The organism is Acetobacter sicerae, from assembly GCF_011516765.1.
GTDB classification, from domain to species: Bacteria; Pseudomonadota; Alphaproteobacteria; order Acetobacterales; family Acetobacteraceae; genus Acetobacter; species Acetobacter sicerae.
On sequence record NZ_JAAABN010000002.1, the window covers coordinates 57,672 to 173,014 of the forward strand.

General features: G+C 57.5%; 94 protein-coding genes, 2 tRNA genes, 2 pseudogenes and 1 CRISPR repeat array (1 of these 99 only partly in view). Of the genes and pseudogenes, 37 read left to right on the top strand and 61 right to left on the bottom strand.

The window, feature by feature from the left end:
* The first annotated feature begins 25 nt into the window (after positions 1–25).
* Complete coding sequence (locus GVI59_RS02855; protein ID WP_173572808.1) at positions 26–1,177, top strand: glycosyltransferase; 1,152 nt, start codon at positions 26–28, stop codon at positions 1,175–1,177.
* Here GVI59_RS02855 and GVI59_RS02860 read toward each other — a convergent pair.
* Genes GVI59_RS02860 through dapD form a run of 3 tightly spaced genes read right to left on the bottom strand, consistent with a single transcriptional unit; the run spans position 1,143 to position 3,784 of the window.
* Positions 1,143–1,787, bottom strand: coding sequence for a hypothetical protein (locus GVI59_RS02860; RefSeq protein ID WP_173572809.1), 645 nt, complete (start codon positions 1,785–1,787; stop codon positions 1,143–1,145). The two genes, GVI59_RS02855 and GVI59_RS02860, sit on opposite strands and share 35 nt — an antisense overlap.
* Positions 1,784–2,926 (bottom strand): succinyl-diaminopimelate desuccinylase, encoded by a 1,143-nt coding sequence (gene dapE / locus GVI59_RS02865; RefSeq protein WP_173572810.1) that lies wholly within the window; start codon positions 2,924–2,926, stop codon positions 1,784–1,786. Before dapE ends, GVI59_RS02860 begins: the two co-directional genes overlap by 4 nt.
* Before the next feature lie 9 nt (positions 2,927–2,935).
* Complete coding sequence (gene dapD, locus GVI59_RS02870; protein WP_173572811.1) at positions 2,936–3,784, bottom strand: 2,3,4,5-tetrahydropyridine-2,6-dicarboxylate N-succinyltransferase; 849 nt, start codon at positions 3,782–3,784, stop codon at positions 2,936–2,938.
* Positions 3,785–3,935: 151 nt separating this feature from the next.
* On the opposite strand from dapD, the gene GVI59_RS02875 reads away from it, so the two are divergent.
* Both GVI59_RS02875 and GVI59_RS02880 read left to right on the top strand, forming a co-directional pair.
* Entirely contained in the window at positions 3,936–5,360 is a 1,425-nt protein-coding gene (locus GVI59_RS02875) for a sensor domain-containing diguanylate cyclase (RefSeq protein ID WP_173572812.1), read from the top strand.
* 125 nt (positions 5,361–5,485) lie between these two features.
* On the top strand, positions 5,486–6,400 hold the full coding sequence (locus GVI59_RS02880; protein ID WP_242012914.1) for a hypothetical protein: 915 nt from the start codon (positions 5,486–5,488) through the stop codon (positions 6,398–6,400).
* A gap of 28 nt (positions 6,401–6,428) precedes the next feature.
* Here the strand turns inward: GVI59_RS02880 and ruvX are convergent, their stop codons facing one another.
* A complete protein-coding gene (gene ruvX, locus GVI59_RS02885) occupies positions 6,429–6,926 on the bottom strand; it encodes a Holliday junction resolvase RuvX (RefSeq protein ID WP_173573043.1) in 498 nt (165 codons plus the stop codon).
* Between the two features lie 71 nt (positions 6,927–6,997).
* On the opposite strand from ruvX, the gene gatC reads away from it, so the two are divergent.
* The 4 genes from gatC (at position 6,998) to GVI59_RS02905 (ending at position 11,414) form a co-directional block, all read left to right on the top strand.
* The gene (gatC, locus tag GVI59_RS02890) at positions 6,998–7,288 is read left to right on the top strand and encodes an Asp-tRNA(Asn)/Glu-tRNA(Gln) amidotransferase subunit GatC (protein ID WP_010666631.1); all 291 of its coding nucleotides are present in this window, start codon (positions 6,998–7,000) and stop codon (positions 7,286–7,288) included.
* Positions 7,288–8,772, top strand: coding sequence for an Asp-tRNA(Asn)/Glu-tRNA(Gln) amidotransferase subunit GatA (gatA, locus tag GVI59_RS02895; RefSeq protein ID WP_173572814.1), 1,485 nt, complete (start codon positions 7,288–7,290; stop codon positions 8,770–8,772). Before gatC ends, gatA begins: the two co-directional genes overlap by 1 nt.
* Positions 8,769–10,226 carry an Asp-tRNA(Asn)/Glu-tRNA(Gln) amidotransferase subunit GatB gene (gatB, locus tag GVI59_RS02900; RefSeq protein ID WP_173572815.1) on the top strand — a complete coding sequence of 486 codons (1,458 nt, stop codon included), beginning with the start codon at positions 8,769–8,771 and terminating at the stop codon, positions 10,224–10,226. The genes gatA and gatB overlap by 4 nt, the downstream gene beginning before the upstream one ends.
* A gap of 276 nt (positions 10,227–10,502) precedes the next feature.
* Complete coding sequence (locus tag GVI59_RS02905) at positions 10,503–11,414, top strand: 50S ribosomal protein L11 methyltransferase (protein ID WP_173572816.1); 912 nt, start codon at positions 10,503–10,505, stop codon at positions 11,412–11,414.
* Positions 11,415–11,551: 137 nt separating this feature from the next.
* Here the strand turns inward: GVI59_RS02905 and GVI59_RS02910 are convergent, their stop codons facing one another.
* The 12 genes from GVI59_RS02910 to GVI59_RS02965 all read right to left on the bottom strand — a co-directional run bounded on the left by GVI59_RS02910 (position 11,552) and on the right by GVI59_RS02965 (position 25,264).
* Positions 11,552–11,815, bottom strand: coding sequence for a DksA/TraR family C4-type zinc finger protein (locus tag GVI59_RS02910; protein WP_173572817.1), 264 nt, complete (start codon positions 11,813–11,815; stop codon positions 11,552–11,554).
* Between the two features lie 185 nt (positions 11,816–12,000).
* Positions 12,001–12,700: direct repeats of the CRISPR family, unit length 29 nt; unit sequence CGGTTCATCCCCGCGCAGGCGGGGAACAC.
* Positions 12,701–12,770: 70 nt separating this feature from the next.
* A complete protein-coding gene (gene cas2e / locus GVI59_RS02915) occupies positions 12,771–13,058 on the bottom strand; it encodes a type I-E CRISPR-associated endoribonuclease Cas2e (RefSeq protein ID WP_173572818.1) in 288 nt (95 codons plus the stop codon).
* Entirely contained in the window at positions 13,055–14,002 is a 948-nt protein-coding gene (gene cas1e, locus GVI59_RS02920; RefSeq protein ID WP_173572819.1) for a type I-E CRISPR-associated endonuclease Cas1e, read from the bottom strand. The genes cas2e and cas1e overlap by 4 nt, the downstream gene beginning before the upstream one ends.
* Positions 13,999–14,670, bottom strand: a complete 672-nt coding sequence (cas6e, locus tag GVI59_RS02925; protein ID WP_173572820.1) for a type I-E CRISPR-associated protein Cas6/Cse3/CasE — start codon at positions 14,668–14,670, stop codon at positions 13,999–14,001. The genes cas1e and cas6e overlap by 4 nt, the downstream gene beginning before the upstream one ends.
* Before the next feature lies 1 nt (position 14,671).
* On the bottom strand, positions 14,672–15,343 hold the full coding sequence (gene cas5e / locus GVI59_RS02930) for a type I-E CRISPR-associated protein Cas5/CasD (RefSeq protein WP_173572821.1): 672 nt from the start codon (positions 15,341–15,343) through the stop codon (positions 14,672–14,674).
* Positions 15,343–16,407, bottom strand: a complete 1,065-nt coding sequence (gene cas7e, locus GVI59_RS02935) for a type I-E CRISPR-associated protein Cas7/Cse4/CasC (protein ID WP_173572822.1) — start codon at positions 16,405–16,407, stop codon at positions 15,343–15,345. The genes cas5e and cas7e overlap by 1 nt, the downstream gene beginning before the upstream one ends.
* Positions 16,407–16,910, bottom strand: coding sequence for a type I-E CRISPR-associated protein Cse2/CasB (gene casB, locus GVI59_RS02940; protein ID WP_173572823.1), 504 nt, complete (start codon positions 16,908–16,910; stop codon positions 16,407–16,409). The genes cas7e and casB overlap by 1 nt, the downstream gene beginning before the upstream one ends.
* Positions 16,907–18,370: a type I-E CRISPR-associated protein Cse1/CasA gene (gene casA, locus GVI59_RS02945; RefSeq protein WP_173572824.1), complete on the bottom strand. Its 1,464-nt coding sequence runs from the start codon at positions 18,368–18,370 to the stop codon at positions 16,907–16,909. Before casA ends, casB begins: the two co-directional genes overlap by 4 nt.
* A 447-nt stretch (positions 18,371–18,817) precedes the next feature.
* The gene (gene cas3 / locus GVI59_RS02950) at positions 18,818–21,346 is read right to left on the bottom strand and encodes a CRISPR-associated helicase Cas3' (RefSeq protein ID WP_173572825.1); all 2,529 of its coding nucleotides are present in this window, start codon (positions 21,344–21,346) and stop codon (positions 18,818–18,820) included.
* 87 nt (positions 21,347–21,433) lie between these two features.
* On the bottom strand, positions 21,434–23,224 hold the full coding sequence (locus tag GVI59_RS02955) for an ABC transporter ATP-binding protein (RefSeq protein ID WP_173572826.1): 1,791 nt from the start codon (positions 23,222–23,224) through the stop codon (positions 21,434–21,436).
* Positions 23,225–23,375: 151 nt separating this feature from the next.
* Positions 23,376–24,635: a CCA tRNA nucleotidyltransferase gene (locus tag GVI59_RS02960; protein ID WP_173572827.1), complete on the bottom strand. Its 1,260-nt coding sequence runs from the start codon at positions 24,633–24,635 to the stop codon at positions 23,376–23,378.
* Positions 24,635–25,264 (bottom strand): DUF1285 domain-containing protein, encoded by a 630-nt coding sequence (locus GVI59_RS02965; RefSeq protein WP_173572828.1) that lies wholly within the window; start codon positions 25,262–25,264, stop codon positions 24,635–24,637. The genes GVI59_RS02960 and GVI59_RS02965 overlap by 1 nt, the downstream gene beginning before the upstream one ends.
* 103 nt (positions 25,265–25,367) lie before the next feature.
* Between GVI59_RS02965 and GVI59_RS02970 the strand changes: the two genes are divergently transcribed.
* The 4 genes from GVI59_RS02970 to GVI59_RS02985 are packed head-to-tail and all read left to right on the top strand — an operon-like array spanning position 25,368 to position 32,449.
* Positions 25,368–26,411 (top strand): AAA family ATPase, encoded by a 1,044-nt coding sequence (locus GVI59_RS02970; protein ID WP_408736595.1) that lies wholly within the window; start codon positions 25,368–25,370, stop codon positions 26,409–26,411.
* Positions 26,412–26,413: 2 nt separating this feature from the next.
* Positions 26,414–27,424: a DUF58 domain-containing protein gene (locus tag GVI59_RS02975; protein WP_338422054.1), complete on the top strand. Its 1,011-nt coding sequence runs from the start codon at positions 26,414–26,416 to the stop codon at positions 27,422–27,424.
* A complete protein-coding gene (locus GVI59_RS02980) occupies positions 27,421–30,282 on the top strand; it encodes a DUF4159 domain-containing protein (protein WP_173572831.1) in 2,862 nt (953 codons plus the stop codon). Before GVI59_RS02975 ends, GVI59_RS02980 begins: the two co-directional genes overlap by 4 nt.
* A gap of 7 nt (positions 30,283–30,289) precedes the next feature.
* Entirely contained in the window at positions 30,290–32,449 is a 2,160-nt protein-coding gene (locus GVI59_RS02985) for a VWA domain-containing protein (protein ID WP_173572832.1), read from the top strand.
* A gap of 1,048 nt (positions 32,450–33,497) precedes the next feature.
* Here GVI59_RS02985 and GVI59_RS02995 read toward each other — a convergent pair.
* The 16 genes from GVI59_RS02995 to GVI59_RS03070 all read right to left on the bottom strand — a co-directional run bounded on the left by GVI59_RS02995 (position 33,498) and on the right by GVI59_RS03070 (position 49,718).
* Positions 33,498–34,403, bottom strand: a complete 906-nt coding sequence (locus tag GVI59_RS02995; RefSeq protein WP_173572833.1) for a type II secretion system F family protein — start codon at positions 34,401–34,403, stop codon at positions 33,498–33,500.
* Between the two features lie 4 nt (positions 34,404–34,407).
* Entirely contained in the window at positions 34,408–35,379 is a 972-nt protein-coding gene (locus GVI59_RS19355; protein WP_173572834.1) for a type II secretion system F family protein, read from the bottom strand.
* Between the two features lie 4 nt (positions 35,380–35,383).
* Positions 35,384–36,730, bottom strand: coding sequence for a CpaF family protein (locus GVI59_RS03005; protein WP_173572835.1), 1,347 nt, complete (start codon positions 36,728–36,730; stop codon positions 35,384–35,386).
* The gene (locus GVI59_RS03010; RefSeq protein ID WP_173572836.1) at positions 36,727–37,983 is read right to left on the bottom strand and encodes an AAA family ATPase; all 1,257 of its coding nucleotides are present in this window, start codon (positions 37,981–37,983) and stop codon (positions 36,727–36,729) included. The genes GVI59_RS03005 and GVI59_RS03010 overlap by 4 nt, the downstream gene beginning before the upstream one ends.
* On the bottom strand, positions 37,980–38,276 hold the full coding sequence (locus GVI59_RS03015; protein ID WP_173572837.1) for a hypothetical protein: 297 nt from the start codon (positions 38,274–38,276) through the stop codon (positions 37,980–37,982). Before GVI59_RS03015 ends, GVI59_RS03010 begins: the two co-directional genes overlap by 4 nt.
* Before the next feature lies 1 nt (position 38,277).
* Positions 38,278–39,690, bottom strand: a complete 1,413-nt coding sequence (locus GVI59_RS03020; protein ID WP_173572838.1) for a type II and III secretion system protein family protein — start codon at positions 39,688–39,690, stop codon at positions 38,278–38,280.
* Positions 39,680–40,546, bottom strand: coding sequence for a Flp pilus assembly protein CpaB (cpaB, locus tag GVI59_RS03025; protein WP_173572839.1), 867 nt, complete (start codon positions 40,544–40,546; stop codon positions 39,680–39,682). The genes GVI59_RS03020 and cpaB overlap by 11 nt, the downstream gene beginning before the upstream one ends.
* The gene (locus GVI59_RS03030) at positions 40,546–41,031 is read right to left on the bottom strand and encodes an A24 family peptidase (protein ID WP_173572840.1); all 486 of its coding nucleotides are present in this window, start codon (positions 41,029–41,031) and stop codon (positions 40,546–40,548) included. The genes cpaB and GVI59_RS03030 overlap by 1 nt, the downstream gene beginning before the upstream one ends.
* A gap of 26 nt (positions 41,032–41,057) precedes the next feature.
* Positions 41,058–41,285 (bottom strand): Flp family type IVb pilin, encoded by a 228-nt coding sequence (locus tag GVI59_RS03035; RefSeq protein WP_173572841.1) that lies wholly within the window; start codon positions 41,283–41,285, stop codon positions 41,058–41,060.
* A gap of 194 nt (positions 41,286–41,479) precedes the next feature.
* Positions 41,480–42,202 carry a copper resistance protein B gene (locus GVI59_RS03040; RefSeq protein ID WP_242012937.1) on the bottom strand — a complete coding sequence of 241 codons (723 nt, stop codon included), beginning with the start codon at positions 42,200–42,202 and terminating at the stop codon, positions 41,480–41,482.
* A 29-nt stretch (positions 42,203–42,231) separates the two neighbouring features.
* Positions 42,232–44,166, bottom strand: coding sequence for a copper resistance system multicopper oxidase (locus tag GVI59_RS03045; protein WP_173572843.1), 1,935 nt, complete (start codon positions 44,164–44,166; stop codon positions 42,232–42,234).
* Between the two features lie 84 nt (positions 44,167–44,250).
* Positions 44,251–44,718, bottom strand: coding sequence for a hypothetical protein (locus tag GVI59_RS03050; protein WP_173572844.1), 468 nt, complete (start codon positions 44,716–44,718; stop codon positions 44,251–44,253).
* Between the two features lie 219 nt (positions 44,719–44,937).
* A complete protein-coding gene (locus GVI59_RS03055; RefSeq protein WP_173572845.1) occupies positions 44,938–45,894 on the bottom strand; it encodes an efflux RND transporter periplasmic adaptor subunit in 957 nt (318 codons plus the stop codon).
* A 114-nt stretch (positions 45,895–46,008) separates the two neighbouring features.
* Positions 46,009–46,215: a DUF1656 domain-containing protein gene (locus GVI59_RS03060; protein ID WP_099349177.1), complete on the bottom strand. Its 207-nt coding sequence runs from the start codon at positions 46,213–46,215 to the stop codon at positions 46,009–46,011.
* Complete coding sequence (locus GVI59_RS03065) at positions 46,212–48,209, bottom strand: FUSC family protein (RefSeq protein WP_408736596.1); 1,998 nt, start codon at positions 48,207–48,209, stop codon at positions 46,212–46,214. The genes GVI59_RS03060 and GVI59_RS03065 overlap by 4 nt, the downstream gene beginning before the upstream one ends.
* 342 nt (positions 48,210–48,551) lie before the next feature.
* The gene (locus GVI59_RS03070; RefSeq protein WP_173572846.1) at positions 48,552–49,718 is read right to left on the bottom strand and encodes a hypothetical protein; all 1,167 of its coding nucleotides are present in this window, start codon (positions 49,716–49,718) and stop codon (positions 48,552–48,554) included.
* A 183-nt stretch (positions 49,719–49,901) separates the two neighbouring features.
* Between GVI59_RS03070 and GVI59_RS03075 the strand changes: the two genes are divergently transcribed.
* Together GVI59_RS03075 and GVI59_RS03080 are read left to right on the top strand one after the other, a co-directional pair.
* Positions 49,902–50,675 carry an SDR family NAD(P)-dependent oxidoreductase gene (locus GVI59_RS03075; RefSeq protein ID WP_173572847.1) on the top strand — a complete coding sequence of 258 codons (774 nt, stop codon included), beginning with the start codon at positions 49,902–49,904 and terminating at the stop codon, positions 50,673–50,675.
* A gap of 122 nt (positions 50,676–50,797) precedes the next feature.
* Complete coding sequence (locus GVI59_RS03080) at positions 50,798–51,772, top strand: glucokinase (protein ID WP_173572848.1); 975 nt, start codon at positions 50,798–50,800, stop codon at positions 51,770–51,772.
* Between the two features lie 301 nt (positions 51,773–52,073).
* Here the strand turns inward: GVI59_RS03080 and GVI59_RS03085 are convergent.
* Positions 52,074–52,147: transfer RNA gene (locus tag GVI59_RS03085), tRNA-Cys, on the bottom strand.
* A gap of 218 nt (positions 52,148–52,365) precedes the next feature.
* On the opposite strand from GVI59_RS03085, the gene GVI59_RS03090 reads away from it, so the two are divergent.
* The 6 genes from GVI59_RS03090 to GVI59_RS03115 all read left to right on the top strand — a co-directional run bounded on the left by GVI59_RS03090 (position 52,366) and on the right by GVI59_RS03115 (position 59,862).
* Entirely contained in the window at positions 52,366–53,091 is a 726-nt protein-coding gene (locus tag GVI59_RS03090; protein WP_173572849.1) for a protein-L-isoaspartate O-methyltransferase family protein, read from the top strand.
* A 142-nt stretch (positions 53,092–53,233) separates the two neighbouring features.
* On the top strand, positions 53,234–54,673 hold the full coding sequence (locus GVI59_RS03095; protein ID WP_173572850.1) for a TolC family outer membrane protein: 1,440 nt from the start codon (positions 53,234–53,236) through the stop codon (positions 54,671–54,673).
* Positions 54,674–54,696: 23 nt separating this feature from the next.
* A complete protein-coding gene (locus tag GVI59_RS18965; RefSeq protein ID WP_242012915.1) occupies positions 54,697–55,653 on the top strand; it encodes a DUF2497 domain-containing protein in 957 nt (318 codons plus the stop codon).
* 144 nt (positions 55,654–55,797) lie between these two features.
* Positions 55,798–58,491, top strand: coding sequence for a valine--tRNA ligase (locus tag GVI59_RS03105; RefSeq protein ID WP_173572851.1), 2,694 nt, complete (start codon positions 55,798–55,800; stop codon positions 58,489–58,491).
* A gap of 229 nt (positions 58,492–58,720) precedes the next feature.
* Entirely contained in the window at positions 58,721–59,266 is a 546-nt protein-coding gene (msrA, locus tag GVI59_RS03110) for a peptide-methionine (S)-S-oxide reductase MsrA (RefSeq protein WP_173572852.1), read from the top strand.
* A gap of 221 nt (positions 59,267–59,487) precedes the next feature.
* The gene (locus GVI59_RS03115; protein WP_173572853.1) at positions 59,488–59,862 is read left to right on the top strand and encodes a hypothetical protein; all 375 of its coding nucleotides are present in this window, start codon (positions 59,488–59,490) and stop codon (positions 59,860–59,862) included.
* A 219-nt stretch (positions 59,863–60,081) separates the two neighbouring features.
* Here the strand turns inward: GVI59_RS03115 and GVI59_RS03120 are convergent, their stop codons facing one another.
* The gene (locus GVI59_RS03120) at positions 60,082–60,555 is read right to left on the bottom strand and encodes a YbaK/EbsC family protein (RefSeq protein WP_173572854.1); all 474 of its coding nucleotides are present in this window, start codon (positions 60,553–60,555) and stop codon (positions 60,082–60,084) included.
* A 55-nt stretch (positions 60,556–60,610) separates the two neighbouring features.
* A complete protein-coding gene (locus tag GVI59_RS03125) occupies positions 60,611–62,275 on the bottom strand; it encodes a dihydroxyacetone kinase subunit DhaK (protein ID WP_173572855.1) in 1,665 nt (554 codons plus the stop codon).
* Positions 62,276–62,424: 149 nt separating this feature from the next.
* On the opposite strand from GVI59_RS03125, the gene GVI59_RS03130 reads away from it, so the two are divergent.
* Both GVI59_RS03130 and glyS read left to right on the top strand, forming a co-directional pair.
* The gene (locus tag GVI59_RS03130; RefSeq protein WP_173572856.1) at positions 62,425–63,327 is read left to right on the top strand and encodes a glycine--tRNA ligase subunit alpha; all 903 of its coding nucleotides are present in this window, start codon (positions 62,425–62,427) and stop codon (positions 63,325–63,327) included.
* 3 nt (positions 63,328–63,330) lie between these two features.
* Positions 63,331–65,406, top strand: a complete 2,076-nt coding sequence (gene glyS, locus GVI59_RS03135; protein ID WP_173572857.1) for a glycine--tRNA ligase subunit beta — start codon at positions 63,331–63,333, stop codon at positions 65,404–65,406.
* An 89-nt stretch (positions 65,407–65,495) separates the two neighbouring features.
* On the opposite strand, the gene pdeM is transcribed toward glyS, so the two are convergent.
* Positions 65,496–66,161, bottom strand: a complete 666-nt coding sequence (gene pdeM, locus GVI59_RS03140) for a ligase-associated DNA damage response endonuclease PdeM (protein WP_173572858.1) — start codon at positions 66,159–66,161, stop codon at positions 65,496–65,498.
* Positions 66,158–68,587, bottom strand: coding sequence for a ligase-associated DNA damage response DEXH box helicase (locus tag GVI59_RS03145; RefSeq protein WP_242012916.1), 2,430 nt, complete (start codon positions 68,585–68,587; stop codon positions 66,158–66,160). The genes pdeM and GVI59_RS03145 overlap by 4 nt, the downstream gene beginning before the upstream one ends.
* 68 nt (positions 68,588–68,655) lie before the next feature.
* Between GVI59_RS03145 and GVI59_RS03150 the strand changes: the two genes are divergently transcribed.
* Together GVI59_RS03150 and GVI59_RS03155 are read left to right on the top strand one after the other, a co-directional pair.
* On the top strand, positions 68,656–69,678 hold the full coding sequence (locus GVI59_RS03150; protein ID WP_173572859.1) for a ligase-associated DNA damage response exonuclease: 1,023 nt from the start codon (positions 68,656–68,658) through the stop codon (positions 69,676–69,678).
* The gene (locus tag GVI59_RS03155; RefSeq protein ID WP_173572860.1) at positions 69,675–71,267 is read left to right on the top strand and encodes a cisplatin damage response ATP-dependent DNA ligase; all 1,593 of its coding nucleotides are present in this window, start codon (positions 69,675–69,677) and stop codon (positions 71,265–71,267) included. Before GVI59_RS03150 ends, GVI59_RS03155 begins: the two co-directional genes overlap by 4 nt.
* Positions 71,268–71,540: 273 nt before the next feature.
* Here the strand turns inward: GVI59_RS03155 and GVI59_RS03160 are convergent, their stop codons facing one another.
* The 4 genes from GVI59_RS03160 to GVI59_RS03175 all read right to left on the bottom strand — a co-directional run bounded on the left by GVI59_RS03160 (position 71,541) and on the right by GVI59_RS03175 (position 78,570).
* A complete protein-coding gene (locus GVI59_RS03160) occupies positions 71,541–74,330 on the bottom strand; it encodes a bifunctional aconitate hydratase 2/2-methylisocitrate dehydratase (protein WP_173572861.1) in 2,790 nt (929 codons plus the stop codon).
* Between the two features lie 1,008 nt (positions 74,331–75,338).
* Positions 75,339–76,007 carry a hypothetical protein gene (locus GVI59_RS03165; RefSeq protein WP_173572862.1) on the bottom strand — a complete coding sequence of 223 codons (669 nt, stop codon included), beginning with the start codon at positions 76,005–76,007 and terminating at the stop codon, positions 75,339–75,341.
* Complete coding sequence (locus GVI59_RS03170) at positions 76,007–76,600, bottom strand: hypothetical protein (protein ID WP_198912144.1); 594 nt, start codon at positions 76,598–76,600, stop codon at positions 76,007–76,009. The genes GVI59_RS03165 and GVI59_RS03170 overlap by 1 nt, the downstream gene beginning before the upstream one ends.
* Before the next feature lie 572 nt (positions 76,601–77,172).
* Positions 77,173–78,570 carry an MFS transporter gene (locus GVI59_RS03175; protein ID WP_173573048.1) on the bottom strand — a complete coding sequence of 466 codons (1,398 nt, stop codon included), beginning with the start codon at positions 78,568–78,570 and terminating at the stop codon, positions 77,173–77,175.
* Between the two features lie 228 nt (positions 78,571–78,798).
* Between GVI59_RS03175 and GVI59_RS03180 the strand changes: the two genes are divergently transcribed.
* From GVI59_RS03180 to GVI59_RS03190, 3 genes are all read left to right on the top strand, one after another.
* On the top strand, positions 78,799–79,101 hold the full coding sequence (locus tag GVI59_RS03180; protein ID WP_173572864.1) for a CsbD family protein: 303 nt from the start codon (positions 78,799–78,801) through the stop codon (positions 79,099–79,101).
* Between the two features lie 211 nt (positions 79,102–79,312).
* Positions 79,313–79,945, top strand: a complete 633-nt coding sequence (locus tag GVI59_RS03185) for a ribonuclease HII (protein ID WP_173572865.1) — start codon at positions 79,313–79,315, stop codon at positions 79,943–79,945.
* Positions 79,942–81,084, top strand: a complete 1,143-nt coding sequence (locus GVI59_RS03190) for a site-specific DNA-methyltransferase (RefSeq protein ID WP_173572866.1) — start codon at positions 79,942–79,944, stop codon at positions 81,082–81,084. Before GVI59_RS03185 ends, GVI59_RS03190 begins: the two co-directional genes overlap by 4 nt.
* Before the next feature lie 249 nt (positions 81,085–81,333).
* On the opposite strand, the gene GVI59_RS03195 is transcribed toward GVI59_RS03190, so the two are convergent.
* Positions 81,334–81,957 (bottom strand): ankyrin repeat domain-containing protein, encoded by a 624-nt coding sequence (locus tag GVI59_RS03195; RefSeq protein WP_173572867.1) that lies wholly within the window; start codon positions 81,955–81,957, stop codon positions 81,334–81,336.
* Between the two features lie 446 nt (positions 81,958–82,403).
* Here GVI59_RS03195 and GVI59_RS03200 point away from each other — a divergent pair, with 446 nt between their 5' ends.
* The 5 genes and pseudogenes from GVI59_RS03200 to GVI59_RS03220 all read left to right on the top strand — a co-directional run.
* Positions 82,404–83,660, top strand: coding sequence for an MdtA/MuxA family multidrug efflux RND transporter periplasmic adaptor subunit (locus tag GVI59_RS03200; RefSeq protein WP_173572868.1), 1,257 nt, complete (start codon positions 82,404–82,406; stop codon positions 83,658–83,660).
* A 9-nt stretch (positions 83,661–83,669) separates the two neighbouring features.
* A complete protein-coding gene (locus tag GVI59_RS03205) occupies positions 83,670–86,855 on the top strand; it encodes an efflux RND transporter permease subunit (RefSeq protein ID WP_173572869.1) in 3,186 nt (1,061 codons plus the stop codon).
* Between the two features lie 6 nt (positions 86,856–86,861).
* Positions 86,862–90,179: an efflux RND transporter permease subunit gene (locus tag GVI59_RS03210; protein WP_173572870.1), complete on the top strand. Its 3,318-nt coding sequence runs from the start codon at positions 86,862–86,864 to the stop codon at positions 90,177–90,179.
* 6 nt (positions 90,180–90,185) lie between these two features.
* Positions 90,186–91,742, top strand: coding sequence for an efflux transporter outer membrane subunit (locus GVI59_RS03215; RefSeq protein ID WP_173572871.1), 1,557 nt, complete (start codon positions 90,186–90,188; stop codon positions 91,740–91,742).
* A gap of 97 nt (positions 91,743–91,839) precedes the next feature.
* Positions 91,840–91,945 (top strand): annotated as a pseudogene (locus tag GVI59_RS03220) (IS5/IS1182 family transposase); the annotation flags it as partial.
* A gap of 157 nt (positions 91,946–92,102) precedes the next feature.
* On the opposite strand, the gene GVI59_RS03225 reads toward GVI59_RS03220, so the two are convergent.
* The 4 genes from GVI59_RS03225 to GVI59_RS03240 form a co-directional block, all read right to left on the bottom strand.
* A complete protein-coding gene (locus GVI59_RS03225) occupies positions 92,103–92,753 on the bottom strand; it encodes a PqiC family protein (RefSeq protein WP_173572872.1) in 651 nt (216 codons plus the stop codon).
* Positions 92,754–92,756: 3 nt separating this feature from the next.
* Positions 92,757–94,466, bottom strand: a complete 1,710-nt coding sequence (locus GVI59_RS03230) for a PqiB family protein (protein ID WP_338422055.1) — start codon at positions 94,464–94,466, stop codon at positions 92,757–92,759.
* On the bottom strand, positions 94,463–95,944 hold the full coding sequence (locus GVI59_RS03235) for a paraquat-inducible protein A (protein WP_173572873.1): 1,482 nt from the start codon (positions 95,942–95,944) through the stop codon (positions 94,463–94,465). The genes GVI59_RS03230 and GVI59_RS03235 overlap by 4 nt, the downstream gene beginning before the upstream one ends.
* 165 nt (positions 95,945–96,109) lie before the next feature.
* A complete protein-coding gene (locus tag GVI59_RS03240; protein WP_173572874.1) occupies positions 96,110–97,333 on the bottom strand; it encodes a cation:proton antiporter in 1,224 nt (407 codons plus the stop codon).
* Between the two features lie 374 nt (positions 97,334–97,707).
* Between GVI59_RS03240 and GVI59_RS03245 the strand changes: the two genes are divergently transcribed.
* Positions 97,708–98,823, top strand: coding sequence for a glycosyltransferase (locus GVI59_RS03245; protein ID WP_242012917.1), 1,116 nt, complete (start codon positions 97,708–97,710; stop codon positions 98,821–98,823).
* Between the two features lie 73 nt (positions 98,824–98,896).
* On the opposite strand, the pseudogene GVI59_RS18970 reads toward GVI59_RS03245, so the two are convergent.
* From GVI59_RS18970 to GVI59_RS03265, 4 genes and pseudogenes are all read right to left on the bottom strand, one after another.
* Positions 98,897–99,340 (bottom strand): annotated as a pseudogene (locus GVI59_RS18970) (SAM-dependent methyltransferase); the annotation flags it as partial.
* Entirely contained in the window at positions 99,322–100,053 is a 732-nt protein-coding gene (locus GVI59_RS03255; protein ID WP_173572876.1) for a PIG-L deacetylase family protein, read from the bottom strand. The pseudogene GVI59_RS18970 and the gene GVI59_RS03255, both read right to left, overlap by 19 nt.
* Positions 100,050–101,180: an acyl-CoA dehydrogenase family protein gene (locus GVI59_RS03260; RefSeq protein WP_173573050.1), complete on the bottom strand. Its 1,131-nt coding sequence runs from the start codon at positions 101,178–101,180 to the stop codon at positions 100,050–100,052. Before GVI59_RS03260 ends, GVI59_RS03255 begins: the two co-directional genes overlap by 4 nt.
* A 262-nt stretch (positions 101,181–101,442) precedes the next feature.
* Positions 101,443–101,518 (bottom strand) — tRNA-Thr (locus tag GVI59_RS03265).
* Positions 101,519–101,988: 470 nt separating this feature from the next.
* Between GVI59_RS03265 and pqqA the strand changes: the two genes are divergently transcribed.
* The 5 genes from pqqA to pqqE all read left to right on the top strand — a co-directional run bounded on the left by pqqA (position 101,989) and on the right by pqqE (position 105,198).
* Complete coding sequence (gene pqqA, locus GVI59_RS03270) at positions 101,989–102,069, top strand: pyrroloquinoline quinone precursor peptide PqqA (protein WP_010666882.1); 81 nt, start codon at positions 101,989–101,991, stop codon at positions 102,067–102,069.
* 84 nt (positions 102,070–102,153) lie between these two features.
* Positions 102,154–103,077 (top strand): pyrroloquinoline quinone biosynthesis protein PqqB, encoded by a 924-nt coding sequence (gene pqqB / locus GVI59_RS03275; protein WP_173572877.1) that lies wholly within the window; start codon positions 102,154–102,156, stop codon positions 103,075–103,077.
* Positions 103,074–103,805, top strand: a complete 732-nt coding sequence (gene pqqC, locus GVI59_RS03280; protein WP_173572878.1) for a pyrroloquinoline-quinone synthase PqqC — start codon at positions 103,074–103,076, stop codon at positions 103,803–103,805. The genes pqqB and pqqC overlap by 4 nt, the downstream gene beginning before the upstream one ends.
* Positions 103,805–104,101: a pyrroloquinoline quinone biosynthesis peptide chaperone PqqD gene (pqqD, locus tag GVI59_RS03285; protein ID WP_408736597.1), complete on the top strand. Its 297-nt coding sequence runs from the start codon at positions 103,805–103,807 to the stop codon at positions 104,099–104,101. Before pqqC ends, pqqD begins: the two co-directional genes overlap by 1 nt.
* On the top strand, positions 104,098–105,198 hold the full coding sequence (pqqE, locus tag GVI59_RS03290; protein ID WP_242012939.1) for a pyrroloquinoline quinone biosynthesis protein PqqE: 1,101 nt from the start codon (positions 104,098–104,100) through the stop codon (positions 105,196–105,198). The genes pqqD and pqqE overlap by 4 nt, the downstream gene beginning before the upstream one ends.
* 72 nt (positions 105,199–105,270) lie before the next feature.
* Here pqqE and GVI59_RS03295 read toward each other — a convergent pair whose 3' ends face one another.
* The 11 genes from GVI59_RS03295 to GVI59_RS03345 form a co-directional block, all read right to left on the bottom strand.
* Positions 105,271–106,536: an NAD(P)/FAD-dependent oxidoreductase gene (locus GVI59_RS03295; RefSeq protein ID WP_173572881.1), complete on the bottom strand. Its 1,266-nt coding sequence runs from the start codon at positions 106,534–106,536 to the stop codon at positions 105,271–105,273.
* A gap of 195 nt (positions 106,537–106,731) precedes the next feature.
* On the bottom strand, positions 106,732–106,980 hold the full coding sequence (locus tag GVI59_RS03300; RefSeq protein WP_010666875.1) for a DUF3297 family protein: 249 nt from the start codon (positions 106,978–106,980) through the stop codon (positions 106,732–106,734).
* An 87-nt stretch (positions 106,981–107,067) separates the two neighbouring features.
* Positions 107,068–108,378, bottom strand: coding sequence for a beta-ketoacyl-ACP synthase II (fabF, locus tag GVI59_RS03305; protein WP_173573051.1), 1,311 nt, complete (start codon positions 108,376–108,378; stop codon positions 107,068–107,070).
* 52 nt (positions 108,379–108,430) lie between these two features.
* On the bottom strand, positions 108,431–108,670 hold the full coding sequence (locus GVI59_RS03310; RefSeq protein WP_010666873.1) for an acyl carrier protein: 240 nt from the start codon (positions 108,668–108,670) through the stop codon (positions 108,431–108,433).
* 273 nt (positions 108,671–108,943) lie between these two features.
* A complete protein-coding gene (gene fabG, locus GVI59_RS03315) occupies positions 108,944–109,687 on the bottom strand; it encodes a 3-oxoacyl-[acyl-carrier-protein] reductase (protein WP_173572882.1) in 744 nt (247 codons plus the stop codon).
* Positions 109,688–109,736: 49 nt separating this feature from the next.
* Positions 109,737–110,708: an ACP S-malonyltransferase gene (gene fabD, locus GVI59_RS03320; protein WP_173572883.1), complete on the bottom strand. Its 972-nt coding sequence runs from the start codon at positions 110,706–110,708 to the stop codon at positions 109,737–109,739.
* Between the two features lie 488 nt (positions 110,709–111,196).
* On the bottom strand, positions 111,197–111,691 hold the full coding sequence (locus tag GVI59_RS03325) for a YdcF family protein (RefSeq protein ID WP_173572884.1): 495 nt from the start codon (positions 111,689–111,691) through the stop codon (positions 111,197–111,199).
* Positions 111,692–111,700: 9 nt separating this feature from the next.
* Positions 111,701–112,021: a hypothetical protein gene (locus GVI59_RS03330; RefSeq protein ID WP_338422056.1), complete on the bottom strand. Its 321-nt coding sequence runs from the start codon at positions 112,019–112,021 to the stop codon at positions 111,701–111,703.
* A gap of 12 nt (positions 112,022–112,033) precedes the next feature.
* Complete coding sequence (locus GVI59_RS03335; RefSeq protein ID WP_173572885.1) at positions 112,034–112,789, bottom strand: glycine betaine ABC transporter substrate-binding protein; 756 nt, start codon at positions 112,787–112,789, stop codon at positions 112,034–112,036.
* Between the two features lie 95 nt (positions 112,790–112,884).
* The gene (locus tag GVI59_RS03340) at positions 112,885–114,966 is read right to left on the bottom strand and encodes a M13 family metallopeptidase (RefSeq protein WP_173572886.1); all 2,082 of its coding nucleotides are present in this window, start codon (positions 114,964–114,966) and stop codon (positions 112,885–112,887) included.
* A gap of 119 nt (positions 114,967–115,085) precedes the next feature.
* A protein-coding gene (locus GVI59_RS03345; protein WP_173572887.1) for a ferritin-like domain-containing protein crosses the window boundary here: on the bottom strand, positions 115,086–115,343 show its end. Its footprint extends 573 nt past the window's final position; 258 of the gene's 831 nt are visible here — the last part of the coding sequence; its start codon lies beyond the right edge, outside the window; its stop codon occupies positions 115,086–115,088.

Consider the following 115,343-nt stretch of genomic DNA (forward strand, 5'->3'; position numbering starts at 1 on the left):
GGCCGGTGACAGGCAAGAGAATACCGTGAAGATCCTTGAGGTCACCAACGTCGATTTTTCGCTTCGCCACTTCCTGCTGCCACTGATGCGGCAGTTGCGGGCGGAAGGTCACGATGTCATCGGATGCTGTGCTGAAGGACCACTTCTTCAGGATGCGCGGGCGGAAGATTTTCGTATTGTCGCTGTGCCCATGGCCCGATCCTTTTCATTAAAGGCCCAGACGCGTGCCTTTATTGCGCTGCTCCGGGTCATCCGGCAGGAAAAACCGGATCTGGTGCATGCGCACATGCCGATCAGCGGACTGCTGGCGCGTTTCGCGGCGAAGCTCTGTGGCGTGCCCTGCATCGCCTATACCTGCCACGGTTATCTGTTCAATCAGCCCGGCTCCTTTTTCCGTCACGCGCTGGCGTTCACACTTGAATGGCTGGCCGGACGCATCACCGATATCTATCTGACGGTTTCGCAGGAAGAAGCGCAGGACGCCCGACGTCTGCATATCCACTCCAACCCCATAGCGGTTGGAAACGGGCGGGATCCGGAGATTTTCCACCCGGATCTGGTTGCGCGTGAACGGATCAGGACGTCACTGAATGTCCCATCTGACCGTGTCGTGATGGTCGCCGTCTCAAGACTGGTCAGACACAAAGGTTATCCCGAGCTTCTGGCCGCAATGGAGAGCGTTCCTGACGCGGAACTCTGGATCGTGGGAGAGCGGCTTTCAAGCGATCATGGTGAAGTGCTGGAGCCATATTTCCAGCGCGCTCATGACATGCTCGGTAGCAGACTTCGGATGCTAGGCTATCGTACGGATATTCCGGCAATCCTGGCCGCAGCGGATATCTTCACGCTGCCCAGTCATTTCGAAGGTCTTCCCATGTCGATCATCGAAGCCATGCTGAGTGGTCTGCCTGTGGTCGCCACAAATATCAGAGGCTCACGGGAACAGGTTGTGCAGGATGAAACGGGGCTGCTGGTTCCCGCGGGAGAGAGCGCCTCTCTGGCTGACGCGCTGAACAGACTTGTTCGGGATCAGTCGCTACGGATGAAAATGGGGAAAGCCGGACACATGCGCGCCCTCTCTCTTTTCAACGAAGCGACAGTGCTGACAAAAACAGCAGCACTGCTGACAACGGACGCCGGCCTCAGGTTGCGGAAGAAGAGGAAGCCTGTGCCGTGACAACAGGCTGCAGGAGATCGTTGATGAAATTGTAGTGGGGGGGCAGCAGCGAGGCCAGAGCATAGCAGATCAGGGCAAAGCAGAATGTTGATCCATAGAGGATCACAGCACGCGGCCAGCTCAGGCGAAGTCCGACTTTAGCGACGAATACCCCGAGCCAGATTCCATAGAGATCGCTACTGAAAACAATCGCGATGGCAAATCCGGTTGTCTCGGCGAGAGACGAAAACAGCAGACTCCCAATAGCCATTGCTATGGCGGACACCAGAACGGTTATCCACTCACACCAACTGGCAGCCGTTGCGTAACGTAGCCAGAGTTCTTCCCTGCCCCATTTTTTCGCGAAAAACCATGAAAACACGGGAAGCGCCAGCAGCGTGCAGAAAGACAGCTCGACGCGAATAAAGCCAAGCGCCGGGTTTTTCTGCAACGGCACCGTCAACAGACCGACAAGACACATGGCCAGACCGGGAGCGAGAGCCGCGAGGAGATGCTCAACGGAGTTGCCGAAACGCTGAATCCCTTCTGACTTTCCGCTGGCGAGCAGCGTCATGCCTTCCAGGATCGACTTTGGATTGGGCGTTGTATTACCTTTGAAAACGCCACTCACGCCACTGTCCTTTCCAAAAGCCGTTCGTAAACACGCTTCAGGGTATCGAGATCTGAAACGGCGACGTGCTCGTCAATCTGGTGCATGCTCGCCCCGACAAGGCCAAATTCCGCCACAGGGCAGTACAGGGCGATAAAGCGGGCATCCGAAGTGCCTCCGCCCGTATCGAGACGAGGCTCCCTGCCCGTCACATCCTGAACCGATGCTTTCAGGGCGTTCAGTTCCGGTCCCGGCTGCGTCAGAAATGATTCACCGCTGATGCTGGCCTCGACCTGACAGTCGGGCGCATGCCGGTGACAGACGGTTTCGATCCATTCCCGCAGCGATGCTCCTGTATGAAGATCATTGAAGCGGATATTCAGGGCGGCCTTTGCCTCTGCGGGAATCACGTTCGAGGCGGTATTGCCGACGTCCATGCTCGTCACCTGAAGACTGGACGGCTCAAACCATTCCGAACCCTGATCCAGCGGTTTTTCCGTCAGTTCGCTCAGGATACGGATCAGCCTGTGGACCGGATTATCCGCACGATGCGGGTAAGCGACATGTCCCTGCCGCCCCTTCACCGTAATACGGACATTGATGCTGCCGCGTCGTCCGATCTTGATGACTTCGCCCATGACGGTCGGGTTGGTGGGTTCGCCCACCACGCAGAAGTCCGGGATCTGGTCATGGTCCTTCATCCACTCCAGCACCTTGATGGTGCCGAAACGGGCGGGGCCTTCCTCATCACCGGTAATGAGCAGGCTGATGGAGCCTTGCGGTTCGGGTGTGTTCGCAAGAAAGGAAGAAACGGCGGCGACAAAGGCGGCAATACCGCCTTTCATGTCACAGGCGCCCCGTCCGTAAAGGACACCCTTCTCCACGGAGCCTGCAAACGGCCCGTGCTGCCAGCCCTGCTGTCCCGGCGGCACGACGTCCGTATGCCCGGCGAAACAGAGATGAGGGCCGCCTGCACCCCGTCGGGCGAAGAGATTGGGTGTGCGTTCCGCCCCTTCTCCGAAGGGAAGGTGGAAAACCTCAAACCCCATGGCGCTTAATGTTTCGCCCAGAGCGATCTGGGATTCGCCGGGATCCGGACTGACGGACGGGTGACGAATCAGGTCAGAAGCAAGGGCGGTAACATCAAGCGCACGCGTCATGGAGTGTTCTCAGTCACGCAGCAGATCGTTGATGGACGTCTTGGAGCGGGTCCGTTCGTCCACACGCTTGACGATCACGGCGCAGGCCAGAGACGGGTTGGGCTGACCATTGGCGTTGAGCGGCACTTTCGCAGGTAGCGAACCCGGGACGACCACGGAGTAGGCCGGAACGCGGCCCATGTGGACCTCGCCCGTCGCACGATCGATGATCTTGGTGGAGGCGCCAAGGAACACGCCCATCGACAGGACGGAGCCGCGCTCGACGATCACGCCTTCGGCCACTTCCGAACGGGCGCCGATGAAGCAGTTATCCTCGATGATGACGGGAGCAGCCTGCAGAGGCTCCAGCACGCCGCCGATTCCCGCGCCGCCGCTGATGTGACAGTTCTTGCCGATCTGGGCGCAGCTGCCGACGGTGGCCCATGTGTCGACCATGGTGCCGGAATCAACACGCGCACCGACATTCACGAAGCTTGGCATCAGCACGACGCCCGGCGCGATGAAGGCCGAACGACGGACAACGGAGCCCGGAACGGCGCGGAAGCCTGCTTCCGCAAAGCGTGCGGCGTCCCAGCCTGCGAACTTCAGCGGCACCTTGTCGAAAGCCGGAGCGCCAGCAGCGCCACCTTCGATGATCGCATTATCGAACAGACGGAAAGACAGCAGAACGGCCTTTTTCAGCCATTCGTGAACCGTCCAGCCTGACTCGCCCGGCTCGGCGACGCGGAGACGACCGGAGTCCAGTCCTTCAAGGACCGTCTCGATCGCAGACCGGTCATCCCCGGTCGTGGCTGGCGACACAGTGGTGCGCGCTTCCCAAAGCGCTTCGATCCGGGATCTGAGTTTCTCTTCGCTCATCGTCTTCCACAGTCAAAATAGCTGAAAGGCGACCCTGCCAATGGGCCAGCACAGGTTACCTGAAGGGCGGACCATGCTGTTCGGGGCATCTTCTGTCAACGCAACCGGCTCTTAACGAGACAGAAACTATTCCCGGATGAAATGCGAAAGCATGAACACCACGCCTTCCTCTCCTGCGTCAGAATCGTCGCCACCCGGTCAGGATGGCAAACTGATGGACGCGCTTCTCGCCAGTCGTCGTCGCTGGAAAAGCCTGACGCAGCTGGTTGCCGATTTTATTTTCGAAACGGACAATGAAGGCCGTTTCACCTTTTTCGAGGCTGGTCCGGCGCTCGGATGGAACGATCAGGAACTGATCGGGGAAGAGGGCACCAGACTCCTTCCCTGCGTGAATTCGGCTCCGGCTCCCAACCCTTTCAAGACACGGAATGTTATCCGCAGCCGCCGCTGCTGGATCAAAAGATCTGACAGTACTTTTGGCTGCATGCTGGTTTATGCAACCCCCCTGCTCTCCCCGGATGGACAGCATGCAGGCGTGCGGGGCCTTGGCATCGATGTGTCAGACGAAGTCGGATCGAACGCCAATCTTGCGGTTGCCCGCCTTCACAGCGAGATCGTGCGGCGCATTACGGCGACGATGCGCTCACGCGCCCTGTCACGTCTGGGCATTCCACCCGCCTTCGATGAACTGGCGGCCATGCTCGGCGCTGTCGGTGGTGTGCTGATTTCCGAATCTCCGGAAGGAAAATCAGACAGCGACGAAACCGATTCCGATGACGAAATCGTTCACCGGCTTCAGACCTCGACACCGTCTTTCGACGCCATGATCGAGGACATGTTGCGGCAGCCGGTGGCGGGCAATCTCTCTTTCGAGCCGGAAATCAGGCAGATCGAGGGACATGACGTCATCCTTTGCCGCAGCCGCGTGCGCTACAATGCGCCGGCCGCCATGGCGTTGTGGAGAAACAATGTCGGCGTCTGGTCGCAGGATGACGCCAATCTGGCGGATGCTGCTCTCGCTACATTCGCCTCTGCACTTGAAATGAGCGCCCTCAACCGTGCGCTGGCCCGCAATGCACGGTTTGACCCGCTTACAGGCATGCTGAACCGGAACGGTCTCCTGACCGAAATTTCCCGGCGGCTGCCTCGGCTGGATCGGGAACGTCTGTCCGGCACCCTGCTGGTCATCGGGCTGGATCGTTTTTCAGACATCAACGCCCGCTTCGGTTTCGAAGCCGGGGACAGCGCCCTTCAGCAGGTCGCCAGCTATCTGCGGGACGCCATTCGTCCAACAGATCTCGCCGGCCGACTTGGCGGAGACATTTTCGGGCTCTGGCTCGATGGCGCTGATCATTTTGTCGCAGCTGAACGGGCGGAAGCGTTCTGTCAGCACGGCGCAGCCATTTTTGTTGCGGAACCCATCACCCTCACTTTCTCGGTCGGTCTTGCCGCCCGGAATTGGGAGACGGGTGAGAGCGTTGAGTCGCTTATCGACCGCGCAAGTTTTGCCATGCGCAGCGTGAAACTCGCAGGGGGCGCTCGCTGGCACACCTCATTGGAAGAATCTTCACCATGAACATGAACCCTTCATTAGATCCAAAATTTTTTCAGATCCTGCCCACGCGTTCGCTGTCTTCTGTTCCGCCAACGTCGGCAGGTCCCGCATTACGGGACAAACCACGCAGTGCCGCCACCGTCACAATGACGACGACACCTGAATTGTGGGAATGCCTGAAAAGTCGCATTACGGCTCTTCGCCCCGACTTCAATGCTCAACGCATTGAAACGCTGACAGCCTCCGTTCAGGGCTCCCTGACCGTTCTGATGGCCGAAAGCTGGCAGCGCGCACGCCGTGTCATCGCTCAGGCGACGGGTGATGCGCAGGCCATTTCGATCATCGGCCCGCTATCAGAATCCCCTTCCATTGCCGAACGTCTCATGAGCGAGATTGATGACGCGACCCTGGAGCAGGAAATCAGCCGCCGTCAGCGCAATGGAAAGATGGTTCCGTCGGTCAAGACGGTGCGGTCCCACGCCATTCTTGAGCATCTGGCGGAACGGCCACTGACCGAACTGGAACCCGCTCTTGATGAAATGGAGCGGTCACCTGAAAGACCAACCACTCTCGAATATGCGTGCATCACCACGGTGAAAAACCTTGTGAGAGAGCGCTGCGCCAATCTTGTGGCGCCGGTCAAACACAAGATTGAAAGAGAGCTCTCTTTCGAACTTGCCGCGACATCGGAAGTCATCAAGCCGACGAGAAACGCTGCGGTTTCTACGGTCATGAATGACGATATCGTCGATCTGGCCACGCAGGCCCTGCATGACGACAATGTCGACGCCATTATCGAGATTCTTGCCCGCACGCCGAACATTGCGCCTGATGTCACCAGAGAAACACTGAACGGACGCAATGCCCGGGGACTTGTCGCCCTGGCATGGAAAGCTGGTCTGCCTGCATCTCTGGCTGCGGCAATACAGATCCACCTTGCCCTGATCCCGCCGACGCGCGCCATTCTGCCGTCTGCTGACGGTTCTTACGCGCTGACGCCGAAGGAACTGAACTGGCAACTGGATTTTCTCAGAGAGAAATGCACTGCTGTCGCAGCCTGACTTCCCATTAAGTTGGGATCAGGCTGCTTCAGTCTTCAGACGAAGAGAAATGTCTGCTGCGCTCCATGGACAGATAATCCAGAGCCCCCTGCAGCATGTAAGCCGCTGCCATCTTATCGACGATTTCTCCCCGCCTCTTCCGGGACAGATCGGCTTCTCCGATGATGGTGCGGTTCACAACGCTTGAAGAAAATCGCTCGTCCCACAGCACGGCAGGAATTTTTATCTGGTCGGAAAGAGCCTGCGCCCAGTCGCGGGCGGCCTGCGCGGCCGGGCCGAATCCACCATCCATGGAAAGCGGCAGTCCGACCACAAGCGCTCCGACATCCTGTTCCCTGACAATCCCCGCGATTTTCTGAGCCATGAGCGAAAGTTTTTCGCGTTTCAGAGCCCCATATGGAGAGGCGACCATCAGCATGACATCTGACAGAGCAAGCCCGGCGGTCTTTGCGCCGGGGTCAATTCCCAGCAGCCGCTGACCGGTGGAAAGTTTTTCACTGAGTTCGGTTATGTTGAACAGAGGCATCGCCTGAGGGTATGGTGTCGCGCCGGCGGCGACGCCAGCATTATTTTTCATGATTTGAGAGTTTCTGCTTCATGTCGCTCGATCTCGCGACCACGAGACGCATTGCCAAGCTCGCTCGCATCGGGCTTGACGACCAGGAAATCGAAGCTGTCCGCGCACAGCTCGGAGGAATTCTCGGCTGGATCGAGATTCTCGACGAAGTTGATGTCGAGGGCGTACCGCCCATGATCGGCACCAGCACCAACGCGGCGCTTCTTCCCCGAGAGGATGCCGTGACTGACGGCGACTGTCAGGACAAGGTGTTGTCGAACGCCCCGGACCGTGAAGGTCCCTTCTTCACCGTGCCGAAGGTGGTCGAATAATGCTGACTGATCTCACGATCGCACAGGCCGCTGAAGGTCTGCGCAAAAAAGAATTTTCCGCCGTCGAACTGACAAAGGCGCACACCGACGCCATCGACGCGCTGAACGGTCGGGTGAACGCTTACATCACCGTCACCTCCGACAAGGCGCTGGAAGCAGCTAAAAAAGCTGACAGCACGCTTGCCGCTGGCGAGGCTCCTGCGCTGACCGGCATTCCGCTCGGCATCAAGGATCTGTTCTGCACCAATGGTGTGCGAACCACTGCCGCCAGCAAGATCATCGGCAATTTCGTGCCGCCTTACGAGAGCACCGTCACGGCGAAGCTGCTCGAAAACGGCGCGATCTTTCTGGGCAAGACCAACCTTGACGAATTCGCCATGGGCTCCGGCAATCTGACGTCGGCTTTCGGCGGCGTAGAGAACCCGTGGCATCGCAAGGATGACGCGTCGGTTCTGGTTCCGGGCGGTTCGTCCGGTGGTTCAGCAGCCGCCGTCGCCGCGCGAATGGCTATGGGTGCGACCGGCACAGATACCGGTGGTTCCATCCGCCAGCCCGCAGCCTATTGCGGCATTGTCGGGCTGAAACCGACCTATGGCCGTTGCAGCCGCTGGGGCACCATCGCCTTCGCAAGCTCGCTCGATCAGGCCGGTCCAATGACCCGCTCCGTTGAGGACGCATCGATCATGCTGTCCGCAATGGCGGGCGCTGACCCGAAGGACAGCACCTGCGCCAATGTTGCCGTGCCGGACTATCGTGCGGCCTGCGGTCGTAGCCTGAAGGGTCTTCGCGTCGGTATTCCGGCTGAGTATCGCGCTCCGGGCATGTCGGAAGAAATCCTCGCCGTCTGGCAGAAGGGCATCGACATGCTCCGCGAAGCTGGCTGCGAGATTGTGGATGTCTCCCTGCCCCACACGAAATATGGCCTTGCGACTTATTACATCATCGCACCGGCCGAATGTTCGTCCAACCTCGCCCGTTATGACGGCGTGCGGTTTGGTGAGCGGGCCGAAGGGGCAACCAGCCTTGACGATCTTTACGAAAAGACCCGTCACAATGGCTTTGGCGAGGAAGTCCGTCGTCGTATCCTGATGGGCACCTATGTGCTGTCCGCCGGTTACTACGATGCCTATTACCTCAAGGCCCAGAAGGTCCGCACGCTGATCCAGCGGGACTTCACGCAGGCTTTCCAGAAGGTGGACGTGCTGCTGACCCCGACAGCGCCGACTGCGGCTTTCGCCCGCGACGAGAAGCCGGAGGATCCGGTGCAGATGTATCTCAACGACATCTTCACCGTGCCTGCCAGCATGGCCGGACAGCCAGCCATGTCGGTGCCGGTCGAGCTTGACGACAAGGGTCTTCCGCTCGGCCTCCAGCTGATCGGCAAGCACTTTGACGAGGAAACGATCATCGCGGTCGGGTCCGCTCTGGAGAAAGCCGCCGGTTTCACGGCCCTTCCGGACCTGCGCGCAGGAGTAAGCGCATGAGCTACACGATTGAAGGCAACACCGGCGCGTGGGAAATCGTCGTCGGTCTTGAGGTGCATGCGCAGGTCATCAGCAAGTCCAAGCTGTTTTCCGGTGCGTCCACGCTTTTCGGCGGTGAGCCGAACTCTCATGTCAGTCTGATTGACGCAGGCTTCCCCGGTATGCTGCCGGTCATCAATCAGGCTTGCGTTGAACAGGCGGTCCGCACGGGTCTTGGCCTGAAGGCGCGGATCAACCTGCAAAGCCGCTTCGACCGCAAGAACTACTTCTATGCCGATCTGCCGACGGGCTATCAGATCAGCCAGTTCGAGCACCCGATCATCGGCACCGGTGTCGTGCAGATCGAGCTTTCCGACGGCAGCACACGCGATATCGGCATCACACGCCTGCATCTTGAACAGGATGCGGGCAAGCTGATGCACGATCAGGACCCGAAGCGCTCCTTCGTGGATCTCAACCGTGCGGGCGTCGCGCTGATGGAAATCGTCAGCGAGCCGGATATCCGTTCTCCGGAAGAGGCTGGCGCCTATCTTCGCAAGCTGCGTCAGATCCTGCGTTATCTCGGGACCTGCGACGGCAACATGGAAGAAGGCTCAATGCGTGCCGACGTGAACGTTTCTGTTCGCAAGAGCGCCAGTGAGCCGTTCCGCACCCGCTGCGAGATCAAGAACGTCAATTCGATCCGCTTCGTCATGCAGGCGATCGAGATCGAGGCGGCCCGTCAGATCGAGATCTGGGAAAACGGTGGCGAAGTCGATCAGGAGACGCGCCTGTTCGATCCGCACAAGGGTGAGACGCGCTCGCTGCGTTCCAAGGAAGATGCGCACGATTACCGCTACTTCCCTGATCCGGACCTTCTGCCGCTGGTGATCGAGCAGAGCTGGGTGGACCAGATCAAGCAGACGCTGCCGGAACTGCCGGACGAAAAGCGCGCCCGTTTCCAGCAGGATTACGGGATCACCGCTTACGATGCGGGTGTGCTGGTTGCGGAGCAGGCAACGGCGGACTTCTATGAAAGTGTCGCCAAGGGGCGTGACGGCAAATCGGCTGCCGCATGGGTGACGGGCGACTTCTTCGCGGCGCTGAACCGCACGGGCAAGTCGATCGAGGAAAGCCCGGTCAGCGCGGCCAATCTTGGCGCGATGCTCGACCTGATTGCCGACGGCACGATCAACGGCAAGATCGCCAAGGAAGTGCTCGAAGACATGTTCGAGACCGGCGAGGCTCCGCTTGCCATTGTGGATCGCAAGGGTCTGCGCCAGGTCACGGATACGGGGGCCATCGAAGCGACGGCTGACGAGATCATCAGCAAGAACGCCGACAAGGTGGAGCAGTATAAGGGCGGCAAGGACAAGCTGTTCGGCTTCTTCGTCGGTCAGGTCATGAAGGCGACGGGTGGCAAGGCCAACCCGGCGATCGTCAACGACATCCTGCGCAAGAAACTCGACGGCTAAAGACCTTTGTCCGACCAGATGTCATTGTCTGGTCGGACAGGAATTACGCCACCCGACAGACAGCAGGTTTTTCCGTGAAACGCTGTGAACGGATAAGCCTGCTGTCTTGTCGCGCACGGGAAACCCTATCGCTCCCGCCTGACAGATGCTTCAGTCAGAGCGCAGAAGAACCGGCCTGTTTCTCTGCATTGCTCTGGCGCTTTTCCCTGCGATACTGATAAACACCAGCCTTTCCGAACGGGAGACTGCTCCCGCGTGTGCCACCCGGAGCCCCGAATGACCGCCATCCGCCGCAGACATGCGACAGAACTTGAAACGATTTCCGTAACTGTTCCGGAAATTGCCGTTGAAGCTTACGAGAACGCCATCAGCACGGTCTGCGCGACGGTCGGCATTTTCGAGTTTGACGAGGAAGAAAAGCTCTGGCGCGTCGAAGGTGTGAAAGACACCGGTCATGCGGAAGACGAACTCGCAGCCGCTCTGGCTCTGGCCGCACTGACCACAGGCATCAACGCCGATCTGGAGCGCACCAACACCGAGACGGAAGGCTGGCTCGCCCGCACCTATGAATCGTTTCCGGCACAGGAAGTTGGCAAACGCTTTATCGTTCGGGGCTCCCATCTGGATGAGGCTCCCGACAGTAACCGCATCACCATCACGCTGGATGCGGGCATGGCGTTCGGGTCCGGGGAACATGGCTCGACGCGAGGATGTCTGCGGGCGCTTGAACTGGTGGCGCATCGCAGGCCCCGGAATATTCTCGATCTGGGCTGTGGCTCCGGTATTCTCGCCATGGGAGCGGCTGCGTTGCTGCACCGCCCGGTTCTAGCGACCGACATTGATCCATGGTCTGTCCGGATCACGCAGGAGAACGCAGCCCGTAACGGCCTGTCACGTCTGATCGAAGCGCGGCTCGGCAATGGCTGGTCCACGCCGGAAATCCGCCGTCGTGCGCCTTATGATCTGGTTTTCGCCAACATCCTTGCCCGTCCGCTCTGCATGATGGCCAAGGATCTGAGCCGCCATCTTGCTCCGGGCGGCACTGTCATTCTGGCTGGGCTGCTGAATACTCAGGTGCGCATGGTGCTGGCCGCGCACCAGCGTTGCGGACTGGTGCTGGAACGTCATCTTCGTGAAGGCGACTGGGGAACGCTGATCCTGCGGAAGCCGTTTGGCGTGGCCCGTTAACCGGATCATACCGTCTGAAAACGCTGGGGCGGATGTGTCGCCTCAGCGGAGACTGCTCAATGATGAGCACTGTTCCGACCGGGTTGTTTGCCAGCTCCGGATGGTTTCCGCCCGGCCTGACTGGCGACTGTGTTCGGCTACCGCAACTGGCTGTCCTTGCTGCCACGACGATTGATACTGCTGAACACGCGCTGGCTGTCCCGCTCTGACTGGCATTCGATGCAGAATTTCACGCCCGCCAGGGCCTTGCGTCTGGCCTCGGGTATCGGCTCTCCACACTCACAGCAGTAAATGGCGCTCTCTCCCGCGGGGATGCCGGAACGGGCCTGCTTCACTGCGTCGGCAATGGTATCGTCGATCTGCTCCTGCACTGCTCCTTCCGGAGCCCAGCCTGTCGCCATGATGAGAATCCCTGCAAGATGCGCCGTTCAGCGGCCCGGAACTGACTGCTTATAGCGTGTATTCGCAGTCCGGTTTTATCTGAAAACGACTTTCTTTTGCCGGAAGAAGCACTGGGCGTGGCAATCGATTTATCAGCGCTGAGCCAGAAAGATATGCCGGCAACATTGCCGTTGTTGCTCATGGTTGGTTCATCCCCACGCAGGCGGGGAACACCCGTATGGCTCGGACGAGAATGGTCTGCTTAACGGCTCATCCCCGCGCAGGCGGGGAACACTTGCCCGTTCAGGCACCCGCGAAATTCGGATGCGGTTCATCCCCGCGCAGGCGGGGAACACCACATCCTGCGAGAGAAAGAGAAGATCATGAACGGTTCATCCCCGCGCAGGCGGGGAACACGCGGCTTTGATGTATCGTGCGAGATTATCGCCCGGTTCATCCCCGCGCAGGCGGGGAACACAATTCGGCATGGTGGGTTGATGGATCTGATTACGGTTCATCCCCGCGCAGGCGGGGAACACTGATAGGACAGGCCGGAGCGCCACGTCGTGTCCGGTTCATCCCCGCGCAGGCGGGGAACACCATTGTGGGTCTGTTTCTGATTAATATTATTTCGGTTCATCCCCGCGCAGGCGGGGAACACCATTGTGGGTCTGTTTCTGATTAATATTATTTCGGTTCATCCCCGCGCAGGCGGGGAACACATTTTCCGACACGACCGCGCTCTCCAGTATGACGGTTCATCCCCGCGCAGGCGGGGAACACTCAGATCGACGCTCATATCATGATCTCCAATTCGGTTCATCCCCGCGCAGGCGGGGAACACGGGATGTGACCGGACCCGGAGCCGTCAGCGTACGGTTCATCCCCGCGCAGGCGGGGAACACTCTTCGTGGAAACTCCTGATTCAAAACGGTTTTTACGTTATCAAAGATCCTACCAACCAAAAGCAGGCTTTCAGGCGGGCTTTTCCGGGTGGAAACTTACAAGCTTCAACCCGTCAAAATCAACGGGCATACGGCGGTTGCGACCGAACGTAAGAAAGTCATAACCCTGATCCGTTGGCGCCTTCCACACCATGACGGCATCGCCAGCTTCCAGACCTTCCGTCACCTGCCGCCAGATCATTTCGCGCGTGCGGACCGAATAATCGCCGACATAGACACCGGCCCGCACTTCGACCAGCCATGCGGCGAGTCTGCCGCGCAGACGCGGCGGCGCGTTCGTGACAACGACGACCATCATCCCCGGTGCCCCGCGTCACCGGACTGCGCCTCGTCAAAGGCGGGAGGGACAGCCTCGGGCGGCGGCTCGGGACGCGGAATGTCTCCGGCCGAGAGCACTTCTTCAATGGCGGGAATAATGCGTCCGAGAAGCCCTGTCCGACGGAACATATCGCGGCAGGCCAGACGGACCGCCCGGTCAGGCCCCATATCCATCCGGCCTTTCGCGGCCTGTCCGGCGATACGGAAAGCCTCCGGCACAACGGTTTCGAGCTTGAACAGATCCGCGATGTCATACACGAACGACAGAGGCTTGCCCGTATGAAGGAACCCGATGGCGGGGGCATATCCCGCCGCCAGAACGGCGGCCTCGGACAGCCCGTGTAGGCAGGCGGTGGCGGCGGAAAGGCAGCGATTGGGGATGTCTCCTGCGTCCCAGTCCTTCGGATCGTAGAGACGGCGTTTCCACGGCACGCCATACTGCTTCGCCAGAAGGGCGTAGCTTTCCCGCACACGCACGCCCTCTATCCCACGCAACTGTTCGATGGACCGGCGGGCCGGAGGTTCCTCGCCAAACCGCATGGCGTACATCTTGCGCACGACACGCAGACGGGCTGCGTCATCGAGCGCGATCCGCGCCTGCCACAGCAGCTTGTCCGAGCGCGCGCCTCCCGGCTGCCCCGCCGAATAGAGCCGCACACCGGCCTCGCCCACCCATATGATGAGGGTGCCTGTGCGGGCCGCGAACGAAACCGCCGCGTGGGAAATACGGGCGCCCGGCTCCAGCATGATCCCGGCGATGCCGCCGATCGGGATCTGCGTGCGCGTCCCGTCGGCGTTGACGGCCACAAACGCGCCGTCCAGCACGTCCAGACGCGCCCGCTCGACAAAAATCAGCGAGGCGCGGTCCTTCAGCGGGATGAGTTTCGGTGGGGCAAGGCCCGGAATCCCACCCGCCTTGCTCACCGTGTCCGCCGGATCAGCATCAGGCCACACCCGAACGATTTGGCCCGCCCGAATCCCTGCGCCATCTGCGTGATGAAAAGCGCGGGATCGGTGATTTCGACGCGGCCAGAAAGATCGAGAATGCCGAGTTTCATTGCGTTCCCGCGTGACGCGCCCGGACGCGGCAGGGACAGGGTCGCATAATCCTCGGCAACCGCCGTCATGACCCTGAAGCCGCTTTTCTCACCCTGCCGTTCCAGCCACGCCTTCCCTTCTGAGGAAGCGATCTCCATGCGTCGCCCTGCCCGTTCACGCTGTTCCAGAGCATCGATCGCCGCCTTGACGACATCTTCCCGCTTGCCTCCCCGCCTCATCCGGGTGGCGTTGGCGCGGAGCAGGAAATCGAGATGTTCGCCGGGAGAGAGGTCCGGCGCGTATGGCTTGACCTGATGCGGCTGAAAGAGATCTGTCTGAAGCGGAGGACGAGCCGAGAGCGTGAGGAAGCTGCCGTCGCGTTCCTCACGCCAGAGGAAATCGCGCTCCCTCTCCGCGCTGTCGGCGAAAACCGACCAGAGCAGATGGTGCTGCGCTGATACGCGTTCTCCGGATTCCGTCGGTCTCAGCAACGCGGCCAACGCCCGCGCCGAAGGATTGCGGGCCAGCCGGATATGACTAAAATAGAGTGTCATGTCAGCCTCCGGCCACGATGCTCACCGGTCGCAGGGCGACGCGCCGGGAGGAGAAATGCCAGCGGCTGCGGTCCATCGGAACGTCGCTGACCACCTCGCCTTCCGGATCGTCACAGACCAGCGTGTGCGCCTGAACGGGCGGCCTGCGCCAGAACGGTGCTTTCAGATGTTCCAGCGCCGCCTCGGGAGAAGCCGCTTCGACAACCCGTGCGCCGGTCGGCGCTGCGAGCGGGCATGATTTACGTCCGAGATAGAGCGTGAAATGCGGTTCCAGCAGCGCTGCCGCAATCTTTTCGAGGCCCTCGCCCCGCACGGCGATGCCGTAAAGCACGCTGGTCCGGTAATCGCGCAGGGTGATCGCCGTATTGGTCTTTCCGCCTGCGGCCCGCAGGGCTTCCGGACGGGAATTCGGCGCTTTCACCGTGGCGGACGGGACGGTTTCGATGGTGTGGTAATCGCGTAGCGGCGCACCGGCGTCGAAGATCGCCACGTCAATTGTCAGTGCGTCGAGGGCGGAAAAATCCCCGTCCCGTTCGATCCCGAGCGCCGCTCCCATCAGTCCGATGATCGCTGACCGCGCGGGCCAGATGAGGGAGCCGCGCCGTTCATGCCCCGCGAGTTCGCCCATCGCCCCCAGTGAGGCGGTCAGGCCGAACACCAGAAAGGGCTGCATCACGCCCCCCGTACGGTCGCGCCCGCGAAGGCCGTGATCCCGTCGAGCGTGCCGCCCTTGCCCACATGCAGCTTCTCTTCCGCTTTCCACACCTTGCCATAGGCGTCATCAATTTCCCTGCGGGTCTTTTCCAGCGCTTCGACCGATTTTTCGAGCAGAGGCTGCGCCCGGACGGGAGAAAAGAACGCACCGGACAGATCACGAGGGGCCTGCGTTCCGGCTTCGGCCAGAATGTAATGCGCGAGCGGGTGGTGAGCGAAGCTGTTCTGCTTGCCTTTTGGGGCGGTCCGGGCCAGCGCGCCGGCCAGCGCCTCGATCCCCTTTACAGCCAGTTCCCGATCACCGGCGAGGTTGCTGATGAGCAGGTCGCAGTTCACGCAGACATACTGATAATATACGCCAGACCCGAACGAGGTCTCGCCCAGATGCCCTGCGCCGGTGTCCTCACTTTTGTTGAGATCATCGACGGCGGAAAACCAGTCTTCTTCCGACTGCGCCTGATGCGTGGTGATGGCATGGGCCACCTGCACCGCCGCGTCACGGTTGTAATCGGGAGAGTCGGCCAGCATCCGGCCGAACATGGCGATATCGACCGCGCCATCGGCCCGACGCAGAACCAGTTTTTTCAGCTCTTTGTCCGCAGGAACCTTCTCTCCGGCGGCGATCTTCTCCGCCAGTTCCTCGGCCAGTTTCCATTCATCGGGAGAGATGAAGGCGAGCGTCGTGCTGATCCGGTTTTTCGTCTCCTTGTTCGGCGCTTCCAGCTTGCCGAAAATCGCGGCGACCTGATCCGCCGCTGCGCGGGCCTTGTCCTCGCTCACGCCTGTGCCGACGAGATGCTCAACAAGGTTCTGATACAGCCGCTTTGTGCGTTTTCCTTCGTGATCGGCAAGATCGAGTGCGAAAAAAGCGCTCTCACGCAGCGCCCGCTTCACCGACTGGGATGACATGCGCAGGCGTGGCGCGCCGCCCACCGTCGCCTGCTTCGGGCGTCCCTGATCGTCCCGGTTGGGGTTCGAGGGGCCGTAGGTCGTCAGAAGATGGAATTGCAGAAAAGTCGTCATCAGGCAGTTTCCTTGGAGTCATCCTGCGGAGCATCGGCGTGGAAATACGCAAAGCACCAGCGCGTGCGTGTTCGGTCGTTCCAGTGCCAGAGGTCGCGTGCCAGCGCCCCGACATTGCAGCGTCGGCCCGCCATCACGATTGCGCGGCGCAAAAGATCGGTCAGATTCTGATCTTCCGCACGCATCAGGTTTTCAAAACGTCCGCGTGAAAGTACAGGCTCCTTCCCACCCAGACGATAGGCCAGAGGCGTCGCGTCGCGTTCCCTGACTTCAGCGAGCAGACAGGCGAGACGAACGAGTTTTTCAGTCTCCGCCTCTCCTCCGGACACATGGAGCGTCTGCGCCAGCTTATGCACCGCCGGTTCGCACAGCGCTTCGATCGCCCCCGCCCGGCGCAGCCGCGCCGCGAGACCCCGCGCGGCGGAATTGCTGTCGCGGGGTTCGATATATTCCGCCCACCAGCCGAAGGCGGCAGTGCCCGGTCCTTTGTCCTCCCCGCTCATGCGGCTTTCCTTTTCTTTTTTTCCGGAAGCGGAAGACCGAGCGGAGTGAAGATGTCACCACCCTGTTTTCCGTAGCCTGCAAGGGCCATCACCAGATATCGGCGCGCCTCGGTGATGCGACCAATTGCCTCTACTTCCCGCTGATTCAGTCCGGGAAGAGCCTTTGCATCGAACTGTCCGAGCGCCTGTGTGCGAAGATCGTGCAGCCATGCGTGCGCCGGATTTTCTCCGCGTTCGATTGCCTGGACATGGGTCAGGAATTTCGTTTCAGTCTGAAGGAAAAATTCCTCCCGCTCCGCCTCCCGTGCTTCACCGCCCGCCAGAACGGGAGCAAGAGCGTTCCGTAGGGCCACAGAAACGGCTTCCGCCGCCTGAATCAGACCGACAAGCTGCTCTTCCGCCTCGACAGACAGGACTGACAGCAGGCGCTGACGTGAGAGGATGAAGTCGCGCGGCTTCATGTTGTCCATCGACCAGCCGGCGACGATGACGGAGCCGCCCCCTTTCCGTTCCTGCCAATCACGCAGACACAGCGCCAGTTCGGAAAGTTCGCTCCCGCTCTTTTCCATCAGCACTCCCAGCCAGTTGCGATAGCCGAAATGTCCGGCCCGCGGATGTTTCGGCAGCCACTCCGTGCCGGGTTTCAGACGGTAGTAAGGACTGAGCGGATGTTTCCAGAGCGCGTAATTCGTGCCCCAGGGTTTCTGGATCACGCCTGTCACCGCTTCGTCATCGTGCAGAAGACGCAGGCGACGGGGCATTCCGAAAAATGCCTCCACCCCGAACAGGTCACCTTCCGGAGGAAGGGTCTGTTGTCCCTTGTCTGAAACGCGGGTCGGTCGCATCCAGGGCAGGTTTTCCATTTTCGCAGGCTGTCCGCACGGCACATTCGCCCAGATCAGATCCCACAGAGTCCGTTCCGGATCGACAAGCGTGACCAGTGGTCCACCGCCTCTCATCGAAGTGCGGTTACCTGCGCCTCCGGAGGGCGCATCGGCCTGAAATGTGTAAAGCGCCATAGCCGCCAACGGGAAATCGAGACGGTCATACCGACTGCGATGCACCATGACATCCGCATTGTTGCGTGCGGTATTCGCTCCCGCGCTGTCGATGAACAGCATATCGACAGGATTGCCCTCGCCCGCGAGAGGCTCCAGATCCTGAAGAAAGCGCGGTCCATCGCCGAGAAGATTGAACGCCGGGGCATAAGGCGCCAGCTTTTCCCGCAACCGTCGCGGATCGGCGTCGCGTCGCGCGTCCCAGTCCTCGCTATCGGCGGGCGGATCGGCGAGAAAGACCAGCCCGATCAGGAGTTCAAGGCAGGCGACATTGAGATCGGGGCGCGGCCAGTCGGGCCGCACGACATCCACCTCCGTCATCTGCCAGGGCGCTATGACCCGACGTGATTTGTCCGCGCAGAGAACCGGAATCCAAGGATCGTCAATGAGGTTGAGAGTCACGCATTACCTCCGCTTGCTGGCGAGGGATAAAGGCTGTGTCCGAAGTGACGAAGCACACTCATCAACATTACCAGCATTTCGGACACGGTTCTAAATCGTCCGCTTACAGTGAATTTCAACAGACAAATTCATTACTTCCTGTTTCCGTTTATTCCGGCCGAGCCAATAATCATGGGCTTTTCCATCCAGAGAGAAACAGGCTTGCTCCTCATATATTTTCTTTTCACAGCCGATACAGAAAGTGTCAACACTGCATTGACCGCAATACTGACCCGATAAATCTGTAATTCTCAAAACGGTTAATTATAAAATACTTTCATAACAAAAATAATAAGCTATTTTTACAAAGAAACCATACATCACAAGAATAACATTCTTGATTCAGACAATTTCCTATAAATTTCTTTTGAATTTAAAGGGCTTTTTCGAAACAGCTTCTATCTACATTCAGAGTCTGACTGAACCAAAATCATCTGCAGGCAAGGAGATAAAGACAAGACCGAACTCCGCGTTATAACGCAAGCCGTCACAGATACCGCCGTCTTCCTCGACTGGACACACTCTGATCTGCGCGCGTTTCCATTCCGGCCAGTCTTTCGTAATCGCCATAATGTCCAGCGAGGACTGATCGGGAAGCGGCAAAGCATCGACCTTTTTACGATGAGCGGACACTTCGGACAGCGCCCACGCATCCGCGCCTTCCCCTTCCGCCCACGGAACCAGCCCCTGCGCCGTCCGACGGGCCAGACACAGCACACGCGCCTCTTCTCCCAGTCGGGTGGGATAGTTCACATCGTCATCGCTCCGGCCAGCTTTGCGATAACCATCCGAGAGCTTCACGATATTATGCCAGGCCAATCCCCTGTCGGCGCCGTCCTTCCCATATTTGTCCTGCTCCGCTTTCAGCAGAGCCTCCGGCACCGGTTCGGCGTCCGTTCCATACACGGTCTCGATCAGCGCACGCTGTCTGTCCGGCGTACCGATCTGTCCCTGTGTGAACAGCGCATGCGCACTCCGCCAGACATCGGCAACCGCATAGACCCAAGCGCCTTTTCCCAGCGTGCCGTGCAGCCATCGGTCGTCCCCGACCTGCGCAGGATCCGGCGAGAGGACATGCAGCACGGGCTTCGGAACCGGACGACCTGAAGCAGGGCGAATATCCATATGCCGCCACAGTCGCCCTGCCCGCTGGATGAGCGCTGCGATAGGAGCGATGTCGGACAGCATCACGTCGAAATCCAGATCAAGGGAGGATTCCAGAACCTGTGTTCCGACAAGAACGAAGCCTTCCCTATCCTTGCCATCTTTCCCGACCCGAGCCAGAATCTCCGCCTCAATGCGCTTGCGGTCGCACAACGCGAAACGGGCATGTAGAAGCCGTGCGTTCACACCCTTGGCACGCAGAGCTTCGACCGCTTCGATGGCGTCATCCACCGCATTACGCACCCACACGCAGGCCGCTCCCTCCGTCGCCATCTTTGCAAGAAGCGTGACGGCGTCTGCGGACGTATCGAGCCTTTCGACCGTCACCGGTCCTTTTACCGGGCGATCTTCCGACGGAAACTGCGTGATAGCCGCCCCGCCCGCAAAGGTCAGGGCCGGATAGGCCGTGGCATCGGATACGCCGTCATAGGTCGACAACAATTTTCTACGAAGTTTCATGGGTAGTGTCGCCGTCAGAAGGATTGCGGAACCGCCTGCGGCACGGTGCATTTTCAGCAGCGCCGCAAGTTCTTCGGCAATATAGGGCTCGCCCATTTCGTGGACCTCATCGACAATGAGAATCTTCGATGACAGGCCGTAAGTGCGCAATGTCTGAAACCGGACCGGCAGAACCGAAAGCAGCGCCTGATCTATGGTTCCTATGCCGACATCGGCCAGCAATGCGCGTCGGTTACTTTCTGCCAGCCAGTCCGAGGAGGTGATCTCTCCGGGACCGCCTGTTCTGCTTCCCTGCACGAGATCGCGAAACGGCACAGACAGGCCCGCACGCCCATGCGCCAGTGTTACGAAGGGATTGTCGAACATGCGCCCGACGATCCGCGAGGCGCGATCGAACATTGCATCCGCTGTCGCCATTGTCGGCAGGGCGAAGAACAGTCCGCGCCCCTTGCCTGCCAGACACATACGGTGTGCGAGCAGAAGCGCCGCCTCCGTCTTGCCTGCTCCAGTCTCATCTTCCACGATCGCCAGCGTCGGCCCGTCCGGCAGGGCGATGGTTGAACAGGCCGCCTGCATGGGGCGGAGTTCAAAATCGAACAGCCCTCCCACTCTCGCTCCCGTACCGGCAATGCCTGCCTCGGCAACAGCGTGGGCCGCAATAGAGCGGGTCTGTTGCAGATAAGCGGCGAGACTGTCCGCTTCCGTCTTTGGCTGGAACCATTTTGGGTTGGATCCCACCCAGTCGGCGGCCGTGCAGAACCCTGCCAGCCACCAGGAAAGCGTTGTGGCGTCCGCCAGGGTCAGACCGTCGAGCGAGGCTTCCGGCCAGAGATCACAGAAAGCGTCGATCAATCTCGCAGCCGGGTCACGACCTTCTCCGACACATTGCAGAGCCGTGCGGAGTTCTCGCGGCAGACGCGTTTCGGGCGGGAGGCCGCCGAGCATATGATCAGATGGACGTCCGTGATGACCGGCTGCGGCAGCATAGAGCGTTTGCCGCACGCGAGGGGTACCTCCGAGACGGGCTGCAATCCGCGCATCCTCGACGTAAAAAAGAGCCTCGCTCAGTTCCCAGTGACGAAAACCCGGCTGTGACACGCCCTCACGGAGCATGGCGCGAAAACTTTCGCTGATCTTGCCAATGTCATGAAGTCCGGCAAGCACCACCATCGCATCGCGTAGGGGAGCGGCAACAGGGAATGGGGCTATCAGTCTTTCCGCCACCGCAGCGACATCGAGCATGTGGAAAGCGGCCGGATGCTCGGCACCGTCCGGAATTATCGGGCTTTTGCCCGGCCAGTCAGCCCACTGCATTGCGTGACGTCACCCGCATCTGAAAAAGAGCTGTCTGTTATAGGATCAGTTGCAACCGCAGACAAAATCATGTGCTCGCTCAGGCTTTTACTCTTCCAGCCCCTGACTGCGGACAAGACGCGCATACAGACCATCCAGCGCAATCAGTTCTGCATGCGTTCCCTGCTCAACGGCCCGTCCATCCGCCATAACCACGACCATATCGGCAGAGCGCACAGTGGAAAGACGATGCGCCACGATAATGGTTGTGCGACCGGCGCGAAGCTCTCCCAGCGCCTCCTGCACCAGCGCCTCGTTTTCGCTATCCAGAGCGCTGGTGGCTTCATCAAGCAGCAGCAGGCGAGGATCACGCAGCAGGGCACGCGCCAGAGCAATACGCTGCCGCTGGCCGCCGGACAGCCTTCCCCCACCGGGGCCGACAATCGTGTCAAATCCGCCGGGCAGCGCCGTGATGAACGGTTCAGCGGCGGCAAGACGGGCGGCCTCCCGCACCTCGGCGTCTGTTGCGCCCGGACGGCCCATCAGGATGTTCTCGCGCACGGACACGTCAAAAAGCAGCGGGTCCTGACTGACATAGGCAATCGCGTTCCGCAGATGCTCCAGCCCCACATCGCGCAGATCGACGCCATCGAGCGTGATCGCACCCCGGGTCACGTCATGCAGGCGGGGAATAAGGGACAGCGCCGTGGATTTTCCTGCGCCGGACGGTCCGACAAGAGCCACGGTCATACCCGGCTGCGCTTCGAAGGAGAGATCGTTCAGTCCCATGCGACCGTCGGCGTACTGGAAAGCGACCGTGTCGAAACGCAGATGGCCATGTCCGGCTGGCAGGGCCAAGGCCTGCGGATGATCCTGCACGGCGGGTTTCTCATCGATCAGGGAGAAGATGCGGGAGAGACCGGCCAGACCTTCCTGCAAGGCGGCATTAAGTGCGCCAAGCGCACGCAGCGGGCGTGACGCAAGCAGCAGGGCCGCGACAAAACCGGAGAAATCTCCCAAGGTCGCGCCCCCCATGGCGGCGCGCCATCCCGCAAAGCCCAGCACAGCCGCCACAGCCGAGCCACCCAGCGCCTCAAGCAGAGGATCGACACGGGCGCGGCCCCGCATGATTCTCAGAAACGCCTCATGGAGCTGGTTGAACGCCGTGTCGGCGCGCTTTTCCTCGCGTTCTTCGAGACGATAGACACGCACCGTCCGGGCCTGCGCGAAGCTTTCGGTCAGGAAGGCGGCAGTGGAAGCAATCTGCTCGTTGACGTTGCCGGAGGCGCGTCGGACCTTCTTTCCAAGCTTCTGAATCGGCACAGCCGCAATCGGGTACAGCACCGCCGCGATCAGACTGAGCTCCCAGTCCATGTAGATCATCGCGACGATCAACCCGACCACCGTCACCACATCACCGAGGGAGTTGACGGCCCGGATCATGGCTTCACGGATCGAAATGGCGTCTGTTGTAAAACGGGCGGCGAGCGAGGCAGGCGCGTCCTGTTCGATCCGCGCCACATCCGCAGTGGTCAGATGCTGAAACATTGATCCCTGCAGGCCGCGGATGACCACAAGCACCAGCCCCTGCGTCGCCAGCGTCTGTCCGTACTGGGCGGCGGCTTTCGCCAGCGTGATGGCCACAATCAGCAGCGGCACCTGATAGAGGATACGCTCGTCATGCGTGGAGAACATGTCGAGCGCACGCTGGATCACCAGAGGATAGAGCGCGGTCAGCGTCGCCATGGCGATGGTGAGGAGGAGAACGCTGAGAATCCTGCCGCGATGGTAGCTGATCTGGTCTCGCCACAGGCGAAGAAGAAGCGCTCTGCTGTCATCAGACTGCGAGGACTTCTTCTGGAAATCAGTCAACGGGGCGCGCGGTGGGAGAGCATTCATTGGCGTCATCTACCAACGCGGACCGCAGACGAAAAGAACCATGGAGCCGAACGTCTCTCTAAACGGTGCTCCCGTAGCAGCAGGGCAACATATTTTTAGTAAAAACAATTTTTATTATCAGAATGATAATTCTGTTTTTTAACAAATAAACTCAAAGAAAACTCTCACGCAGATCGTGTAAATAAGTCAGACATTCCTCCCGTCCGGCTCGACAACCTGACTCCCGCCACCACGTCCGGATCATGGAAAGCAGTTCACCTACACGCGGTCCGGGCGGGATGCCTTCCGCCAGAAGGTCACGCCCCGCGAGAGGAAAGACCGGAACCGGCAGGTTCGCCAGCCGTAACCGCAGACGCTTCCAGGAGGCTGCGTCATGACGGTTCGGAGCAGTCACAATCTGCTGCGCCTCCGCCAGCCATGCCTGTCCCAGCGCAACCTCCCGTGGTATTTCAGCCAGCACGCTACTGGCGTCCTCGTCCGTCACAATACGTTCCGGAACCGGAGGTAGCGTCTGAAGAAACGCCAGAACGAGAGACGCGTCGGCGCGTGAAAGACGGAGCCGCTCGACACACCGCTTTGCTCTCTCCGGCTCGCAACCCGCTCCAGCAAGCAACGCGGCCAGTCGCAGGGCGTAATCTGCCGGACCGTCATACCTGATAAGAACATCGAGACGCTGGATTGCAGCAGGCAACTGCCCTGAAAGTTCAGGCAGACAGGCGGCCATCACACCGGTCTGATTCATCAGACGCAGAGTTTCAGTCACACGCGGGCCGGTCAGGATACGCCGCAGTTCAGACCAGATCCGTTCGACTGAAAGTCGCTCGATCATCCCCACGCCGTGCATGAGGGCGTCCAGAGTATCCTTGTCTGGCGCAGCAGAACCGAAGCGGGCCTGAAAGCGGAAGAAGCGCAGGATACGAAGAGCGTCCTCCCGTATCCGCGTTCCGGCATCCCCGACAAATCTAACCCGTCCGGCCTTCAGATCTTCCTGTCCGGCGAAATAATCATGGATATGCCCACCCCGGTCGCAGGACATGGCGTTGATGGTGAAATCGCGTCGCGCAGCATCCTCTTCCCAGCTTTGAGTCCATGAGACGTTCGCATGACGGCCATCCGTTACGTCGTCCCGGCGAAGTGTCGTGATTTCATAACCACGATGGTCAATCACGGCGGTGACTGTTCCATGGGACAGACCCGTGGGCACAGCTCCGATACCTGCATCCTGCAGGTGCTTCATCACCTCCGGCGGCGTTTCCGGAGTGCCGAAATCAAAATCGCTGGCGGGCATACCGTTCAGCATGTCGCGCACGGCCCCGCCGACCAGCCGGGCCTCGGGCAGCGCTTTCCATATCTGACAGAGCGCCGGGAAATCCGGGAGCGTCTCAAGAGGAAGACGCACGGCTTTCGTCATCAGCAGTCATCATCCTCATCATTGCCTTCCCGGCATCCGCGGGGCGCAAGGGCCAACGGGAAAAACTCGCCAGCGCTCCAGACTCCCAGACAGGCCTGCCCCCCACAACAGCCGGGTTCAGCAAGCGCTGCCAGTTCATACCAGACGGGGCGCGAGATTCTGGCCTGTAATGGCAGTTCTCCCTCTGCCTGCCGCACCGTGAGGTAGGGCGGCGGCGCACTGTCACACGCATCAAGCGGCACGTCCCATCGGGCCAGAATGGGATGTTCCGGGCCAGCCGTGACAACCTGATCAATATTGGTGCGGAAACACAGACGCTGCTCTCGCCCCACGCCGCACCATTCCAGTTCGACCGCCACGAACGGCACATCCTCGACCTCAATGGTCCCTTCCTCAACGGGGGTTCGAAGCCAGTAGGCGCCGTCCGCTGCACGGGAAAGGGCCGAGGCGAAAAGGCAGACCATCGGCTTTCGTCTGATCGGGGAACCCCGGTAGAGCCAGACTCCGTCCCGACGGATGAGGAAAGGCAACCGGCCGCATTGATGCGGCTTGCGTCCTTTCTGATCATCTCCGGAGATCTGGCGGTCATCTCCCGATTTCTCGCCAAAAGCATCTGATGTCACGTTCAATTAACCCACATCTGTTTGCCTGCGCACCATACCGATATAGGGTTGCCCCCCGGCTTGATGTAAGCCCCGGACGTGTCAGACTGGACCTATGACGCCTGAAATGATGCCAAACCAGACCGTATTCCTCGCCCCCGAGACGGGCTCCTCCGGTGGAAACGCTTTCCCGGACAGCGCCTCCGCAGCGCAGCAGGTCGATCTTGTCGCCCGTCGCCTGCAGGATGTGCGGGCAGAAATCGGCCGAATCATTTTCGGTCAGAAAGATGTTGTCGATCAGGCGCTTGTCAGCATTCTTTCCGGTGGTCACGCCCTGCTGGTCGGCGCTCCCGGCCTCGGCAAGACCCTGCTGGTCACCACGCTCGGCACGGTCCTCGGCCTCGATTCCCGGCGTGTGCAGTTCACACCGGATCTGATGCCGTCCGACATCACCGGCAGTGAAATTCTGGACGAAGACGCTGCCGGTCACCGCAGTTTCCGCTTCGTGCCGGGACCGGTGTTCTGTCAGTTGCTGATGGCTGACGAAATCAATCGCGCCAGTCCACGCACCCAATCGGCTCTGTTGCAGGCCATGCAGGAGCATCGTGTCGCCATCGCCGGGACGGAATATGCGCTGCCGCGTCCGTTCCACGTTCTGGCGACGCAGAATCCGATCGATCAGGAAGGCACCTATCCCCTTCCCGAAGCCCAGCTCGACCGTTTCATGCTTCAGATCCAGCTGACCTTCCCGGACGCCGCCGATGAGCGGGCCATGCTGCTGGCCACGACCGGCGTGCCGCAGGAAGCGCCGCAGCAGATCCTTTCCACCGAAGACGTGCTTTACGCGCAGGCGATGGTCCGCGCCCTGCCTGTCGGTGAGCGCATTGTGGACGCCATCCTGAACCTCGTCCGTTCGGCGCGTCCCGAGACGACCGATGTGCAGACCGTAAAGGACTGTGTCGCATGGGGACCGGGGCCACGTGCGGCCCAGACCCTGATGCTCGCCACCCGCGCCCGCGCCCTGCTGGATGGACGTCTCTCGCCAGACCTTGATGATGTCGCCGCTCTCGCCCGTCCCGTTCTGGCGCATCGTATGGCGCTCAGCTTCTCGGCCAGAGCCGATTCGACCCGGATCGAAGATGTGATCGACGGGCTCGTCTCCCGTCTGGGTTGATCGTGGCGCAAGACACTCCTTCCTCGTCCGGCGGTTTTTTCTCCAGACTGGCGGGCAAAATGCGCTCGGCCTCTCCTGCGGCCAGACGTGGCTCCGACGCTGTCATCAGCGGCAGCCCCGCCGTACTGGCCTCGGAAGCGGACAGGCTGGCGGCGACGCTCTCCTCGCTCGTGCCGGAAGCCGAACGGATTGCGGCGACAGTGGCTGCCGGCCTGCACGGTCAGAGACGCTCCGGCCCGGGTGAGACATTCTGGCAGTATCGTCCGGCCCTGCCCGGAGAGCCGATCACGCGCATCGACTGGCGGCAGTCGGCCCGCAGTCACAAGGCCTATGTGCGCGAGACGGAAGCCGAGCATGCCCAGACCATCCATCTCTGGTGCGATCTCAGCCCGTCGATGGTGTGGTCGTCCCAGCCGTCCTCCCTGCCCCTGAAGCGTGACCGCGCCATTCTGCTGCTGCTGGCGGCGGCGTCCCTGCTGGAACGGAGCGGGGAACGTGTGCGTCTTGTGTCGCCGAACGGACCTGCCGATCTGCCTCCGGGCGCGAGCAGGATTGCAAGCCGTATTGCTCTGGCGCTTGCGTCACTGGCCCAACAGCCGGATGAGACGGCGCTTCTGAAAGGCACGGTTCTGCCTCCCCATTCACAGCTCATCATCGCCAGCGATCTGCTTGCTCCGGACAAAGACGTGACGACCCTTTTTCGTCAGCTGGCGGGAGGCGGCGTCCGCGCTCACATTCTTCAGATCATTGATCCTGCCGAACGTGATCTGCCCTATGCAGGACGCATTCGTTTCGAAGGACTGGAACACGAGCCGGACCTTGTCCTTCCCGCCGTGGAAACCCTGCGTCCCGAGTATGACGCCGTCTTCGCACGCAGACAGGCCCATCTCAGAAACATTGCCGAGGGCTGCCGCCATACTTTCCAGCCCCATCAGACAGACACTTCCGCCGCAGCCGCTCTTCTGTCCCTGAGCGCTTCCCTGTCAGGCCACCGGGGAGGCGGACGTCCATGATCTTTCAGTTCCCTGCTCTACTCGCGGGCCTGCTCGTCCTTCCGGCCATCTGGTGGCTGTTGCGCGCCCGTCCGCCTTCGCCGCGTATCCAGACCTTCCCGCCGGTGGCTCTGCTGGCGTCCCTTCATCCCAGACAGGATGACGCGGCGACACCACCATTCTGGCTGCTGCTTCTGCGTCTGGCGGTGGCGGCCCTGCTTATCCTGGGTCTGTCCGGGCCAGTCATTCCGGGCAGCCCCGTTCCGCTGCCCGGCAGCGGCACCCTGCTGCTGGTCATCGACAACGACATGATGACGGCCCCTGACTGGAGCGAACGCAATGCCGCGGCCCATGCGCTGCTGGATGCTGCGGGTCGGGCCGGCCGCTCGGCCGCCCTGTTGGCGACAGCGTCCGAAGGACAGGATAACCCGACGATACTCCGCGCGCTCCCGGCGGAACAGGTCGCTCTCGCGCTCGATGCGCTACGTCCTCTGCCATGGGCCGCAGACCGTGCTCTTGCCGCACGGCGACTGGAAAAAATGAAGTCAGACGGCCTTTCTTTCGGGGCTGTCGCCTATCTGTCGAATGGCCTCGCCTCCGCTGGCAAAGATGGCGGCACCGCAGACCGGTCTTTCACAGTAGCCATGCAGGCGTTCGGGGCTGTTCAGGAAATCCGTTTCACGGGCAGCGGAGCCTTTGTCCTCAGTCACGCCGTGGAAGAGACGCAGGATACTTCGTCTGAGAGTCTTTCGACCGCTGGTGTGATGGCTCGTCTGGAGACGTTGCCGTCCGATCTTCCCCGCCGTGTTCGGGTGAGAGCCCACAGTGAAGATGGCGGAACGCTGTCGCTGACCGATGTGACGCTGCCAGCCGGAGCCAGCAGTGCGCCGGTTTCGGTTTCCCTCCCGACCGTCATGCGTAATCGTGTCGATATGCTGACGATTGACGGCAACGCCAGCGCGCCGGGAACATTGCTGCTGGATGAAGGCGACAGATTGCGTCCCGTCGGGCTGATTGCGACCGGCAGCGGCGACACGCCTCTGGTGGGAAGCCTCTTCTATCTGCGGCGGGCGCTCGCACCGAACGCTGATCTGCACACAGGCAGCACGACCACGCTTCTCTCCCAGCCTCTGTCCGTTCTGATCGCTCCGGATGGCACTCTCGCCGATGCGGAGACCCAGCAGAAAGTCGCTGAATGGGTCAGAAAAGGCGGCACACTCATCCGTTTTGCGGGCCGCGCACTGGCCGGGCATGAAGACAGCGCCCAGAGCACGCCTGAGCCCTCTCGCGCTGAAACGGCTGCGCGTGCGGATCCGGGAAAGACGTTGCTTCCTGTGGCGCTGATGCCAACGGCCCGCCAGCTGGGCGGAGCCATGTCGTGGGGCAAGCCGCAGTCTCTGGCTGATTTTCCGGAAGATTCACCCTTCCATGGTCTTGCTGTTCCAAAGGATGTCACCGTTTCCCGGCAGATCCTTGCTCAGCCGGCAACAGATCTCTCTGCTCATAGCTGGGCGCGGCTTGCTGACGGCACGCCTCTCGTGACGCACGTCACACTTGGCAAGGGAGAGATCGTGCTGTTTCACGTCACCCCCACGGCGGACTGGTCGAACCTGCCGCTCTCCGGTCTGTTCGTGTCCATGCTGACGCGGCTTGTCGAACATGCCGACGGTGTGGACCTCCCTTCCGACAACAGTGTGCTTGCTCCGGTCATGACGCTGGATGGAGAAGGCGTCCTCGGCGCGCCGTCTCCGCTTGCCCGGGGGCTGGCTTCCAGCAGGTTCGGCACCACGGCTGTCTCTCCGGAACACCCTCCCGGCCTGTATGGATCACGCGCCGCACGACGCGCCCTGAACGTGGGTGATACGCTGCGTAGTCTGTCTTCACTGCCTCCGACTGGCGCTGTCACCAACCCGGCAGGCCATCGACCGGACAGGCTGATGGGCCCGGTATTGCTGGCCATCGCACTTCTGTTTCTGGCAGGCGATGCGCTGGCGACGCTCTTTCTGCGTGGTTTCTTCTCCTTGTCACGTGCACGAAGAGCTCTTCATCTCTCGATCCTTCTGGGGCTTTCCTCTACGGCCCTCACCTCCTCCGGACTTGCTCAGGATGCGCCTGTCGTTCCTGGAGCCGCTCCGCCCGCCATGGCCACGAGCGTGCCGGGAGCGGCTCTGGAAACCCGGCTGGCTTATGTCATCACGGGTAATCCGGAAGTTGATGCCGTTTCTCAGGAAGGGCTTCAGGGTCTTTCGGACTATGTGAACGCCCGCACCTCTGCGATGATCGGACATCCGGACGGCGTGCATCCCGGCAAGGATGACCTCGCCTATTATCCGCTGCTTTACTGGCCCATCACACCAGATGCTCATGCCGATCCTGCCGTGACCAGCGCCCTGACCACCTTCATTGCGCATGGCGGCATGATCATCATCGACACGCAGGGCGTGGATACCGCGACTTCCGGCGATAACGACACGCTGGCAGGCGAGGCTCCGGGCAGTGCGGCCGCACTCCGGCGCGTTACGGCGGGACTGCCCATTCCTCCGCTCACGCATCTTGATGACCATCATGTGCTGAGTCACACATTCTATCTGCTGCATGACTTTCCGGGCCGTTACGCAGGTCAGCCTGTCTGGGTCGCCCGTGACGGTGAAGCGGAAAACGATGATGTCAGTCCGGTCATTATCGGCAGCGCCGACTGGGCGCATGCCTGGGCCGTGGATCAGAATGGCGACACACGGTTCGCAGTCCTTCCCGGCGGAGACGAGCAGCGCCGCACCGCCTACAGGTTCGGCGTCAACGCCGTCATTTATGCGCTGACCGGCAACTACAAGGCGGATCAGGTCCACGTTCCGGCGATCCTCAAACGTCTGGGACAATGAGGGCGGCATGATCGACACCTTCACTCACTCCATCGCTTTCGCTCCTCTGCTGCCGCACTGGCTGCTGTTCACGCTGGCCGGACTGCTGGTTGTCATAACGGCGATCGGCCTGCTGGTGCGTATGCGTGGCACTGTTCTTCGTGCGCTTGCCGGCGCTGTCGTCCTGCTGTGGCTGTCCGGCCCGCAATCGCTGAAGGAAACGCATCGGGAACTGCCGGAAACCGCTCTGGTCATCGTCGATCAGACGGCATCCATGCAGGTGAAAAACCGGGCTGCCATCGCCCGCGCCGCTGCCCGTATTCTTGGTGAACAAGGTCCCGGTGGGCCCGGGTTACGCACAGTCACCGTGCGGGGAGAGCAGACTGGTGGCACGCGCCTGTTCGACGCGCTATCGCAGGCAGCCGCAGACATTCCGCCGGAGCAACTGGCGGGCGCAATCCTGATTACGGACGGTCAGACGCGTGATGCGCCCAAGGGAATTCCGGAGCGTCTTGCCCTGCATGACAGTCAGGGTCATGCCGTTACCCTGCCGCTGCATGTGCTGATGGCGGGACGCGGAGAAGAAACCGACCGTCGTCTCCGGATCCTTCAGGCTCCCCCTTACGCCATTGTCGGTAAATCCGCGCTTATCCGCGTTCAGGTAGATGATCTCGGACCGGGCACACAAGCCGGGACACCCGCCACCATTACACTGACAACTGACGGCAACCCGGCATTGAGCGTGCCTGTCCATACGGGCGAGCCTCAGGATATTTCGTTGCCTGTATCTCATCCCGGCGAAACGCTTGTGGGTCTGAACGTCTCCACGCTTCCGGGCGAGGTTTCCACCCAGAACAATCAGGACATTCTGACCATTACCGGCGTCAGGGACCGACTGCGCGTGCTTCTGGTTTCCGGCACCCCCAATCAGGGTGAACGTGTCTGGCGGCGTCTGTTGAAAGCCGATCCGTCCGTCGATCTGGTTCACTTCACCATTCTGCGTCCACCCGAGAAGGATGACGGAACGCCCCTGTCCGATCTGGCTCTGATCGCATTCCCTGTTGAGGAGTTGTTCCAGAACAAGATCGGCCAGTTCGATCTCATCATTCTTGATGGCTTTGAGAACAGGCACATCCTGCCACCGGTGTATCTGCGTAATATCGCCCGTTTCGTGCGCAAGGGCGGTGGTCTGTTCCTGATTGCGGGTCCGGAATTCACTGGTCCCAACTCACTGCAAGATACGGCGGTCGGAGATGTGTTGCCTGCGCATGTTCCGGCGTCGCCTCCTGATCTGGCCCCAACGGAGGCCGCACCCGGCGTCACCATTCGTCGCTTCCGCCCCCAGTTGACAGACGAAGGGCGACGTCACCCCGTGACTGCCGAGCTTCCGGGCGCCCCTGCCCCGCACGCTTCTGCGAATGCGGACAGGGAAGTCGCGAATGAATGGGGCCCCTGGTATCGGGCGCTGCATCCTGATGAGTCGCGTGGCCAGGTGCTGATGAGCGGTCCCGACGCATCTCCGCTTCTGGTTCTGGATCATGTGGATAATGGCCGTGTGGCCCTGCTTCTTTCCGATCAGATCTGGCTCTGGTCGCGTGGAGAGTTGGGCGGTGGTCCGCAGGCTGAGCTTCTGAGACGGATTTCACACTGGCTGATGAAGGAACCCGATCTGGAGGAAGAGCGGCTTGAAGCGCATATTTCTGAAGGCGCTTTGACCGTTACGCGCCACAGTGTTTCCAATACCGCGTCGGCAGATGTTACACTTACCGCGCCGGACGGAACAAAATCGACCATGGTTTTGCATGGCGCTGGCCCCGGTGTCGCCGTCGGACAGATCCCTGTGACACAATCAGGCATCTGGACGGCCGACGATGGCAATCATCGCGCTTTTGCCGCTCCTGTGAAGGCCAATCCGGAAGAGTTCTCTGATCTTCGCCTGACAGCCGAAACCGTCGGTCCCGTCGCAGCCCGCACTGGTGGAACTGTCGCATGGCTTGGCGATGATGTGGCCAGACTGAATGTGCCTCCTCTTCGTTACGGCGCTTCAACTGATGTGCTGGGGTTTCCACAGAGACATGCCCATATCCTGACTGGAACAAGCGCATCGCCACTGCTGCCTGCGTGGGCCACGCTCCTGGCGGTGGTTCTTTTACTTGGAATGGGATGGTATCGCGAAGGACGGGGTTAATTTATCAAAATATAACGTCATTTAAATTGAGCTACGAATGATCCAGAAAAGGACCTCGGTATATCATGCGTTAACTACGATAATAGTTGAGGCGAACGGGACGACCGTGAGGAAGATTGATTTCAACCTGTCGTAGCGAGTTAAGATATGCCTGAGTTGCTTCAGTCTGGCAAAGAAACATTCGATAAGCGGGGCGTGTCACAAGCCTTCTCAAAGTTCTTTTGAATCTTCATGGATGAACATTTCAACATGACACGAGGCATCCCCAGCGGATTATCCAGTCATATGTCCGTTCAATTACCCACTAAAGCGGCAGGATTTCAAACTCTTTTGCCGCACCTGATCGCCTGATGACCTTAACCGTAGCGGTGAGAAAGGCTGCTTTGTTCAGTAACTGCAAGCGGTGATGGGATCTATTGGCCAACATGCACTGCGCCGATGCCAAATTTCGAAGGCTATCTGCTTCCTGTATATCCGAATACCCGAAGGCGTGCGCCTCATCAGCAGCAGTCGGTCTTCTGTATCAACCGCAATGTGGTTTCTTGCCTACATCATAGTCTCTTACCTTTGTGTGCGGTGTTTTGATGTTCTGGAGGCGATAACGTTCCCAGATGGGCGCTCGCGTCACATTGCCGCACAATCGAGCATCAGACAGACATTATGCGTGATCGGAATAGAAAACTGCGCATCAGTTTGCGAAACCACCAAAAGAGGATCTGCTATGGATCTTCAGCATCTCCCGACCCAGCTGAGTGGACGAAAAATACTGCATTACATTGATGATCTCAGGGAAATCGGTAGTCCGCTTCCCCCATTTCGGTTCACAGGCGGCATTTCGAGTTCATTCTGAATCTATCAGATCAGAGGAATAGCACTTCGTTTTACATGCAAGAGCCAACATGCGCTCTCCGGTCGACACCACCCACATAATCCCTACCATCCTGAATAAGAATTCCGATCCGGCTTCACTGACGCCATGCTGCAGTGTAGACACTCAAAATCCCCGAAAAACTCTTCAATAAATAAATTTATTTAAATATTTTCTATATTAATTTTTAAGAACTCCAACAAGACTAAGCATTGCAGGACCAGCTATGACTATAAATATGCACGGGAGCAAAAATATTATCATTGGAAAAGTCAGCATAATAGAAAGTTTTGCCGCCTTTTCTTCAAATTTTATCAATGAGTCCTCTCTTATCTCAGAAACAAGAACTCTCAAAACTGAAACTAAAGAAGATCCAGTTTCAAAAGTTTGAATCAAAGCACCACTCAATCGTTGCATAGCAACTAAACCAGTTCTTTTCCCCAAATCCTCTATGACCTTCACTCTATCATTGCTAATTCTCATTTCATTGATTGTAATTTTAAATTCTTCTGCTATATCCTTGTTTAAAGATACCATTTCGACTGCAACGCATTCCATTGCGGACTCCATAGCTAGTCCCGCTTCTGCACATACTAGAAATAAATCTAGAGCATCGGCCATCCCTGCTTCAACTCGAGAAAAATGCCATTTTCTTTTTTGATTGAAGATAAAATTGGGAAATTTAAATCCAACAAACCCAAAAAACACACAAACAAAAAAGAAATAAAACATTTGAATGTTAATCAAAAAATAAAGACAAAAAGACAAAAAGACAAAAACAAAAGAACTGCATATTTTTAGTGATATAAAATAACTATAATCCAAACCAAATAAATTTAAATACTTTCTTTCATTTAGATCTACATTTAAATCAAATAATTTTGTTTTAGATACAATTCCAGCCACTATAGATAAAATCGATCTAATTATTGAATTTTCACTATAATTACCTTGGCTTGCAAAATCAAAATTTTTATAAATACCCTCTAACCTTAAAGATTTACGCTTGTTAAAAGAAAAATATCCCTTAATATCAATAAAAAATGCTAAAATAACCAATATATATACACATATAAAAATCAGCATAACTCTACCTCAACGTAAATTTCGTTACAAAAAACATAGATCCCACTCCAGAAAAAAACAAAAATGCTGCTATATACAGCAACTTCAATCCAGGAGCTGTTTTGTATAAAACCGAAACATACTGTGGATTCATTAAGCTTAGTACTGCAGCCATAAATAATGGAAGAGCTGACAATACATAGCAACTCATACGCGCCTCAGAAGCCAATGCTATAGCTTTTTTTCGTGTCGAAATTCTTTTTCTAATATTTTTACCAAATCCATCCAAAATATCAGCAAGTCCCCCACCAGTTCTACTCTGCAATTTTGTAATAATTGAAAAAAATCTATATTCATTTACACCTGCTTTAACAGACAACTCATCCAACGCTTCACCAAAATCTTTACCTACTGATATTTTCTTCACGACATCTTCAAACAGAGACTTTGTTGGTTCAGGTGACTGTCTAGCAATCAAATCCAGAGTCCGTGACAATGACACGCCTATTTTTAAACTTCTAGCCATCATAAAGACAGTATCAGGCAATTGCTCAACAAGATTTTTTTTATATTTATTCTTTTTCCGCGCAAAATGAAATCTCACTCCACCTACCCATAGGACAGAAAAACCTAAAACAAGAACAAAGCTAATAGGAATATAGGATATACAAAAAATAAATATACTAAAAACTAAAACAAAGGAAAAAAAAGTAAATTTCTTAAATTCTTGTATTGAGCACATCTCCGAGTTCTTATCAAAAGAAAATAGTATATTTAAAATATAATCAAAATATGTTTTTTGTATAATTTTGTTTGTTGTAATCCTTGAAGGAATATCTATATAAAACTCAGATATTCTTTCGCCATCAACAATATCATCAAATCTTTTATTTATGCACAAGTCTGCCTTCCGCTGCCTGAAAAACGAAAATGCACACAAACCATTACACAAAATAATAGTTATTATATAAAATACTATTTCATTAAAAATATACACAAGTTCACTCCTCAAATATACTGGACCAAACATGATCAAGTTGATAATATATTAGTGTTTTATGGAAAATTGGCCGAGATCTAGAAACAGAATAATGCCCATTTATTCTTCCATTAAAATTTTCACCGTCAATATGAAAAGAAATAATATCATTTAATGTAACAATTTCTCCTTCTATACCAGAAACGTCTGTGACCTGCACAATTCGTCTAACACCATCACGCTGTCGTTCTATCTGAACTATAAGGTCAACAGCACCAACAATTTGTGCTTTTATAGAAGATGTAGGCAATCCGAAATTGCCCATTTGAACCATATTTTCTATTCTAGTTATTGCATCTCTTGTTGTGTTAGCATGAATTGTAGACATACTTCCATCGTGCCCGGTATTCATAGCCTGCAACATATCAAACGCTTCAGGCCCACGAACTTCTCCGATGATAATTCTATCGGGCCTCATACGTAATGCATTTCGGACTAAATCTCTTTGAGTAATTTCACCAGTTCCTTCAATCGACGGAGGACGCGTCTCAAGCCGGACAACATGAGGCTGCTGAAACTGTAACTCTGCGGCATCCTCAACTGTAATTATTCTCTCGCTCGGATCTATTAATCGTGACATTGCATTCATTAAAGTTGTTTTTCCAGAACCTGTTCCACCAGATACAATTACATTTAGTCGGATACGAGAAGCAATTTCCAATATTTTGGCCAATTGAACAGAGCAACTACCGTTTTCAACCAACTGTTTAAAATCTATTTTTCTTCTAGAGAATTTACGTATAGATAAATAAGGTCCATCAAGAGCTAGTGGTGGAAAAACTATATTTACACGTGAACCATCTTCCAAGCGAGCATCTACAGTTGGGCTTGATTCATCAATCCTCCTTCCAACAGCCGATGCAATTCTTTGGCTGACAGCCATCAAATGTCGTCTATCTCTAAACTTCGCCCCGCAATCAACGAGCTTTCCTGATTTCTCAACAAATATCTTAAATGGACCATTCACCATAATATCTGTAATACTATCGTCATCCAATAGCGGTTGGATAGGTCCAAGACCGTTTATATCATTTACAAGTTCATTTGCTAGAATTTTTTGTTCACGTGCATTGAGCTGAATTCTTTTTTCTGTAGCGGTTTCATCAACTACACGTTCAATTTCAGGAATAAGTCGCTCTGGGGGTAGTTTAGCAACAGCAACTGGATCTAATCTTTCCAGACACAGGCCATGTAACTCCGCCCACTGAACAATAGTTTCTCTATGTTGAATATCAAATATATCGTCATTTTTTCCAAAATGCGATGAACTTTGAGGCAATACTTTTCTAAAACGTGGCGTTAAGCTCATGATTGCCACCCAGCAAACAGATTCTCTATTCTATTTCTGATTTTTCCAACTTTACTCTGTTTTTTTTCCATGGCAACCGAAGCGGCTTCCTGCACAAGAACAGATATCGCAGAGCTAAATGAATTTTTCGATCGAGCCGCAGGATATCCAGATATTTCACATTCATTAATGATTCTTGGTAAAAACGGTATGACCACATCTGGTGGACGCCCAAGACCATCAGTGACCTCTTTAAGAGAAAGAGTGCCTGGTTTTCCTAATTTATTTAAAACAACCAGAGGTCTTGCCCCATACTTACTATTTTTTTGATAGGATATATATCTCAGGACGTCCCTCAACGAAGTAAGTGAAGGATCTATTATTATTATTTTCTGCTCACATAAATCTATCATGCTTCTAGAAATTTCTCCAAAACCTCTAGGTATATCTATTGATATATAGTTGTATTTTTTCTTTACCACATCGATAAGATGGCTTGGACCATCCTTTGATATAGAAATAACTTCAGACATATCAGCTTGACTACTTAAAACATCGCACCTTTCTCCAATTTTTTGTGCACTTCTTTCAATAAACAACTCATCTACTCGTTGAGGTGTTTCAAATGCTGTCCGAAGCCCGCTATCAGTTTTAGTACCCATGAGTATAGACAATGCGCCAGTATACAAATCACCATCTATAACAAGACTGTGGCGCCTTGCGACTTCACCTAAATACCAGGAGAAATTTGCTGCAATCGTCGTCGTCCCAACACCTCCCCTCGCACCCACAAAGCCCAATACTCTACCTCCTCGAGTAGCTTCTGGGGTATACTCATCTTCATTCAGAAAGGGTCCAAAAAATCTTGAAACCATCGATCTATTAAGAGGCTTATATAAATACTCAGCGACTCCCAAGCCTCTTGTTAACTGTCTGTAGAAATTTGCGTCCTGTCTATCACCAATAACCAGAACTTTAACATCAGGCTCCAGCACATTTGAAAGTTCAACCAGTGCTGTGATTGGCTGCTCTTCCCCTGATACATCAATAATTAAGATATCAGGAGAAATCCCTCGACTTAATTTCACCAAAGCTAAAGAGCATGACAAACATGATAGAGAAAACTTACCTGGATGAAATTCATCCAATACTTCTCTTAAAACATTTTCGCTCCCAGAATCCGAAACAAATCCCTGGATGGTAAATTCTGAGGAGCTTTTCTTTGAAATCGATTCAAATGAATGCCCATGATCAATCGACTTAAACTGGCTCATTGCCCACCTGACTGATTATTGGCAACATCACTTAACTTGATTTTCTCAAGATTTTTTACTTTACCATCACGAAGTCTTTTGACAGCATCTATAGCTAAAGAACCATCATAATCTGAAACAGATCTTCCAACAGAGAGATCGTTCGTGTTCTCAACCTGCAGTAATAGATTTTTTCTATTCGAGTTTTGTGCATTCCAAGCAGATGCTTGATAGAGTGGATCTATCTGAGCACAACCACTCAATAGACATCCCATAGACACCGTAAAAAATAGAATTTTTAGATTATTTTTCATTTTATTCTACCATAAAACCTACATCAGAAGGCACTCTTTCTTCTGTTTTGTTATTTGAATTTTTCCTAATCGCTTTTCTTTCCCCTCCTGTCTGACTCATTTGAAACACTCTTTGATAGTCATCTGGAGCAGACCAGTGATCATTCGGTTTGGACAATAAATCTGGATTGGAAACAGGCTTGACGATATAAGGAGTAACAATAATAACTAGTTCGCTTTGATTGTGCTGAAAACTATTTGATTTAAATAATGCGCCTAATATTGGTATGTCGCCAAGTCCAGGCAACCCAAGGCCTTGGGTTGTTGTACTGTCTTGAAACAAACCAGCAATAGCAAAACTCTGACCACTCCCCAACTCTATGGTCGTATCAGCCCTACTCACTGTTATCGCTGGAATACTTATGGTTGAATTGCCTTCACCAAACGAAACAGCGCCATTGCTGGAAAGCTGGCTGACTTCCGGTCTTACATGAAGATTTATCCGTCCACCCGACAGAACCGTCGGCACAAACGACAAAGAAACACCATACTGCTTGAATTGGACAGAGATTGTATTGTTATAGGACGAAATCGGGATCGGGTATTCACCACCAACAAGGAAACTCGCCGGTTCACCACTTGAAGTTGTCAAGTTAGGCTCTGCCAGCATGTGTACTAATTGATCCTGGGCAAGCGCATCAATGATTGTTTCCAATGTTGTTTGCCGCCCTCCAATTTTAAAACGCGACAAAAAAGCAAAACTACTTTGACTTGACGCCAGAGCCGCCAAAGGATTTTTGGTTGCAAGACCAATGACAGCACTTGTCCCCAAAGCATTCATGTTCTGCCATTCGACCCCAATTTCTCTCACAAGCTGTCTAGACATTTCAACAATCTGAACCTGCAGATTGACTTGCGTAGAGTCTTTTAGGCGAACATGATCATAAACTTCAGACTTGCCAGCCTGGTCCTTAGCATTTTCCCAAGCCCGTTGAGCGTTTTCTGGATTTGGAGCATCACCGGTGAAGTCGAGCCCATTTTGACCAGCATGCGCCCCATAATTTCCCACTGAAGTCTGAGAGGCGCTTTCTTTCGCCTGATGAGCGGCATACTGGGACGGATTTACAATTACGTCATACTGTCCAACAGGCCGTCCTTCATTATTAACAGCAGAGATTGTGGTTCGTCCCACGCCTGTTCCAAATACAAAAAGTGTTTTTGAATTTGCGGGCCTCACTTCAGCCACTTTAGGATCTGCTGCAAATGCGCTGGTGACACTTGAGTCCAACTCGATAAGCCGTCCATTGCCGACTTCAAGAGCAATACTTGAAGATGCTCGCGCATAAGCAGCAGAGCTTACCTTCTCCACTGAAACAAAAGAGCAAAAACTTACAAACGATAATTTTAATATAAATCTGACAGCATTAATGCACATGATCTGTAACTTCCGTTAATCCATTAAAAACATGCAGGGAATTTCCAATTGCTGCAGATTCACTCTCTTTCACTTTTTTTTCTTTAACTTTGGAATCAAAAATATCATCGTTCCAAGTAGCGCCTGTTGATGAAACGTCTTCCGACGATTTCGTCATAGATCTTAACGTCAAAGTAAGACGACCAATTTTCTCTGCCAGAGCTAATTTCTGAGCATCTTCCGCATTCAATTCCAATACGACGGTCCGGGCGCTCTGAGTGCTTGCAGTCGCAGGCCCCTGACCTCGCACCAGATGCTGGTCTACGGCAACAACATGAACATTCCGCAAAAGCGTTTTAACAGATGACGTTTGTAAATTGGCATCATCCTGGCCATGAGACTGTGTTGGCATGAGGAGAACGTCCACATAATCGCCCGGCCATATCAAGCCACCAACAGCACTCGCAGGATCAACCGGCATAGCAACGCCTCTTTTGCCAGGGCTCAGGAGCGCAGCAAGGAATCCTCCATCACCGGCATGAACAACATCCTCGCCTCTGACGGGCGCGTTCTTGGGAATTGATACGCGCAACAGGCCTCCAACCACATTCTGTCGCGCAGCAGATGAGTCCATGACTGTTCCGGGCAAGACAAAGGCCTTGGGGATACTTGCGCCGGTAATATCGGAAGAATGCAGGACTTCACCAGCGTAAAGCTGTCGATTGGCGACCAACACTGCCGCCATGGGTTCGGGCTTCGTAACCTGCACAACCCTGGGAGCGGGCTGCTGTTTTGTCGCCAGTCTGAAAATCAGGATTAAACAAATAATTGTCAGAACAACAACGCAAGAATACAATATATAGCGATAAAGTTTCATTACATGCCTTGATCTCTGAATGTTTCAACAAGAACACCCACTGCGATAGCCACGCCATAAGGGACTGAAATGGGCGACTTCATGCGTAAGGCAGAAACTTCGCGCAAAGAGGCCTGAGGTTTATTGCTCCACCGACCAAGCAGCGGCACAGCCATGCAGCACAAAGCGACAAACATGCCCGCGATTGAAATCGACAAAAACAGAGAAACCAAACGGTAAAGAGGAACCAGAGGAATAACAGCCAAAATAAGTTTGACATCCCCTCCCCCAAATATGCGGAGAATCCAAAGAACATAAAATAGAGGGAATAAAAAGATAACTGCCAATATTTCCCTCAGGCAATCACCGCGCGTATACGCCACCAAAATAGCCAGAACAAAAATACAAAGGGAAACCGAGTTATATATTGTACGGGAACGAATATCCGTACCAGCCGAAAGAACAAGCAGGAAAGATGCTGCATTTAGCGCGATGCATTGCAGCATCTTTCAAATCTGCCCGTCAGGTAATTTTAGCTACCTGTTGCCGTCGGCGCACTACCCAGCGTATCCGAAATGGTGCTGAACAGGGTCTGCAATGACCCACCAAGAGTTTTCATCGCGGCAAAAGATGCCACAGCAATGAGCCCGGCGATGAGAGCGTATTCAATAGCCGTCACGCCTTCGCGATCATTGAAAAAAGAGCGAATGCGTTCAGCAGCTTTGCTCTCGGCCATTTTCTGAACAATGAAGTAGTCCATGCGTCCTGATCCTGTCGTCACAGTGAGTTACCTGTTGCGCCCTATGGAGCGGTCATGGTCTTTCACACTCGCGGGCTTGTCAGAGATTTGCCGCAAAACATTTAATCAATAGTTAACAGAATCTAATAAGCTGCGTGTTTTCCACTTAATTGGAAGAGAATATTTTTCGAATAATCTCTTCCGCTGGCAAACATTCAAAACCAGCTGCGAATGCCAAACGTAAAATTGGCTCCAGAGCCATTTTTCCCGATATTTCCTCGGAAGTTACTGTTTTCATGGAACATATTTGAATAGGTAATTCCAATATAAGGTGCGATTTTTCGATGCCACTCGTAACGCAACCTCAGACCCGTATCGATATCCGATAGCCCCCGCCCTACACCACGGGCGCTGTCAGAATTTGAATAAAAATTAAGTTCTGCCTGCGGCTGAAGAATCAACCGGTTGGTAATGAAGATGTCGTAGGAACCAGTCAGACGTCCGGCGACACCTCTGTCGCTGAAATAGAACGTCGCCTCGGCATCGAAGAAATACAGAGCCAGGCCCTGTAAGCCTATGGCGCCCCATGCCCGCGTGGGGCCTTGATCAACGTCCAGCCGCACACCCGACTGCACATCGAAATAACGTGAGATTGCGCGATCATAAAGAATCTCGTGGTCCCCATCCCCGAAACGGCCATCCGTTCCGACGGTCCCTTCCGATTTCAACCAGAGTTTATTGTAATCGGACCCGAACCACGCCTGACCGTCATAACGGAACTGCCCACCGGCTCCGCTGTATCGTGCCTCAAACTGATCAAGGAGAGCATGAACATACACCCGCTGATCCATAACGGGCATGATTCCATTAACGTAGGAAACGGCCATCGTTTTATTCATGGGCGCTGCGTGCAAAGGTGAGCTGTATACGACCGCCATTAACAGGGCCGACGGGATCAGTCCCCACTTCATGACACCACCACGGTCCGGAACATGCCGGTATCCATGTGGTAGAGCAGATGACAATGATACGCCCATAGTCCGGGAGCATCCGCCGTTACAAGATAACTTAACCGCTCTCCCGGTTTGACGTTCACCGTGTGCTTGTACGGCTGAAAAGCCCCCTGCCCGTTCTCCAGTTCACTCCAGAAACCATGAAGATGAATTGGATGCTCCATCATGGTGTCGTTGATCATGACAAACCGGACACGCTCCCCGACAGCGAGACTTATCGGCTCTGCCTCCGAAAATTTCTTGCCATTGAAGCCCCAGATGAAGCGCTCCATGTTACCGGTCAGGTGAAGCACAATCTCCCGTGAAGGCTCGCGTGAGTCTGTCCCCGGCTTCAGGGCACGCAAATCCGTGTAACGTAGACACCGGCGTCCATTGCCATCCAGTCCGTCACCTGCTTCTCCAAGACGGTTCTGCGGCTGAGGGGCAAGGCTCTGAACCTCCACACCTGTTTTCAGCGGCACTGGACGGGGCTCTGGCGGAGCCATGGCAGAGACCCTGTCCTGTCGCTTCTGGCTGTCTTCGTGCGCCATGGAGTGATGCATGGACATTCCGGGCATATCCATGTCCCCCATGTCCATCCCCGGCATGTCGTTCATGTCCATATCGTGCATTGCTGCGTGATGATGGGCTGCCGCATCCTGCTCGACAGGTTTGCTTTCAGAAGCAGCCTTCTCGTGAGACGACATATCCATCCCGGCCATTGGGTCGCTTTTATTCTCCCCGGTCATGGACATGCCCTTCATGTCGCCCATGCCCATATCCGCCATCGTTCTTAGCGGTCGCGGGTCCATCGGTGGGATCGGCGCCAGAACGCCCTCGCGTGTGGTCAGTGTTCCGCGCGCATAGCCTGTGCGATCTTCTGACTGCACGAAGATCGTGTACGGTTCATCAGTCGTCGGCTGCACGATCACATCGTATGTCTCTGCTGGCGCGATACGGAATTCATCGACAGGCACCGGCTCCACGTCGTTCCCGTCAGCCGAGACAACCTGCATCGTAAGACCCGGAATACGCACATCGAACAACGTCATGGAGGCTGCGTTGATGAAACGGAGACGGATGCGTTCGCCCGGACGAAACAGGCCGGTCCAACCTTTCTCCGGCGACCGGCCATTCATGAGATAGGTATAGATGATCCCGGACACGTCAGAGATGTCCGTGGGGGCCATGTTCATACCTCCCCACGCAAGCCGATCCCGGACACTCGCCATCAGGCCGTCCTTACGGATATCGTGAAGAAATGTGCCGACCGTACGCTGGCGGAAGTTGTAATAGTCGCCGTCAAATTTCAGATTGGAGACGATGTCCATGGGATCAGCGTCGGTCCAGTCGGACAGCAGCACCACATAATCCCGGTCCGTCGTGTAGGCAGGCCTGCCGGCTGGATCAATCACCAGCGCGCCATAGAGGCCAGCCTGTTCCTGACCACCGGAATGGCTGTGATACCAGTAGGTGCCGCTCTGTCTGACCGGGAAACGGTAGGTAAACGTCTCCCCCGCAGGAATTCCCGCGAAACTCAGTCCCGGCACCCCGTCCATGTCGGCCGGAAGACGGATACCGTGCCAATGGATCGACGTGTCTTCATGAAGGTGATTGCGGACCTGTATCTCGACGGTGTCGCCTTCCCGCCAGCGCAGAGTGGGAGCCGGTACGGAGCCGTTGATGCCCACACCTTTGGCGTGCTGCTTCCCGACACGAACGGGAATTTTCTCAACATTGAGGAGGAAGGACGAAGCTGGTTCCGGTAACTCAGCCGAAAGCGTGCTTTCAATCGCGGCCTTGCGACCCAGAGCGGGTGATATCGCGGCTCCGCAACTCAAAGCCGCAGCACCGGTGACGAAACGACGACGCCCGATGGACGTACGTTTCGGGAAAACAGACTCAACCATGTCTGAAAGATCCTGAAAAAGATCGCAGAGGAAGGACAGCCGGAGACGCGGTCCTTCGGACAAGATCACCGCCTCAGGCGGTTTTCAGGACAGGGTTCTGGGAGGTGGCAGGGCCGGAATGGTCGCTTCACCCGATGGCAGGCCGAATGCTGACCGGTGGTAATCAGCTTCAGTGAGCAGCCATTTTCCATGAACGGTGGAGACCCATGGATCCGTCGTCATCGAAAACTGAACGCACCCTCCGGCCATGCAGCAATCGGGTCCATGCGCGTGATGGGGAACACTGCAATGCCGGGAGGCTGTCGGAGCAGACAGAGCGTGATGATGGCGGCCAGCGCATTCCGATGGACCGGAACCATCGCTCTGCGCCATTCCCCCCATCGCCATACTGCCGGCGTCCATATGCGCTGACGATGCGCCGCCCTGTGTATGCAGCATGGTAGCCTGAGCGGGCGCCAGCGCAGCCAGAAGCAGTGCGATCTGCAACAGCAGAATCACGCCCCACCTTCCGACTTTTGTCTCAGTCACCCGACGCACCAGTGTCTGCCTCATGCAAAGACCGGGAATGGTCTGTCGGAAAACCTATCGGGCGCGGTCGGGCAGATCAAGCCAAAGCGAAACGCCACGTCCCGCTGCCGCTCGAACGGACGGAAACGGGACATTTGTGAGCGGTCGAGCAGTGTGCAACGCACCACGAGCGACCTACAGAACACAAACTTCACCAGAAAAACGTCAGCACGTTCCTTTACAAGGAGGCGTGCTGACGCAGGCTTAGCGGTGCGTGCCCGCTCCCACAGCGAAGACCGTGTCATGCAGTCGCTCGAATGCATCCTGCAGCGTATCGTGTGCACGGTGGCCTTTGCTGCCGACAACTGTCACGGTCGCCGTCATACCGGCAGCCACCGTTACATCTTCCGGAATACGGTCGATCTGTACGCGGACCGGGATACGCTGGGCCAGACGCACCCATGTATAGACCGGGTCCACAGTTGGCAGTCCCTGCACGCCACTGTTCGCATTGGCTGTCGCAATGCCTCGGGTGATACTCACCACATGCCCTTCGATCGGGTGATGGAAGCCCATCAGGTCAACGCGGACAGGATCGCCAATGTTGATCGAGCCGATCTTGGTTTCCTCGAAATATCCATCCACCCAGTAGGAACTCTGATCAATGACCGTGATGTTCGCTTTGCCGGCGGTAGCGAAGTCGCCCACCCGCATGATCAGATTGTTGACCGGGCCTGTGACCGTGCTCCGGATGTGGGTTCGTTCCAGATTGATCTTGGCCTGGGCAAGCTGCGCCAGAGCCTGGGCATAGACCGCCCGTGCGACTTCGGCGGTCGCTTCGTAGACCTGCTTTTCCTCTGGTGACGCCGCCGCATCGGTCAGTTTGTCACGTCGCTTATGCTGGGCTGTTTTCAGGATCAGGTCGGCTTTTCGCTGATCGGCAACGGCTGTCGCATTGGCGACGGCGACCTCAAAATCGTACGGATCAATATCGTACAGCACGTCTCCCGCATGCACGAACTGGTTGTCATGGACATGAAGGGCGATGATCGGCCCGGAGACACGCGGCGCAATGTTCACCGTCTGGACACGGACCTGTCCGTTTCGTGTCCATGGAGCGGAGGTATAGTAGTCCCACAGGACAAAGGCCGTAATCGCAGCAATGATGAGAATGACTGCCGTGGTCGTGAACTGGAGAGCCTTGCGCGCTTTTTCAAACACGGGCCGGTCCTCTGTCTGCTCTGTTCTGTCCTGACGCCATCGCGCTTTGCAGTCGTTCCATTGCCCCTCAAGGCTCCTTTTTCCGTCCGGCAGAGTGCCGGATCAGCATTCAGTTCAGAGCAGGATCGTGTAGATCCCGGTAAAGATGATCAGCATGCCGAACTCGGCCAGCGGCACATTCCACATGAACCGGTCCAGACGTGTCTTCGTCAGGATCGGCTTGAGGATCACCATGGTCAGAAGGCCGAGGCCGACATGCACGAGAAACGATGAAACAAGCAGTCCGCCGATATTGATGACGGACTGGAGCGGTGCGTTCATAGGGCCCTCCAGCGCATCGACGGAACCGGACAGATGTCATAGAGCCTGATGGCGGAACGGTTATGCTCCAGAACGCGGATCGCACCCGCCATACCGGACACAGCCCCCAGAACCGTGGCCATTTCGCCATGCGGCAGATTTTCCGACAGCAGCAGCAGACGTTCCGCGTGAATTGTCATACGGGCGACGGCGGCATCCACATTGTAGATAATGGAGGACCGCAGGGCTGCTTCGGCCTCGGCTCTCACGGCGGGAATGGTCGCCGCGCGCTGAAGATGTCGGCGTGCACGGGCCAGCGCCGCCCCGAGATCATCAAGGCTGGCGAAGCGGGCAAAGACACGGTCCCGTCCTTTTGAAGGTCTGAGATAGCTGTTCCACATCCTGAGCTTGGTCAGCCGGTCATAATGACGACTGATGAGGGCTGATCCCTCCTGCTCGCCATGCCCTTCGAACTGACGGTGAAGATCGTGCCCGATGGCCATCGCCACACGGAAACGACGGGTTTTCGCCTTGGGCGGCAGCAGGAGCGTCAGGGTGATGAAGATCAGCACGCCGGCAAACAGATACTGCTCGTCACGGTTGATGAACTGCGCGAGGTCATAGCTCTGTTCATTGGCGACGCCGAGAATGACGAAAAAGAACACACCCGCATTGAAGCCGATCGCGGACGTCTTCGAATTCAGCAGCAGCAGACAGCTGCCGAAGATGACGGGCATCACCATAATCGCAAAGAACGTCATTTCCGATCCGTGCGGCAGAATGCCGAAATTCAGAATGGCCGCGACGGCGATCGCCAGCGGCATGCCGATCAGCGCGCCCATGCCAAAGGCCCGGACATCGTAGGTCGTTGCCGCCAGTGTCAGAACGATCGCCGTCTGGGACAGCGCGGAATAACTCTGCGGCAGCCCGGTGAGGATACAGAGCCCGGCCGCGAGAGAAAAACCGATCAGCACACGCAGACCGTTCAGCAGCGCCAGAATGATATCCTGATGCGTCACGATCTTCAGTTCAGGCGCCTGCGTCCGGGCGTGCCCTCCCTTGTGGACGCAATCGACACCGTCCTCGGCCCAGCGCCAGTAGGACAGGAGGGACATGACGCGCTCAACGAACCACGCTTCATCCAGTGTCAGCCGGGTTTCATTGCCTGCCGCGTCCAGATGGGTCTCCCGCGCCAGCTGTTCCAGATCCTCCACAGCGATGCGGGGCGATGACACCGCATCGCCCGTGCCGAACGCCGAGCGGACACGCTTGATAACAGCGTCCGACACCAGCCCGCGCTCGAGCGCCATGGCAATCGCGCGACTGCAATTCAGCATCTCCAGCAGGGCCACCATCGCGGAGCGAGCGCCGACCATACGGAGACGCCCGTCGGAAATCTCGGTGCGGGCAAAGGAGACCTGCGAGGTCAGAGCCATGATCTGGCCTGCAATACCGGCGGCGGCGGAAGCATCCGGCACCGATCGGCCTGCAACAGCATCACGGGCGATCCGCGCCACCATTGCGGCCAGCGAATCAAGCGCGTGTGTCAGCTTGCTCCAGGCTGTCGGTGAACCGAAGACATCGTTGACGGCGGCCGTAGCAGCGATCCCGATGACGATGGCCGACACCCTGTTGACCGTGACATCGTAGGCGGACTCCGGTGTGTCGATGCAGCCGATGGCGATCAGCGCCACGGTATAGCCTGCCAGCATGGCGGCATAAGCACGGAAATCCCGCTCCAGTGTTCCCATGATACAGCAGAGAGAGAGCCACAGGGCGACGCCTCCCAGAAGCAGGGAACGGTCCTGACTGAAGCAGGATGTCAGCGCCAGCGCGACAAACGCTCCGACAAAGGTGCCAGCAAGTCTGTAGAGGGCTTTGGACAGCATCTGGCCACGAAGAGGCTGGGCCAGAATCATGACGGTCACGGCTGATGATCCCGGAGAGGAGATCTGCAACCAGAATGACACGGCCAGAGCGAGCCAGACGGCCAGCCATGTCCGCACACAGAACATGAACCAGCCTGCTGGAAAGTATTCTTTGCTGGGTGACGGCATCCACACCAGTCGTCGTAGCGACGACCAGCGCGTGGCAGATGTCTGACTGCGCGCGTTCACCCCACTCTCCACCCCTCACTACTCAGTTGACGGAAATCAACTACTTCTCATCAACTGTGCCGGGCAGGATTACAAATAACAAAACGTGGCAGTCCATGCGTCACTGTTCGACGTGATATTCACAGATTGCGCATCATGATTATTTGAACGCCCCTGAAACTGAGTGCATTACATCGCAGCGTCAACGGCGCAGAGGTGTGGGATGATATCCGATCAGGAGACAGGTCAGCACACAGGCTCTCAAAGAGAGCGATGGAAAACCCGGTGCTTTTTGGTCGGCTGCGGCACAATCCGCTCGATCAGACGGCGCATCGGCATGTTGGTTTCCAGCACCCACCCGAGTTCGATCTGGCGGTAAGGCAGGACGTGGCCCCGCTTCATCAGTTCGCTGATCAGCAATGCAGGCAGAAGCGCGCCCAGAGCAGTTCCTGAAAGCGCCTTGCTGACACCCAGCAGGATGACCCGCGCTGAATGAAACTCGTGACGCAGAAGACGCACGCCCAGCTTCACCCAGCCGAGAGGCGATGGCGCTCCCCCCAGATCGCCTGCCACGTCAAAAACATTCGGAACCACCAGCGCAACGCCCGCCGGCTCACCGTTCTGCTCGACGAGCACGAAGTGCTCGGATTTGAGGATGGGTTTGATCTCATGGATCATGCCCCTCATGTCGTCGTCTGTATAAGGGACGAAACCCCAGGTATCCCGCCACGTATCATTATACATCGAGCGGAGGATCTCGCCGTCGCGCTCGATATTCTTCGCATCCATCTGGCGGACAGACAGCGCGCCGAGCCGCCCTTCCCCGAGGGAGAGTCCTTTTGGAACGATATGCGCATTCTCGGCCTGCGGTCCCATCTCCATCTGATAGGACAGGACATCCATCTTTTTCGTCAGACCGGCGGCCTCGATGGCCTCGCTGAGAAATGGCGGATGCCACGGCATCATGACCATGGGAGCGGCCTGCTGGCCCTCGATCATCGTGCCGTATTCACCGTTGCTGTTCAGCGTCCACGGACCGAGCATTGAAGTCATGCCCTGTGAGCGCAACCATTCGGCGGCGGCTTCCAGAAGCGGGGCCACCACGTCAGGCGACTCTGCATCCAGGGCGCCGAAAAATCCTGTTTGCGGTGTCAGGCCGGTTTCCGGCGCGGCGTCACGCACCAGATCGTCCGTCTGCGCAGAGATGCGCCCTACGGCGCGACCATTGCGCCAAGCCAGAAAATACTGCGCTTTTCCATGACGAAAGAAGGGGGACTTCGCAGGATCGAGCAGATTGCGCTGTTCCATGTCCAGAGGCGGCACGTATCCCGCCTTGCCTGCATAGAGTCGACGCGGGAGCCGGATAAAGGTCGACAACTGCCGAAAACCCCTGACCGGGGTAATGACAAGGCGCGCCGTCTGGGTCATGAACTCTCCCTGCAAACACGCGGTTCCGCGCGATACCATAACCAGCACCTTGCTCTCGGTGCGTGAAGGGCATTGGACATACCGTTGAAAGAAACCGCTGCCAACGTGAAACGACACAACAGATTGTTTCCGTTTTCCTGCTTTTCATCCATCAGAACGTCCGGCGCGACAAGTCACGCACCGATGAAACCGATTCGTATTCTCATCACAGGCGCTTCAGGTGGGATCGGAAAAGTGCTTGCCTGCGATTACGCGCGGCCGGGCAATACGCTTGTCCTGTGGGGCCGCAATGCCGATCGTCTTCAGGATATTTCACGAATTTGCAGGGAACGTGGCGCTTCTGTCCTGACACGGGAAATCGACCTGTCTGATGGTCATGCAGCCATCACGGCCTTTCGCGCTGATGATGACGTGACACAGTTTGATACAGTCATACTCTGCGCCGGTCTGTCCGATATGAAGACCGCTTCGGAAAAAACGGAACGAGCCGAAACCGTTCTGGAACTCGGGCTTGTCAATTACGCCGTGCCTTCCGCCCTCACCATGGCGGCGGCTGACAGGATGCAGGCGCGAGGCGGCGGAAAAATCGCGTTGATCGGCTCCGTAGCCGCCTATCATGACCTCCCTTTTGCTGCCGGTTACGGTGGATCGAAGGCCGGTCTGTCCCGATTCGCAAGCTCTGCGCGCATCGCGCTTGCTCCGCTGGGGGTGAACGTGGTCCTGATTGCGCCGGGCTTTGTGGATACCGCCATGAGCCGCCGCATTATCGGTCCCCGCCCCTTTCTCGTCACGCCTGAAGCAGCGTCCCGCCACATCATCGCCGCTCTTGCCCGCAATACGGGAGAGACAATTTTTCCCTGGCCATTCCGGCTGTTGCGGCTGATTGACCGTTTCACGCCCGGGATTATTCGGAGTGCGATCATGTCACGCATCACAGCAGACCAGAAACCACGCTAGTCTCCCTTCACCAAACCCGCCTCATAACAGACATTCTGAAAACCACCCTTTTCGGAACACCTTATCTACCCTGAGGTACAGCGCGTTTTGTCCCTGATGAACAAAAAGGAAGCCTGCTGATCATGGAAGAGATCGTCGTCGCCGATATCGGCGGAACCCATGCGCGTTTCAGCATTGCGACAGTGAGTCAGGGACGTGTCAGTTCACTTGATGCGCCGATGATCCTGAATGTGGCGGACCATGACACGCTGGAAAGCGCCTGGAGCCATTTCCGCCAGAATCTGGGGAAACCTCTCCCCCGTCGGGCCGCTCTGGCGGTTGCCGCCCCGGTTCAGAGCGAGATTCTGACGATGGCGAACAATCCATGGGTCATTGTCAGAGCGGATCTGGCCGATCAGCTGGCGGTCGACAATCCTCTTCTGCTGAATGATTTTGAAGCTGTCGCTCATGCGGTGGCTCACCTTGATCACGACCATCAGCCCTATCTGTGTGGCCCCGATCATCCGCTCCCAGAGAATGGAACCATCCTGACGATTGGACCGGGAACGGGACTCGGCACGGCCAGCATCATCCGGCATGGAGGAGAAACCCTCGTGCGGGGCGCGGAAGGTGGCCATATCGGCTTCAGCCCTTGCGACGATTTTGAAGACCGTCTGCTTGATCGGCTGCGCGCCATCTACGGACGCGTCTCGGCCGAGCGCGTGATTTCAGGGCCGGCGATCATTCATATCTGCGGCCTTGTCGCCGACGATATGGGCGAAGTGAATCGTAATCTGGACGACAAGCAGCTCTGGACACTGGCTCTCGAGGGCCATGATCAGGTCGCCATGCAGGGAATGGTCCGGTTCTGCCGACTGCTGGGATCATTTGCCGGCGATATGGCTCTTGCCCATGGCGCTACAGGGATCGTCATCGCCGGGGGGCTGGGGAAACGTCTGATGAACGTTCTGCCCCGCTCGGACTTCTTTCATCGTTTCATTGAAAAAGGTCGCTTCGAAACACTGATGCGGAAAATCCCCGTCAGAATGATCCACTACCCGGAGCCGGGTCTGTTCGGAGCGGCTTCAGCCCTCGCCTGTCAGATGGCGAAGGAATGACGCCTGCCTGAATTGGTCAGGCAGAAAGAGGTTCTGCTCCATATCAGGCCCTGACAAGACGAGTTCATTGCGTCCCGGTCCGCATATCCACACACGACAGGAACACACCTGTCGTGACTGACATTCTGTTTACCGGATAACGACATTCACTGCTTCGTGAGAATCTGCTTGAGGCCGCTTTCTGGTGAAGCGGAGCCTGAGAGCAGATAAAAGACAGCGCTTCGCTGTGCTACAAACAGGCTCTGCTGTTTTGTAAAGCTGCGCTGTTTTTTGTCTTGTTTTCCGGGGAATTAGAAGCACCTGGAGGTCCGGGCGGGAATCGAACCCACATTCGCGGATTTGCAGTCCGCTACATCACCATTCTGCCACCGGACCTCATCGGTGTCAGCGCTATATCTCTCACGTCTCGTGGCGGGTCAAGTCCTGTCTGTCATTCCTGTGCCAGTCGTGTCTGCTCAACCCATTGTCAGCACAGTTTACGCTACAATCGGTTGACGCAGGGCTTCGGCTGGGTTTTGTCATTGTCATATAATGATCCTGGAGCCGCTGTGTTTCCACGGAGACCACACAGACTGAAACGGAACATCGCCATCATGACCTATGCCGCAGACCGGGCCCTGACCTCCGTGACGGCTCCGTATTCCCCCGAGACCAACCCGGTGGCTTTGGCTTTCGATGATTCCCGGCAGCGGATGGTTGATGATCAGGTGCGTCCACTGGAAGTAAACGATCCCCGCATCATTGCGGCAATGCGGGTTCTGCCCCGTGAAGACGCCCTCCCGGAAAACGAGCAGGAATTCGCCTATTCCGATCTCACGCTTCCGCTCGGAAATGGTCGTTACCTGCTACAGCCGATGGTCACCGCGCGCTTCGTTCAGATGGCAGATGTTCAACCGGGGCAGCGTGTCCTCGTGGTCGGCGCCGCCACAGGATATACCGCAGCCCTTGTCGCGATGCTTGGCGCAGAGGTGATTGCGCTGGAAGAAGATGAAGCTCTTCTCGCAATCGGCACGTCATTTACATCTCGTGCGTCTGTCGATGTATCGTGGTCACAGTCGTCTCTTGCCTCTGGCGCCCCCGAAAGCTCACCGTTCGATCTGATCCTTTTTGACGGAGCCATTGAGGAAATCCCGCGTTTCTGCAGCACGCAGCTGGCCGAAAACGGTCGTGTGGCCGGGATACTGCGCCCGAATGACGGCACGTCTTCCGCTTTTCTCGCCGAGGCGGAAAAGGATGAAGGATGGTCCGTCCGCCGCTTTTTCGATGCTGATGTTCCGGTGCTGCCAGCCTTTGAACGACCTGCAGCGTTTGCATTCTGAGGAGGGAAAGCACTACTGCTGATATAAAATTCCGATGTGGCAATCTGCGGTTAAGTAGAATAGTGGAAAATCCGACATCAGCGTGGCATAAGCTCTCAACTCCGGTCGAGTGTGCGGAGCAGGTATCAAAGAGAGAAGTTACATGAAACATTCCTGCCACTTGGGTTTGGGACTGGCAGCTCTACTGTGCAGCTCGACAGCCATGGCCCAGAAATATGATGGCAGCGGCGAGCCCAGTTTCATTCCCCACACGCTGGAGGAAGCTCTTTCTGTTGCCTACCTGACCAACCCGACACTTCAGCAGGAACGTGCGACACTGCGGGCGACGGACGAAAACGTCCCCACAGCGCTTGCAGGCTGGCATCCCACAATCAAGGGACAGTTCAATCCCAGCTACTATAAGGGTAGCAACAACTATACCGGCGATCCGGCGCAGGGCATTGCAAGCTATCAGCGCAAATACAGCACGTTCGGTTATGCCGCGAACGTGTCCGCCACCGAGCCGATCTATTCTGGCGGCAAGACGACAGCCCAGACCCATCAGGCCGTCAACAAGGTCATGGCCGAAAGAGCCAAGCTGATCTCCACGGAACAGCAGGTCTTCATGAGCGTTGTGAACGCTTATGTCGGTGTAATTGAGGATGAGCAGCTTCTCCAGTTGAACATCAACAACGAACGCGTGCTTGAGCAGCAGCTCAAGGCCACCAACGAACGTTTCCGCGTTGGTGAAATTACGCGCACCGACGTGGCGCAGGCCGAATCAGCCTATGCGAGCGCGAAAGCGACCCGCCAGCAGTCTGAAGGAACGCTCCAGACCGCGCAGGCTACCTATATGCAGGTTGTGGGGATGGCGCCGCCGCCCAACCTCGTTCCTCCCCAGCCACTCGTGCTTCCGGTCAAATCGGAGAACGAAGCCGTGGCCATGGCGGTGAAGAACAATCCTGACGTCATCACCGCGCTCTTTACCGAATCGGCTCAGAAAGATGCTGTGGCGGTCGCCATGGCGGCTCTGATGCCGACCGTAGCCGCGTCCGTCGCCTACATGCGTCAGGTCAACCAGCAGCTGGGCGGTCAGACCAATGACGACAAATACGCCACGCTGGATGTGACCGTCCCCATTTACCAGGGTGGATCGGAATATTCGGAAGTCCGACAGGCCAAACAGCAGGCTCAGGCCTCCAGTCGCGCTGTTGACGTGCAGCGCCGGACGGCTGCGCAGGCTGCCGCGTCAAACTGGCAGCGTCTGGTGTCTTACAAAGCTGCTATCGAAAGCAATCACGCCGCCATCAAGGCCGGTATGGTCGCTCTTGATGGTGTGGAACGACAGGCTATTGTGGGTACGAGCACTGCTCTTGAAGTGCTGCAGCAGCAGAGCACCCTCCTTCAGGCGCAGGTCGCGCTTGTTCAGAGCCTCAGTAACATGGTCACGTCCTCTTATAACGTCGCCTCTGCTATCGGGCGCTTGACAGCACTTGATCTGCATCTGAACGTGCCGCTTTATAATGAGAAAGCCTACTATAACGCGGTTAAGGATCGTTTGTGGGGGCTGAATGACTATGCGTTGGATCAGCCCGGACGATAAGCGCGGCGTGGAAAGGTTTTTTAATGACAGAGAATAACGACCCGCAGCAGTCGGAAAACGGTTCCATCAACACTGTTCTGAGTTCCATCCGCCGCATTCTACAGGAAGGAAAAGAGGCGCACGCTGTCTCCCAGCAGTCCACTGCACCTGAGCTCCAGACGCCCGCACAGCCGGAACCGAAGTCCGAGGAAGCAGTCGCTCCACCTGCACCATCTCCGCAGGACGACGATGACAGCGTGCTCGTGCTCGATTCCTCCATGTTTGCACCTGAGGAAGAGACGGAATCACATGAGCATACGGAACAGGAGCAGCCTGCCGCGCCTGTAGAAGCGCATGCACCAGTTCCCCTTCCGGCGGAACCTGAACAGAAAGCGGAGCAGAAACCGGAACCGGAGCCAGAGCCGACACCTGAGCCGCCTGCGCCTGTCGCTGAAGCGCCGGCAGAGCCAGAACACGTGACTGCTCCCCCACCATCTCCTGCACCTGAACCGGAACCTGTTTCCGCTCAACCTGCAGAGACACATGAATCGGTGACGGCAGAAACCGAATCTCATGTCCCCGTCCCTACCCTGCCAACACCAGTACCTGTAGTTCCCCCCTTGTCTCCACCCGAGCATCTGGTGGAGAATATCGAGACACAACAGGCTAGGACCAGAATGAGCGAGAACAGAACCCCGGCGGAAACCGCCGCCGGCTATTCCGACTCTGATGCACCGCAGCCCGTACAGATCGCTCTGGACAAGCAGACTGTCGGTGCTACGGAGCATTCTTTTGGTGCGCTGCAACAGATGCTGCGCCGCAAACAATCTTTTGAACACAAGGAGAGACGAGTGGCTATCACGCGTGGTGGAAACCTGACCATCGAAGACATCGTTCGCGATGAAGTGCGCGCATTCCTGAAGGAATGGCTTGACCAGCATCTGTCCGGCATTGTCCAGCAGGCTGTTCAGAAAGAGATCGAGCGTCTCAGCGACCGCTGATCTTTCTGTCCCGGCCTGACTGACTGACCGGCAACGGTTCAGGATGGCTGGTCAGAGACCCGCTCAAAGCGGTATGAAGAAACGCAGCGCGGCATAAGCGCTGCGTTTCTTTTTGTTCAAACACCTTCCATCTGGTTAGAGGCGATGCTCAGCAAAACGTTTCAGGCGACGGACACCGAAGCCCAGCTCTACGAAACCTGGGAAACTGAGGGACGGTTCGCTGCCGATCCGAACAGCAAGGCCACGCCTTTCACCATCATGATCCCGCCGCCCAATGTCACCGGCACGCTCCATATGGGGCATGCGCTGACCATGACGTTGCAGGACACGCTCATCCGCTGGCAGCGCATGCAGGGGCGCGACACGCTCTGGCAGCCCGGCACGGATCACGCGGGCATTGCGACCCAGCTTGTCGTTGAACGTCAGCTTGCGGGTGAAAACACCACGCGACAGGAACTTGGTCGCGAAGAATTCCTCAACCGGGTGTGGAAATGGAAAGGTGAATCCGGCAGCGGCATCACCCGGCAGCTTCGTCGCCTCGGCTCGTCCCTCGACTGGTCGCGCGAACGCTTCACCATGGATGACGGACTGTCCAAGGCCGTCAAGGAAGTCTTCGTCACGCTCTATCGTGAGAAGCTGATCTACCGTGACCGTCGCCTCGTCAACTGGGACCCGCATTTCCGGACCGCCATTTCCGACCTCGAGGTCGAGAACAAGGAAGTGCGCGGCAATCTCTGGCACATCCGCTATCCGGTCGCGGACTCTGAGGGTGAATCCATTGTCGTCGCCACAACCCGTCCGGAGACCATGCTGGGCGATACGGCTGTCGCCGTGCATCCCGAGGACGAGCGTTACAAGGCTCTGGTCGGACGTTTTGTTGTCCTGCCGCTGACCGGTCGCCGTATTCCCATCGTTGCCGACACCTATTCCGATCCGGAAAAAGGCACCGGCGCGGTCAAGATCACCCCGGCGCATGACTTCAACGACTTTGAAGTCGGCAAGCGTCATGACCTGCCGATGCTGACAGTGCTGGATGAAGGCGCTGCCGTTACGCTCGCGGAAATCGAGGACGATCTTCACACCGTTGAAGGTCTGGCCGATCCTGCTTTCGTGCGCGGTCTGGAAGGCAGATCCCGCGAGGACGCCCGCAAGGCCATTGTCGCCGAGTTGGAAACGCTGGGTTACCTCGTCGAGATCGAGCCGCACACCAATCAGGTGCCGCACGCCGAGCGTGGTGGCGCGGTGGTCGAGCCGCGCCTGACGACACAGTGGTACTGCGATGCGGCTACCCTCGCCGGTCCGGCGATTGAAGCTGTTGAAAAAGGCGATGTCACTTTCGTGCCGCGCCAGTGGGAAAACACGTTCTTCGCCTGGATGCGGGACATTCAGCCGTGGTGCATTTCCCGCCAGCTTTGGTGGGGGCATCGTATTCCAGCCTGGTATGGCCCGGATGGCGCCGTTTTCGTCGGATATGACGATGCCGACGCGAAACAGCAGGCGAAAGCGCATTACGGCGAAGACGTCGAACTGACGCAGGATGAAGACGTGCTGGACACGTGGTTCTCCTCCGCGCTGTGGCCGTTCTCCACCCTCGGCTGGCCGGATAAGACGCCGGATCTGGCCCGCTATTATCCGACCGACGTGCTTGTCACCGGCTTCGACATCATCTTCTTCTGGGTCGCCCGGATGATGATGATGGGCCTGCACTTCATGAAGGATGTGCCGTTCCGCACCGTCTTCATTCATGGTCTGGTGCGCGATGAGCGCGGCCAGAAGATGTCCAAGAGCAAAGGCAACGGTATCGACCCGCTGGAACTGCTCGACCAGTACGGCGCGGATGCGGTCCGCTTCACCATCTGCGCGCTGACCGGCGTCGGACGTGATCTGAAGTTCGGTCCAAAGCGTGTCGAAGATCACCGTGCGTTTGTGACCAAGCTGTGGAATGCCTCGCGCTTCTGCGAGATGAACGGTGTGAAGCCGGTTGAGGGCTTCGATCCTTCGACCGTGCAGAGCCCGCTTGGTCGCTGGATCATCTTTGAAGCGTCCAAGGCCATCAGCGAGGCGACCAGCGCGCTCGAAGCCTATCGTTTCGATGAATATGCCGGCGCGTGCTACCGCTTTGTCTGGAACCGTTTCTGCGACTGGTATCTGGAACTGACCAAGCCGCTGTTCTCGGGTGACACAACACCGGAAGCCGATGAACTGCGCGCCGTCACGGCCTGGGTACTGGAGACGATCCTGCGTCTGCTTCAGCCGATCATGCCGTTTGTCACTGACACGCTGTGGCACGAGTTCGGCTATGGTCCGCGTGGCGAGCTTATGGGTGCGAAATGGCCGGTTCCTGTGACCGTGCCGGGAGCCGAGGCGGCTGTTGAGGAAATCGACTGGCTGACGCGCTTTATTTCCGAAATCCGCACTGTGCGTTCGGAAATGAACGTGCCCCCTTCCCGTCTGTCGCCTGTGCTGCTGAAGGACGCATCGACCACCACGCAGGATCGCGCCACACGCTGGAAGGAAACGATCGGCCGCATGGCTCGTGTTTCCGAAATCGGCGTTCTGGACGGCGATGTGCCGAAAGGCTCGGCTCAGGCGGTGCTTGATGAAGCGACGCTGGTTCTGCCGCTTGCCGATATCATCGACCTTGACGCTGAACGCGCCCGATTGGCGAAGGAACTGACCAAGGCGGAAGGTGAAATCCAGAAAACCGAGCGCAAGCTGGGCAATGCGGACTTCATCGCCCGCGGCAAGCCGGAGGTTGTTGAGGAAACCCGCGAGCGTCTGGTGACCCAGCAGGGTGATCGGGATCGCCTGAAGGCAGCACTCGCCCGTCTGGGGTGAGTGCTGAGTTTCTTAGGCAGATAAAAGTTTTTGGTGAAGCTTTTTTCAAAAAGCTTTGAAGAACGTCGCCTTTTTGAAAAAAGGCGACATCCAAAAACTTCTTCTGTTTCCGATCAGGGTGTTGTGGGAAACAGCTTCTGCTGACTTACTTTATGTGTGAGTGACGGGGGAAACTCTGTCACCTACATGAGGTTAAGACCTTCACAGAATGAACTGACAGGACCACACCATGACTGAAACAGCGATACTCGGAGGAGGATGCTTCTGGTGCGTGGAGGCCGTGCTGGTCTCCATCAACGGTGTCCTGAGCGTGCAGTCCGGCTATGCGGGTGGCAAGACCGAAAACCCGACCTATAAAGAGGTCTGCTCCGGCCTCACCGGTCATGCGGAAGTCGTGGAAGTCATCTTTGATCCGGCGGTGATTTCCTATGCCCAGCTTTTGCGGATTTTCTTCACGCTGCATGATCCGACCACGCTGAACCGGCAGGGGAATGACAGAGGCCCCCAGTATCGGTCGGTCATTTTCTGGACCAGTGAAGAACAGCGTGAAACGGCGGAAACTGTCAGGCAGGAAATCGAACAGTCGGGCCTGTGGAACGAGCCGCTGGTTACGCAGATCGAACCGCTGACCACATTCTGGCCAGCGGAAGCGGAACATGATGACTATTTCAGGCGCAATCCTGACAATGGGTATTGTCAGGTTGTTGTTGCGCCGAAAGTTGTGAAAATGCGGAAGGTTTTTGCGAGTTTGCAGAAAAGACCGGATAAAAGCTGATTGCACTAAAAGCTTTGAACGATTTTATGTTTAAAAAGCTGATTCTATCTATAAATAGTCTTTTTTAAGGGAAGAAGACCCTATGTATTTATAAAAACCAAATTGTGTTTTGCAACATAATTAAGGGATTTCGACAAACAGACACTCGAAAAATTAGAGATAAAAAACAGGTTGCAAAACGGAGCACGGGAAACAAAATCCAATTTTTGTTTAGGTGAGAAATGTCAGAGAAATTTTCTGAAGCATTAAAATATTTAGATGGAAATAATTTATATGGCATATGGAACGACATTAATTCCGATGTAGAAATCAATATTCACACATCAGAAGCTATAAAAAATCTTGTAGATTTTTTTGAGTTTGCCATTCAGAAAAATCTTATAGTAGAATACGATATTGAGAAAAAAATAGCTAAGTTTTCTGGGGACTCTCCATCCGTAGTTTCTCGTAGAATATTAGGGAATTTTATAACACACAATAACAACCTTCCTGAAAAAAATCCTCTATCAGATAATGATTTCTTTTGCTATTTACTTTACAAAACAGGATGGGCCATTTTGAAAAATGGGACCAAGTTGATAACACCTGATGTATAGTATTTTGTTGTGATTGTCCAAACCCCTTAATCTGGTTAACCCTCGCATTTCGACCGAGCCTGTTTCCATTTCGAAGACTTACTCCATGTCCGTCGAGGGAAGCTTGCGGACCGTCTGCTGCGGAAACTGTCGCTCAGAAGTTTTTACCTCGATAAAGGGGTGAAAGCAGAGATATCTACAAATGGTATAATCGCATTCCGAAACAGACCTTCCTCCCCCTCACTCCACGACCATATCCTGACTAACATCCACCCACCCCGCCTCCACCAATTCCGCCAGTCGCGCCGGTGTCAGCCGCACGGAACTCGTGAGCGAACCTGCCGCCGGATAGACCACGTCAAACGCTTTCAGTGAAACATCGCAATAGACTTTCATCGGCTGCGGCAGACCGAACGGGCACACACCGCCTACGGGATGGCTGGTGAGTTCCAGCACCTCCTCAGCGGGAAGCATTCTGGGACGTGCGCCGAAGGCGGCCCTGGTCTTGCGGTTATCGAGGCGTGCATCTCCGGCCATGACGACAAGAACCCGCTCGTCGCCCACCTTGATGGCCAGTGTCTTGGCGATCTGGCCTTCCTTCACGCCCAGCGCCTGAGCCGCCAGAGGGACGGTCGCCGTGCTCGCGCCCTGATCGATAATCTCCACGTCGGGCGCGTTGGCGGCGAAAAAGGCTTTAACGGATTCAAGACTCATACTTCATGCCTCTGGCAACGGGGTTCCCGAAACAGCGGGAACCCTTCTTCAATCATCACGATGCAGACATGGCTTCCAGCAACCGGGCGATCGCCTCCGCGCCGGGGTCCGGCACGTCGTGCATCTGGCTTTCCGGCACGTAGGACGCACGCCCGGCCTGAGCCTTGCCCATCTTTCTGGTGGCGTCGGCCCCCTTGCGGGCCGCTGTTGCGGCGTCCCTGAGCGAGCCGCCATCAGCCAGCGCTTTCAGGGCCGGATCAATCGCGTCGATCATGGTCCGGTCACCCGGCTTCGCGCCTCCCAGTGTCTGCATGGCCTCCAGTCCTTCCTGAAGCGCCACGGCCCATGATGACGTGCTGCGGCCTGCTGTCGAGAACAGAACCGACAGAAGAGCCCCGCTGGAACCGCCAGTATGACGGGTCAGCACGCGCCCGATGGTGCTGAACAGCGCGTGCGGGTCAGCGAGAGGCAGACGGTCCAGCGCATTGAGGATTTCCTTTGCGGCTTCAGCAAAGGTCGAGCCTGCGTCGCCATCGCCGATCTTGGCGTCGAGCGCGTTGAGACTGTCCGCGTTCCTGATCAGGGCCTCGGCCCCCGTGCGCATCAGGGCTTCCAGTTGCGGGTTGGAAGACGGCGCTGTTTCGAAGGTTTTCGGAAGCGATGGCATCTTGCGCAGAGCGGGCTTGCCGAAAGTCGCCACGCCGGGCCATGCGGGCGGCTCGACGGACGCCTTCAGCGCTTCGGTAATGTCATCTGTCAATTCAATGACGGTCAGCGAAAAGCCGTTCATATCCAGAGCCGTCATGACGGGTGCTGGCCCGATGATGAGTTCGACCTGCTGAGCGAGGGGTGTTTTGGCGAAGGCTTCGAGCAGCAGCGTCATTTCAACAGGCGGCACGCTGCCGAGCATGTTGAGCAGAAGGGCGTATTTCTTTTCACCACCGGAAAGCGCCTTCTGAAGCGCGGCTGCCGCCTGCTCCATGAGGTCGTCCGCCCTGGCGACGTCGATCTGCTGGGCGCCCGGCTCGCCGTGGATACCCAGTCCGAGTTCGGCCTGCCCCTTCTCCAGCCGGGTTTCATGCGCGGTGTCGTAGGCGTTGCAATCCGTCAGGGAGAGACCGATCGACGAGATTTTCTCTGCGGCTTCCCGCGCCTTTCGGGCGACGACATCCAGAGGCTCGCCCTGTGACGCAGCATGACCGGCAATCTTCTGGACCAGCACGGTTCCGGCCAGCCCGCGCGGATAACGGCTGCCGGGAAGAGCGATGTCGTCGCCCACGATCACCGTTTCGACGGGAATACCCATGTCGCGGGCCTGCTCGGCGGCCAGCGTGAAGTTCAGGCGGTCTCCGGTGTAGCTCTTGATGACCAGCAGGCATCCGGTTTTGCCGGAGACGGCCAGAATCGCGGCCAGAACGGCGTCGACGCCGGGTGACGCGAACACGGAACCGCACACTGCGGCGTCCAGCATGCCCTCACCGACAAATCCCGCGTGGGCCGGTTCGTGACCAGAGCCGCCACCGGAGATGATCGCCACATGCTCCGGATTCCGCTCCTTGCGCAGGACAACCTTGATCTCCGGATAGCCGTCGAGACGGCAGAGGTGCTGCCCCATGGAAGAGCGCAACAGGCCGTCTAGCGATTCCGTCACCAGAGTTTCACGGGAGTTGAAGAAGCGCTTCATCGGCACGGTCTCTTTCTTTTTGTTTGTCCCAGTCATGCCCTCCTGTCCGCCTGGAGACAAGAAACAGCACTGCGATCTGCCATTCCCGCAACGCACGACCGTCCGCTTCGGCTCCTTTCTTTCCGTTCTGGTCTCATCACTGTATGGTGCCCGCCCCTGCATATAAGCGGAGCTTGTTAAGTCCCATGGACCCGGCGTCCCCTCGCCCTACCGGCAAACCCCTGTCGTTTCAGGATCTGATCCTGACCCTCCATCGCTTCTGGTCGGCCCAAGGGTGCGCCATTCTCCAGCCCTACGACATCGAGGTCGGCGCGGGCACGCTCTCCCCGCACACCACGCTGCGGGCTCTGGGCGACACTCCGTGGAAGGCCGCCTATGTGCAGCCGTCCCGCCGTCCATCTGACGGGCGCTATGGCGAGAACCCGAACCGGCTCCAGCACTATTACCAGTATCAGGTGCTGCTGAAGCCGACGCCGGAAGAGAGCCAGCAGCTTCTGCTTGAGAGCTATCGCGCCATCGGAATCGACCCGGATCTGCATGACATCCGTTTTGTCGAGGATGACTGGGAGAACCCGACCATCGGCGCATGGGGTCTGGGCTGGGAAGTCTGGTGTGACGGCATGGAGGTGACGCAGTTCACCTACTTCCAGCAGGTCGGCGGCATTCCGGTGTCGGTCCCTTCCACGGAGCTGACCTACGGGCTTGAGCGCCTCGCCATGTATGTGCAGGGCGTCGAGAACGTCTATGACCTCGCCTTCAATGACGCGGGTCTGAAATATGGCGACGTGTTCCTGCGGGCCGAGCGCGATTACTCGCGGCATAACTTTGAACTGGCGAACACGGAGATGCTCCATCGCCACTTCATCGACGCCGAGAAGGAGTCCGTGGCGCTGGCGGAAGCTGGCGTGGCCCAGCCTGCTTACGATCAGTGTCTGAAGGCCAGCCACCTGTTCAACCTGCTCGACGCGCGCGGCGTCATCAGCGTGAGCGAGCGCGCTTCCTATATCGGTCGCGTCCGCACGCTGGCGAAACTCTGCTGTGAAACCTGGCTGGCCGAAGAAGCCGCCACAAAGAAGGTGGAGGGCTGAGTCATGGCTGAACTTCTGCTCGAACTTCTCTCGGAAGAAATCCCGGCGCGCATGCAGGAGACGGCTGGCGAGGATCTGGCCCGTCTGTTCGGAAAAGCCTTCGCCGCCCTTAACCCGCGTGAGGTAAAAACCTTTACCGGTCCACGTCGGATCGCCCTGACCTGTCAGTTGAACACCGAAGTTCCCGCCGAGACCGTTGCTGAGCGTGGTCCACGCGAGAGCGCACCGGAACAGGCTCTGGCCGGGTTCACGCGCAAGCACGGTGTGAGCAAGGACGATCTGGTTCTGGAAAACGGCTTCTGGGTGTTGAACCGCCAGACGTCCGCCATCTCCGCCGAGGTCTCTCTGGCCGAGCGTCTGCCCGAGATCCTGCGTCAGTTTCCCTGGCCGAAGTCGATGCGCTGGGGGACCGGAAGCAGCTTTACATGGGTGCGCCCGCTGCGTCGCATCCTGTGCGTTCTGGACGGAACGGTTGTGCCGTTCTCACTGGCGACGGACACGGATACCGGTCATGGCCTGAAGAGCGGCAACCAGACGGAGGGGCATCGCTTCTTCCCGGTTGGCTCCACATGCGCCGAGCCGTTTGCGGTCAAGGGTGTCGCGGACTGGCGCGAGGGGCTGAACAGCCGTCGCGTGATGATCGAGGCGTCTGACCGTCGTCAGGCCATTGTCAAAGGCATCAACGAACTTGCCGGACAGGAAGGGCTGAACATCGCTCCCGACGCCGGGCTGGTGGACGAAGTCGCCGGACTGGTCGAGTGGCCGGTGCCGCTGCTTGGTCGGATCGACGAAACATTCATGGAGCTGCCTGCCGAGGTGATGCAGGTCTCCATGCGCGTGAACCAGCGCTACTTCGCGCTGCGTCACAGCGACGGCACCGCCGCTCCGCGCTTCGCGTTCGTTGCGAACATCGAGCCGACTGATGGTGGGGCGCAGGTCATTGCCGGTAACGAGCGCGTGCTGCGCGCCCGCTTCTCCGATGCGCGTCATTTCTGGGATCTGGATCGCAAGCAGACACTTGAGTCGCGTGTAGCGGGTCTCGACCGCGTTACGTTCCATGCCGATCTCGGCAGTCAGGGCGAGCGCGTGAAACGGCTTGTGCGTCTGGCGGAAATCATCGCGCCGATGGTGGGAGCGAACCCCGCCCACGCTGCTCGTGCCGCGCTGCTGAGCAAGAGCGACCTTTCCACCGGCATGGTTGGCGAATTCCCCGAGCTTCAGGGTGTGATGGGTGGTTATTACGCCCGCCATGACAAGGAAGTCGGCGAGGTCTGCACCGCGATTGCCGAGCAGTATATGCCGCGCGGTCCTGCTGACAGCGTGCCGACGGCCCCGGTTTCCATCGCTCTGGCGCTGGCAGACCGGTTCGACATGCTGGTCGGGTTCTTCGCTGTCGGCGCGAAGCCGAGCGGCTCCGGCGACCCGTATGGTCTGCGTCGCGCTGCGCTTGGGATCATCAACCTGATCCGCACCAACAGTCTGCGTCTCGATCTGGTGGCGCTGTTTGTGAAGGCGTCCGAGGCTCTGCCCCCTGCCCTTCAGAATGCACCTGATCTGGATCTGCTGCCCGGATTCATCGCCGAGCGTCTGCGCGTGCAGCTTCGCAGCGAGGGCGCGCGTCACGACATTCTCGCCGCCATCTCGGTCGGGAATACGGACAGCGATATCGTCCGCCTGCTGGCCCGCACCGATGCGCTGGCTTCCATGCTGGCGACGGAGGACGGCAAGAATCTGCTCGCCGCGACCAAGCGTGCCGCGAACATCCTGCGGATCGAGGACAAGAAGGACGGTCCGCACGAAGGTACGCCCGATGCCTCGCTCTATATACAGACAGAGGAAATCGCTCTGGCCAATGCGCTGGGTGCGGTCATTCCCAAGGTGGAAGCAGCCTTTGGCGAGGAACGCTATTCGGACGCGATGCGTGAGGCCGCCAGCCTGCGCTCCGTGCTGGACACGTTCTTCGACAAGGTGACGGTGAATGCCGACGATGCGCAGGTGCGTGGCAATCGTCTGAAGCTGTTGTCGGAACTGGTGCGGATGGCGCGCCTGATTGCGGATTTCAGCCAGATTGATGGGTAATCAGTTCACAGTCTGAGAAAAACGGGACGGTTCACGCTGTCCCGTTTTTTTAGTCCAGATCGACGGATTTCTCATGCAATCCGCAAAGACTACTCCACGCGGTAGACTTTATCGTTTCCCAACGCGAAACACATTCTGCCTTTCGGAAAAAGCGATTTTATCTGTGGGTGATTGATATCCAATCCACCCGTGTAGCTTCCACAGGCTGGCAATATCAGTCGATCTTTACTGGCGAGAAAGCATTTACGGCTCAGCCTGTGCCCCCTGATCCGCATCTGGATCTTGGGATGAAAATGTCCGGAAATTTCCGCATATCCTGACGGGATGTCATTGTAGGGGATATGGCGAAACAGCAGATTTCCGCATCTGAATTCTTCAACCCATTCCCCAGACAGGTCGTGGAATGGTTCGCTATCATGGTTGCCTGTAATCCAGACCATGTCTGTCTGCTCAGTGATACGCTCCAGCCTTTTCCGGTCTTCTGATGAGAGCCGACTGAAGGCATTCCTGTCGTGAAAACTGTCGCCCAGAGCGATCATTTTCTGCGGAGCGTAGTCTTTTACAAGCTCTTCCAGTTTTTCGAGCGTTGAAGACGTGTCACCCGGCGGAAGGAGCAGGCCATGCGTGCGTGCCGAGCTTCCCTTTTCAAAATGCAGGTCTGAAACAACAAGAATATTGTCGTCAGGAATTAAAACCGCGCCTGACGGCAACAGAAAAAGACGGTTTTCCCCAAGTGTAATTTCAGTTTTGCTCACGATTTCTCAGACAATCTGAAAAGCGCCTCCGCTTCAGCCAGAAGCGCCTCCTCACCAGAACCTCCTTTGATTTTTTCACGCCCCAGTTCAAGCAGCAAAGGCACCGCAAAAGGAGAAATCCGTGGCAGGCTCACAATGTCCAGTTTACCGCGCACCCGTCTGAGCATCGCCGAAAGCCGGTTGAGGTCGGTCAGTCCCGCTGCGGCCTGCATACGGGTTGCCCGCAGGAGAATGTGGTCGGGATCGTATTTGAGCAGAACGTCATACAGAAGATCGGTGCTCATGGTCATTTGCCGCCGACTTTTCTCACGACCGGGGAGATTACGGTCAACAAGCCCGGAAATCAGCGCCACTTCGCGAAAGGTGCGCCGCAGCATGGCGCTTTTATCGAGCCATTCCTGCAGGTTGTCGCCCAGCAACTGCTCGCTGAAAAGGTCATCAATATTTTCAGGCGGATGGACCGACCAGCATGCCAGCGCATAGTCATTTGCGACGAAGCCAAGAGGCGCAGCCCCGGTCTGTTCAAGTCTGTTCGTTAAAAGCATTCCCAGAGTCTGATGGGCATTACGTCCTTCAAAAGCATAACAGATCAGATAATATCTTTTCTTATAGGAAAATGTTTCAATCAGAAGTCCCTCCGGGGCTGGCAGACGGGAATAGCGTTCCTGTTTCTGCAGCCAGTTCTGAACCGTTTCAGGGAGATCAGACCACAGCGAGCGCGTACTCAGAATTGTCAGAACCCGTTTCGCCAGATTGGATGAGATGGACAGGCGATTGCCGCCATATACAGGCACACGGGGATTCTGCCCTCGACCGGCAGCGACCTGAACATTCGTGTCCTGCATGCCCAGAAATTCAAACAGCCCTCCACCAAGCAGGAACGTGTCACCGGGCAGAAGCGTGGACGCGAAAAACTCGTCTATCTCACCACAGTATTTCCCTTGCCGTGTTCTGACGCGCAGCAACGGAGAGGCGACAATCGTACCGATATTCATGCGATACTGTTTTATGATCTTCTCGTTACGGACCCAGATCTGGCCCAGATCGTTACGAAACAGACGTCGATGCCGGTCATAGGAACGCAGCGCATAACCGCCGTCCTCCACAAACCGGAGAACATCTTCAAAATCCTGAAGCGATAAATTCTGGTAAGGCGCGGAGCGGCGAACTTCTTCGTAAAGTTGCTTTGGATCAAACGGTCCCGCACACGCCGTGCCGAGAATATGCTGGGCCAGCACATCAAAGGTGCCTGCCCGTGGCGGCTCGCCATCCAGATCGTGTTGCAGAACCGCATCTCTGGCTGCTTCGCACTCAATAACCTCCCAGCGGTTGGCTGGAGCAATCAGGGCGCGTGACGGTTCATCCATGCGGTGATTGGCACGACCAATGCGCTGGGTAAGCCGCGCCACTTCTTTCGGCGCGCCAACCTGTATGATCTTATCGACATCGCCCCAGTCCAGCCCCAGATCGAGGGAAGAAGTCGCAACGACAGCCCGAAGCGCGCTGTTGGCCATGGCCTCTTCAATACGGGCACGGTGCGCCCCATCAAGACTGCCATGGTGAAGCCCGATTGGCAGATTGTCTGTATTCTCCTTCCACAGAGCCTGAAACAGAAGTTCAGCCTGCGCCCTGCTGTTTACAAAAACGATGGTCAGTCGGGCCTGCTGAATGGCTTTCAGAATGGCGCTCGCGCTTCCAAGTCCCATATGACCGGACCAGGGAAAATAGCCGCCGCTATCCGGCATGAGCAGACTGATATCCGGCGCAGCCCCTTCCTCCGCGATGATGGTCCGCACGTCGGAAGCTTTTCCGGTCGGCGACACCCAGGCGGCCATGGATGCAGGATGCGCCACGGTGGCCGATAACCCGCAGCATTGCAGCGCCGGCGCCATCGCATACAGGCGCGTGGCGCACAGGGCGAGCTGATCGCCTCTTTTGGTGCCTGCAAGCGCATGAACCTCGTCTATGACAAGACGTTTCAGCGATTGAAAATAGGCCGCCGCTTCCGGGTAGGACAGAAGCAAAGCCAGACTTTCCGGTGTGGTCAGCAGGATATGCGGTGGTGTTTTCTGCTGACGCCGGCGCTGGCTGGCGGAAGTGTCGCCTGTCCGCACCTCAACCCGAACGGGAAGCCCCATTTCAGCAACGGGTCGGGCAAGGCTCTGCGCGACATTGTTCGAAAGCGCTTTCAGAGGGCTGATATAAAGCGTGTGGAGATGGGGAGAAGGGTCCTTGTCGCCCGCAAGGTCGATCAGGCTTGGAAGAAAGCCAGCCAGTGTCTTGCCTCCGCCGGTCGGCGCGATGAGCAAAGCTGATACGCCATCCCGCGCCGCCTGGACTGTGGCAAACTGGTGACGGCGGGGCGTCCATCCCTGCCGGTCAAACCAGCTCTGGAAGAGCGGAGGAAGTTCTGTGATCATCTTCATGAGGAACGCACAGGCGTTTCAGGGGTTCTGTAAGAGAGAACAAATAGTGAGACAACAAAGGGTTGGGCATGGATTGGCTGGAACTGAAACCTGAAGGCCTGTTCTGCAAGCCGGGGAATTTTTATATTGATCCACTCCGTCCCGTATCCCGTGCGGTCATCACCCATGGCCATTCCGATCATGCCCGCCCCTATCACCAGCACGTCATCGGCACGCCAGAGACACTTGCCATCATGCGTTTGCGCATGGGCGAAGAGCGGGCAGGCGCCCACCAGCAGGCGCTGACATACGGCGAGTGTGTGACGCAGGACGATGTGCGGCTCTGGCTGGCGCCCGCCGGGCATGTGTTGGGAAGCGCTCAGGTGGTCTTGGAGTATCAGGGACAGCGCGCAGTCGTCAGCGGCGATTATAAACGGGCCGCAGACCCGACCTGCCGTCCGTTCGAAGTTGTTCCCTGCGATCTCTTTGTGACCGAAGCGACATTCGCGCTTCCGGTTTTCCGGCTCCCTGATCCCAGACACGAGATCGCCAAACTGCTCCATGACGTCAGGCTGTTTCCAGAACGAACCCATGTCGTGGGGTGTTATGCGCTCGGGAAATGCCAGCGGCTGATCGCCCTGCTGCGGGAGGAAGGCTATCACGAGCCTCTGTGGCTGCATGGTGCGCTGCTCCCGATGTGTCAGCTCTACGAAAGCTTCGGCGTGCCGCTGGGCATACTCAACTCCGCTACGGTCGCCCGCAAGGAAGAGCTTCGGGGAGGCATCGTGCTGGCCCCTCCCTCCGCCATTGCCGACCGATGGGCGCGACGGCTCCCCGAGCCGGTGGTGTGTCTGACGTCCGGTTGGATGCATATCCGACAGCGCGCCAAGGCGCGTGGGGTCGAACTTCCGCTCGTCATCAGTGACCATGCCGACTGGGACGCCCTGCTCGACACCTGTCAGGCGACGGGCGCGTCCGAAGTCTGGGTCACCCATGGCCGGGAAGACGCCCTGATCCACGCATTGGGACAGATGGGCATCAAGGGTCGTGCGCTCAGACTGGTGGGATATGAAGAAGAGGACGAAACGTCTTATGGGGAGGCTGCGGCATGATTGCCTTTGCCGCCCTGCTTGAACGTCTTGCCTTCACCCCATCCCGCAACATGAAGATTGCTCTTTTGAAAGAGTATTTCTCGATGGCGTCCGACCCTGACCGTGGCTACGCGCTGGCGGCCATGGCGGGCACTCTCTCCTTCGCGTCGGCCAAACCCGCGATGTTGCGGGCGCTGGCCATGGAGCGCATTGATCCGCAACTTTTCGCCTGGTCCTACGACTATGTCGGCGATCTGGCGGAAACGGTCGCCCTGATCTGGCAGGCGGACCAGAACGAATCTTCATATGCCCCACCTACTCTGACGGAAGTGGTGGAGACCCTTCGGGATATTACCAGAACAGAAGTCCCTGCCGTTATTACAGGGTGGCTGGACAGTTCTCACGTTTCTTCACGCTACGCTCTTCTGAAACTGATCACCGGTTCCCTGCGCGTGGGCGCATCAGCACGTCTGGCCAAAACCGCGCTTGCCGAAATGGCCAGTCTTACACCCGATGAAATCGAGGAAGTCTGGCACGGCCTGGAAGCGCCTTACACGCCCCTGTTCCACTGGATCGAAGGGAAAGGTCCACGGCCCGACCCGAAAGATGCTCCGGTTTTCCGTCCTCCCATGCTGGCTCAGCCACTTGAAGGCGTGGATCTCGCGACTTTTACCCCTTCTGAATGGCGTGCGGAATGGAAATGGGACGGCATCCGGGTGCAGCTTGTCGCCACCCCGGACGGAGAACGCGTTTACACCCGTACAGCAGAAGATATTGGCAAGGCGTTTCCCGAACTTCTGACTGTCATGAGTGACATTGGCAGTCAGGTTGTTCTTGATGGCGAACTTCTTGTGATTCACGATGATGAGGTCGCGCCTTTCGCCATCCTGCAGCAGCGCCTCAACCGGAAAGCACCGACTGCCGCCATGCTGCGAGACTATCCGGCGGGTGTCCGGCTTTACGATATTCTGTTTGAGGATGGAGAAGATCTGCGGTCCCTCCCCTTCGATCTCCGCCGCGCCCGACTGGAAAGCTGGTTTGCACGGGTGCAGCCGCCTCGTATGACGCTTTCGGAACTGATTCCGTTTTCCGACTTCAGTGAACTGGCTGTCCTGCGAGAGAATGCCAGAAGTGAAGGCATCGAGGGGCTGATGCTGAAAAAAGCTGACAGTCTCTACGTGCCCGGCCGCCCGCGAGGACCGTGGTGGAAATGGAAGCGCGAACCTCTGACAGTGGATGCTGTCGTCATGTATGCCCAGCGCGGTCACGGCAAGCGCAGCAGTTTCTACTCGGACTTCACGTTCGGCCTGTGGCGCACTGTTGAAGACCGGCGCGAGCTGGTCCCGATCGGTAAAGCCTATTCCGGATTTACTGACGAAGAACTGAAGTTTCTTGATAAATGGGTGCGTGATCACACTGTCGGGCGTTTCGGACCGGTCAGGGAAATCGAGAAAAATCTTGTGCTGGAAATAGCGTTTGACGCGGCACAGTATTCCAGCAGGCACAAGAGCGGTGTGGCCTTGCGGTTTCCAAGAGTGTCGCGCATCCGGCAGGACAAACCGGCGGATGAGGCAGATACGCTGGAGGCGTTCGTAACGGCGTTTCTTTGAGGAAATGCTGTTGCGACGCCGCGTAGAATAGCGGGCGGTGTGCAGCAAGCGTAGCGCCCGTCTTCAAACTTATGCAGACTTCCCGATCAATGAGTGACCGGGATTTATGAGCCCAAGAATGGAGAAACCCCGGAACAGATGATCTGTCCCGGGGTTTTCTTCTCAAGTGTCCACAGCCACGTTCTGGGATGGCTTTCCGTCCAATGGCAGTTCGTCAAAAGAGTTTTTTGACGAACTGCCAATCCCTCAAATCTCAAGGGTCAGAAGCGGTTTTCAGTAATGGACAGATGCGGAATCAATCAGAGGCGCTTTGGGCGGAGCGAATGTGGTCAGATCAATGCCTTCCACGGCCGCCATGTATTCCTCGTTGCTCGGTGTACGACCCAGGATCGCAGACAGCACCACGACCGGGGTTGAGGCCAGAAGCGATTCACCCTTCTTGGTCCCGGAATCTTCTACGACACGACCTTGGAACAGACGGGTCGACGTCGCCAGAACGGTATCGCCCTTTTCTGCTTTTTCCTGATTGCCCATGCACAGATTGCAGCCCGGACGCTCCAGATAGAGGATGTTTTCATACTCGGTGCGCGGAGCATTTTTCGGGTGTGAGTCGTCAAATTCGAAGCCGGAATAACGCTCCAGAATTTCCCAGTCCCCTTCGGCCTTCAGTTCGTCAATAATATTGTAGGTCGGGGCAGCCACGACGAGCGGAGCATTGAACTCCACCTTCCCTTTTGCCTTCTCAATATTCTTGAGCATCTGGGCCACGATTTTCATATCGCCCTTATGCACCATGCAGGAGCCCACGAACCCGAGATCCACCTTCTTGGTGCCGCCATAGTAAGAAACCGGGCGGATTGTATCGTGGGTATAGCGCTTGGACACATCCTTGTTGTTGACATCGGGATCAGCGATCATGGGTTCATTGATCACGTCGAGATCGACAACAACTTCGGCGAAGTATTTCGCGTTGTCGTCCGGAGCAAGCGGGGGATTTTCGCCCGAGCGTATTCCGGCAATCCGTTTGTCAGCCTTGGCGATGAGCCCCTTCAGCGTGCCGGCGGCATTATCCATGCCTTTGTCGATCATGATCTGGATGCGCGACTTGGCGATTTCGAGCGATTCAATCAGAGCTTCAGCCTGAGAGATGCAGATGGAGGCCTTGGCCTTCATCTCGGCTGTCCAGTCGGTAAAGGTGAAGGCCTGGTCAGCAAGAAGTGTGCCAATATGCACTTCGATGATGCGGCCCTGAAACACGTTCTCGCTGCACTGCTTGAGCATCTGCGCCTGTGTCGCATGCACCACGTCACGGAAGTCCATGTGCGGCTGCATCGTGCCCTTGAACGTCACCTTGACCGACTGCGGGATCGGCATGGTCGCTTCGCCAGTGGCCAGAGCCAGCGCCACGGTGCCTGAGTCGGCGCCGAACGCCACGCCTTTGGACATGCGGGTGTGGCTGTCACCACCGATAATGATGTCCCAGTCACTCACGGTGAGGTCGTTCAGAACCTTGTGGATCACGTCCGTCATCGGGGGATAGACCCCCTTCGGATCGCGGGCCGTGATCAGACCGAAGTCGTTCATGAATTTCATGAGCTTCGGAATGTTCGCCTGCGCCTTCTTGTCCCAGACGGATGCCGTGTGACAGCCCGACTGATACGCGCCGTCCACCAGTGGCGAAATGACGGTAGCCGCCATCGCCTCAAGCTCCTGCGCGGTCATCAGGCCGGTGGTGTCCTGCGAACCGACGATGTTCACCTGCACGCGAACGTCCGATCCTGCATGCAGAACCTTGCCCGGGGTCACGCCGACCGCGTTACGGTTGAAGATTTTCTCGACAGCGGTCAGACCCTGATTGTCGATCGTGATCTCTTTGTTCGGCGCGAAAACGGTTGGTGCCGTGATCCCCAGTGTCTGGGCAGCAAATGTCTGGAGCTTCTTGCCGAAAACGATCGCATAAGAGCTGCCCGCCTTCATGAATTCCAGCTTCTGAGGTGTGAAGGACGCAGCGATATCGGCCAGTTCTTTGCCGTTCGCATCGCGAAGCTTCTTGTTCTTCACATCGATATTGAGAATAGTGCCGGTCGCGACCGGGTATTTTTCCTCAAGGATGGGGTTACCATCGCTATTCAGAACCGGCTTGCCATCTGCATCGGTCTTTCTGACCCAGTTTTTCAGGTTGATGCCGATGCCACCGGTCACGTCAACGGTCGTCGCAAAGATCGGTGAAATGCCATTGGTGCCCGCGACGATCGGGGCGTAGTTGACGAATGGAACGTAGGGGCTGGCCTGCTTGCCGGTCCAGAGCGCCACGTTGTTCACGCCTGACATACGCGACGAACCGACGCCCATCGTGCCTTTTTCGGCGATCATCATCACGCGTGCATCGGGGTGCTGCTTCTGCAGCGCGACGATTTCCTGCTGGGCTGCCGGAGAGATCATGCACTGGCCGTGCAACTCGCGGTCCGAGCGTGAGTGCGCCTGATTGCCCGGCGACAGGAGATCGGTCGAAATATCGCCTTCAGCGGCGATGAAGGTGACGACCTTGATCTCGTCTTCAACAGGCGGAAGTTTGGTGAAGAACTCGGCCTTGGCGTAGCTCTCAAGCACGTCCTTGGCGACGGCGTTGCCTGCCTTGTAGGCATCGCGCAGCCGGAACAGGTCGGCGTCGTAGAGGAAAACCTGTGTTTTCAGCACCTCACCTGCCTGTTTGGCGATCGCGGCGTTATCACCAAGAGCGATGTCGAGCAGAACCTTGACCGAGGGGCCGCCCTTCATGTGCGACAGCAGTTCAAGCGCGTAGGCGGGCGTGATCTCCGGGACGACCGTTTCGCCCTCGACGATCTTCTTCAGGAAGGCCGCCTTGACGCCAGCGGCGCTCGTGGTGCCCGGCAATGTGTTGTAAATGAAGAACTTGAGGGCGTCGGCCCGCTCCGCGTTACCCGCATCCTCAATCAATGCGATGATGTCACGAACGAGGCCGCCGTCGTCGATCGGCTTGGGTGAAAGCCCCTGACTTTTTCGTTCCTTGATTTCGGTCAGGTAATCTGAGTAGGCGTTCATCGCAATCCCAACGTCATTGAGGTGTGTGGACCTGAAACACGGCCCTTTAAACCAGATATGGCTCAGTCGGCTCAGGGTTCTGTGAGACCCCGGTTACGCCAACGACTGCCGACTGACAAGGCACGGCAATTTGGCAGGACAGCCCATGAATTCCGCGGTTGTCGCCTGAATTCGGCACTCTGTCTTTTTCTTCAATCGGAGCCTGAACACCGTCGATTTCACCCCTGCCGTGCTGGTTTGATCTGACCGATGGCGTTGCATTTGTCATTTCAATTTTCCGGTACTGGGGAACGTGTCAGCTTCTCTGTTCCGTCATTCATCATCAGGGTGCTGTTGGTCATGGACCATTCAGTCATTTCCATGACGCATGGCAGGACATGTATCGAACAGGAAGATGGTGGCATTCATCATCGCTGTGAGCTTCTGCGGATCAAGGACGGGGAGAAACGGACCGCACGAAGACACAGCTAATGCCTCGCCCTACACGCAGGGACTGATGATCGCATGGAGTGGTTGTCGGAACCTTACGGATGAGGTTCCTCATTACGGATTTCAAACAGGTTGATGAATGACTGAGTTAAGTAAGCTCTGGTGAGTTAACGAAACTGGGGCAGATTATGACCTGCCTTGTTTTTATTGTGCGGTATCTGTTGATCTTTGGTCATTTATTTGAATGATCGACTTGGGGGGGGGAAGCTCTGCTACTAGTTTGGAAACTGCAGAAGCAGACAGCAGGTGAGATGGGAAGACATGTCTCATGTTATGCATTAATATGCTCAACTTCGAGGAACTGTTGCATATGCAAGCTTAAGAGGCGTCTCTCCAAATCGGCAGCAGCTTTTTGCCTCATACAAGGCTATGGCTGCCTTGCTTGTACAAGCCGTCCCAGTCCGAACTGCCCAGCTCGATGAATTAACGAAAAACCTCAAGGTCTCAGGGACTGATTTACCGAACGACGGTCTCAGGCCAAGAAATGCTTGCTCAGATCGGCGTTTGCTAACCAGCGAGTCAGATCCTTTTATCGAGCCGCCCTTCGATAAAAGCATTTACACATTCATAATGCCAGTTAGTTCGCGTACGAGTGGGAAACTCAATTAAATTGCAGCAACGTGCATCGGGCTCGTTTCGAGAATTATAATAGATTGTTTTGGTGCCTCTGAGACCTTTCGTAAGTTTGCAAAACAAGGGCAGGTAATCTTTGCCCCCAAAAAAAGTGATAGGTTCTTCGGTGTCCGACGGTATGCTCCGAAAATCATCGAAAGGATCGTTTTTACTCCGATATTTAAACGGAGCCGATTTTTTCACAGATTTGCTGAACGTTATGTCATATTGTGGTGTCAGAAAATCTGCTCGGATCAGTCCCCATCCAGCAGACAAGATGTAGAGTTTCTCGATACCGACATAATTTGCGAGGGATACATAGACGGGATTTTCATAGAGTTGATACGCGGGCAATAAGCCTAGAGGGTTGTTCCCCGGCTTTGCATTATACTGAGTGAGAATGTCACGCCAACTTAGTCCGCTGCTGGAAAAATCATCGGGGCGAGAAAAGGCAATGCCTTCTTCAGACGATGCTTTAGCTGGATCCGCAACGATCATAACCTTCGTGCCGTCATCCCTTTTGAGATAGCCAGCATCCTTTCGTTTTCGTGCTGCGCACTGGATGACAGCAATCATTATTTGACCTTCATGGCGTCTACGAGTTCCGATAAACGATCAAGGAAAGCCGGATCGTAGGACTCGTCGACATGATTGTTATTCCAAAGCCCAGATGAACGGACGCGCTCGCGATTGCATCCATGTCCTAGCCATTGAGGCGATGGGGGATCGATGGCTTCTTTACCGTAGTTGCTCAGGAGGGCAATTGTATTGCGTTCAACGTAACCGCGTAAATATCTACTGTCAGGGCTACCGTCTATGTCGAGCCAGAGAAGCGGCATAGCGCCGATAATATTACTGACCTCACCTTCGAGATCTGTCTCCTGAGCGCGGATATAGGCAGGAGCATTGGAGCCCAGCCCCCATGTCGCAGATTGAACTCCGCGACGCTCGAGGAACGCAGTGCCGACAAGCAACCGAAATATGGATCCACGGTGATTTCCACCAGCCACACTAGCTCTGCCACGATGTTGCGAAAGCCGTCCCCATAATTTTGTGCGGGATGTGTCCGTAAGCGCATGTGTACCCACTCTTACGATCCGGGCTCCACCGTCACGACGATATTCCCCCTGCTCCTGAAAGAAATAAACCCCTCGCTGCGGCCATGACATCTTTCCATTGCATAGCGCCAAGGTTCTTGTGCCACCCAATTTGGCTTCAAGACGTCCAAGGATCGAGTAGAAAACTTGTAGGTGCGCGAGACGGACAGAGGGCATATCAAATATAAAGCCCGTCGGAGCGATTCGGCTCTACTCCTTTTATCAAGAGGGGCGTAAAAATGGCTAAAGATCAGTGGCTATGCCTCGAGGGCGAATCAAGCAAAAAAGTAATCGTATTAAAATTAACATTGCGAAAAGCTCAGAGTGTTCAAGCTTCTGTTAGCTCGTTTTTACAATATTCTCGCTCGTTCCGAGTTTAGAACAAAACCATAGTCGATCTGAGATGAAAAGATTGTCTGCGTCGATAAACGCCGCGTGATTATGTTCGGCTAATCTCTATCTCAAACTTATCTTACCTGAGCTAAGGAGGTCATTCAAAAACAGAAAATTTTAATATCAATCTACATTAAAGCAATTCAGAGGAGATGGCTATGTCCGCTTGCAGGAGACGTGCAAACATGCATGTCACAGTTGAGGGCGAAAGCCGACATACAATCCAAAAACTGTTTCAGACACAAAACTCTCTACTTCGTTCCATGCCCGCTCACATTCGCCCCCGCATCCGGCCGCAGTCGCGCGGCCACCGGCACAGCGATGCAGGTCAGCGCCCCCACGACCAGAAACCCCACCCTGAAATCCGCCGCCACCGCCTGCGGATGGTCCTGAACGGCGCGGGACACCGTTACGGCCAGCGCGGCCACGCAAATGCCTGCTGAGAGCATCATCTGCTGGAAAGTGGAGTAGAAACTGGTTGCGTTACTCATCCGCTCTTCCGGCAGGTCGGCATAGGCGATGGAGTTGTAGGCCGAAAACTGGATCGCCTGCACAGCGCCCGACGCCAGTAACACCAGTGTCAGCGTCCAGAGCGGCCAGCCTGGCTGGAAGCTGGCGATTGCTCCGAAAGCGAGCGCTCCGCCCCACCCCATGGTCATCATCACGGTTCGAAAACCGAAGCGACGGAACAGGCGCGGCACATACAGACGTGAGCAGAGCGCCCCGATGGGGGCTGCAAAGACGACCATACCGCTTTGCGCCGGGCTCAGTCCGAAGCCGATCTGCAACATGGCGGGCATCAGGAACGGAAAAGACCCGGCAGCGAGGCGTGACGCCGCGCCACTCAGGACGGACAGACGGAAAGTGGGAATTTCCATCAACCGGAAATCAAGAACCGGGTTGGGGCAGCGTTTCATATGACGGAAATAGCCGAGAAACAGGCAGGCTCCGGCAATCAGCAGGACGGCGGAAAGCCAGTAGGGTCTTGCATTGTGGCTGATCATCTCCGCGCTGAAAGACAGCAGCGCCAGACCGCCGCCAGCCAGTCCCATGCCCGGCCAGTCGAATGGACGGCTCTGCTTTTCCTGCAACTGGGGGACGTGTTTCCACGTCAGATAAAGTCCGAGCAGGCCAACGGGGACGTTGATGTAAAAATTCCAGCGCCATGACAGCAGGGTTGTGATGAAGCCGCCCAGCACAGGACCGAGCATCGGGCCGAGCGTGGCGGGCATCATCATCCATGTCATGGTTTTCAGCAGCTCAGATTTGGCGACGCTTCGCAAAAGCACCAGCCTGCCGACCGGCACCATCAATGCGCCCCCTACTCCCTGCAACATGCGTCCGAAGGCCAGCACGGGAAGACTACCCGCCTGCCCGCAGAGGATGGAACAGACAATAAACAGGGTGATTGCCGTCATCAGCGTCGTGCGGCTGCCGAAGCGGTCGGCCACCGCGCCGGATGCGGGAATGAAAATAGCCAGCCCGACGATGTAGGAGGTCAACGCTACGGAAGCCGCCACCGGATCGACATGCAGGGAGGAAGCGATGGCCGGAAGAGCTGTCGCCAGAATGGTGCCGTCGAGCTGCTCCATAAACAGCAGACTGGAAATGGTCAGGGCGATGATCTGCGATCGGCGTAAGGCTGGCATGTGGGCCACAAAACAGATTTTCCGCTCGGGGCACAATATGTCGCGGGCGGGCTCACGTATCCTTGCGAACGCATGGCTTACGGGAGAAACTCATTCACATTGCGCCAAAACCGTTGGCCACAAAAAGCGTTGCATCATCAGTGAGATCGGTTCCAACTGTACCGACACGAACCGTATTCCGGTTCCGCGTCCCACTGACGCCTCAGGATGTTCGAAAGGAAGACAGACATGTCAGACGACAAGATCAACACCACGGAAGAAAAAATTCATGGCGTCGTCGATCAGGCCAAAGGCCACATCAAGGATGCAGCCGGTGGCCTGACGGGTGATATGGGCCTTCAGGCTGACGGCAAGGTCGATCAGCTTGCAGGCATCGCCCGCGAGGAATTCGCCGATCTTTATGAAGAAGGCGAGAGCCTGGTGGAGAAGGGCGTGTCCTTCGTCCGTGACAAGCCGCTCTGTGCGCTGGGCATTGCCGCTGCGGTCGGCACGTTCATCGGCTGGCTGCTGATGCCGCGCCGCAAGGGCTGAGCCTCACATTCAGGAGGGGGATGGGTCTTCGATCCGTCCCCTTTTTTACGACTCGTGAAGAGTCATCCTGTTTTCTCCCCTTGTGGGAGATTTTTTTTGCTCGCGACTCTTGCGCGGTCACGAGAGAAAATGGTTTTCCTTTATTGCGAATCGTGATTCAAACGACTCGATGATTCATATCGAGTCGTTTTGAGGCTTCGGAAAGGGGACCATGCCGGATTTTTTGCTGGAAACAGAATATGGAGGCCGCGTGGCCGGAGTGGATGAGGCCGGTTGCGGCCCCCTCGCCGGCCCTGTCGTTGCGGCTGCCGTTGTTTTCGGCGCTGGCGTTCCTGACGATCTGGCTGCGAGCATTGATGACTCCAAGGCGCTGACAACGGCCCGACGTGAGGCCATCGCAGCGCGCCTGCCTGGCGTTCCGGGTATCGAAATCGGCATTTCCGCCGCCTCGGTCGAAGAAATTCTTCAGCTCAATATCCTGAAGGCAGCGCAGCTCGCCATGGCCCGCGCTGTGGGCAAGCTGCCGTCCCCTCCCCGCATCGCGCTGGTTGACGGCAACCGCAAGCCGCCACTCGACGTGCCTGTTCGCACGATTGTGGGCGGTGACGGCATCAGCCTGTCCATCGCCGCCGCCTCGATCCTCGCCAAAGTCACACGCGACAGAATCATGAGCCGTCTGGATGCACGCTGGCCCGGCTATGGCTGGGCGAAGAACGCAGGTTACGGCACCGCCGCTCATCGAAACGCCATTACGACACAAGGGTGCACTCCGCACCATCGCCGCGGCTTCGGCACCGTCCGCAAGCAGCTTGAACTCACTCTCGCCAACGGAGGCCCTGCATGAGCGGCGCTATCAAGAACACTTCCGACCTTCCGCTCGACAAGATCCTCTGTGGTGAATGCGTCGATGTCATGCGCAGCCTGCCGACGGCCAGCGTCGACTGCATCTTTGCTGATCCGCCATATAACCTTCAGCTTCGTGGTGAACTGCGTCGTCCGGATGACAGTGTGGTGGACGGTGTGGATGATGACTGGGACAAGTTCTCGGATCTGGAGGCCTATGACCGCTTCACGCGGGAATGGCTGAGTGAAGCGCGCCGGCTGCTGCACAAGGATGGCACGATCTGGGTCATCGGCTCGTATCACAATATCTTCCGTCTGGGCGCGATCCTGCAGGATCTCGGCTTCTGGATCCTGAACGACATCGTGTGGCGCAAATCCAATCCGATGCCGAACTTCCGGGGCCGCCGCTTCACCAACGCGCATGAGACGATGATCTGGGCTGCCCGCAGTCAGGACAGCAAGTATCGCTTCAACTATCAGGCTATGAAGGCTCTGAATGATGACGTTCAGATGCGTTCGGACTGGTATCTGCCGCTCTGCACGGGCAATGAGCGCCTGCGCAACGATCACGGACTGAAGCTGCATCCGACGCAGAAGCCGGAAAGCCTGCTTCACCGCGTGCTGCTGGCCTCCACCGCTGAGAACGACGTGGTCCTCGATCCCTTCACCGGAACAGGCACGACTGCCGCCATGGCGAAGCGCCTCCATCGCCATTTTGTTGGTATCGAGCGTCACCCTGATTACGCCAAAGCCGCAGCGGAACGCGTTGAGCGTGAAGAGCCTCTGCCGCAGGACGCCGTCGCCACCACGCCGATGAAGCGGGAAGCGCCGCGTGTTCCGTTTGGCAGTCTGGTCGAGCGGAATTTCATCACTGCCGGAACGGTGGTCTATGACCGCCAGCGCCGCGTGTCCGCCACCGTGACGCCGGACGGCACGCTGGTCAGCGGGACGCAGCGCGGCTCGATCCACAAGCTGGGCGCTCTGCTGACAAATGCCCCATCCTGCAATGGCTGGACATTCTGGCACTTCGAGCGTGACGATATACTGACGCCGCTTGATGTGCTGCGGTCAGAGAGCCTCGCTGCCGATGCGGAAGCTGTTGCTCTGGCCAGCGCAGAGGTTCCCATCGCGGCTCAGTGACAGGGGCGGAATGGCCCTTTTACACGCGCTCGGCCTGATCCATCAGGAATACTGGGCGTATCCGGGATATTTCCCAGCAAAGCAGCTACCCGGTAGAACGCCTGAACAGTTTCAGGCGCATATCTGAAATCGAAGTGACAGCCGTGAGGCTTTGCCGCGCCTGACCAGAGCACAGCATCTCCTTCGATTGAAAAAAAGAGGCGTTCCGAAGAACGCCCCATTCAGTCATTCAATCCACAACAGACAGTCTCAGCTACCGCCGAAGCCAAGGAAGCCGACCGATGGCTGGGCCTGTCCGCCCGAGGCATCGTAACGCCGGTCAATGATCGACTGTGTTTTGTCGCGGGCTGCACGACCACCGATGCTCAGGTGACCTGACCCGTTTCTCATGCTCACACCGGAATTCGCCACAGTGCTGGTCGTCACGCCTGCTGAGTCATCAATGGCGCGCATGGACAGCAGAAAGAACATGATGTCGTTGCGGTTCAGGTCGATGGCCATATCCAGCGGCGTCTGTCCCAGAACATTATGCCCGCTCAGGTCGGCGCCACGGCTGACAGCTTCCTTGGAAGCGCCGAGGCTTCCCCGGTTGATCGCTTCAAACAGGGCCGCCGTCGGCTCCATGTCGCCGTTGGCGTGACCGGCCTCATCCTCATTCGACTGTGCGCCCGGCAAGGCCGCAGGAGGCGCCGCCTTACGGGCGTCCCGCTTTGCTTCGGCCTGTTTGGCGGCGTCTTCGGCTTCCTCCTGATCCGCCTCCTGAGCATGCGCCCAGTGAAACGGTGTCACAGACACCACTCCTGCAAGCAGCAGAAGAGGTATGAGCGCCTGCCGGACAGGCCGGCGTTTCGTATCAGAACAGAAGCTGTACATTGTGCGATTGGTACTCCCAGCACCTCATCACTTAGTGAAAAAAACGCTTTTTTGCCAGAGATGACGAATCGGTATTTTCGTGAAATGCAAAATAATTATCGCGTGGAGTGATCTGATACTAAACGTAGCAAAAACTCTCCGCCCCGTTGCAATATTTCACAATGACGCTCTTAACGAGAACGATTTGCAATTAGATCACAAAAATTAACAAAATTTCATGTTGATGCATGTTTACGTCTTATACGAAAATATTTCGTATTTTCAGTATGATAAAATTGAACTCTGACGTGATATGAAAACTTTTTTAAGGGCTGAATGCCACGTTCCTGAATGTTGAAGATGGGCTTTTTGCTGCTATGCAGGCCTCGGGTCAGACCTCTGCTTAATCGACACGAGCCCTTCAAGAACGCCCCGACAGAACCTGTGGACGGAAATCGACAGAAGTTATGAGTGAACACAATTCTTCTCCTGCTCCCTCTCCGTCCTCTTCTCCCCGCCGCCCCTCCCGTTCCCGCCGCTGGATATGGGTCGTTCTTGTTCTGCTGCTGCTCGGCATACTGGCTTACGTTTTTCTCGGTCATCGGGAGAAAGCCAGCCGACGCGTCGGATCGACAACTGGCGTAGCCCAGCCCGTCACGGTCGAGACCGTCGCTACCGGCGACATGCCCGTCATTCTGACTGAACTCGGAACCGTCGTGCCGATCACCAACGTGACGGTCCAGACCCGTGTCGAGGGCTATCTGATGGACGTGAAGTTCACCGAAGGTCAGCACGTCAAGAAAGATGATCTGCTCGCGGTCATCGATCCGCGTCCCTACGAGGTCGCTCTCCATCAGTATCAGGGGCAGCTGGCCCAGGATCAGGCGCAGCTTGAGCGCGCCCGCATCGACAACGCCCGCTATCAGAAGCTGATCAAGCAGGACAGTGTGGCCGCCATGACGGCGCGGGATCAGGAATTCACGGTCAAGCAGCTTGAAGGCACAGTGAAGGTGGATCAGGCGCTGGTCGACAATCAGAAGCTTCAGCTCGTCTATTGCCACATCACGGCGCCAGTGGACGGTCGTGTCGGCATCCGTGCAGTCGACAAGGGGAACTACGTCGCCGCCGGCCAGTCGGGAGGCCTCGCCATCCTGACCCAGATGCAGCCGATCTCCGTGATCTTCACCCTGCCGCAGGACCAGCTTCCACAGGTTGCCGATCAGCTCCGGGCAGGTCATCCGCTACAGGTCGAGGCCTGGAACAGCTCGAACACACAGAAGATCGCCACCGGCAGCGTCAGCTCTCTCGACAGCCAGATCGACACGGCCACCGGCACGGTCCGTCTGCGCGCCATTTTCCCGAACGAAGACGAGCATCTGTTCCCGAACCAGTTCGTGAATGCGCGCCTGCTGGTGACAACGCTGCATGACGCCATCATCGTTCCGTCCAACGCGCTCCAGACCGGTCCGAACGGCCAGTTCGTCTATGTCGTGAAAGCCGACAACACCGTCGATGTGCGCAATGTCAAACCGGGCATTACGGATGGCACGCGCACAGTGGTGACTGAGGGTCTCAATCCGGGCGATCGCGTTGTGACTGACGGCACCGACCATCTCCGCGCAGGAGCCGAGGTGAGCATTCCCGCCGACCACCCGGACACGTCCAAGCAGAAGCAGGACGCGCATCCGGCTTCGTCACACCGTCATCACAACAGCACCAACTGACGCCAGACCGTGAATCCCTCACGCATCTTCATCGAACGGCCTGTCGCCACCACCCTGCTGATGGTGGCGATCCTGATCGCCGGTCTTCTGGGTTATCACTTCCTGCCCGTGTCGGCGCTGCCGGAAGTCGAATATCCGACCATCACGGTGCAGACCTTCTATCCGGGCGCGGGTCCGGACGTGATGGCCACTTCCGTCACAGCGCCGCTGGAAACCCAGTTCGGGCAGATGCCGGGACTGGACCAGATGACTTCCCGCTCCTCTGGCGGCGCGTCGGTCGTCACGCTCCGCTTCGGGCTGAGCATGTCGATGGATGTGGCCGAACAGGAAGTGCAGGCAGCGATCAATCAGGCCAACTCGCTGCTGCCGACCGATCTGCCCGCGCCGCCGACCTACGCCAAGGTCAACCCTGCCGACACTCCCGTCCTGACGCTCGGGATCACCTCGAAAACGATCCCGCTGCCTGAAGTCGAAGACTATGTGGATACCCGGCTTGAGCAGAAGATCAGCCAGATTTCCGGTGTCGGTCTCGTCTCCCTGTCGGGCGGCAATCGCAAGGCGATCCGGGTGCGCGTCAACATTCCCAAGCTGACATCCTACGGCCTTGATCTCGACACGCTACGGACCACGATCGGCAATGTGAACGTCAACTCCCCGACCGGCACGTTCGACGGCGCGCAGCGCGCCTCGACACTGCGTGTGGATGGGCAGATCGCCAGCGCGACGCAGCTTCTGAATCAGGTCATCGCCTATCAGAACAACGGACCGATCCGGCTGAAGGATGTCGCCACGGTTGTCGTCGGCGCGGAAAACACCCAGCTCGCCGCCTGGGCCAACACGACTCCCGGCCTTATACTGAGCGTGCAGCGTCAGCCCGGCGCTAACGTGATCGCGGTGGTGGACAACATCAAGGCGATCCTGCCGAGGCTTCAGGAATCCATGCCACCGGGGATCGACATTGTTCCCCTGACAGACCGCACCACCACCATCCGCGCCTCTGTCGCGGATGTGGAGTTCGAGCTGTTTCTGGCGCTGGCGCTGGTCGTCGCGGTGATCTTCGTGTTCCTGCGCAACGTTCCCGCGACAATCATCCCGAGCCTTTCGGTTCCGCTTTCCATTGTCGGCACCTTCGCCGTCATGGATCTTCTGGGCTTCTCGCTCGACAATCTCTCGCTCATGTCGCTGACCATCGCCACCGGCTTTGTCGTGGACGACGCCATCGTCATGATCGAGAACATCTCCCGCTACATCGAGCAGGGTGATGACCGGATGACCGCTGCCCTGAAGGGCGCGGGCGAGATTGGCTTCACCATCATCTCGCTGACCATCTCGCTGATCGCGGTGCTGATCCCGCTGCTGTTCATGGGCGACGTGATCGGCCGTCTGTTCCACGAATTCGCGCTGACGCTGGCCATCACCATCATCCTGTCCGCGGTTGTCTCCCTGACGCTCGTGCCGATGATGTGCGCCCGGCTGCTGAGCGAGCGCCCTCACGCGGTGGAAGACGCCAAAACATGGTTTCAGCGGTGGTCCGCCCGCATGGAAGTCGCGACCAACCGTCTCATCGCGGCCTATGACCGGGCGCTGGATGTCGTGCTGGCGCACTCGGGCACCACGCTTCTGGTCTTTGGCGCGACCCTGCTGCTGACCGGCTTTCTGGCCTGGGAAATCCCCAAGGGCTTCTTCCCGGTGCAGGATACCGGCGTCATTCAGGGTATTTCCGTCGCTGCTCAGGCCACATCGTTCGATGCGATGAAAACCCATCAGCAGGAACTGGCCAAGGTCATTCTGCAAGATCCCGATGTGGTCTCCCTGTCCTCCTTTGTGGGTGTGGACGGACAGAACTCGACACTCAATCAGGGCCGTTTCCTGATCAACCTCAAGCCGCATGACGAACGCAGCGGCTCCGCTCAGGAAGTGGCCGCGCGGCTGGGTGAGGAAACCGCGAACATCGCGGGCATCAGCCTCTATCTTCAGCCCGTGCAGGATCTGTCGCTCGACACGACCGTCGCCGCCACGCAGTACCAGTTCCTGCTGGAAAACCCGGACTACAACGAATTCAAGACATGGGTGCCGAAGCTGGTTGATGCGTTGCGGCAGGAACCGTCCCTGTCAGACGTGACCTCGGACCTTCAGGCGGAAGGGCTGGTCGCCCGTGTGACGCTGGATCGCTCCACTGGCGCGCGTTATTCGATCACGCCGCAGACCATCGACAATGTGCTGTATGACTCATTTGGTCAGCGGCAGATCTCGACCATCTACACACAGTCGAACCAGTATCGCGTGATTCTGGAAGCTGATCCGGCTTTCCAGAAAAACCTTGCCTCGCTCGACCAGCTTTACCTGCCCGGCATCTCCGGCAACTCAGGCGAGAGCACCTCCGGCCCGACCCGTTCTCCAACGTCCGGCCTTGTGCCGATGGCCACTGTCACGACCATCACGCGTGAGACGGCCCCCCTGCTGATCACGCATTTCGGTCAGTTCCCGGCCACGACAATCTCCTTCAACGTGTCGGAAGGCTATGCGCTCGGACAGGCGACGGACGCGATCCGGCGTGTCGAAAAGCAGCTTAAACTCCCTGCGGCTTTCCAGACTTCCTTTCAGGGAACGGCGGCTGCGTTTCAGGGCTCTCTGAGCAATGAGCTGTTCCTTGTCGCGGCGGCGCTGATCGCGGTCTATATCGTGCTCGGCATTCTCTATGAGAGTTTCGTGCACCCGGTCACGATCCTGTCCACCCTGCCCTCCGCCGGTATCGGCGCGCTGCTGATGCTCCGGATTTCCGGCGCGGGACTGGATGTGATGGGAATCATCGGCCTCGTGCTGCTGATCGGTATCGTCAAGAAGAACGCCATCATGATGATCGACTTCGCGCTGGAAGCGGAGCGTGAGCATGGCATGTCCTCGCTCCAGTCGATCCGGCAGGCCGCGACCCTGCGTTTCCGTCCCATTCTGATGACGACGCTGGCCGCCATGCTCGGCGCGCTGCCGATGGTGATTTCCTCCGGCACGGGCTCCGAGCTGCGTCGTCCGCTGGGTCTCGCTATTGTCGGCGGTCTCGCCGTGTCCCAGCTTCTGACGCTGTTCACCACGCCGGTCATTTACCTCGCGCTCGATACGATGGCGCAGAAATGGAACCGCCGTTTCAGCAATGCGCATGAGCCGCACGGAACCCGGCCTGCTGGTGAGCAGGGCTGATCCGGCATGAGTCCATGCCGTCTGTTCATTGAAAGGCCGGTCGCCACCACCCTTCTGACGGTGGCGCTGCTGATTGGCGGCATCCTCGGTTATCTCAAGCTGCCGGTTTCCGACCTGCCGAATGTCGATTTTCCCGTCATCATGGTGCAGGGACAGCAGGCGGGCGGCTCGCCGGAGGAAGTGGCCAGTTCGGTGGCGGCTCCTCTGGAACGTCATCTCGGGCAGATTGCCGGTCTGACTGAAATGACGTCGCAATCGACGCAGAATCAGGTCCGGATCATGCTCCAGTTCGAGCTGACCCGCGATATCAACGGCGCGGCGCGTGATGTGGAGGCGGCCCTGCAGGCGGCCCGTGCGGACATGCCGTCTTCGCTGCGGCAGAACCCGAGCTACAGCAAGGCCAACCCCAATGGCGCGCCGGTTCTTGTTCTCGCCCTGACATCCCCGACCCGTACCGCCGCCGTGCTGTATGACCTCGCGAGCAATGTGCTCCAGCAGCATCTCTCGCAGGTGCGTGGCGTCGGCATGGTGCAGGTTGCGGGCAGCGCCCTTCCCGCCGTGCGCGTCGAGATGAATCCGCTGAAGCTGTTCCAGTATGGCATCGGCTTTGAAGACGTTCGCGCGGCCCTCGCTTCGGCCAACGCCCATACTCCCAAGGGGATTATCGACCAGAACGGCCTGCGTTTCACGCTCGACACCAACGATCAGGCCCGCTCGGCGCAGGCCTATCGTGATCTGATCATCGCCTATCGCACCAACAGGCCGGTGCGTCTCTCTGATGTTGCGGTCATCAGCGATGGCGTGGAAGACATCCGTAACGCCGGTTTCTTCAACCAGCAGCGGGCCGTGATCGGGATCGTATTTCCGCAGGCCGGGGCCAACGTCATTCACACGATCGACCAGATCAAGGCCATGCTCCCGGCCCTGCGCACCGCTCTGCCTCAGGACGTGTCGCTGCATCTGGCGCTGGACCGGTCGCTGACCATTCGCGCCTCGCTGGAGGATACCCAGGCCACTCTGGTCATCGGCGTCATTCTTGTTGTGCTGGTGACGCTGGCGTTCCTGCGTTCGCTGCGGATGACCCTGATCCCGGCCATTGTGGTGCCAACCTCGATCATCGCGACCTTCGGGGTCATGCGTCTGCTGGGCTATTCGCTCGACAACATGTCGCTGATGGCCCTGACGGTCTCGACCGGTTTTGTGGTCGATGATGCGATTGTCGTGCTTGAGAACATCGCCCGCCACATCGAAGAAGGTGTGCCGCCAAGAGAAGCGGCGCTCAGGGGCGCGGAAGAAGTGGCTTTCACGGTCATCTCGATCACCGTCTCGCTGGTCGCGGTGTTTCTGCCGATCCTGCTGCTCGGTGGGCTGGCCGGGCGTCTGTTCCATGAACTGGCGATGACGGTGTCCATCACCATTGTCATTTCCATGCTTCTGTCCCTGTCTCTCACCCCGATGCTGGCGTCACGCATCCTCCGTCCGCACAACCACACAGACAGCAACGCCGCCTCCCCGAACTGGTGGCACAGAAGCACGGCGAGACTGGGAGCACTTTTCGGCTCGGCCATTACCGCTGTGGAAAAGGGGTATGCCCGCACGCTCGACGTCGCATTGCGGCACAACCGGCTTGTCCTGCTCAGTCTTCCCGCGACCATCATTCTGATGGTGGCTGTATTTCTGGCGATGCCGAAAGGCTTCTTCCCCACGGAAGACACGGGCATGCTGATGGGCCATCTGATGGGTGACCAGTCGATTTCCTTCACGGCCATGACGCAGAAAATCGACACGGTCGAGAAGGCTGTCCTTCAGGAAAAGGAAGTGGCCAGCATTGCCGGGTTCCTTGGCGGACGCGGCTCCTCCAATCAGGCCAGCCTGTTCCTGCAACTCAAGGACAAGAGCGAGCGCGGACCGGCTCCCAACCTGATGCTGCGGATTGCGGGGCGGCTGCATGACCTTGTCGGCGCGCAGTTCTTCCTGATGGAGCCCGGCGGCGTGCGGGCCGGGGCGCGGCAGGGCAATGCGTCCTACCAGTACACATTGCAGGGTGATTCAGCGACCGAGCTTTATAGCTGGGCCCCCAAGCTGATGGCGGAACTACGTAAACATCCGGAAATCCTCGATCTTTCCAGCGATGTGCAGCAGGGCGGTTCGGCTATCGTCGCCAAGATAGACCGTGACACCTCGGCGCGTTTCCAGATCACGCCACAGCTGATCGCCAACACGATCTATGACGCATTCGGGCAGCGCTCCGCCTCCGTCATCTACAACACGCTGAACCAGTATCGTGTCGTCATGGAGGCGTCGAAGGAGTTCTGGAGCGATCCGAACACCATCCGGCAGGTCTGGGTCGCCACAACGGGTGGCACAGCCGCCGGTGGAACCGCATCCAACACCATCCGCGTCAGAACGAGCACGAGTGAGGCCAGCACGAGCAGCAGCACGCAGGCGAGCATCAGCAGTCAGAACTTCAAGAACCAGATCGCCAACACGCTGGCGGGCGGCGCTTCGGCCTCCACTGGCTCGGCCGTGTCAACCGGACGCGCCTCCATGGTGCCGCTGACTTTCATCACCGACATCACACCGTCGCGGACACCGGTTTCCGTCAATCATGAAGGTCAGTCCGTAGCTTCCACCATCTCCTTCAATCTGGCGAAAGGCGTGGCTCTCAGTCGCGCCGTGCAGATCATTCAGGATGAGACGGTGGCTCTGCACATGCCGGCCACCATCCACGGCAGTTTTGCGGGTAATGCGGCACAGTTCCAGAAATCGGTCAATGACGAGCCGATCCTGATCCTTGCCGCCCTTGTCGCGGTTTATGTCGTTCTGGGCATTCTCTATGAAAGCTATGTGCACCCGCTGACCATTCTCTCCACCCTGCCCTCTGCCGGTGTCGGCGCGCTGCTGGCGCTCGAACTGTTCGGCGAGGACTTTTCGCTGATCGCCATGATCGGCGTGATCCTGCTGATCGGCATCGTCAAGAAGAACGCTATCATGCTGGTGGATTTTGCGATCACCGCCGAACGGGAAAACAATATTCCGCCGTTCGAGGCCATCCGCACCGCCTGTCTTCTCCGCTTCCGCCCCATCATCATGACTTCACTGGCCGCCGCCCTCGGCGCCCTGCCGCTGGTGTATGGCAACGGGTATGGCGCGGAGATGCGCCGCCCGCTGGGCATCGCCATCGTAGGCGGTCTGCTGGTCAGTCAGGCCCTGACCCTCTACACAACCCCGGTTGTCTATCTGACGCTGGATCGCCTCGCGCTACGGTTTAACAAACGCCGCCGTAATCGCCTGTCCCCCCACGCCAACCCTCAGGACGCCTGACGCGGAATGAAGACCCACACCCGCCCCTCCCGCCGTCGTATCGCCCTTCTGCTGGCGCCGTTCCTGCTGTCCGGCTGCATGGTCGGCCCGGATTACAAGCGCCCCACGGCCATCATCTCTCCCAGGTTCAAGGAGTTGAAGCCCGCCGAGGGCTGGCAATACGCCAATCCTGCGCTGGCGGCGGCTCCCAAAGGCAGGTGGTGGGAAATCTATAACGATCCCATCCTGAACGGGCTGGAAGAGAAAGTCGAAATCAACAACCAGAATGTCGTCCAGTATGAAGCGCGGTATCGCAACGCCCGCGCCGCGATCAACGCCATTCGGGCGCAGCTTTACCCGACCCTGAGCGGCTCGCTGAGCTTCAACCGCAACAGCACCGGGCGCGGCTCCCGTAACGCGTCTTCGGGCGTGCTGGTCAATTACGGCACGGGGGATTCCACCACCACCTACACGCCGTCCAATTCGACAGAAACCACCTATGGCATGGGTCCGACGGCGAGCTGGGATCTGGACCTGTGGGGCGCGATCCGTCGTCAGATTCAGGCGCAGGTGACGGAAGCACAGGCCAGCGCCGCCGATCTTGCGAACGCCAAACTGTCCTATCAGGCGCAGCTTGCGACGGCCTATTTCAACCTGCGTTATCAGGACAGTCTGAAAGATCTTCTGCACAGGACCGTTCAGTTTTACGAACATTCCTACCAGATCACGCTGAACCAGTATAACGCGGGCGTTGCCGAACCGACGGCGCTGCTTCAGGCCCGCACGCAGCTTGAGCAGACCCGCGCTCAGGAAGTGCAGGCCGGGATCGCCCGGGCGCAATATGAACACGCCATCGCCGTGCTGATGGGCGCAGCTCCTGCTGATCTGACCATAGCACCCGGTCGCCTGCCAGATACCGTCCCTGCCATTCCGGTTTCGGTACCTGCCGATCTGCTGCAACGTCGTCCCGACATCGCCGCAGCGGAACGCCGGATGGAGGAATACAACGCCCAGATTGGCGCTGCGATCGCCGCCTTCTATCCGGATGTGAAGCTGACGGCTTCCTACTCCTACAGCGGTGATCCGGTTGGCGCGCTTGTACAGGTGGCCAACCGGATCTGGTCGCTGGGCGCCGCGGCGACGGAAACCATTTTTGAAGGTGGCGCTCGCACGGCCGCCGTTCACGAAGCCAACGCGAATTATGACAGCTATACCGCCGCCTATCGTCAGACGGTCCTGACGGCGTTGCAGGGCACGGAAGATCAGCTTTCCAACCTGCGTATTCTGTCAGAACAGGCAACCCAGCAGGCGATTGCTCTGGACGCCGCCAACAAGGCCGCCACTGTTGCGATGAATCAGTATCTGGCTGGCACGGAGATTTACACCACCGTCATCACGGCGCAGGTCACTGCCCTGTCCAATGCGGAAACGGTGCTGTCGATCCAGCAAAGCCGCATGGTGGATTCCGTGAGCCTGATCGAAGCGCTGGGCGGTGGCTGGGATGCGTCTTCCCTGCCGAGCAAGGGATCCATGCAGACGGATAACCCGTTCCTTCCCAGCTTTATCCAGAAGGACAAGAACTGAGGGTCACTGGACTTTCCTTCGCGGTGTTACTGAACAGGAACTCAGTGATTTCAGCAGGTTGTGATTCATGAGTTTGCGACAACCTGATGAGATCGAGATGGTCTGGACTGAAATCACCCGCGCCGAGTATCGCCCGCCGGGATAACCCTGAGTATGCAAGAGACCTGCGCGATGCGGAATGGGTATTGATTGCTCCGCTTATGGGCAGAGAATTAGTCAAACTGCTTTTGCAGTCAGACACTAAAACAGCACTTCCGGCGGGTTAGAACTTCCTGCACAAACATCAGGCAGGACAATGCCTGCCTATAAATGCTGGAAATTCCAGACCGGCAAAGAAGGAGAGTGCTGTCTTCTCCGGAATTATTGTTTTGGAGCAGGAGGAAGTGTGCGGATATCTCCGGCGATCTGATCTGCCGCCTGTCCCATCAATGTGCTCAAGGCTCTAACCAGTCCTTCCGTGCCCGCTTCTGCCGGCATTGAAAGGTGGATGGACCTGTTGGTCTTTGGCGCATCACTCTCAGCACGATGCACTGAGACCTGCGCATCCATGACGGCGTTTCCGGAAGCATCCCGTGAGAAACGCGTCACGACCAGTTCAACAAATGCCTGTGGGTCTGTTGATGTCGCATCATCCTGCACGAAAAAGCTTGTACCAGGCAGACGATGACGCAGATCGTTTGCCAGCACATGGGGAATCTGATCCGAAAGAGGCGCGCTCCACGCATCAGATTTTGCAACATCCAGTTTATAGCTGCTGGCGCTCAGGACGACGCGATCCCGGTCCAGTGTTTCCGGAATTGTCGGCTTGCGGATTTCAACCAGTGTCGGAGCGGTCAGTCCTGAGAACGATGAAACTGCTGGCACTGCCGATGTCACGGGCTGAAGCGTATAGAGCGCCGGATCTGACGAACTGCAGGCGGTCAGCGTCACACTGGTGACGGCAAGAAGCACGCCCCCGAATACCGCACGAGAGAAAGACCCAGTGGAGGCGAGATGATTTTTCTTTTCCATGGATCAGCGTCCCGTGACAATCGAGGAAGGATGGTTGGCCAGGAAGTTGGTCATGAAACGCAGTGAGCGCGCTGTTTCACCAAGCTGCACGACCATGCTTTGCAGGCTGCGATGGAAGTCTGTGTCGCCGCCATAACTGGCCAGCAGTTTGTTGGCGTTTTTCAGAGTACTATCAAGCTGTTCGCTCATTTCCGGCAGACGCTTCATCAGAGGCTGCAAGCCCTTGTCGGCGTTGTCGGCAAGATGATGCAGGCTGTTCAGGGAATCCCGCAGATTTACGAGAGCCTGCTTGACCTCAGGGCTGTTGATACGCTGATCGGCGTGCGCGAGCAGATTGTTCGCATTGTCACCAATCTTGTCCAGCGGCATGGCGGCCAGCTTGTCAGACACTGTGGACAGCGACTGCATGATCCCGCTGATGCCACCAGCCTGACTTGGGAGGATTAGCGTGTTGCCCTCCATATAGGTTTTGACGTCCTTGGCGGCCTTGACGAAATCCAGGGAGACGTTGGTTTCACCCGTCAGCATACTGACGCTCGCAGCGGAGGCGCGCATGCCGTTCGCCACCAGAGCCTGCAGGGTGCTCACCATGGTGTCGCTGTGGATCTGTTCCGGCGACAGGACGCGCTCAGGCTGAATATCCATGGCGACACGCACACGTGCATGACCTGTCGTCTGATCAATCTGCAGTTTTACATCCGTCACGGAACCGACCTGAATACCGAACATCGAAACCGGACTTCCGACAGTCAGACCGGAGACAGAAGACGACAGATACGTCGCGACCGGAACACGCTCATGATAACCGGCGTTGTCCGCGCTTTCCTTGTCATCATAGAGCTGGAAAATGGTATTGGCCGGCGCTTCCGTCGCCTCGTCATCATTGCTGGTGCGGTTCAGTGAGAACGCGATACCACCGGAAAAGAGAGCCTGAATGGACTGCATCTGCACCTTCAGACCGCCTGCTCCGAAGCCGACCTTCACACCCGACACATTCCAGAAACGCGTGTTGGTATGAAGGTAATGATCATACGGCTCCTTGACGAAGAACTGGATCATCACCGGTCCCACGCCACCCGGCGGCAGCGTGTATCCCAACACTTCACCCACATCGACATCGCGGAAGAAGACAGGCGCGCCGGGACCGATCGAGCCTATGGCCGGCGCGACAAGCGTATAGGTCCGGCCGGGCTGATCAGACTGGATGCCCGGCGGTGACTCAAGCCCCCTGAATTCGGTCGAGCGCTGCCCTCCTGACGCGCCGGGGTCAAACGCGATGTACGCACCTGACAGCAGGGTTTCCAGACCGGTGACACTGGCGCCATTGATGCGCGGACGCACAACCCAGAAACGGGATTTGTCGGTCAGAAGTCCGGAGGCGCTGGAGTTCATCTGCACGCGGACATCAACGTGATGCATGTCTTTCGACAGCGTGATGGACGACACCGTGCCGAGCGTCACGGCCTTGTTCTTCACCTGCGTCTGTCCGCTGGTCAGACCATCTGCGGTATCGAACGTGATCAGGATTTCCGGGCCGCGGTTATACAGACTGCGCCACAACAGGAAACCGGCGATCAGAACCGATATGATCGGAATGATCCAGATGATGGAAAAGCGCGCCTTGCTGACAGTCGCCTCAGGCAGCCTGCTGTCGCCCTGCTCTTCATTACCGACAGATTGTTGGGAAGAAGAATTGTTCTGCTCGGAAGTCACGCTTTTACCGGCTCCATCTTGTCCTGTTCCTCAGGGCTTCGTATCGCAGAAAATTCTGACGATTCGTTTCCGGTACGGACATCATCCTCCGGAATCTGACCATTACGGCCCGCAACATCCCACATCAAACGTGGGTCAAAGCAATGCGCTGCAAAAATGGTGATCACCACAACGGCTGCGAACGACACCACACCGGCATTGGCCACCACATTAGCCAATGAACTGAAGCGGACGACCGCAACCAGAATGGAAATCATGAAAACGTCAATCATCGACCAGCGACCGATGATGTCGATGATCCTGAACAGCTTCGATCGGAACATCAGTTTTTTGGTCGAGCGAAGTTTCGTCGTGACGATCATGTAGCTCAGCCCGAGAATCTTGGCGACCGGGACTGTAACACTGGCGAACAGAACCAGCAGGGAGAGCGGGATCATGTCGTCCTGCCACAGTTCGATCGCGCCTTCGATAATGGTGTGCCCCCCACCGCTGCCAACCTTGATGACCGTCATGACGGGGAAAAGATTGGCCGGGAGATAGAAAACGAAAGCTGAAAGCACCAGCGCAGAGGTGCGGGACAGACTGTTGTTTTTCCGCTTGCAGAGATTGTGGCCACAGCGCGGACACAGCCCGACGCTCCGGGTCTGGGGCACCGGCTCTGGAAACACGCCGACAAGTCCGCAGGAATGGCAGGACAGCATGTGCTCCGGCGGAGGCATATGTCCGCCAAGATCAGCCATGGTGACCCGATCGACATCCACTTCGTTGCCGTCAGGAAGCTGAATGACTCCTTCAACCCGACGGCGCTGCCAGATCCGTTCCTGATCGAGCGTCTGATCCGTGGCCGCCATACTGATCATCAGGGCGGCGATGAGATAGGCTGCCGGGCCCACCTCAACATGCGCCATGTCCACCAGCTTGGTATAGGCCACGAAAATCCCGAGAATATAGACTTCCATCATCGACCAGGGGCGAAGCTTTTCGTACCACGCCAGAAGATGGGGAGCCCAGTCGGGCAATTCCTCAAAAAAGGCCGCCGTCAGAATCATCCCCATCATCGCAATGACGATGCCCGGAGCGAGGATGGTCACAAGACCGACGAGAATACCGACCTCGCCCCAGCCTTCATGGAGCAGTTCCATTGGTCCGGTGAGCAGATCCACGGACCGTTCCCGCCCGTAGAGATTCAGCGTCATCAGGGAAGAGGCGAGCGTCGCCAGATAAAGAGCGGCCGATGCAATGCAGAAGGCCAGCGGAGTGGCCAGCGGCCCTCCCTTGTTGCGTCGTTCCAGCAACTGACCACAGCGCACACATCGGGCGACGGTACCGGGCGCAATCTCCTCCAGTTGCTGAAACTCGCCGCAACAGGGGCATTCAACCAGATCGTCAACGACTTGAACATGACTGCTGTGAAGCTGTTTACCGCGCGTAAAATTCAGTGCGCTGCGATACAGCCGGGAAGGTAAGGACGACGCCATGACAGCCTACCTTAGCGTGAACCGACAGGGGCCGATAGACCGGCAACAAATTCCAGCTATGTGCTGGCGTAGTCCTGCAAAGCCCGCCTGCCCTTTCCGGAGATAGTCTGGATAGAAAACCTTTCCATTTCCTCTCCGGCTGCACAGAAAGCGAATGAAAACGGATCAGCTTTTCGCCGCAGCCCCACTACGGGGCGCCACCAGTTTGAACATGGGCCCCGTCAGCATCGTGGAAATCACAGCCAGCATCATGAGCGAGGCAAACGCAAACTCTGAAATCATGCCCTGCCCAAGCAGGATGGTCGCAGCCACAATTTCCATCAGCCCCTTGCACTGCAACAGGGAACCGATCGCCAGCGCCTGACGCCGGCTCAGGTTGGGAGCGGGCGGGAACACATACACCGAGGCGATTTTTGCGACGATCGAAATCCCCACAAGACTGAAGGAAGCCACGACTGACGGCCATGTCAGCGCATCACCGTTGATATGCAGCCCACTATGACCAAAGAACAGCGGCGCCAGCCAGATCAGAGCAAAGGTCCCCACCTCTTCGATAGGAAGACGACGAACCCAGCTTGGCGGCATGATCGCACCGGCAAAATAGGCTCCGATCAGTTCATGCAGGCCAAGCTGTTTACTCGCCCATGAACCGGCGGCCAGATAAACCGGCACCGTCGCCCAGATGACCCATGATGGGGGATGTCTGAAATGGCGGGAAGCCCACGATCCGGCGGCTGCCAGCCCCGCGAGCAGACCGACAGCCAGAAATTCCAGCCCGGTCCAGCCATGCAGGGCGGCGCTTCCCTTCTCCGCGAACTGAAGAATGGCCAGACCAATCCAGAGCGCGGCATCGTCAACGACGGCCAGTTTGAGAGCCAGTTGCCCAAGCGGGCGCTGAGACGCATCGAGTTCACGCACCACCCCGATCAGAACGGGCAAGGCGCTGACTGCGATACAGAGGCCGATTGAAACGGCTGCTACCCAAGGCGTGGCATGGGGAGGATGCCAGCCTTTCAGCGGAAGAAAGAATTCATAAGCAAGGATCGAGCCGATAATGAGCGGGCCGCCCAGCGCAACGGCTGCCCCGCCAAGCAGTCGCCCTACGGATGTCTGGGGAATAGCGTGGGGAGACGTGTCTTCCCCGGGATGCTGCCACATCTCCAGCCCTGCCGTAAACGCCAGAACCAGAACAGCTACCCAGCCGATTTCATCGCCGATAGCGGAGGGAATACCCATGTCCGTAACTGGAACATGCAGGACAGCCATCCCCATACCCAAAAGTATAGGAAGAACAACTATTGGCAATACTTTACCAATAAGCCTCCACAATACCCACGGAACCAGAACAAATATCCCGACATCCGCAATAAGAGCGACAAAACTCTCCATTTAATCTCCTTACCCGTCACATCCAATTCCACAGCAATCGTATGCGGAGGCATTATACACTTTTTATATTGAATTTTTCAATTAAAGATACCTAATCATGCATATATTTGATCACGAAAAATCTATTGACACATATACAGACACGACTTTTCCATAAAGAAGCCCTTTCTTCCCTCCGCCATTCCGAACAGAAATCCGATCTTTCCGGCTCTCGCGAATGGTGGCCTCAACCGGTCAGAATTTTCCCGACAGACGCTTTCACCAAACACAGTACGAAAAGAATTTACCGCCCCAGGACACGAAAGGCGCAAACTTCACCCCTGTTGCCGCGTCTTGATCATAACCGCTTTGATGGCGGCAAGGATCACGCCCACATGCTTCAGCCTTCCTTTTTCGCCTCTCCTCACAGGAGTGATCCATTTTTTCAAAGAATGCGTATCGTCGCCATTCCCGCCTGCAACGAAGCCGACCATATCGTTCCCTGCCTTCTGGCTCTGGCGCGGCAGAACGGCCCTAAACCCCACAAGGTCGTCATCTGGGTCAACAACACTCAGGACGACACCTGTGCTCGTGCGCTCTCCCTGCTTTCCAGCGTGCCGTTTGACCTGAATGTGGTGACTGTCACCTATCCTCCCGCCCCCGCTCATGCCGGACGCGCCCGCCACGACGCCATGCGGCATGCGGCTCTTGGCGCACCGGATGACGCACTCCTGTTCACCACAGACGCCGATGCTGAAGTGGCGCCCGACTGGATGCAGAAAACACTGGAGGCCTTCACGCGCTTCAATGTCGCCGCCGTGTTCGGAAGAGCGCTTCTTCTCCCCGATGAAGCTCTGAAAATCCCTGCCCATCTGCATCAGGACGACGACAGGGAGCAGGCCTACAGCGCGCTACTTGAGCAGATCACGGCGAAAATGAATCCCGAGCCGCATGACCCATGGCCACGTCACGCGGAACATTCGGGCGCAAGCATTGCCGTCACACACAGCGCTTGGAAAGCCGTTGGAGGCATTCCGGAGATCCCGACCGGTGAAGACCGTGCATTCTACCATGCTCTCCGCGACAGCAATTTTCCTGTCCGGCACGCTCCCGACGTGAAAGTCTATGTTTCGGCACGTTTCGTTGGTCGCGCCAGGGGCGGGATGGCGGAAACACTCGCCCGACGGGTCATCGCTCAGGATGACTATATCGACGACGCTCTGGAAACTGTCTCCGCCCGCATGCTGCGTGTGAAGAAATACCTTTCACGACATGAGGTTGGACAGACTTCCAGAATTTTTGCCGACAGCGATGAAAGTCCGTCTCCCATACTGCGTGCAGAACTTCCCGGGCACCACCGCCGGGCAGAGCGCGTGCTTGCCTTTCTCAATCGGCGCTATAACCCGGTTGCATCATTGACGCCCCGGTATAACGCAGTCTTTCAAGACGATATGTCCCAGAGCGCTCCCTGTGATCGACTTCCCATGAATGCTCATGACAGGACTGGATAAAACAGTCAGCAGCCTCATCACCGGTGCAGGGCGTGTCAGTCTGTCCTGTCCAGTTCACCAGAAGCAGGACGCCATCTTTCGCCAGACTATCCGTCGCGCATGCCGCCAGTCGTCGAATATCGTCTTTGCCGAGAAAATAGAGCAGTTCGGACACGATCATCAGGTCACAGCCAGCGGCCTGTGAGGCGGGATACCCATCCGGCAGAAACGCCCTGATGAAATTGACATTCCCAGTTCCCGCACAGCGTTTTCGCGCCAGATCGAGAGCCGTGGCAGAAGCATCCACCGCCAGAACACGGTCACATCTCTCACTGAGCCTGCGGGTGCCGACCCCTATCGCGCAGCCCAGTTCCACCGCGAAACAGATGCGGTCTTCCGGGATGCAGGATAGCAGATGGTCCAGCTTTCTCCGCTCATAAGGAGTGGTTTCAAAATTCCATGGGTCGGGATTGGTGCGAAACAGCGCCTCAAAGATATCCGGCTGCCAGGTTTCTTTTGTCATGACGCGATGAAACATTCGTAGGGACACAGCAACCTTTCCAGCAACGCCTCCGGCAGAACGAAACCCTCCGGATCATCGTCAATGACCAGTCCCCGTTGACTCCTGTGCGCATTGATCGCCGCCCGCTTCACCGCCAGATGAGTGCTGATATCGAGACGTGAACCATGTGGTGGCTTCTCATCAATCAGCGTCTGCTGCGGGAGTGTAAGACCCCAGACCGGGTAAGCGAGCACTCTCAGAGCGGGACACATGGCCCCAAGCGCCTTGCCCATCAATGAAACAGCCTCGTGATCGCAATGAGGATCATGACGCCATGGCACGAGCACATTGATGCAATCATGCGTCTGACAGAGGTTGGCCAATGTCTGCACAACAGCGTCAAACGCTGGCCCTGTCGTCGGGACGGCCGTATCACGCAATCTGAGAAAGATGACCCGGTCAGGAGGAAGCCCCAGAAGGCTTAATGCGTCTCGCGCTTCATTCTCTCTGAGATCCCGAAGTCGATCGGCAGGCCAGCGACGTGAATTCGGATGGGAGCCAACGCCATCTGACGCAATGACCACGACAGGCGGACGTCCCAGCCTGACGGCTTCGGCTATGAAACCGCCACATCCCAGACTTTCATCATCAGGATGTGGCGCTACGACCAGAGAAGTTCCGGGAGCGATCGCGTCCAGATTCCGCAATGGCAGCCGGGCGAGGTCCGCAAGGAAATCAGCGACTTTCATGTCCTGTCCTCCGGGAACGGATGCTCCGTAAACCAGCCTGCGGCCTCGGTCAGAGTTTCATCCGGTGCTGGCTGGCGCAGATAAGTCGCCAGATCCCGCATGACCTGTTCAACAGGGCGTCCTTTAACGAACGCCATCACACCCAGCCCGCGTTGCACCAGCGGGATCAATGCGAGCGCAGCCTGCTCGACTGCGATGCGGGCAAGATTCACAAGGGCGACCGTTTCCCCCGTCTCAGCGTGGGGGTTGCAGGCCGCCATGGCCGCACGTCTCACCCACATCGACGCTGTTTCCCGAAGAATCAGCGCTTCGCCAATCCGCACCTGCTGGTGTGGGTTCGATGCACGATCCCGCGCCCGTAACTCTTCCAGCAAAAGACCGACCAGATGATCCATCCCACCCAGCGCAACTGCCGATCCCCGCCACGCGCCTGCTGAAAACTCGGGCTGACGCAGATAATCACCCGGTTTCCCAATGATGTTGTCCGCGGGAACGACAACGCCCGTAAAATCATAGGATCCGGTCCCGCTGCCGCTCATGCCTGTGAGATGGCCGGGTCCCGGCCCCATACGGGCTTTCTCCCCAACCGGGACGAGCACCATGACCGTATCCTCCTGTTCCGTTCGGGCCGTGATCAATGCCAGACCGACAGCCTGCACAGCACTGGCGAAACCTTTCTGTCCAGCAAGTCTTATTTCACTGCCGTTCTGCACAAGGGTTACGGCGGGGACACCATCTGTTACCCAAATTCCAGCCAGCGTATCTTGTCGCAGATACTCAGCCAGAAGCTGACGTTGATGCGCAGAACCATACAGCGACACCAGACGAACGACGTTGATATGACCTTCCAGACATCGGCCCAAAGCGAGACTGAGCCGCCCCGCCCGCCTCAGCAGTTCCGAAAGCGCCACCATTCCGGCCGGAGAGTCCGCAAGACCGAGCCCACCATTTTCAACAGGCAGAGTGGCTGAGAGGGCTCCGATTTCTGCAAGTTTTTGCAGCGACACGGAGGGAAAGTGCTCTTCATTATCAGCAGTTCCGAGATCCCCTTCTTTTTCGACAAACCGGAGAGCATTACGAAATTCCGATATACCGTCCTGAAAGGATCGCGTGGGCACAACAGGCATTCCGTCTTCTCCCACCCCGACAAGAAGCTGCCGGGCCATGAAAGAAACAAACGCTATGGCTCGTAAGGAGTTTTCGACGCCGATCTAGTTTCGATGATAACACTCAAGGGGAAGAGCACGATTCCAGACACGTCCGTCCTCGTCAGTCGAGACCAACGGGAGCGGAGCCATGCCGAATCACGGACAGACACACAAAACCACTTCCAGCGACTGCAGGAAGCTGTTTAGAATCAGATTTTGATTGGGAAACCGCAAGGTTAAGTGGTGCCGGTTAGAGGATTCGAACCCCTGGCCCCATCATTACGAATGACGTGCTCTACCAACTGAGCTAAACCGGCCCGCGTTGCGGTGGGAGGCTTCTAGCGCAGCTCCATACACAGTGCAAGCCTGTAATAACGAGATGGAAAAATATTTTCGAAGAAAATTCATGTTTTATTTCAAAGAGTTAAATTGGATTCAATTCATACCCCTCCCACCTGCCTGAAAAATCTGCCTCCATTAAATTCCAGTACGGGATCCAACCAAGCTCATCGGTCAGCGAGCAGAGCACACTCTGCTCATGTATTCACAACCCCGTGAGGAACATGAACAAGCCCCGCATGAGCACTCCCAAGGAAAGCGGAACATGCTGACGGGAAATCTATTTTATATATAAAAATCATTACGTTATTGAAAATCACCATACTTTTTCTGGATGATCACAGTCACGTCTGGAAGCAAAGTCTGCCATGCGACAGAACGGTAGCGAAGAGCGTCAAGGCAGAGTATCGTCCTGAGACACAGCCTCACAGAATAAGGATGACGTGTCATGGCATGGAACACACCGAAGATCACCGAAGTGCCTTTGGGCGCTGAGATCAACAGCTACGTTTGCGGCCAGAAGAAGTAAGATCCTTTTCGGGATCTTGTTTTCCACAGCCAGAAACGCCGCCCGCCTCGCGCTGGCGGCGTTTTGCATTTACAGACCAGTCTCATGATTGACCTTATTGTTCTCGGCGCCGCCGCCGGCGGTGGTTTCCCACAGTGGAACTCAAACGCGGAAGGCTGCCGACGCGCCCGATCAGGCGACCCCCTGGCCCCTGCCCGCACTCAGGCTTCCATCGCCATCAGTGGTGATGGTGACGAATGGTTCGTGGTTAACGCCTCACCCGACCTACGTCAGCAGATCAACCAGACACCAGCCCTTCATCCGAAGACCGGCCTGCGTTCCACACCGATCGCAGGGGTCATTCTGACCGGCGCGGAAGTGGACACCATCACCGGCCTCCTCACCATGCGTGAACGTCAGCCGTTCGAAATTCTGGCGACACGGCAGGTTCTCGACCAGCTTGACGCCAATCCGATTTTCGAGGCCGTGAACCGCTCCGTCGTGACACGCAAGGAATTCCCTCTCGACGAGACCATTGCGCTGACAAAGTCGGACGGAACCCCAGCCGGGATCTTCGTGACGGCCTTCGCAGTGCCGGGAAAGGTTCCGCTCTACGCTGAAAAGGGCGCCAATCCGGCGGAAATCGTTGAAAACGGTGAAACCGTCGGGCTGGAAATTACCGATGGCAAGCATCGCGCCCTGTTCATTCCGGGCTGCGCCTGCATGAACGATCGTCTTCGCGCACGTCTGAAAGGCGCGGACCTCGTGCTGTTCGACGGCACGCTGTGGGTCGACGATGAAATGGTCAGAGCAGGTCTGGGCGAAAAAACCGGCAAGCGCATGGGCCATATGTCGGTCAACGACACGGACGGCACGATCGCCGCCTTCCGTGACCTGAATGTGCAGCGCAAAGTTTTCATCCACATCAACAATTCCAACCCCATCCTGCTGGCCGACTCTTCCGAACGCGCCGAGACGGAAGCCGCCGGATGGGAAGTGTCTTATGACGGCATGAGGATCACCCTATGAGCGTAGCCCCTCTCTCCCCCGACGAACTGGAAGCGGCGCTGCGCGCTATCGGCGCCGAGCGTTACCACAACCGGCACCCGTTCCATCGGGCGCTGCATGACGGGAAACTCAACAGGGGGCAGGTTCAGGCATGGGCTCTGAACCGCTACTACTATCAGGCGCGTATCCCGGCCAAGGACGCTACCCTGTTGGCCCGTCTGCCAACGGCGGAACTCCGCCGTGAATGGCGACGTCGTATCGAGGATCATGACGGCGACACCCCGGACACAGGCGGCATTGCCCGCTGGCTGCGTCTGACGGACGGTCTGGGTCTGAACCGTGAGTATGTGGAATCCCTTGAAGGTCTGCTGCCCGGCACCCATTTCGCTGTGGATGCCTATGTGCATTTCGTCGGGGAAAAGACCATTCTGGAAGCCATCGCCTCCTCTCTCACGGAACTGTTCTCGCCGACCATCATCTCGGAACGGGTCGCCGGGATGCTGCGGAACTATGACTTCATCACAGAAGAAACGCTGGCTTACTTCACGCCCCGTCTGACACAGGCCCCCCGCGATTCCGATTTCGCGCTTGCCTATGTGAAAGAGCATGCCCGGACCGTGGAACAGCAGAATGCCGTACTCAACGCCCTGAAATTCAAGTGTGGCGTCCTGTGGTCCATGCTCGACGCGCTGGACTACGCTTATGTCACGCCGGGCAACATTCCGCCGGGCGCGTTCCGGCCTGCATGATGACAGCACCCTCTCCCACCCTGTCAGAAGATCTTGTTCCGGCCTTTGCCCGAGGCACGCGGCTCCAGCATGACAGGGTACGTGACCAGTGGATCGTTCAGGCTCCTGAGCGTGCTTTTCTGGCTGACCCCATCGCAGCGGAAATCCTGCGGCGGGTGGATGGCGCGACCTCTCTTGAAGCAATCATCAACTCTCTGGCGGGTGCGTTTTCTGCCCCTCGTGAGGTGATCGCGGGCGATGTTCTGGCCATGGTCGCCTCGCTGGCCGAGCGTCAGGTGCTGATATGGAAGGCATGACCGCTCCACCACCGATGAGCCTGCTGGCGGAACTGACGCATCGCTGTCCGCTGCAATGCCCCTACTGCTCCAATCCACTGGCTCTGGAACCGAAGAACAACGAACTCTCCACGGAAGAGTGGCTCCGCGTTCTCGATGAAGCCGCGGCCCTTGGCATCCTTCAGGTCCATTTTTCCGGTGGCGAGCCGATGGCGCGAAAGGATCTGCCTGAGCTTGTGCGCCATGCCGCCAGGGCCGGTCTCTACAGTAACCTGATCACCTCTGGCGTCCTGATGGACCGTGACAGTCTGGCGCGACTGGCGGATGCCGGGCTCGATCATGTCCAGCTTTCCTTTCAGGACGCCGACCCGAAGCAGGCCGAGATCATCGGCGGCATGAAAGGCGCGCAGCCCCGCAAGATCGAAGCGGCCCGACTGGTCGTGGAAGACGGGATGCCGCTGACCCTGAATTTCGTCATTCATCGTCTGAATGCCGACCGCGTGCCAGCCATGCTGGATATGGCGGAAGAACTTGGCGCGCGTCGCGTTGAGATCGCTCACACGCAGTATTACGGCTGGGGCCTGAAAAACCGTGCGGCTCTGCTGCCCACGCGCCATCAGCTCGAAGCGACTGAAAAAGCTGTTGCAGAGGCGCGCGAACGGTTCGGTTCCCGCCTCGCCATCGACTTCGTGACTCCGGATTATTACGCCGACGAGCCCAAGCCCTGCATGGGCGGCTGGGGGCAGCGTTTTCTCAACATTACCCCATCAGGTCGGGTGCTGCCGTGCCATGCGGCGGAGACCATACCGGGCGTCGCGTTCCCGACGGTGCGGGAAGCCTCCCTGAAGGACATCTGGGAAAACTCGAAGCTGTTTCAGATGTTCCGTGGCGTGGACTGGATGCCGGAGCCCTGCCGGTCCTGTGACCGCAAGGAGATCGACTGGGGCGGCTGTCGCTGTCAGGCGCTTGCTCTGACGGGTCGTGCAGACGCTGCCGATCCTGTCTGCCGCCGGTCTTCTGATCGTGGCGTGGTGGATGCGGCTCTGTCGGAAATCAATGGAACCGACAGCCGGGCGTCGGAGACCTTTGTCTACCGACGCTACGGTTCAGGCGAATAACCACTACCGAACTGAACGAAGCTCACTCCGGCTTGAGGCAGAAAGGTTTTTCTCTCTGCCTTTATTGCGTGATCAGCCGTCGTTCTTGGCCCATTCCGGGTGATGCTTGACCGTGATGTCGCGGCCTTTCAGCATCAGATCCCAGTACACATGCGGGAAGACCTTGGCCTTGAGCATCCAGGCAAAGCTACTGGGCTTGCGCTGGTCATAAGGGAAGCTGGGCGCAGGCTTTCCACCGTAGAGGAACTCCGCCAGCACCACCTTGCCGTAGCCGACCGTGAGCGGGCAGGCGCCATAGCCATCATAGCTTCCTGTGAGCGGCTTGCCTTCCAGCGACGCCAGCACATTGGCTACAATAACAGGTGTCTGCGCACGGGCTGCCGCCATGGTCTTGGCGTTGCTTGTGCCGATCACGTCGCCAGCACCGAAAACGGTGTCATATTTCGTGTGACGAAGCGTCGAGGGATCAACATCCACCCAGCCGCCGGCTCCGGCAAACGGACTGTTCTTGATGAAGTCTGGCGCACTCTGCGGCGGCGTTACATGCAGCATGTCGAAGTTGCGCGTTTCACGCGACTTGCTGCCGTCCGGTGCCGTCACGTCGAAAATGGCGACTTTGGCCTCGCCATCCACTGCCACAAGATTGTGCTTGTAGTGCAGGTTGATACCATAATAATCGACGGCATACTGGAGAGACGGGCGGTAGTAGGCCACGCCGAACAGAGCGTCGCCCGCCAGCAGGAAGTCGACTTCCGTGCGGTTGAGGACGCCTTCCTTGCGCCAGAAATCCGAGGCCAGATAGGCAATTTTCTGCGGAGCGCCTGCACATTTGATCGGCATCGGCGGCTGCGTGAAAAGGGCCTTGCCGCCGTTGAGTGTCTGGATGCAGGTCCAAGTATATTCGACATGCTCCATCGAATAATTGCTGCACACGCCGTTCTTGCCGAGCGTCTCGCTGAGACCTTCGATCCTGTTCCAGTCGAGCTGGAGGCCGGGGCACAGGATCAGGCGGCGATAACCGATGCGCTGACCGTCATCCAGCGTGACAATGTGATCATCCGGCTGGAAATACTCTGCCGCAGCCCGCAGCCAGGTCACGTCGGCAGGGATCAGGCCGCCTTCCTGCCGCAGGGTCTGCTTGAGGGTCATGACCCCTGCCCCCACGAGCGTCCAGCCGGGCTGGTAGGCATGCGTTGTGGCTGGATCAATGATGCCAATGGAGAGAGACGGCCGTTCACGGCGAAGACGGGCGGCAATGGCGATGCCTGCTGTACCGCCTCCGACAATGAGAATGGTGAACTGTTTGTCAGGCTGAACCGGCGTGGCGACTTCAGTCATGATCTTCGTCTCCTTCAAAGGAATGCAGTTTCACATCACGTTGGTGTGTAAGCCTGCGCTCAGAGGAGAGTTGCATCAAGGCCTCTCTCTCATGAGAGCGCGCATATCCGCATTGGGCATTCAGCACAGCCTTGAAGACCATGTTGAAATGTAGCCAACCGCCTGCCGCGCTTCATGGGCGGCAGGCTTTAGATCTCAGGCTTCTTCGTTGCCCTTGATCCAGACCTCGACAGGTCCCTGAAGCTTCATCGTCATCGGTTTGCCACGACGATCAAGCGACTTGCCGACGGCGACACGCACCCAGTTCTCGCTGAGGCAGTATTCCTCGACATTGGTCTTTTCGACGCCCTTGAAACGGATACCGATTCCACGGGCAAGCAGCTCTTCGTTGTAGAATGGGCTTTCCGGATCAACGGACAGACGGTCTGGAAGAGTATCGCTCATGAAACAAACACCTGTATCGGGTCAGATATGAAACAGGCCATCCGAAGATGGCCTGCTGAATGATAACCGTTCGGAGTGCGTCTGTGTTCAGACGCCGCGGACGATCACACTGGCGTTGGTGCCACCAAAGCCAAAACTGTTTGAGAGCGCAATATTGACCTTACGCTGCTGCGCTTCGTGCGCCACGCGGTCGATAATGCTTTCCCGTGATGGATTATCAAGGTTGAGCGTCGGCGGAACGACACCGTCGCGAATGACCAGCATGGAGAACATCGCCTCCACCGCACCAGCCGCGCCCAGAAGATGACCGATCGCTGACTTGGTGGAAGACATCGCCACCTTGCGGCCTTCATCGCCGAAGAGACGCTCGACCGCATCCAGCTCAAGATCATCCGCCATGGTGGACGTGCCATGCGCATTTACATAGCCGATCTCGCCCGGCGTGATGCCCGCGCTGCGGACAGCCGCGAACATGGCGCGATACGCCCCTTCATGGCCCTCTGCCGGGGCCGTGATGTGATGCGCGTCACCCGACATGCCGTAACCCACGACTTCACCGTAAATCTTGGCGCCACGCTTTTTCGCGTGCTCGTATTCCTCGAGCACAACGATACCGGCGCCCTCGCCCATGACGAAACCGTCACGGTCGCGATCCCACGGACGGGAAGCCTGCTTCGGGCGATCGTTGAACCCTGTGGACAGGGCACGGGCCGAGCAGAACCCGGCGATGCCGAGCTTGCAGACCGTTGCCTCAGCGCCACCAGCAATCATCACATCGGCATCGCCGAGCATGATGAGACGCGCGGCGTCACCAATCGCATGAACGCCTGTGGCGCAGGCCGTCACTGCTGAATGATTCGGCCCCTTGAAACCGTACCGGATCGATACGTTTCCAGACACCAGATTGCCCAGCGCCGACGGGATGAAGAACGGAGAAAGCCGCTTCGCCCGTCCCTCATAGACCGTAATGGAAGCATCGTAGATCGTCTGCAGACCACCGATGCCGGAACCGATCTGTACGCCTGTGGCGCAGCGATCTTCTTCCGACTCGGGCTTCCATCCGGAATCCTCGACGGCCTCTGCGGCCGCGATCATTCCCAGATGGATGAAGCGATCCATCTTCTTCTGGTCCTTTACAGGAATCCAGTCCGAAATGGTGAGTTTACCCTCGGAGGTAGGGCCTTCCGGCACCTCGCCGCCGATATGCGCTGCAAGTTCGCTCGGATCGAACGAGTGAATACGGTCGATACCGCTTTCACCCGCGATGAGACGCTTCCAGACGTTCTCGGTGCCAAGCCCGAGAGGCGTTACCATCCCCATACCGGTGACGACCACGCGTCTCCGTCCCAAATCTGATCCGCCCGACTGCAGCAAGCTCGCTCGCCCCCTGATTTTCAGAACAAAATGGGTCCGCGCACCAACTGCATGGACCCGTCAGATACAGAAAACCTTAAGCGGCTTTCTGTGCCTCAATGTAATCAATCGCATCCTTGACGGTCGCGATCTTCTCGGCTGCGTCTTCCGGGATCTCTACGTTGAAAGCCTCTTCAAACGCCATCACCAGTTCGACCGTGTCGAGGCTGTCTGCACCCAGATCGTCGATGAACGACGCGTCCGGTGTCACCTTGCTCTCTTCAACGCCGAGATGCTCGACAACGATCTTCTTAACCTTATCAGCGATTTCGCTCATCTGTTTCTGCTTCCTGTATGCCCAAGCATTTCGGGCGAATGGTTGGCGCTCACCCCGTCCCGGCCACAAGCCGGAGCAGGGCATTCGAACGGGGCAACCGAGGTATGCCCAACGAGGCTGCGGGGGCGATTAGCACGGAAATATTCCCGCCGCCAAGCGGATGCATGAAAAGCATGACGTTTCATGATCGCACCGGGTTCAAAACCAGTCACCTTCCTTAGCTCACGTTTTCGAGAAAAGGTAGTCTCCGCAACGAATTCCAAGCAATTCGTCTTATATCATCGCCATCCCGCCATTGACATGCAATGTCGCGCCGGTGACCCATGCCGCCTCTTCCGACGCCAGATAAACCACGGCGGACGCCACATCGTCGGGCGAGCCCATGCGACCCAGCGGGATCGATCCCACCAGCTTCTCCTTCTGCGCATCCGGCAGCACATCCGTCATCGCCGTGGCGATAAAGCCCGGCGCAACCACGTTCAGCGTCACTCCACGGGAGCCGGCTTCCTGAGCCAGAGACTTGGTCATACCCACCAGTCCGGCCTTGGCGGCGGCATAGTTGGCCTGCCCCGCGTTTCCGGTTGTCCCCACTACGGAGGCGATGCTGATGATACGTCCCGCACGCCGACGCAGCATGCCCTTGAGCGCTGCACGGCAGAGTCGGAACGGTGAGGCGAGATCGACCTCAATCACCCTGGACCAGTCCTCATCCTTCATGCGGATGGCCAGCGTGTCCCGCGTAAGTCCCGCATTATTCACGAGAATATCGAGCGGAGCCCCGGCGACTTCCTCTGCGCGGGCCACAAGCTGCTCCGCCGCTGCCGGGTCGGACAGGTCGGCTGCGACGACATGTACACGCTCTCCGCCCAGAGCCGCCGCCCGTTCAGCCAGAACGGATTCGCGTGTGCCGGACAGAACGACCGTCGCGCCCTGCTGATGAAGCTGGCGGGCGATGGCCTCGCCGATGCCGCCCGTGGCGCCGGTAACGAGCGCGACCTTGTTGGAAAGACTGAACATAAATTCCTGTCCTGTTCGAATGGAGTCAGACCGAAGAAGGAAAAGACCGTCAGAGGGTCCGGAGGAAGCTGTCGATGGTGTCGAGCGTGCCGACAGACTCGGTTTTCGCCTCAGGCGCAATCCGGCGAATCAGGCCAGAAAGCACTTTGCCCGCCCCGAGTTCCACAAAATGATCGATGCCCATGCAGACCATAGCCTCGACACTTTCACGCCAGCGGACCGTGCCGGTCACCTGCCTGACCAGCAGTTCACGAATCATGTCGGGAGATGTCACTTTCGCCGCTGTCACATTGGCGATGATGGGCACGATGGGAGCTTTCACGTCGGCGCCATCCAGAGCCTCGGCCATCTCATCGGCGGCCGGGCGCATTAGGGAGCTGTGAAATGGCGCGGAAACCGGCAATTTGACGGCCCGTTTGATGCCTTTCTCCTTGGCGATCACAATCGCCCGGTCAATGGCCGCCATCTGGCCGGAAATCACGATCTGACCACCACCATTGTCGTTGGCCACCTCAAGGATCTCACGCTGATCCGGCTGCCCTTCAACTTTGAGAACGGCAGCCTCCTCGCATACTTCCTGCGCCTGCTCAGGGGTCACGCCGATCAGAGCCGCCATGCCGCCCTCTCCGGCAGGCACAGCGCGCTGCATCGCACGGCCGCGCAGACGCAGCAGACGCGCTGTTTCAGCAATTCCGAAAGAACGGGCCGCAGCAAGGGCGGAGTATTCACCAAGAGAATGACCGGCCATCAGCGTCGCTCTGGTGCTGAAATCGACGCCGCCTTCCCGCTCCAGAACCCGGACTACGGCCATCGATACCGCCATCAGCGCAGGCTGCGTGTTTTCCGTGCTGGTCAGTTCCTCCGCCGGACCTTCAAAAATAATCTTTGAAAGTTTTTCCTCCAGCGCATCATCAACTTCCTGAAAGACTTCCCGCGCTGCCGGAAACGCATCCGCCAGATCCTGCCCCATGCCAGGAGACTGACTTCCCTGACCCGGAAAAACAAAGGCGTAGACAGACATTCAGTAGCTCCTGGACTGATGATGACATGAAGTCAGCCCGTCGTCCGGCGGGCCATACGTGCGGAAAAATCCGGCGTTACACAGGGTGATGAAGGGAAAACGTCATGGAATGTCAATGCAGGGGCCTTTATCGCCTCTGTTAACAAATCGTCATCCCCCCTCCGATATCCTGCTGGAATCTGATTTTTTCTGGAATCGTGAGGACGAAAATGGTTCTGGCAACGGATGTTGATGTCAAAGGCACGGACGACGTCTGGCGGCCGATGACTGTGCTGACGGCGCTCTCTATGAGACCTGACGACCGCAAGATACGCAGTTTCCGGTGCCGCGAATGCAAGGGCCACGTCACTCTGCACCGTCAGTCGAAAGACGGCGAGAAAGAGGCTCATACGCAACACGTTACTCGCTGGACAGGCTGCCCCCGCAGCGACTGCTACGATGAGCACGGTTTACGTCCGCATCCCAATCCCGCCCTGTAAAATCGCGCCCTACTGACGAAAGCGCCAGATCAGCACCAGCAGGACATCCCAGGCCGTCGCCGGATATTCCCGTAGATGCACCCACAGCCGACGTCCACGCGACAGATCGGCGCGCGAAGGCGCAGGTACTGCCACGGTGATCCAGCCCAGCGCCCGCAGCATGGCGACACAGCGCATCATGTGAAAATCGCTGGTGACGACAGCCACGGGGCCATCATATCCCTGCTCACGCAGCAGCTTCGTGCAGGCAATGGCGGAATCGCACGTATCAGCCGAGCGATCCTCACGCAGGATGGCTTTTTCCGGCACACCCGCCGACAGCAGCAGATCGGCCATCACATCCGCTTCGGTGCGCCCTGACTGCGGGACGCCGCCTGTCACAACATACAGACTGTCGCTGTGCCGTGCGCCAAAACCAAGAGCCGCCTGCACACGCGCCAGAAGAGCCGGGCGCGGTGAACCGTCAGGATACAGAGCGGCACCAAAAACGATAACAGGGAGCATCTCGATTCTTCAGGAAAGCGACAGAGAAACCGAAAGCAGTCCTAAAGGGACCAGCGTCGCTACCGTGGCCCGCCACACGCCTTCGAACTGGGACGCATCAACCCCACGCACCTCCAGCCGGGCAGCGAGATCCGCCACCGTATTGCGACCGTCGATCAACGGGAAAATCCCGCGCGCCTGCGGAGGCAACTGCACGGTCACCGTCTCGCTTCCTTCACCCACACTCAACTGATGTGTGTCGGTCATGGCCATGGCGAGGCGGATACCATCCACGCCATGAAGCTGCGGAACAGCTTTCGGGTTCATGCAATCCGGCGCGACCGACGACACTCCCGACTCTCCTCAGCGAGGCAGAAGCTTGCCGCGCTGCCACTCCTCAGCAGCCTCATCAGCGCTCATGCCCAGATGCCGGACTGCATTGTCGAGGGCGCTGACAACCTTGTTGCCGAGCGTCAGTTCGTCCAGTTCATCAATCAGATCGCTGTCCGCCTTTGCACGCGACGCTTTGTTGATCAGCAGACGCGCTTCCAGTTCTGCGCCCGCCGCGCCTTTCGGATCAGCAAGCGGGCGAAGCGGGATGGAGTGAATGAGATAGCAGGGCGTGAACAGTGGCAGAACGACCGCCTCTCCTGCCTCTACCGCAGCCGCGGCTGTCTCGTACGCCTGCTCGTCCGGCTGGGATTCGATGGTGAATCCAGCTTCCGTCAGACGATAGCCCGCCACGACCTGCCGCACGCGGGAAACAAGGCTTTCCGGTGTGATGAGATTGCGCGCAACGGACGACGCCGCCAGTTCCTCGATTGAGGATAGCCCGGACAGGGAACTCCCCGCGCCTTCCGAAACAAAGAAACCGAAACTTGGGCGATACAGATTACCCAGCGTTTCCACGGCGGGGGAAAGAAGCCCCTCATCCATTGTCGGCAGCCATGCCGTCGCGAAAAGATCAATCTCCCCGTCTGCCATCATTTTCGCAAGAGAGGCGTCATCTCCCGCGATGTAATCCGGCTCGATCTCATAAGCCTCCAGAACACGCGCAACAGCAGCCGCCACCACGGCGTGCAGAGGAGTGTTCCGATAGGCGAGTGTAAATGCGGTCATCAGGAAATGTTCTTTTCTGTATCCAGGGAGAAGAGAAGGAGACACGGGCTGAAGGCCCGCCTGTTCACAGCGGGCCTTTCAGGATCAGTCGCAGACTACCAGATTTTCACCCGCTGGTCCGGCGCAAGATACAGCTTCTGGTCAGGCTGCACATTCCAGGCCTTGTACCAGGCGTCGATGTTGTGCGCAGGCAGATTGACGCGGGCTGCAGGCGCTGAATGCGGGTCGATCACGGCCAGCTGTCTGGCGCGGTCTTCACGCACCTTCATCCGCCAGACCTGCGCCCAGCCCAGAAAGACCCGCTGATCCCCGCTCATGCCGTTCAGAACCGGCATATCCTTGCCATTTAAGGACGCATGATAGGCATCCAGCGCCAGAGTCAGACCACCGAGATCGGCGATGTTCTCGCCCATTGTCAACTTGCCGTTGAGATGCACGCCCGGAAGCACTTCAAACGCATCATACTGTGCGCCAAGGCGTTCGCCGAGTTTTTCGAAACGGGCGGCGTCTTCCTTGGTCCACCAGTCGCTCAGACGGCCGTTTTCATCGAACTTGCGGCCTTCATCGTCGAAACTGTGCGTCATTTCGTGCCCGATAACGCCACCAATCGCGCCGTAATTGACGGCGTCATCCGCGTGCGGATCAAAGAAAGGCGGTTGAAGGATTGAGGCCGGGAATACGACTTCATTGAAGACAGGCTGGTTGTAGGCGTTCACCGTCTGCGGCGTCATATCCCACTCATCGCGATCAACCGGCTTGCCGAGATGAGCCAGCCAGTAACGCCACTCAAAGGCGACGGCGCGGGCGGCATTGCCGTACACGTCGCCCGGCGTGACCGTCAGGTCCGTGTAATCACGGGATTTCCTGGGGTAACCGACCTGAATGTCGAAGTGATCCAGCTTGACCAGTGCGTGCTGCTTTGTGACTTCGGACATCCAGCTATTGTTCTGGAGCCTGACCCGGAACGCCGCTTTCAGGCGGGTCGTCAGAGCTTCCATCTTGATCTTGCTCTCAGGTGGGAAATACCGGTCGACATAAATCTTGCCGATCGCCCAGCCCATCGCATTATCCGTGGCGTCGGTCGCCCGTTTCCAGCGCGCCGCCAGCTTCGGCTGTCCGGCTATGGTCTTGCGATTGAAATCATAGGACGCGTTCACAAAGGGAGAAGACAGCGTCGCAGCGGAATTGTTGGCCAGATGAAAAGCCAGCCATGCCTGCAGAACGGGTAGTGGCGCAGCCCCCAGCAGTTTCGCCTGACCGGTAATCGCGGAAGGCTCACCAACAATAATTCTGGCGGCGTCGGCCTGCTGCACCGTCAGTCCAGCGCCATCCAGCCACGCGCCCCAATCAAAGCCGGGAGCCTTTTCCGTCAGGCTGGCGACCGTAAACGGATTGTAGGTCTTGTCAGGGTCGCGCAGATCGACACGCGGCCAGTGCACCGCAGCCAACTGACTTTCCAGCGCCACAATATCCTTCGCACGGGCCTCGGCGTCCTGCCAGCCGACAAGGGTCAGCATTTTCGCGATATAGGCTTCATACGCCGTCTTCTTCGCGGCGAATTCCGGCTTCAGATAATAGTCCCGGTCGGGCATGCCCAGACCGCCCTGATCCAGCGTGAGTGCAAACCGTGTCGGGTCTTTGGCATCCGGCTGGATGTACAGGGAGAAAGCGGAAAACTGGAAAGATGTCTGTCCGGTCCCGATCAGATGAGCGAATTCAGCTGGCGTTTTCAGAGCACGGATGGCCGCAAGATCGTTCTGAAGCGGCTTCGCTCCCAACGCCTCGACCGCTTTTTCATCCATGAAACTGGTGTAGTAAACTGCCAGCTTCTGCTCTGTCGTCTGCGGCGCGACAATGTGTTTTCTGGCCAGATCCGCAAGAATGTCGCGCACACGCTTCTGGGACAGATCGCGCAGGGCGTCGAACACGCCGAAAGAGGTCCTGTCGGCCGGAATATCAATGGCTTTTACGGCCTTGCCATCCGCATAGCCAAAGAAGTCATTGCCCGGCAGGAGTGTCGTATCGCGACCCGCCAGATCAAATCCCCAGGGCTTGATGGCAGCCCCCTGCCCGGCTGTTGCGGCCATCGCGGATGTGACCAGGCTGGAGGCCAGCATCAGGCCGGAAAGGGAGGAAAGAATGGCGGACTGACGGACTTTGTTCTTCAAACGCGACATGCAGAGACAACACCTTGTGACACAGGAACGATCACCCGTTCCCTGTTTCAACGATCTGTTCCGGTCATGGTAGGACGCCGACCGGCACCGGTCAAAACCATGCCGTTCCCGGACAGCCGCTAGGCGCCGATTGCCACTGCTTCCCGCTCGAAACTACGCTGGCGACGGCGGATCAGGGCAAACACCAGCCGCGCCGCAAGAGCATGCAGCCGACTGTGTGGCTTGAAACCGATGGTCTTGAAGACCATGCCCGTGACGCGGTCGATATGCTTCTGACGATAGGATTTGAGCGCGCGCGACATATAACCTGCGATGCAGCGCTTGCGCTCATAGCGCACCGAGGGGGGCTCGTTTGTCGTGTAGTAGGCGGAAGCGAG

Excerpts from the sequence above, each read along its gene's own strand:
- GVI59_RS03260 (WP_173573050.1), bottom strand. The coding sequence starts at position 101,180 with ATGCCTGTTGTGCCCACGCGATCCTTTCAGGACGGTATATCGGAATTT.
- glyS (WP_173572857.1), top strand. The coding sequence starts at position 63,331 with ATGGCTGAACTTCTGCTCGAACTTCTCTCGGAAGAAATCCCGGCGCGC.
- GVI59_RS03185 (WP_173572865.1), top strand. The coding sequence starts at position 79,313 with ATGCCGGATTTTTTGCTGGAAACAGAATATGGAGGCCGCGTGGCCGGA.
- gatA (WP_173572814.1), top strand. The coding sequence starts at position 7,288 with ATGCTGACTGATCTCACGATCGCACAGGCCGCTGAAGGTCTGCGCAAA.
- ruvX (WP_173573043.1), bottom strand. The coding sequence starts at position 6,926 with ATGCCTCTGTTCAACATAACCGAACTCAGTGAAAAACTTTCCACCGGT.
- cas6e (WP_173572820.1), bottom strand. The coding sequence starts at position 14,670 with ATGACACTCTATTTTAGTCATATCCGGCTGGCCCGCAATCCTTCGGCG.
- cas7e (WP_173572822.1), bottom strand. The coding sequence starts at position 16,407 with ATGACGACTTTTCTGCAATTCCATCTTCTGACGACCTACGGCCCCTCG.
- GVI59_RS03065 (WP_408736596.1), bottom strand. The coding sequence starts at position 48,209 with ATGTTCTGTGTGCGGACATGGCTGGCCGTCTGGCTCGCTCTGGCCGTG.
- GVI59_RS03030 (WP_173572840.1), bottom strand. The coding sequence starts at position 41,031 with ATGCTGCAATGCATCGCGCTAAATGCAGCATCTTTCCTGCTTGTTCTT.
- cpaB (WP_173572839.1), bottom strand. The coding sequence starts at position 40,546 with ATGAAACTTTATCGCTATATATTGTATTCTTGCGTTGTTGTTCTGACA.
- cas2e (WP_173572818.1), bottom strand. The coding sequence starts at position 13,058 with ATGATGGTCGTCGTTGTCACGAACGCGCCGCCGCGTCTGCGCGGCAGA.
- GVI59_RS03060 (WP_099349177.1), bottom strand. The coding sequence starts at position 46,215 with ATGAACGCACCGCTCCAGTCCGTCATCAATATCGGCGGACTGCTTGTT.
- fabG (WP_173572882.1), bottom strand. The coding sequence starts at position 109,687 with ATGTTCAGTCTTTCCAACAAGGTCGCGCTCGTTACCGGCGCCACGGGC.
- GVI59_RS03090 (WP_173572849.1), top strand. The coding sequence starts at position 52,366 with ATGACCTATGCCGCAGACCGGGCCCTGACCTCCGTGACGGCTCCGTAT.
- GVI59_RS03130 (WP_173572856.1), top strand. The coding sequence starts at position 62,425 with ATGGACCCGGCGTCCCCTCGCCCTACCGGCAAACCCCTGTCGTTTCAG.
- GVI59_RS03050 (WP_173572844.1), bottom strand. The coding sequence starts at position 44,718 with ATGAGGCAGACACTGGTGCGTCGGGTGACTGAGACAAAAGTCGGAAGG.
- GVI59_RS03160 (WP_173572861.1), bottom strand. The coding sequence starts at position 74,330 with ATGAACGCCTACTCAGATTACCTGACCGAAATCAAGGAACGAAAAAGT.
- GVI59_RS03200 (WP_173572868.1), top strand. The coding sequence starts at position 82,404 with ATGAGTGAACACAATTCTTCTCCTGCTCCCTCTCCGTCCTCTTCTCCC.
- GVI59_RS03015 (WP_173572837.1), bottom strand. The coding sequence starts at position 38,276 with ATGAAAAATAATCTAAAAATTCTATTTTTTACGGTGTCTATGGGATGT.
- gatC (WP_010666631.1), top strand. The coding sequence starts at position 6,998 with ATGTCGCTCGATCTCGCGACCACGAGACGCATTGCCAAGCTCGCTCGC.
- GVI59_RS03010 (WP_173572836.1), bottom strand. The coding sequence starts at position 37,983 with ATGAGCCAGTTTAAGTCGATTGATCATGGGCATTCATTTGAATCGATT.
- GVI59_RS03120 (WP_173572854.1), bottom strand. The coding sequence starts at position 60,555 with ATGAGTCTTGAATCCGTTAAAGCCTTTTTCGCCGCCAACGCGCCCGAC.
- GVI59_RS03020 (WP_173572838.1), bottom strand. The coding sequence starts at position 39,690 with ATGTGCATTAATGCTGTCAGATTTATATTAAAATTATCGTTTGTAAGT.
- GVI59_RS03340 (WP_173572886.1), bottom strand. The coding sequence starts at position 114,966 with ATGTCGCGTTTGAAGAACAAAGTCCGTCAGTCCGCCATTCTTTCCTCC.
- dapD (WP_173572811.1), bottom strand. The coding sequence starts at position 3,784 with ATGAGCGAAGAGAAACTCAGATCCCGGATCGAAGCGCTTTGGGAAGCG.
- GVI59_RS03125 (WP_173572855.1), bottom strand. The coding sequence starts at position 62,275 with ATGACTGGGACAAACAAAAAGAAAGAGACCGTGCCGATGAAGCGCTTC.
- GVI59_RS03210 (WP_173572870.1), top strand. The coding sequence starts at position 86,862 with ATGAGTCCATGCCGTCTGTTCATTGAAAGGCCGGTCGCCACCACCCTT.
- dapE (WP_173572810.1), bottom strand. The coding sequence starts at position 2,926 with ATGACGCGTGCGCTTGATGTTACCGCCCTTGCTTCTGACCTGATTCGT.
- pqqA (WP_010666882.1), top strand. The coding sequence starts at position 101,989 with ATGGCATGGAACACACCGAAGATCACCGAAGTGCCTTTGGGCGCTGAG.
- GVI59_RS03170 (WP_198912144.1), bottom strand. The coding sequence starts at position 76,600 with ATGTCATGGCCGCAGCGAGGGGTTTATTTCTTTCAGGAGCAGGGGGAA.
- GVI59_RS03180 (WP_173572864.1), top strand. The coding sequence starts at position 78,799 with ATGTCAGACGACAAGATCAACACCACGGAAGAAAAAATTCATGGCGTC.
- msrA (WP_173572852.1), top strand. The coding sequence starts at position 58,721 with ATGACTGAAACAGCGATACTCGGAGGAGGATGCTTCTGGTGCGTGGAG.
- GVI59_RS03115 (WP_173572853.1), top strand. The coding sequence starts at position 59,488 with ATGTCAGAGAAATTTTCTGAAGCATTAAAATATTTAGATGGAAATAAT.
- pqqE (WP_242012939.1), top strand. The coding sequence starts at position 104,098 with ATGACCGCTCCACCACCGATGAGCCTGCTGGCGGAACTGACGCATCGC.
- GVI59_RS03215 (WP_173572871.1), top strand. The coding sequence starts at position 90,186 with ATGAAGACCCACACCCGCCCCTCCCGCCGTCGTATCGCCCTTCTGCTG.
- GVI59_RS03095 (WP_173572850.1), top strand. The coding sequence starts at position 53,234 with ATGAAACATTCCTGCCACTTGGGTTTGGGACTGGCAGCTCTACTGTGC.
- GVI59_RS03195 (WP_173572867.1), bottom strand. The coding sequence starts at position 81,957 with ATGTACAGCTTCTGTTCTGATACGAAACGCCGGCCTGTCCGGCAGGCG.
- GVI59_RS03335 (WP_173572885.1), bottom strand. The coding sequence starts at position 112,789 with ATGACCGCATTTACACTCGCCTATCGGAACACTCCTCTGCACGCCGTG.
- GVI59_RS02970 (WP_408736595.1), top strand. The coding sequence starts at position 25,368 with ATGCCAAACCAGACCGTATTCCTCGCCCCCGAGACGGGCTCCTCCGGT.
- GVI59_RS03045 (WP_173572843.1), bottom strand. The coding sequence starts at position 44,166 with ATGGTTGAGTCTGTTTTCCCGAAACGTACGTCCATCGGGCGTCGTCGT.
- GVI59_RS03040 (WP_242012937.1), bottom strand. The coding sequence starts at position 42,202 with ATGGCGGTCGTATACAGCTCACCTTTGCACGCAGCGCCCATGAATAAA.
- cas3 (WP_173572825.1), bottom strand. The coding sequence starts at position 21,346 with ATGCAGTGGGCTGACTGGCCGGGCAAAAGCCCGATAATTCCGGACGGT.
- GVI59_RS02955 (WP_173572826.1), bottom strand. The coding sequence starts at position 23,224 with ATGAATGCTCTCCCACCGCGCGCCCCGTTGACTGATTTCCAGAAGAAG.
- GVI59_RS03080 (WP_173572848.1), top strand. The coding sequence starts at position 50,798 with ATGGAAGAGATCGTCGTCGCCGATATCGGCGGAACCCATGCGCGTTTC.
- GVI59_RS02905 (WP_173572816.1), top strand. The coding sequence starts at position 10,503 with ATGACCGCCATCCGCCGCAGACATGCGACAGAACTTGAAACGATTTCC.
- fabD (WP_173572883.1), bottom strand. The coding sequence starts at position 110,708 with ATGTCTGTCTACGCCTTTGTTTTTCCGGGTCAGGGAAGTCAGTCTCCT.
- GVI59_RS03240 (WP_173572874.1), bottom strand. The coding sequence starts at position 97,333 with ATGGAGAGTTTTGTCGCTCTTATTGCGGATGTCGGGATATTTGTTCTG.
- gatB (WP_173572815.1), top strand. The coding sequence starts at position 8,769 with ATGAGCTACACGATTGAAGGCAACACCGGCGCGTGGGAAATCGTCGTC.
- GVI59_RS02995 (WP_173572833.1), bottom strand. The coding sequence starts at position 34,403 with ATGCTGATTTTTATATGTGTATATATATTGGTTATTTTAGCATTTTTT.
- GVI59_RS03070 (WP_173572846.1), bottom strand. The coding sequence starts at position 49,718 with ATGACCCAGACGGCGCGCCTTGTCATTACCCCGGTCAGGGGTTTTCGG.
- GVI59_RS03075 (WP_173572847.1), top strand. The coding sequence starts at position 49,902 with ATGAAACCGATTCGTATTCTCATCACAGGCGCTTCAGGTGGGATCGGA.
- GVI59_RS02880 (WP_242012914.1), top strand. The coding sequence starts at position 5,486 with ATGACGACGACACCTGAATTGTGGGAATGCCTGAAAAGTCGCATTACG.
- GVI59_RS03300 (WP_010666875.1), bottom strand. The coding sequence starts at position 106,980 with ATGAGCGATACTCTTCCAGACCGTCTGTCCGTTGATCCGGAAAGCCCA.
- GVI59_RS03190 (WP_173572866.1), top strand. The coding sequence starts at position 79,942 with ATGAGCGGCGCTATCAAGAACACTTCCGACCTTCCGCTCGACAAGATC.
- GVI59_RS03005 (WP_173572835.1), bottom strand. The coding sequence starts at position 36,730 with ATGAGCTTAACGCCACGTTTTAGAAAAGTATTGCCTCAAAGTTCATCG.
- pqqC (WP_173572878.1), top strand. The coding sequence starts at position 103,074 with ATGAGCGTAGCCCCTCTCTCCCCCGACGAACTGGAAGCGGCGCTGCGC.
- pqqD (WP_408736597.1), top strand. The coding sequence starts at position 103,805 with ATGACAGCACCCTCTCCCACCCTGTCAGAAGATCTTGTTCCGGCCTTT.
- GVI59_RS03145 (WP_242012916.1), bottom strand. The coding sequence starts at position 68,587 with ATGAAGATGATCACAGAACTTCCTCCGCTCTTCCAGAGCTGGTTTGAC.
- GVI59_RS03225 (WP_173572872.1), bottom strand. The coding sequence starts at position 92,753 with ATGGAAAAGAAAAATCATCTCGCCTCCACTGGGTCTTTCTCTCGTGCG.
- cas5e (WP_173572821.1), bottom strand. The coding sequence starts at position 15,343 with ATGCAGCCCTTTCTGGTGTTCGGCCTGACCGCCTCACTGGGGGCGATG.
- GVI59_RS02875 (WP_173572812.1), top strand. The coding sequence starts at position 3,936 with ATGAACACCACGCCTTCCTCTCCTGCGTCAGAATCGTCGCCACCCGGT.
- GVI59_RS03165 (WP_173572862.1), bottom strand. The coding sequence starts at position 76,007 with ATGATTGCTGTCATCCAGTGCGCAGCACGAAAACGAAAGGATGCTGGC.
- GVI59_RS03295 (WP_173572881.1), bottom strand. The coding sequence starts at position 106,536 with ATGACTGAAGTCGCCACGCCGGTTCAGCCTGACAAACAGTTCACCATT.
- GVI59_RS03035 (WP_173572841.1), bottom strand. The coding sequence starts at position 41,285 with ATGGACTACTTCATTGTTCAGAAAATGGCCGAGAGCAAAGCTGCTGAA.
- GVI59_RS03105 (WP_173572851.1), top strand. The coding sequence starts at position 55,798 with ATGCTCAGCAAAACGTTTCAGGCGACGGACACCGAAGCCCAGCTCTAC.
- GVI59_RS02980 (WP_173572831.1), top strand. The coding sequence starts at position 27,421 with ATGATCTTTCAGTTCCCTGCTCTACTCGCGGGCCTGCTCGTCCTTCCG.
- GVI59_RS02960 (WP_173572827.1), bottom strand. The coding sequence starts at position 24,635 with ATGACGAAAGCCGTGCGTCTTCCTCTTGAGACGCTCCCGGATTTCCCG.
- GVI59_RS03310 (WP_010666873.1), bottom strand. The coding sequence starts at position 108,670 with ATGAGCGAAATCGCTGATAAGGTTAAGAAGATCGTTGTCGAGCATCTC.
- GVI59_RS03325 (WP_173572884.1), bottom strand. The coding sequence starts at position 111,691 with ATGCTCCCTGTTATCGTTTTTGGTGCCGCTCTGTATCCTGACGGTTCA.
- GVI59_RS03175 (WP_173573048.1), bottom strand. The coding sequence starts at position 78,570 with ATGCCAGCCTTACGCCGATCGCAGATCATCGCCCTGACCATTTCCAGT.
- GVI59_RS03245 (WP_242012917.1), top strand. The coding sequence starts at position 97,708 with ATGCTTCAGCCTTCCTTTTTCGCCTCTCCTCACAGGAGTGATCCATTT.
- GVI59_RS03255 (WP_173572876.1), bottom strand. The coding sequence starts at position 100,053 with ATGAAAGTCGCTGATTTCCTTGCGGACCTCGCCCGGCTGCCATTGCGG.
- GVI59_RS18965 (WP_242012915.1), top strand. The coding sequence starts at position 54,697 with ATGACAGAGAATAACGACCCGCAGCAGTCGGAAAACGGTTCCATCAAC.
- casB (WP_173572823.1), bottom strand. The coding sequence starts at position 16,910 with ATGAGCGGGGAGGACAAAGGACCGGGCACTGCCGCCTTCGGCTGGTGG.
- GVI59_RS02910 (WP_173572817.1), bottom strand. The coding sequence starts at position 11,815 with ATGGCGACAGGCTGGGCTCCGGAAGGAGCAGTGCAGGAGCAGATCGAC.
- pqqB (WP_173572877.1), top strand. The coding sequence starts at position 102,154 with ATGATTGACCTTATTGTTCTCGGCGCCGCCGCCGGCGGTGGTTTCCCA.
- GVI59_RS03150 (WP_173572859.1), top strand. The coding sequence starts at position 68,656 with ATGGATTGGCTGGAACTGAAACCTGAAGGCCTGTTCTGCAAGCCGGGG.
- GVI59_RS03155 (WP_173572860.1), top strand. The coding sequence starts at position 69,675 with ATGATTGCCTTTGCCGCCCTGCTTGAACGTCTTGCCTTCACCCCATCC.
- GVI59_RS02985 (WP_173572832.1), top strand. The coding sequence starts at position 30,290 with ATGATCGACACCTTCACTCACTCCATCGCTTTCGCTCCTCTGCTGCCG.
- GVI59_RS03235 (WP_173572873.1), bottom strand. The coding sequence starts at position 95,944 with ATGGCGTCGTCCTTACCTTCCCGGCTGTATCGCAGCGCACTGAATTTT.